This window comes from Streptomyces sp. MAR4 CNX-425 (assembly GCF_048656465.1).
Classification (GTDB): domain Bacteria; phylum Actinomycetota; class Actinomycetes; order Streptomycetales; family Streptomycetaceae; genus Streptomyces.
The window spans coordinates 682,027-779,115 of the sequence record NZ_JBMDLF010000003.1; the positions used below are offsets into that span (position 1 = coordinate 682,027).

Sequence of the window (97,089 nt, forward strand, 5' to 3'; positions counted from 1 at the left end):
CAGCGTCAACTGGCCGACGCGACGGGCTACAAGGAGCCGTACGTGTCCAAGGTGAAGAACGGGAAGGCACTGCCGTCGATGCACTTCGCCAAGGGGTGTGACCGGTTCTTCGATACGTCCGGCTACTTCGCCCGCCTGCTGGTCCGGGTGAGCGAGCGCGGGCATCCCGGCTGGTTCGTGCCGTACACCAACCTGGAAAAGCAGGCCAAAAGAATTGAGAACTACTCCAACTCGCTGATCATGGGCATGCTACAGACGTCGGACTACGCGGAGGCGACGTTCAGGGCCACGCACCCACGGGAGACCGACGACCAGATCGAGGCCAGGGTCGAGGCCAGGCTGGCCCGTCGTGAGGTGATGGAGCGCGACGTGCCGCCCTTGCTGTGGGTGATCCTGCACGAAGCGACGCTGCGCACCGAGGTGGGCGGCCGGGCCGTCATGGCCGACCAGCTGCGCCACCTTGCCTCGGAGGCGGGAAACCCCCACATCACGCTTCAAGTTCTGCGCTCCCGGGCCGGGGCTCCCGCGTCGTCCCTGCCGTTTATCCTGCTAACGCCAGACGAAGGGGCAACTGTCCTGTACTCGGAGAGCAGGGGGCAGGGGCACGTGACGGACTCCGCCGCGGCGGTGGACGACGCGCGCACGGCGTACGAGCGTCTGCGCGCGTCCGCTCGCGACCCCGACGAGTCCCTGGCTCTCATTCGAGAGATCGCGGAGGAGTACACCAGATGAGCATCACGTACGGCCCCCGGCCCCTGCGGTGGGTCAAGAGCACGTACAGCGGCGGCGAAGGCGGCCAGTGCATTGAGATTGCGTGGGTCAAGAGCACCTACAGCGGTGGCGAGGGCGGTGAGTGCATCGAGTGGGCGCCGGAACACGCGGCGGCCACCGGCGAGTTCCTGGTCCGCGACAGCAAGGACCCGCACGGCCCCCACCTCACCCTGACCCGCGAGGCGTTCGTCGGCCTCGTCGAGTTCGCCAAGCGCCACGGCTGACCCGCACCCCCGCTGAACCCGAGTCACGGCCCCCGCCACGCGGCGGGGGCCGTGACGTACGGCCGCCGCCGGCGATCACCCAATGGAGTGACTCGTCACGTAATGTGACACACCCGCGCCCGGGACGGGCGAAGCTGGCGCCCGACTGGAAAGGAGGGCACCATGACGGTTATGGCCGAACGCACCACGTCTCACATGCTGGCGGAGGAGTTCGAGCAGATCGCCTCAACCGCACCCGAGACCGTCACGTTGGAGTTCCTCAACGGACGGATCGAGGAGAAGCGCGTGCCGGACGGAGACCACGACGAGATCATCAGGTGGCTGCTGAGGCGCTGCATGCAGTATCGCCCGGATCTCTTTCTCTATTCGAGCGGGCGCGGGCTGAAGGTCGAGGAGTACCGCAAAGGACGCGCCCGCCCTGACGGAGTCCTGGCGCCGGACGGGCACTTCGCCGGCTACGGCGAGTGGTCAGACTCCGACGGCGTGCTGATGGCCGTCGAGGTCACCTCGTACGACGGGGACACCGACCGTCGTGACCGGCAGGACAAGCCGGGTGCCTACGCGGCGGTCGGCATCCCCGTCTACCTCCTGGTGGACCGCGAGGCCGGCACCGTCGTCGTGCACACCAACCCCGACGCCGAGCGCGGGTGCTATCTGGACACCCACCGCGCTCCCTTCGGCGAGGAGGTCACTCTCCCCGACCCGGTGGGCATCACCCTCGACACGGACATCCTGAAGAACTACGTCGGCTGACAGCCCGGATGTGACCTCCGCAGCAGCGCGACTCGTGGCGGTAGGTCAGAATCGCCCCGGGGGACTGAAGCCAAGGGGGCGTCATGAAGGTTGCCGGGGTGCGTCGCGGGGTGGTCGGGGTGGCCGCCTGCTGTCTGGGCGTGGTCGTCTTGGCGGGGTGCGGGGAGGAGCGGGCCGGCGGTTCGGGGGCGCCGTCCGGCAGTGCCTCGCCGTCGACGGCCGAGGAGTACGCCGAGGCTGCCCGTACGAAGCACGACCGGGCGTGGCCGGGCGTCGCGGAGAAGTGCCGGGGCGTACCGGCGGAGCCCGGGGTCGGGGCGAGCCCGAGCGTGAGTGAGCGGGCGGCCGACGAGCCGCTGCCCGAGAATCCCAAGTACGCCGAGAACCACGCCTACAAGCAGACCACCGATGTCTCCCCCGACGAGCTGTGCCGCGGCGAGGCTCACGCCGCGCTCATCTCCGCCGCCCTCGACGGCGCCGACCCCGCCGACCTCAAGGACGAGAAGCGGATCCGGCTCGTCCTCGAAGACCTCGGCTACGACCCCGGCACCGTCACAGCACAGCAGGCCGGGGCGTCCGCCGTGGCGTGGGACGTGATGGTCGCCGGGGCCGGGCCGTGTATCAGCGGCAACACCGGCTGGCCCGGTGAGATCGACGTACACGGCGTCTACATGGAGGGCACCGGCTGTACCGAGCCCGCCGGCGGGCACTGACGGACGGCCCCGGTGCGCGTTTGACGCGCGGGGCTTCCGCACGGTTGGCTGCTGACGTGTCCGATCTTCGCTTCGCGCAGGCCGTCGACGGCGCCGCGCTCCGGGACTGGCGGCACGTCCACAACGTCACCATCCCCACGCACCACCTCTCCCTCGACGACGTACGCGACCGCGCCGGACGCCACCACTTGGAGGTCGCCCACCTCGGCGACGTCCTCGTCGGCTCCAGCACCGTCCGGCCGCCCGAGGACGGGGACGGCACCCGCACCGCCACCGTCATCGCCCGCGTCCTCGCGGACCACCGCGGCCGGGGCATCGGCGGGGAGCTGTACGCGCGCGGGCTGTTCAAGGCGTGGGAGCTGGGCGCGGAGCAGATCGCGACGGTGGTGCTGGCGGCCAATGACAGCGGGCTGCGGTTCGCGCGCAACAACGGCTTCGTCGAGACCGAGCGCTACGTGCTGCCTGGCGAGACCGTTCCCTGGATCGACATGAAGCTGGCGCCCTGAGCCCTGCGCGGATCCCCGCCGCTCACCGCCGGGAGCGCAGGTGCGCCCGGACGTCGGCCGCCGCGCACCCCAGCACGCACAGCGTCCACACTCCCGTGCCGCCGGACACCAGCACGGCGCTCACGCCCGTCTCGTTGGTGCGCCACTCCAGCTCCGTCGCCGGGGTGATGCCCCAGGAGCCCCAGCCGGCCGAGGGGTCATAGACCACCGCGACCTGCTCGCCGACTTCCTGTCCGCTCTCGGTGGTCATCATCCCGGGTGCGTGGTCGTCGGCGCATGTCAGCTCGTGGTCGTAATGGAGGACCATGCCGTCGTGAAGGTCGGCGATGGGCTGACTCTGGGGGCCCATCAGGAAGGGCATCTCCCACCGCTTCTCGACGGCGAGCACCGTGCACGTGGTCCCGGTCCCCTGCCAGCGCAGCGTCCAGTTGCCGATGCCGAAGTAGGCGCCGACGTACGTGAGCAGCAGTGCTTGGAACCCCAGTACCAAGACCAGCAAGCGGCCGTCGGTATCCCCGCCCGCCGCAAGCCAGAGCAGCACGATGGCGATCACCAGCATCACGACGGTGGCGAGGAGAGGGAGCAGGAGGAGCGCGAAGGTGGACCGCGCGACGGTGCGGTAGAGCAGGGTGACGGCCCACGCGTGGGCGACGCATATGAGCGGCGTGATCAGGAGGCCGGTGCGGGCGGCTCCGCGCGCCACCCATCCTCGCTCGCCGGTCCGCTCCGCCTCGGCCACGGGGATCGCCCCTCCCACCCGCCCTGCGTGACATGTCCGCAGCACTGAACCTACCCACGGGCCCGGGGAGGGGTCCCGCTGTCCGTGCCCCGTTGTCAGTGGTGGCGGGCAGACTTGGCGGCATGCACACGGTGTACAGGGGCGAGCTTCGCGTCGGCTTCATGCAGTTCTCCGTGGACAGCCGGCCCGACCCGCTCGGGCGGAAGGCGTGGGACCCCCGCGCGGGGCAGCGCAACGGGCTGTGCGGGGCGGCCGTGCCGGGGCATCTGCTGCTGACCACCGGGACGCACACCGGCCGGGTCGGGCTCACCGTCGAGGTGCACGAGGCGGAGCCGCCGGTCGGGAAGCGCTGGGAGGAGGTCGTCGAGGTCTCGTTCCGGCCCGCCTCGCCGCGGATGTCGCTGTTCCCGTGGGGTGACGGGGAGCTGTGCGCCGCGGAGCTGGCGGAGACCGACCACCGCGTGCGGTACTGCGCGCGCGGGATGGACGCCGCGGCGGACGCGGAGGCGGCCGACGTCGAGGACGACCTGTCCGGCGCGAACCAGGACCAGGACCACGACCAGGACCACCACCCGGCCGCCGACCCGAAGGCGGCCCTCGCCGACGTCGCCCCGCCCGCCGACCACTATCTGCTGCAATTCTGGCCCGCCCCGCCCGCCCCGGAACGGATCGTCCGCGAGACGTCCCGGCGCGCGGCGTACTGGCACCGTGTCGCCCGCAAGCTCCCCGCGCCGCCCACGCCCGGGAACCTGGCCGCCGCCGAGCGCCGCGAGCGGGAGGCGAAGGAGCGCGAACACGAGGGGGCCCACGGGTGGGCCGAGCGGCAGCGGTGGGGTGGGCGGATACCCGGCGCGCGGGTCCGCGCCGTCGGGGGCAACGTGTTGATGATGGTCGAGCTGGACCGCGACCTGATCGACGAGGTCGACGCCGTGGGCCCCCGCGCGCAGCGGGACCTGGCCCGCTGGGTGGCGCGGCGGGCGCTGACCGCCGCCGGGCTGGACCGTATCGGCTGGATAGCCGCCGGGCTGGACGCCGTGGAGCGGGGGGAGGACCTGCCGGCGCCGCTGGACGACCACGGGCGGGCGTTCCGGCGGCTCTTCGCGGACCCGGAGGTGCCGGAGACCGTCGTGGACTCCACGGACGGCCTGCGGGACAACGTGCTGCAACAGGCCATGGCGCTCCCCGCGCTCCTCGCCGCCGCGGACACCGACCCGCTCCGGGCCGCCCTGGACGCGCTGTCGCACGCCGCCGTGACCTGGGGCAGCACGTACCCGGACCTGTTCGCCGAGGTACGCGCCAGGCTGGCCCACTGAGGCCACGGGCCCGGCCCGGCCCCCCGAGCCGGGCCCCCGAGCCCCGCCCGAGCCCCGCCCGAGTCTGCCGTGGCCCCGAGCCAGGCGGCCCCGAGCCACGCAGTCCCGGCCCACGCGCTCTGGGCCACGCGGCCCCGCCCACGCAGTCCCAGCCCACGCAGCCCCGGCCCACGCGCTCCCGGCCCACGCGCTCTGGGCCACGCGGTCCCAGCCCACGCAGTCCCAGCCCATGCAGCCCCAGCCCATGCAGTCCCGAGCCACGCAGCCCCGAGCCAGACAGTTCCCCTCCCACCGACACCGCGGGCCGACACCCACCCACCGGCCCCCGCCCCCCGACACCCCCCGGCACCCGCCCACCCGCCGGTCCCCCGCCGCCCCGTCCCACCCCACCCCGCCCCCGGCGCGGACCGCACCGCCCCTGACCACCGCTTCTCATCCGGAATCAAGCTCTGCACACCCGTTGACCCCCATGTGGACCCCGTGTATATCTGCCACATGCACGGTGGATCCACCGCCGGTACGGCTCGTACGGCTCGTCCCCCAGCCCCGATGTGTGGAGAGGTCAATGGCACCCATCAGCAGGCGTCACCTGCTCGCCGCCGGCGGCGGCGCGCTGGGCAGCGCGGCGCTGGCCGCATGCGGCAGTCCCGTCACCCTGCCGTCGTCCATGGAGGAGGTGACGCCCCGGCCCGGTCGGCCCAGCCGGGGCGGCGTGCTGTACTTCGGGCTCTCCACGGACCCGGCCAACTTCGACCCGCACGTCACCACCGGCTCCGCCTCCGACCTGCTGCGGCAGCTGACGTACAACGCCCTGCTCCAGTACGACGGCGACGGCGAGATCATCGGTGACCTCGCCGCCGAGTTCGGCTGGGCCGGCGACACCACGTACGAGGTGAAGTTGCGCCCCGGCGTTCGCTTCCACGACGGTACGCGGCTGACCGCGCAGGACGTCGCGTTCTCCTTCCGCCGCATGAAGGACGAGAAGACCGCGGCGACCACCGGCCCGCTTCTCGACCTGGTCGAGGAGGTCGAGGCCACCGGCGCCGACACGGTCGTCTTCCGCCTGCGGCAGGCGGACTCCACGATCCCCTTCGTCCTCGCCAACCCCACCGCGAACATCGTCTCGCAGCGCTGGATCGAGTCCGGCGCCGATCCCAAGACGCAGGTCATGGGCACCGGGCCGTTCCGGTTCGTCGAGCGCATCCCCGGGGTGAGCACCACCTTCGAGCGCTTCGACGAGTACTTCGAGCCCGAACTGCCGTATCTCAACGGCCTCGTCTTCCAGCCGATGAGCGACGACTACGCCCGTGTCACGGCCCTGCGCACCGCCACCGTCGACATGATCGACTACGTTCCCGCCACCCACGTCGACGTCATCGCCGAGAACCCGCGGCTGCGCTTCGCCTCCGACCGCAGCTTCGGCTTCGGCTTCGTCGGCTTCGTCACCAGCAAGCCGCCGTTCGACGACGTCCGCGTCCGCAAGGCCGTCGCGCTGGCCGTCAACCGGCCCTCCGTGCTGGAGACCGCGCTCCTCGGCCACGGCGAGCCCATCGACGGGGCTCTCATGCCGCCCGCCTTCGCCCGCTACTCCGGCTCCCTCGACAACACCCTCGGCTACGACCCCGAGCAGGCCCGCTTCCTGCTCAAGAAGGCCGGTCAGGAGGGGCTGACGCTGCCGGTCGTCACCACCAGCACGTATTCGGTCATCGCGCGCCCCGCCCAGGCGATGCTGCCCGGCATCCGCGCGGCCGGGGTGGACGTGCGGCTCACCCAGCAGGAGTGGCTGACCTTCCGGGCCAGCGTCGAGGCCCGGTCGTATCCGGTGCACTCCTGGGGCACGGCGCCGAAGTTCGGCGACCCCGCCTCCCTCAGCGACTTCCTCGGCAGCTCCGGCACGTTCACCAAGAACACCGACTTCCGGGACGACCGGCTCGACCGGCTCCTCGCCGAGGGCCGCCGCACCCGCGACCGCGCGCTGCGCGACGAGATCTACCGGGACGTCGAGGCGCGGGCGCTGGAGCTGGTGCCGATGACCTGGACCGTACGCCGCCAGCAGGGCGAGGCGCACTACGACTACGTCAAGGGCTACCGGCACCCGCCCAAGGGCTCGTGGACCGGAGTGACGCTGCGCCGCATATGGATGGAGGGGAAATGAGAAGGTTCCTCCTCACCAGGTTCGCGCAGGCGCTGCTGCAACTCTTCGCCGTCGGCAGCATCGTGTTCTTCCTCGTCCGCCTCATTCCCGGCGACCCGGCGCGCGCCGCGCTCGGCGAGGGCGCCACCGAGGAGCAGGTCGCGCAGACCCGCGAGACGATGCACCTGAACGACTCCTTCGTCAGCCAGTACTTCGGCTTCTGGGGCCGGCTCTTCCAGGGCGACCTCGGCACGTCGCTGATGAGCAGCCGGCCGGTGATGAAGGATCTGCCGGACCGGCTGGGCAACTCGCTGGAGCTGGTGCTGATCTCGCTGCTCATCGCCCTCACCCTCGGCGTGCTGCTCGGCCGGGTCGCGGCCACCCGCGCCGACAAGCCCGCCGACCACGCGCTCGTCGCCGGTTCGATCTTCGGGATCTCGCTGCCGGTGTTCGTCGTCGGCGCGCTGCTGCTGATGGTCTTCGCGTTCCTCGTGCCGGTGCTGCCGCCGCAGCGGTTCACGACGCCCTGGCAGGATCCGGTGAGCCACGTGCAGATCCTGATCCTGCCGGTGGTCACGCTCACCGCCGCCTCATGCGCGGTCATCACGCGGATGACGCGGTCGGCGATGCTGGAGACGCTCTCCGCGGACTACGTGCGCACCGCCCGCTCCAAGGGCCTCCCCGAGCAGCGGGTGATCAGGGACCACGCGCTGCGCACCGCGCTGCTGCCGGTGGCGTCCGCGACGACCGTCGAGCTGACCACGCTGATCGGCAGCACCGTGCTGGTGGAGACGATCTTCGGCTGGCCGGGGATGAGTTCGCTGCTGATGAGCGCGGTCGGGCAGCGCGACTACCCCGTCATCCAGGCCGTCGTGCTCGCCGTCGCGGCCATCGTCATCCTCGTCAACCTCGTCGGCGACCTGGTCGTACGAGCCCTCGACCCGCGGGCGGAGGAAGCCTGACATGCCGACCGTCGAACTCACCGCCCGGACAGCCCGGCCCGCCGCCGCCCCGCCCCGCCGCGGCGGCCGGCAGCTGCTGCGCGGCCTGGCGGGCAACCGCCGTACGTCCCTCGCCGGCGGCTTCCTGCTGCTGGTCTGCGCCGCGGCGCTGCTCGCCCCGCTGCTCGCGCCGCACGACTACCGCGACATCGCCGGCACCCCGCTCACCCAGGGCGGCGTCCTCGGCGTCGACGACTACGGGCGCGACGTGCTGTCCCGGCTGCTCATCGGGCTGCGTACGTCGCTCGCCGTCGCGCTGTCCGCGGTCCTCATCGCCGGGGCGATCGGCACGGCGCTGGGCCTGGTCGCCGGCTACGGCGGGCGCTGGGCATCGGGCGTCATCATGCGCGGGATCGACATCCTGCTCAGCTTCCCGCCGATCGTGCTGGCCATCGCCGTGGTGGCCGCGATGGGGCCGGAGCTGGTCAACGTCGTGCTGGTCATCGGCGTGCTGTACATCCCGCGGTTCACCAGGATCGTCTACAGCCAGGTGCTGGCGATCCGCGGCGTGGAGTACGTCGAGGCCGCCGAGATCATGGGCACCGGCCGCAGCACCATCCTGCTGCGCACGATCCTGCCGAACGTCGCCGCGCCGGTGATCGTGCAGCTCAGCCTGTCGGTGAGCTTCGCGATCCAGCTGGAGGCGGGGCTGAGCTTCCTCGGCCTCGGCGCCCAGCCGCCGCTGCCGTCGCTCGGCACGATGGTCGGCGCGGGCCGCGACTTCCTGGAGGTCCAGCCGACGCTGCTGATCTACCCGTCGGTCCTCATCGTCCTCATCGTGCTCGCGCTGAACGTCTTCGGCGACGGCCTGCGCGACCTGCTCGACCCGCGCCGCAGCGGCACCAAGTCGTGAGCCGTCCGCCGCGTACCGCCGCACCACCGCACCACAGCGAAAGGAACCGAACCCCATGGCCGTCTCCCTGCCCGACACCCACCGCCTCGGCGAGCTGTCCTGGACGCAGGTCAAGCAGCTGGCGGAGCAGGACCCGGTCGTCCTGCTGCCCATCGGCGCCATCGAGCAGCACGGGCCGCACCTGCCGGTCCACGAGGACTCGATCGTCGCCGAGTGGGTCGCCGACCGGCTCGCCCGCGAGCACGGCTACTGGGTCGCGCCCGCCCTCAACTACGGCCACTCCGGCGTCTTCCGCGGCTTCGCCGGGAACCTCTCGCTGAGCCAGGAGACGCTGCGCAACGTCACGTACGAGATCGTCGAGGCGCTCGTCGCGTCCGGCTTCCGGCGCATCGTCCTCGTCGACAACAACGGCGGCAACGTCGGCCCGGTGACCGGCGCCGCCCTCGACGCCCGCCGCGACTTCGGCGTCCTCGTCGGCCACCTCTACCCCTGGCAGCTCGGCTACGCCCTCATGCGCGACGTGTACGAGGACCCCGCCACCGCCTACGGGCACGGCGCCGAGCCGGAGCACTCGGCGATGCTGGCGATGTTCCCCGAGCAGGTGCAGAGCGAGCTGGCCGAGCCCGGCGGCCTCTCTTCCGCCGCCGGCTGGACGCCGACGAGCTACACCGAGGCGGCCATCCCCGGCCAGCCCGTACCCGGCACGGTGCTCTGGGACTTCTCCGAGATCAGCGCCACCGGCTGCACCGGCGACGTGAGCCTGGGCAGCGCCGAGACCGGCAAGGTGTGGATCGAGCGGGTGCTGGGCTTCTGCGCCGCGTACCTGGCGGAGTACGACCGCAACACCCGTACGCCCGAGACCGCGGCGGGGCCGCGGTGACCGGCGTGGACGAGAAGGAGAAGAGCCCCGGGCCGGTGCTGTGCGTCGAGCGGCTGTCGGTGGACTTCCGCGTCGCCGGCGAGTGGACCCCCGCCGTCCGGGATGTCAGCTTCACCGTCGGCCGCGGCGAGGTCGTCGCGCTGGTCGGCGAGTCCGGGTCCGGCAAGTCGGTCAGCTCGATGTCCGTCCTGGGCCTGGTCGCCGGCAGCGCCCGGCACCGCGGCAGCATCCGCTTCCACGACACCGAGCTGCTCGGCCTCGGCCACGAGGCGCTGCGTGCCGTACGCGGCAAGCGGATCGCGATGATCTTCCAGGAGCCGATGACGGCGCTCAACCCCGTCTACACGATCGGCCGGCAGATCGCCGAGGCCATCCGCTGCCACGAGAAGGTCTCCGCGGCCGCCGCCCGCGCCCGGGCCGTCGAACTGCTGACGAAGGTCGGCATCCCGGACCCGGAGCGCCGCGTGGACAGCTACCCGCACCAGCTCTCCGGCGGCCAGCGGCAGCGCGCGATGATCGCCATGGCGATCTCCGGCGACCCCGAGGTGATCATCGCCGACGAGCCGACCACCGCGCTCGACGTCACCGTGCAGGCCGAGATCCTGGAGCTGCTGCGCGGCCTGCGCCGCGACCTCGGCTCCGCGGTGCTGATCATCACGCACGACATGGGCGTGGTCGCCGACATCGCCGACCGGGTGGTGGTGATGAAGGAGGGCGAGGTCGTCGAGGAGGCGCCCGTGCGGCGGCTGTTCGCCGCGCCCGCGCACGAGTACACCCGCCGCCTGCTGGCCGCCGTGCCCAAGCCGCCTCCCCCGCCGGCTACGCCCTCATTGGCGGGGGTACCCCCACTCCCGGACGCGGCGGAGGCAGACGCGGCGGAGGCGGGCGCCGCGGTGACCGCGCCCGGGCCGGCGAAGGACACGGCGCTGCGGGTACGGGACCTGGAGGTCGAGTACCCCGGGCGGCTGGGCCGCAAGGGGTTCAAGGCCGTGCACGGCGTGAGCCTGACCATCGGCAGGGGCGAAGTCCTCGGCTTGGTCGGCGAGTCCGGCTCCGGCAAGTCCACCATCGGCCGGGCCGTCGTCGGGCTGGCCCGCGCGACCGCCGGGTCCGTCGAGGTCTGCGGCACCGACGTCACCGGCCTGTCCGGGCGCCGGCTGCGCGCCTTCCGGCCGACGTACTCGATGGTCTTCCAGGACCCCGGCGCCTCGCTCAACCCCCGCTGGTCGATTGGCGCCTCGATCGCCGCGCCGCTGCTGGTCCACCGCCGCGCCGACCGCGCCGCCGCGGACGCCCGGGTGGCCGAGCTGCTGGAGCAGGTGGAACTGCCGGCGGCGTGGGCGGGCCGGTTCCCGCACGAGCTGTCCGGCGGCCAGCGCCAGCGCGTCGGCATCGCCCGCGCGCTGGCGCTGGAGCCGGAGCTGCTGATCGCCGACGAGCCGACGTCCGCGCTGGACGTGTCCGTGCAGGCCACGGTGCTGCGGCTGTTCCGCGAGTTGCAGGACCGGCTCGGCTTCGCGTGCCTGTTCATCAGCCACGACCTCGGCGTCGTCGAACTCCTCGCGCACGAGGTGGCGGTGCTCCAGAACGGCCGGCTGGTGGAGCACGGTCCGGCGCGCGAGGTGCTGGCCCGGCCCCGTACCGAGTACACCAGGCGGCTCGTCGCCGCCGCGCCGGTGCCGGACCCGGCCCAGCAGGCGGAGCGCCGCCGGCTGTGGCGCGAGATGGCGGCGGCGTGAGGGCCGATGACGTGCGGAGCGGCGGGGTACGGGCCGGGGGCGTGCGGGGCGCCTCCGGCCGCGGCCGGTCACTGCAAGTGCGCGACGACCGTCTGGTCGGGGTTCAGATGCTGGCGGATCGTCCGGGACGCGGTCTCGACGTCGTACGCGCGGAGCGCGTCGAGCAGCGCCGCGTGCTCGCTCATGATGAGCGGCAGCCGCTCCGGGCGGATCGTTATCGCCGAGACCCCGATGCGCTGGTGCCGCGGCCGGAGGCTGCGGAACAGGTCGGTCAGCACGGTGTTGCCGGTGGCCTGGACGAAGCCGAAGTGGAACTGGAAGTCCAGCTTCCCGTGTTCGGCGATCGCCTCCCGGTCGCCGGCCCGGCAGCGCGCCAGCAGCGCCGCGTCGCCCATCTCCGCCAGCAGCCCGGCCTGCCGGGCGGGGATCTCCGGCCGCTTGTCGCACAAGGTGCGGAAGCCGTGGATCTCCAGCACCTGCCGCATCTCGTACGTCTCGGCCATCTCGGCCACGGTGACGCGCCGGACCTGCGCGCCGCGCCGCGGCAGCAGGTCGAGATACCCCTCGGCCGCCAGCCGGTGCAGCGCCTCACGCACCGGCGTCCGCGACACCCCCGCCGCCTCGGAAAGCACCTTCTCCTCCAGGAACGAGCCCTCCGGGTACCGCCCCAGCAGGACGGCCTCCCGGACCCACTCGTACGCCCGCGCCCGCGCCGTCACCGCACGGCCGCCCTCGTCGCCTGACACGCTCCCCGCCCTCTGTTCCCGTCCGTCATTGTGTATACGCAGTGTATACTACATTCGAAGGAGGCTCATGCTCCCGCGCACGACCGACCGCCGGCGCGCCTACGCCGCCTGGCTGTCCGACCCGGGTTTCGCCACCGCCGAGATCGTGGCGGCGACCGGGTACGGCGCCGTGGTGCTCGACATCGAGCACGGCGCCTTCGACCTCGCCGACCTGGAACGCTTCATCCCCTTCCTCCGCCGCCTCGGCCTCGACGTACTGGCCAAGGTCCTCGGCCCCGAACGCGGTCCCATCCAGCAGGCGCTGGACTTCGGCGCCGACGCCGTCGTCGTCCCGCACGTGGCGGGCGCCGCACACGCCGCCGAGGTCTGCGCGTACGGCAAGTTCCCGCCGCTCGGCGACCGCAGCTTCGCGGGCGGCCGGACCACGGGCTACGGAGGATTCGACGACGACTGGATCACCCGGCAGGACCGCGAGACCCGGGTCTACCCGATGATCGAGGACGCCGGGGCGTTCGACGAAATCGAGAAGATCCTCGAACTGCCCGTCGTCGACGGCGTGTTCGTCGGCCCCAGCGATCTGTCGATGCGCCGCGGACGCGGCGCGTACACCCGGAGCGAAGCGGACTTCGCCGACCTCGCCGCCGTCGCGGACGCCGCGCGGGCGGCCGGCAAGCCGTGGGTGCTGCCGGCGTGGTCCGTGGCGGAGAAGGCGTTCGCGCTCGCGCACGGGGCGGACCAACTGGTCCTGACCATGCAGCACGGGGCGCTGCGGGCGGGGTTCGGCGCCGCGGTCGCCGAGACCGACGCGCTGGCGGGGTAGCCCGGGGCTCGCGCCCCCGGACCCCCAGCACCGGCCCCGCCGGCCGCCCCCCCCACCGGGGGCTGCGCCCCCGGACCCCGGGGCCGTGCCCCGGGCCCCCTCGGGGGCTGCGCCCCCAAACCCCCGGGGCTATGGCCCCGGACCCCCTCCGGGGGGGACTACCCCCGGGGCTGCGCCCCAGGCCCCTCCCTGGGCTGCGCCCCGGACCCCTCCGGGGGCTGCGCCCCCGAACCCCCGGGGCCGCGTCCCCGGACCACTCCCCGGGGCTACGCCCGCAAACCCACCGGGGCTACGCCCAGATCCCTCCCGGGGCTACGGCCCCCAAACCCCCGGGGCCGCGCCCCCAGACCACTCCCGGGGCTACGCCCGCAAACCCACCGGGGCTACGCCCAGATCCCTCCCGGGGCTACGGCCCCCCGAACCCCCGGGGCCGCGTCCCCGGACCCGCTCCCGGGGTTACGGCCCCGACCCCCGCCGGGGGCCACACCTCCCGGCCCCACCGGGGCTGTCCCCCATCCCTCCCGGGACTGGGCGGGCTCCAGCCCTCCACTACACGAAAGGCACCACCACTCATGCTCGCCACCGTCGCGCAGTTCGCCGCCACCACCGACAAGGCCGCCAACCTCCAGGCCGCCGCCGACCTCGTCGCCACCGCCGCCGCGCGGGGCTCCGATCTCGTCGTCCTCCCCGAGAACGCCATGTACGCCGACCCCGATCCGCGCGCCGAGACCGCCGTCCACGCCGAGGCGGTCGACGGGCCGTTCGCCACCGCGGTCGCCGCCATGGCGAAGGCGCACGGCGTCGCGATCGTCGCCGGTATGACGGAGGCCCCGGCGGCGGCCGGCGGGGGGAAGCCCAGCAACACGGTCCTGGCCGTGGACCGCGGCGGTGAGCCGTTCGGCGTCTACCGCAAGGTCCACCTCTACGACGCCTTCGGCTACCGCGAGTCGGACCGCATCCAGCCGCAGCCCGCCGAGGCGCTGACCTTCGCTCTCGGCGGCCTCACCGTCGGCGTCATGACCTGCTACGACCTCCGCTTCCCGGAGATGGCCCGGTTCCTGGTCGACGCCGGCGCCGACGCCCTCGTGGTGCCCGCCGCCTGGGTTGCGGGTCCGGTCAAGGAGGACCACTGGACCACCCTGCTGCGGGCCCGGGCGATCGAGAACACCGCGTACGTCCTCGGCTGCGGGCAGACGGGGCCCACCTGGTGCGGGCAGAGCGCCGTCGTCGACCCCATGGGCCAGATCGCCGCCTCGGCGGGCGAGACGCCCGGGACGGCGTCCGCGGTCCTGGACGCCGCGCGGGTGGCGGAGGTGCGGGCGAAGAACCCGAGCCTCGCCAACCGCCGCTTCTCCGTGGCCTTCGGCTGACGGCTCCCCCCGCGGGCCCCCCGGCCGGTCGCTGCCGCCCGGCCGGGGGCCGTTTGGGGTGCGTTGGGGTTGGACGGCGCGTCCAGCGAAAGGGGCGTAACCGGCATACGAGGCGGGCGCGGAGCGCGACGACGCGCACACGGGGAGGTGAACGACCCGGAAGCGAGCGTTTCGGGGTACTGCGGCGAAGGCGATAAATCACCACCGTGGACAGAGGCCCACCCTGCCTCACGTCACCACAGGCCCACGCCGACCTGCTCACCCCACCTGCACGCGAGAAGGCGAGACTCAGATGGACGGTTACTTCCTCACGGAGCGTCATATACGGCTCAGGGAGGAGGTCCGCGCCTATGCGGAACGAGAGGTCCGCCCCCGGGTCCCGGGAATGGAGGAGTCGCGGAGCGTGCAGTACGAGCTGTCCCGCGACATCGCCCGGCAGGGCTGGCTCGGCGTCACCGTGGAGGCCGAGTACGGCGGGATGGAGCTCGGCCACCTCGCCAAAACGATCGTGATCGAGGAGCTTTCGCGGGTGAGCGCCGCCATGGGCGCGATGGTGCAGGCGTCGCAGCTCGGCGTGGCGAAGATCGTGCACTTCGGCAGCGCCGTGCAGAAGAAGACGTGGCTGCCGCTGGTCTGCGCCGGTGTCTGCATGCCGACCATAGCCGTCACCGAGCCCACTTCCGGCAGCCACGTGCTCGGGATGTCGGCGCACGCGGAGCGGGTCGGGGACGAGTACGTGGTCAACGGCCGCAAGGTGTACGTCGGCAACAGCCACGTCGGCGATCTCCACGGCGTCGTCGTCCGCACCGGGGCGGGCTCCAAGGGCCTGTCGGCGCTGCTCGTGGAGGCCGACCGCCCCGGCTGCACGCTGGGCCCGCACCGGCCCGCCATGGGGCTGCACGGCTTCAGCTTCGGCGAGGTGGTCTTCGACAACTGCCGGGTGCCCGCGGCGAACCTGCTGGGGCGGGAGGGCGACGGGCTGTCGGTCGCGTACTCGTCGAGCATCCTGTACGGCAGGCCGAACCTCACCGCCGTCGCGCTCGGCATCCACCAGGCGCTCGTCGAGGAGACCACCTCCTTTGCCGCGCGGCAGATCCGCTACGGGCGGCCGCTGGCGGAGCTGGGCACGGTCAAGCAGCGGCTCGGGGAGATGCAGTCGCGGCTGATGACCGCCCGGCTGGCCGCGTACCACGCGACGCACCTGCTGGACCGCGGGCTGCCGTGCGACGCCGAGTTGCAGAACGCCAAGCTGGTCAACGTCGAGTCCGCGCTCGACTCGGCGCGGACGGCGATGGAGGTGCACGGCGCGTGCGGCCTCTACCCGGAGATGGCGGTGGAGCGGTATCTGCGCGACGCGTACCACGTGTTACCGCCGGCCGGCACCTCCGACGTACAGCGGCTGCGGCTGGCGGAGGTGGCGCTCGGCGCGGACCACGAGCCGTGGTCGGCCCGCCTCGCGCCGCACGCGATGGCGTCCCACCAGGGCATGTAGCGGGCCGCGGGCGCCGAGGGGCCGGGGGCGGGCACGCCCCCGGACGGCCCCCGGGCTTGTCAGCTCGCCGCCCGGTCCCGCTCCTTCAGGATGTCCATCAGCGAGCGGGCCTGGGTCTTGATGAACTCCAGCCCCTCCTGGGCCTGCCGCCCCCACGGGCGCGGCTCGGTGTCGACCACGCACACGGTGCCCAGGGTCACGTCGGTCACCGGGTCGATGAGCGGCGCGCCCATGTAGGTGCGGATGCCGATCTGGTCGACCACCGGGTTGCCCGCGAAGCGCGGGTACGCGCACACGTCGGGCAGCACGAGCGCGGTGCGCCGGCCGACGACGTGCGGGCAGTAGCCGTGGTCACGCTCCATGATGCGGCTGACCTCCGGCTTGCCGGGCTGTTCCGCCGCGCTCGGGTCGGCCCACTCGGCGGGGGGCGCGTACAGGCCGGTGAAGTACTGGTGGTCGGTGATGAGGTTGACCATCGCGTACGGGGTGCCGCCGCCCAGCTGGGCGAGGCCGGCGGCGCCCTCGGCGAGGCGGGCGGCGAAGGCGTCGAACTCCGGGTCCGGGTGGTCGCCCAGGCCGAGTTCGTGCAGCCGCTGCTTGCGCCGCGCCAGCTCCTGGTCCTGCTCCCCGTCGGTCATCAGATGGCGGGCGGTGTGGTAGTCGAACGTCGTCATGCGGGGCTCCTCGGTGGGGAGGTGGGCACGGGCTGGGCGGACTCCGGCTCGGACGCGGACTCGGGCGCTGACGCGGGCCGCGGTACGTCCCCGGCCGCCGCCCGCGCCGCCAGGGACCGCGCGTGCGCGTGCTCGACCAGCGTGATCAGCAGGTTGCGCGCCGAGCCGGTGGCGCGGGCGTCGCAGCACATCACCGGGGTGTCGCTGCGCAGGTGGAGCGCGGCCTTCACCTCTTCCGGGGTGTAGCGGTAGGCGTCGTCGAACTCGTTGACGCCGACCACGAAGGGCAGGCCGCGCTGCTCGAAGTACTCGACGGCCGCGAAGCAGTCCGCGAGCCGCCGGGTGTCGGCGAGCACGACGGCGCCGATGGCGCCGCTCGCGAGGTGGTCCCACATGAACCAGAACCGCTTCTGCCCCGGCGTGCCGAACAGCAGCAGCATCATGTGGTGGGCGCTGAGGGTGATGCGGCCGAAGTCCATGGCGACCGTGGTCGCGTCCTTCTCCGGCACCCCGTCCAGGCTGTCGTGGTCGACGCTGGCCGCGGTCAGCGTCTCCTCGGTCGTCAGCGGCGGGATCTCGCTCACCGCCCCGACCAGTGTGGTCTTCCCGACCCCGAACCCGCCGGCTATCACGATCTTCAGCGGGACGAAGGAGTCGTCAGAGGTTGCGTAGTCCGACAAGGACCTTCTCCAGTAGGTATGGGTCGGTGGGGTCGGGCGGGCCCGCGGGCGCCGTCAGGATGAGCGCGCAGGTGTCGAGCAGGTCGGAGAGCAGGATCTTGGTGACCGCGACCGGCAGTCCGAGCCGCCCGGCCACCTCCGCCACCGAGCGCGGGCCCGCGCGGCACTCCCGCAGCGTCTCGTCGTGCTCCGGTGTCAGCGGCACCCGCGGCAGCGTCCGGGCGGCGATGACCAGGGTCTCCAGGGCCAGCGCACGGGTCGGCGCGGTCCGTCCGCCCGTGACCGCGTACGGACGTAACCGCGGCGCTCCGTCCATCACCCAGGGGGCGTCGTCGTACGACGTCATGTCACCGCGCGGGTCCCGGGGCCGCGGCCGCCGCGGCCCGCGCGGGGGAGGTCAGGTGCGTGGGCACGCGCTTGACGAGCTGGCCCATCTCGTAGCCGATGACGCCCAGGTCGGCGTCCGGCTCGGCGAGCACCGCGAGGATGGCGCCGGGCCCGGCGGCCATCACGCACAGCACGACGTCCTCGTGTTCCACGAGGACCTGGCGCACGCCGCGCGCGGTGCCGGTGCCGATGCCGGCGCCGAGCGAGAACAGCCCGGTGGCCACCGCGGCCAGCCGGTCGGCGGCGGCGGTGTCGAGGTCGTGGGCGTGCATCCGCACGCCGTCGGTCGAGGCGACGACGGCGCTGCGGGCGCTGGCGACCTGCTGGACGAAGTTGGCCAGAAGCCAGTCGAGGCTTTCGCTCACGAAGACGGGCCTTCCGTGGATCGGTGCTGGTGCGTGGGGGAGGGGGTGGGGGTGGCGTAGTCGTCGGGGTAGTCGTCGGCCGTGGCGGCGCCGCGCCGGTCCGCGGCGTGTTCACCGGCCCCGGCGGCGCGGGAGCCGGCGGTGAAGCTCGCCATGAGGCCGGTGTTGAGGGGGGCGGGCGCGGGTGCCGCGGCGGGTCCGCCGCCGGGGGTGGGGGTACCCCCGCCAGTGAGGGCGTAGCCGGTGGGGGAAGGCTCGCGGCGCAGCTCGGGCACGAGGTGGCTGCCGGAGCGCTCGGGCAGCGGGGGGCGCTCGCCGGCGGCGGGGGGCGGGGCGGGCGCGGGGGCCGCGTGCCGGGGGGTGTAGCCGGCGTGGGGCGGCGCGGGCGCGGGGGCTTCGGGGTGGCCGGTCGCGGGCGCGGGGTGGGGGGCGGTGCGCTCATGGGCGGCGGTGCCCTCGTAGGGGGTGGTGGAGTCGTACTCGCTCGGGCTCTCGTACGCGGCGGAGCTGTCGTACGCGCCGGTGTGCCCGTACGCGCCCGAGGCCGCCGGCGCGCGGGTGGCCTCGGGGGCGGACGACCGGGCGGGCGGCGGCGCGGCGGCGATAGCCGCGGGCTGAGTCTGAGGCTCGGCCTGGGTCTGGGGCTGGGCCTGGGCCTGGGGCTGGGCCTGCGGCTGGGCGTGTGTCTCCGGCCCGGGCAGCGCGGCGGCCGGCGCGGGACGGCGCTGCTCCTGCTGCTGCTCGCGGGCGGCGGCAGCGGCCCGCTCACCGGCGCCGGCGCGCTCGCCCGCGTCCTCGGACTCCTGCAACAGCGCGTTGGGCAGCAGCACCGTGGCGCGGCAGCCCCCGTACACGTTCCGCTGCAACTGCACCGGGATCCGGTGCCGCCGCGCGAGGTGCGCGACGACGAGCAGCCCTATCCGGCCGTCCTTGATCTGCTCGTCCACCGCCTGCGGCGTGGCCCGGCTCAGCAGGGTGTTCATCCGGTCCTGCGTGTCGCTCTGGAGCCCCAGCCCGCGGTCGTCGATCTCCACGACCAGCCCGGCCGCCGCCGGCTCCACGCGCAGCTCGACCTTGGTGTCGGGCGGCGAGAACCCGGCGGCGTTCTCGACGAGTTCGGCGATGAGGTGGATGACGTCGGGGGCGACGCCGCCCTGCAGCACGCCCGTCATCGGCGGCACCAGCTTGACGCGCCCGTAGTCCTCGACCTCCGAGACCGCCGAGCGCAGCACGGCGTTCACCGGCATCGGCCGGCTGATGCGGCGCGGCACGGCACCGCCGAGTATCGCCAGGCTCTCGACCTGGCGGCGCAGCCGGGTGACGAGGTGGTCGAGCTGGAAGAGGCCGTGCAGCAGGTCCGGGTCCTCGACCCGCTTCTCCAGCCCGTCCAGCTCGTCGAGGGAGCGGATCACGAGGTTCTGGAGCCGGCGGGCGAGGTTGACGAAGACCTCGATGCGGCCGCGGGACGAGACGTCGACGACGGCCTTGAGCGCGGCGTGCACGGTGGCGTGCACCAGCCGCTCCACCGACTCGGGGGTGACGTCGGCGGCACCCCCGCCGGCGGGGGCGAAGCCGGCGGGGGAAGTGGACAGCGCCCTCGCGTCGGGCTCGGGGCGTTCGCCGCGCTGCGCCTGGTCGACCAGGCGCAGCAGCTCGCGCTGCGCGGCTTCGAGGAGCGCGGTCAGCTCCGCGTTGCGTTCCGTACGGGCCTCCTCCGCCGCGTCGAGTGCGTCCGCGAGCGCGCCGATGCGGAGGATCGCCAGGACCGTGATGCCCACCACGGCCAGCACCCCGGCACCGATGATCATGCGGGTCTCGGCGCTCGTCGACCCGCCGACGAGCGCGGCGTACGTCGTGGCGCCGCCCACCAGCAGCGCGGCGGTCACCGGCAGCAGCGTGACCCGCCAGAGCCGGCCGCGCAGGGCGCGGCCCGTGCGGCGCCGCCGGGAGCCGAACCGGCCCGGGCTGGGGGCGGCGGTCCCGGCCGGAGCGGGGTGGTCGGACATGAGCTTCCTCGCTGGCTGGGCCGTACGCGGAGAGCGCACAGAGGCTGCGCTGTCGTACGGCGTCGTGCGGCGTTTCTTCCGGCCGGCTGCCGGGCAGTGCGCGCGCGGCGCACACAAGATCGGATGGTCACGGTCGTCTCAACGGCACCGTGAGCCACACCTACATTGCTCAGCGGCGGGTGTCGTTGCCACCGGTCCCCGGGGTCGTTTGAGGGTCGCTTCCCGGGCGTTCGAACGTGTGCCTCATCTTCGCCCGCCGCGGGACCGGTCGGGCCGGAACTGCGTTCGGTTTCCGCCGGTCACGGCGTCGGTCCCGGCGCCCGTCGCGGCTCCGGGACCGGGCCCGTGGCCGGCGCCGGCGAGGGCGCCGAAGTCACCGCGTACGGCGTCGCGTCCGGGTCCGCGGCGGGGGCCGTCACCGGCGGCCCCGCCGACCTCACCGAGCTCGCCGACGAACCGCAGCACGTCGTCCAGCTCCTCCAGCCCGATCAGCCGGCTGCGCGGCCGCAGCATCCCCGCGCTGCCGTAGCGCCCCAGCTCCGCACACCGGGCGGTGAGCCAGCGCCAGTCCAGGTCCAGGTGGTCCGCCAGCCGGCGCAGCCGCTCCGCCGCCGTGGCACCGTCGGTGACGCTGTGCGTCCGCGCGTGCCGTACGGCGTCGGTGTAGGCCCGCAGCCGGGCCCAGTGGCCGGTGGTGTCGACCTGCCAGATGCCGTCCGTACGCAGCCAGTTGGCGATCACCGCGCGCTGACCGGGCAGCAGGGCGAACCCGTCCACCTGCGCGTACTCCGGCTCCGTGCACACCCAGGTGGTCAGCCCGCGCCGCTCCAGCAGCGCGAGCGCCAGGAACAGCAGCGTGCGCTCGTAGCGCTCGCTGGTCTTGACCGCGTTGTGCGGCAGGCAGAAGGCGTGGCCGTGCGGCCCGTCGGTGCCGGCGAGCGTCTCGCGCAGCGACCGCAGGTAGTCGTGTTTGTGGCGGAAGAACAGCCAGGCGGCGGCCTCCTCGCCGTACTGCTCGCGGGCCCAGAACACCGGCGGCTCGCCGCCCGGATCCGCCCGCAGCCGGCGCAGGACGTGCTGGTCGCAGACGTACGAGCCGAGCCACGCGGTGCCGACGTCGGACAGCTCGGGCATCGCCGAGCGGGCCACGGCGGAGCGCTCGCGCCCCAGGAAGTCGTCCAGGCCGCCGCGCTCCGCCTCCAGCACGGCGTCGTCGGCGAGGAGCCCGTCGTCGAGGTTGAGGACGGCCCAGAGGACCCCGTACGTGAGGTCGTCGAGCCGGTACGCGCGCGGTATCGGCAGCACGTCGACCGGGTCGGCGGCGACGGGCTGGCGGGCGCGTACGGCGTCGAGCACGAACAGCCCGTCGCCGCGCCGCGCGCCGAGCGCGGCGAGCAGCAGCGCCCGGCGCGCGGGGCGGATGAAGTCGCGCAGGTGCGGGTGGTCGTCGGGCCCGATGACGACGCTGTCCGGGCCGCCCTCCGCCTCGTACAGCTGCACGGCCACGGAGGTGCCGTCGAAGACGCGGTGGCCGTCGAGCTGCCAGACCCCGCCGCCGCCGGGGGCCGGGGCGGTGGGCGAGAGGAAGGAGGTGGACCAGGTGACGTCGAGCGCGCGGGCGGTGGCGAGGGAGGCGTCGTCGGGGAGGCGGGGGGTGGTGAACGTGCGGGTGGGCGCGGGGCCGAGGAGCGCGTCGACGTCGATGCCGAGCATGTGCTCCAGGACGGTGCCGGCGTTGCCGCGCGGGATCTGCTCCCCGGCGAGCCAGCGCTTGAAGGTGGTGCTGGAGATGGTGAGTCGGGCCAGCCGCGGGTCGCCGTACTCGGCGGCGGCCTTGCGCGCGGCGTGGGTGTAGTGGACCTCGAACGTCGAGAATCTGGCCCAGCCGCGCTTGGCCAGCTCGACCCGCAGCAGCGTGGGCGGCGGCGGTACGGGGCCGGGGCCGGGGTCGTGCTGCGGCTCCGGCTCCGGGAGGGCGTCGTCGCCCCCCGGGTGCGGGGTGCGGCCGTCGGCGGGTGGTCCCGTCGTGGTCATGTGTGGCGTACCTCGATCTGCCGGCTCAGACCGGAACATTGCGCTCCGTAGCCTGCCGTCTGGCATGTGCCATGTGTAAGTTCCGGGGGTGTGCAGAGCGTTCACGGACACCCCGCGCATTAAATCGGGTGATCTTCCAGGTCGTTCGGGGGTCGTCCGGGCGGGAGCGGCCTGCCGGACGCGCCCGGCGGGCAATAATGCGCGACCATGACGCGAGGCAGGCCCACGACCCGGTTGACACTGACGGCCCGGGAACTCCACTTCCTCGAACACCTGGTCGCACACAGCGCCACCCCGGCGTCGAGACGGCGGCACTGCCTCATCGTCCTCGGGTGTGCGGCGGGCGAGTCCAACGGGGAAGTGGCGGCGCGGCTGGGCGTCACGCCGACGACGGTGGCCCGGTGGCGGAACCGCTTCGCGCGGGAGGGGCTGGGGGCGGTACGGGGACCCGCCGGCGGCCGGGGTCGGGGCGGCGCGGGGCGGGAGCCGGGCGTGGCGGAGGAGGGCGCGGGGAGCGGCCGGGGGGCGACGGCTCGGGAGCGGGGCCTTTCGGGTCGTTCGGGCCGGGGGGTTCCGGGTCGCGCGGGCCGGGAGTCCGCCGTACGGGACCGGGGCGGGGGCGCCCCGACACCCGGGACCGGGACCGGGGCTGAGGCCGGAGGCGACTACGTACGCGTCAACGTCCGGCTCGCCGCCCTCATGCGCGAGGCCGGTCTCACCCCCACCTCCCTCGCCGGGCAGGTCCGCGAGCTGGGCCGGCGGCGCGGACTCGAACTGCGCTGCACGCACACCTACGTCAAGCGCTGGCTCCGCGGCAGCTTCGGCCCCTCCGTACCGCCCGAGCTGATCGCCGCCGTGTTCTCCCGCCGGCTCGGCCGGGACGTCACCCCCGGCGACATCGCCGCCCCCGCCCCCGCCGGCCCCCCTCTCGCCGGCGGCGCCGCCCCCACCGGCCGCCGCCTCCTCCCCGACGACCTCGGCCTCCGCGGCCCGTCCACCCCCCTCGGCGCCGTCCGCACCGCCGCCCAGCTCTGGGACGCCGACCCGCGCTACTCCCTCCCCGCCGTCTCCGCCGCCGCCCTGCGCAACTCCGTCCGCCGCTGGCGCGGCGCCACACCGCCCGCGCCGCCGCAGCGGGCCCTCGGCACGTACCGCGTCGGGCAGCCGGACATCGCGCGCATCCACGCGCTGACCGAACACCTGGCGATGCTCGACAACCGCTACGGCGGCGGCGCCGCCCGCTCGATAGCGATGACCCATCTCCGTACCGATGTGCTTCCGATGCTCGAAGGGACCTACACCGGGTCCGTCGGCCGCAACCTCTTCCGCGCCGCCGCCCTCGTCACCCACCACACCGCACACCTGCTGTACGACACCGGCCGGCACGGCGCCGCCCGCCGCTACCTGCGCCTGGCCCTCGACATGGCGTACCACGGCCACGACCGCGCCTTCGCCGCCAAGATCCTCGGCACCCTCGCCCACCAGGCCGTCCACCTCGGCGACTACCGCGAGGCCGTCGAACTCGCCGAGGCCGGGCTCGCCGAGCCCGGGCTGACCCCCGCCGGGCAGGCCGCGCTGCACGCCATGGCCGCCCGCGCGCACGCCCGGCTGCACGACCCGCGCGCGACGGCGATCGCCCTCTCCCACGCCGAACGGTCCCTGTCCGCGGGCGGCGCCGCCCAGGAGCCGGTCTGGCTGCGCTACTTCACCGCCGCCGAGCTGCACGACGAGATCGCGCACTGCCTCGTCGACCTCCGCCAGGCCCGCGCCGCCCGGCCGCACGCGGAGCACGGCATCGCGGCCCGCACGGACCGGTACGCGCGCAGCATCGCGTTCACGCGCGTCGTGCTGGCGACGGCGTGGCTCCAGCAGCGCGAGGTCGAGCACGCCTGCCAGGTGGCGACCGGCGCGCTGCGGGCGACGGAGGACATCCAGTCGGAGCGGGTGCGGAGCTACCTCGTGGGGTTCCGGGAGCGGCTGCGGCCGTTCCGGAACGTGCCGGCGGCGCGGGAGTTCTCGTACCGGGCGGCGCGGGCGCTGCGGTGAGGCGAGGGCGCTGCGCTGGCCGGGCCGGGGCCGGCGAGGGGTGCAGGGTCACCGGGGGGCGGCACGCAGGCCCGGCGGGCGGCGGGCTGACCCGCCTCTCCGATCCACGGCGCCCGCCTTTCCGACCGGCAGGTCGTCAGCGTACGAACCGGGCCGGCCGGTACGGCGCCAGCTCCGGCGCCTCCCGGCCGCTCAGCAACTCCCCCGCCACCAGCTCCCCCAGCCGCAGCGACAGGGTCATCCCGCTGTGCGTCACGACCGTGTACAGCCCCTCGGCGCCGTCGGTCCAGCCCACGATGGCGTTGTCGTCCGGCGGCATCGGGCGCGTGCACACCCGGCCGCCGACGAGCCGGGCCGTCGCCGCGACCGCGGGCAGCACGCCGTGCGCGCGGTCCAGCAGTTCGCGCGCGAGCGCGGCGACGCGGTCGGCGGGGGTGTGCCGGTCGACCTCGTCGTTGAGGTCCAGCGCCTCCAGGTAGACGCGCCCGCCGGCGAGCGGGCGGGCGTGCAGCCCCGGGGTGAGCACCATGCGGGTCAGCCGCGGGGCGCCCGCGGCCGGTTCGAGGTGCGCCAGGAGCGTCGGCGCCTCCGACCCCGGCGCGTCGCCGGGCACCAGCGGCACGTACGCGCCGGCCAGCGCGGCGACCTCCGGGGTGCGCCAGCCCGCGCAGCACACCGCGACGTCCGCCGCCACCGTCTCGCCCCCGGCGCACCGCACGCCGCGCACCCGGCCGCCGGCGGTGTCGACGCCCACGACGCGGGCGGCCCCGCCGGTACGTACCCGGACGCCGCCGGCGCGGGCGGTGGCGAGGAGATGGGCGACGAGCGGGCCCGGGTCGACGGCGGCCTCGTCGCGGAAGTACGCGACCCGGTCGCCGTCGTCGATCCGTACCGCGGGCTCCAGCTCCCGGGCGCGCGGCACGGGGATCCACTCGGCGGCGTACCCCCGGTCCCGCAGCCGCGCGACGGTCTGCCGGAGCACGTCGAGCCCCGGGCCGCCGGAGGCCCACCGCAGGGCGCCGCCGGGCCGGTACCACCCGGCGCCCTCGCCACCGTGCCCCTCCGCGAACGCGGCGGGGCCGGTCTCGCGGACGAGCGCCGCGTGCGCGCGCATGCCCGAGACCGCCAGGTCGTGATAGTGGCGGGGATTCTTGGAGTGCGCGTTGATCCAGGCCATCGAGCTCCCCGTCGTCCCCGCCCCCGGTTCGCCCCCGTCCAGCAGCCACACCTCTGCCCCGGAACCTGAGAGCCGGGCCGCCAGCGCCGTACCGATCACGCCTGCACCGATCACCACAATGCGCACGATGACTCGCCCCCGTTTCGCTCGTGCACGTCGTTCCTTCCAGGCTGCCATCGAGCGCGCGGAAACGAGGGAATGCAGCCTGATGTGTCCGGATATCACCTGTTAGCTAAGCGGAATGCATGGTTCGTGCAGAAGGTAGGTTCGAGGACCGGAGACACGAACGACGAGCGGAGCAGCACATGCGGCACATCGTCCGGCCCGAGGGATCCCCGCCGGTCAACGGCTACAGCCACGCGGTGACCTTCACCGGCACCATGGTCGCCGTCTCCGGCCAGGTGCCGCTGGACGGCGACGGCCGGCTGGTCGGCGAGAACGACGCCGAGGCGCAGGTGCGCCAGGTCTACGCCAACCTCGCGACGGCGCTGGCGACGGCGGGCTCCGGCCTGGAGCACGTCGTCAAGCTGACCGTCTACCTCACCGACCTCGCCGACCTCCCGGCGTTCCGCCGCGTACGGGACGAGCTCCAGGACCCCGAGCACCCGCCGGCCAGCTCGCTGGTGCAGGTGTCGGGGCTGGTGAGCCCGGACTTCCGGGTGGAGGTCGAGGCGCTGGCGGTGGTGCCGGGCGACGCGAACGGGTAAGCCGAACGTAGATTCATTCTACGTAGTCTTGAATCTACGTTTGTGCCTACGCGACCGGGCCGAGGGCCTGCCGCTGGCGGCCCACTGGGGTCCGGAGGACCTGGTACGCGCCTGGCGGTAGGGGCGGGGCGGGTGTGAGACCCGTGGGTCAAGGTGGGGGCATGAGGGAGATCGAGGTGGAGGCGGCGGGCGGGGGCCGGCTGCGCGTGTACGACACCGGGGGCGGGGACGATCGGCTCCCCGTGTTCTGGCACCACGGCACGCCGAACGTCGGGACGCCGCCCGGCCCGCTGCTGCCCGCCGCCGAGCGGCTGGGGCTCCGGTGGGTGTCGTACGACCGCCCGGGATACGGGGGCTCGACCCCGCTGCCCGGGCGGGACATGGCGTCGGCGGCGGCCCTCGCCGTGCGGGTCGCCGACGAGCTGGGCATAGGCCGGTTCGCCGCCGTGGGGCACTCCAGCGGCGGCGCGCACGCCCTGGCCTGCGGGGCGCTGGCGCCGGAGCGGGTCACGGCGGTGGTGAGCGTGGCGGGCCCCGCGCCGTTCGGGGCGCCGGGGCTGGACTGGTTCGCGGGGATGGCGGCGGGCGTCGCGGGGTCGCTGCGGGCGGCCGCGGCGGGCCGTGCGGCGAAGGAGGAGTACGAGGCGACGGCGGCGTACGACCCGGAGATGTTCACCCCGGCCGACCACGCGGCGCTGGAGGGCGCGTGGTCCTGGTTCGACGACGTCGTACAGCCCGCGCTCGCGTCCGGCCCCGGCGGCCTGATCGACGACGACCTCGCCAACGTCGCCCCCTGGGGCTTCGACCCGTCCGCGGTGACCGTCCCGGCGCTGCTCCTGCACGGTGTGCGCGACCGCGTGATCCCGTACGCCCACGGCGAGTGGCTGGCCCGCCGCTGCCCGCGCGCGGAGCTGTGGACGCGGCCGGAGGACGGCCACATATCGGTGCTCGGCTCGGCGGTGGCGGCGCTGGAATGGCTCAGGGAGCGGTCCGCCCCTGACGGCGGCTTCCCGCCGCGGCACGAGCCGCTTCCACAGGTCGCCGACGTGCCCGGCGAACCAGGCACCCCGCACACCCTGCGCACGGGACGTGACTTCGCGTAGAACGGCATTCGGCCAGCTGACCGAGGGCGGCCACCCGCTGATGCCCAAGGCCCCGTACACCGGGGTCGGGCTCAGCGCTCGGCCGCCGCCGGCGGCGTAGCGCCGGGGAGTTTGAACGCCGCCCAGACGCATTTGCCCGGGCCGTCGCGGTCGGCGGTGCCCCAGTCGTCGGCGAGGGCGGCGACGAGGAGCAGTCCGCGGCCGTGGTCGTCGGTGTCGGCGGGGGCGCAGAGGTGGGGTTCGCCGCTTCCGGCGTCGTGCACCTCGATGTGCACGAGGTGCTCCTGCGCGACGACCCGCACGAGGAGGAGGCGGCCGGCGGGGGTGTGCCGTAAGGCGTTCGTCACCAGCTCGGAGACGCACACCCGGATGTCGTCCGCCCGGTCCCCCGCGCGTACCGCCGCCGCGACGAAGTCCCGCGCCCGGCCCACCGAACGCGCCCCCCGCGCGAACATACGCGCCTGCGTGGCCACACCGCCCGCCACCTGCTTGTCCGCCATCGCCATCCCTGCCAATTCGTCAGTTCGACCGCCACGCCCACCGGGGACCTACTACGTTGCGTGCAGAGAGCATTGCGCTCCGTACCGGCAGGCAACAGAGCCTTTTGTTTGGCGCCGTCCCTGGGGAGATGGGAGTCGTCCAGTGCCCGCACGTCCGCGTGAACTGACCCCTGACCGAAGTGCCCGACACCTCTTCGGCGCGAAGATGCGCGCCCACAGAATGCGTGCGGGAATGAGCCTCGAAGCGCTGAACGACGTGGTGAACATCAGCCGCAGCCACCTGTCGCGCATCGAGACGGCGGACGCCATGCCGCCGCCGGATCTGCCGCCGCGACTGGATGCGGCGTTCGGGACGGACGGGATCTTTCAGGAGCTGTACCAGCTGGCGGCGAGGGAGATCCACCCGGACCAGTTCAAGCGCCGTATGGAACTTGAGGCGCGAGCGGAGGTGATCGGAGAGTACGGCGGTCAGATCGTGCCCGGGCTCCTGCAGACGGAGGGTTACGCCCGGGCACAATTCACGCTGGCCAACCCCTGGGCGCCGGACGACAAGATCGAGGAGTTGGTCACCGCCCGTCTGAGTCGGAAGTCGGCGCTTTCCTCCGGCACGTTGAAGGACTACTCGGCGGTGCTGGACGAGGCGGCACTCCGCCGGGGCTTCGGCGGAGCGGAGGTGATGCGGGGCCAGCTCACACACCTTGCCGAGCTGACGCACACGCAGACGACCATGGTGCAGGTCGTCCCGTTCACCGTCGGGGGACATGCGCTGGCCGGAGGCACTCTCACCCTGATGACCTCGGACACCGGCGCGCGAATCGCCTACGAAGAGAGCATCACGACAGGCACGTTGACGGAGGAAAAGGAAAGCGTCCTCGAACGGCAGCGGGTATACGATCTGTTAAGGGCGTCCGCCCTGTCGCCGACTGATTCGGCGGCCTTTATCCGGTCCGTGATGGAGGAACTTCCGACATGAGCACCACGCCTGACCTCTCCGGTGCGGAGTGGGTCAAGTCGAGCTACAGCGGGAACGGCGGGGGCAGCTGTGTCGAGTGGGCACCGGCCTGCGCCACCTCCGGCGTCGTCCCGGTCCGCGACAGCAAGGACCCGAACGGCCCGGCGCTCACCTTCGCGCCCGCCGCCTGGTCGTCCTTCGTCGCCGCCGTCCGGCGTGACGAGTTCGGCCCCGCCTGACGCAGACCAGCGCCTCTGCACGACCGGCCCCCGCCACTCCGGCGGGGGCCGCCCTTACATTGAGTGGCACTCAGTGCCACAATGGAGGCATGGACTCTCCCATGGCCTCAGGGACCTCACAGGCTTGGGCGGCACTGGGTGCCGATGCTTCACTGCTTGACCGGGTGTCCTACGGCGGTCCGTCCGGTGGGCTGCCGGCGCGGCTGCCCGTCATGGAGCTGGCGCGGGCCACCGTGGCGGCGTGCTCGCTCGCGGCCGCCGAGCTCGCTTCCGTGCGCACGGGGAGCCCCGTGCCCCGGGTGCGGGTCGATGACGAGGCGGTCGCGACGGCGTTCCTCAGCGACCGGCTGATGCGGGTCGACGGGCGGGCGTGGTCGACCTTCTCCCCGCTGTCGCGGTTCTGGCGGGCGGCCGACGGATGGGTGCGTACACACGCCAACTACCCGCACCACCGGGCCCGGCTGCTCGCCGCTCTCGGGGTGCCGGGGAGCGCCGACGAGGAGGCGGTGGACGCGGTGGACGCGGTGGACGCGGTGGCGCAGGCGATCGCGGGGCTGACCGCGCGGGAAGTGGAGGAGACCGTGTACGCGGCGGGCGGTCTCGCCGTCGCGGCGCGCGGCCCCGAGGACTGGGCCAGGAGCGAGCAGGGGATCCTGACGGCGGGGCAGCCGCTGCTGACGACGGCACGCATCGACAACGCCCCGGAACGCATGCTCGGTGGCGCCGCCCTCCCGTGCGCCGGGCTGCGCGTCCTGGACCTGACCCGGGTCCTGGCCGGACCGGTCGCCACCCGAACGCTCGCGTTGCTCGGCGCCGACGTGCTGCGCATCGACGCCCCGCAGCTGCCGGAAAGCCAGGAGGCCCACAACGACACCGGAATGGGGAAACGCTCCACCACTCTGGACCTGGGAGAGGACACCGACCGCAGGCTCTTCGAAGAACTGCTCGACACCGCCGACGTGGTGGTCACCGGCTACCGGCCGGGCGCGCTGGAACGGCTCGGCCTGACACCCGAAGCGCTCGCCGAGCGCCGCCCGGGTCTCGTCATCGCCCAGCTCTCCGCGTGGGGCCGCTACGGACCGTGGCACAGGAGGCGCGGCTTCGACAGCCTGGTCCAAGTCGCCACCGGCATCGCCGCCTTGGAGGGCTCGCCGGACGCGCCCGGCACCCTGCCCGCCCAGGCCCTCGACCACGGCACCGGCTACCTGCTCGCCGCCGGTGTCCTGCGCGCGCTCACCGAGCAGCACCGCACGGGCGGCACCCGGCTGGTCCGCGTGGCGCTGACGCAGACCGCGCACTGGCTGGTCCACGACCTCGCACCCGCCCCGGGCGAGGACCAGGGCTTCGACGCCGAACACCGGCTGACCGAGACCGACAGCCCCATGGGCCGACTCCGGCACGTCCTGCCCCCGGTGTCGTACGACGGAAGCCCGACGAACTGGGCACGCCCGTCGGGTCGGTGGGGAACGGATGCCCCGGCCTGGAACGGCGCCTGACGCCTGCGGCGTGCGGCCTGCCGCCCGGCCCCGGCGCCCGCAGACGCGCCCCGCGGCGGGGCCCGGGCGCCACCGGGGCCGGGACGCACAGCGGGGGCCGCTACACGCCGACGTACGAAAGTCCCGGCTCGTGGGCGATTCGCCCCACTTCACGGGGAGCGTTACCGGGAGTTCTGTGCCTGGGCCGTGCACGGGGGGACGACGCCGCACACCGGCAGCCCCATCCTCGACGGCGGCGGGCTGATACGGCGGGCACTCCCCCTCGCGCGCCAGCCCGCGGCGCCGCGGAGGTGGGTGGCGTGGGACCCCGGCGGAGGTCTCGCGCCACCCACGGTCCGAGTCCGGCGTCCGGGCTGGGGCCTGAGGTCCGGGCCCGGGGGCCGGGGTCAGGACACCGCGTTCCACCGGTCGCGGGCCCGGTACGCGGGCACCCACTGGTCGGTGAACAGGGTCCGTACGTTCTCCGGCATCCGCGCCGTCATCATCGCGACTACGTCCTCGTTGGCGTCCTCCAGCAGCCAGGGGAGCAGCGACGACGTCTCCGGGCCGGTCTTCGCGACGTGGACCTCGCTGTAGTGCTGCCACTGCTCCTGCGTCAGCCGCGCGTCGATCAGCGGCAGGGCCTCCTTCTCCTCGTGCTCCAGGTGCGCGGTCAGCGCCTCCGCGAGCGCGCCGGTGGCGGCGGCGACCTTGTCCGGGCCGGCGGTCTCGTCGTCCAGGACGGCTTCGACCGACGCCAGCAGCGGGTCGATCTGCCCGTGCTCGGCCTCCATCGCGTCGAGGACCGCCTCTTCGTCGGGCTTGCCGGCGACGGCCGCGCGCAGCGGGGGCCAGAGTGCCTCGTCCTCGGCGGTGTGGTGGATGGTGAGGGCCTTCTTGAACAGCTCGTAGCTGGAGCCGTTGGCGAGGATCAGGCGGGGGTTCTCGTCGGTGCGGGCGGAGACCTCGGTGATTTTGGCGAGGTCGCGCCGCAAGGCGTTGTGCATCGCGTACATCATCGACATGTCTATGTTGCCGGTCATAGCTCGTTTCCGTGTCGTCGATTCGAGGTGGGCGCCCGGAATGGTGTACGGCGTCCCGTCTTTTCCGTGTACGAAGCAGCTGCCTTCCCATATGACAGGCGGGGCGCGGACGATGTGACGGGCCCGGTCCCGAGCGGGGGCCGGAGCCCGGGCCCGGCCCGGCCGGTCTTGCCGGGGCGCGTCCGGAGGCATACCTTCACGCTGTCGCTCTTCACGCTTGTCGCCGCCGCGACGCGCCGACCGCACACCCCCGCCCGGCGCGCCGCTGGACCCCACCGGCCGGAGGCGCTCATGACCGTGACCGCTGTGCGCCCCGCTGAAGCGCCCGTACTGATCGGCAGGGCGCGGGAGTTGAACGCGCTCGTGGACGCCGTGGCGCGGCCGCCGTCCGTGGCGATGGTCGAGGGCGAGGCCGGGATCGGGAAGACGCGGCTGATCCGGGAGGCGCTGCGGCATCCCGCCGTGGGCGGGCGGCGGGTGTTGCTGGGCGGCTGCCGGCCGCTGCGCGAGCCGTTTCCGTACGGGCCCGTGTTCGACCTGCTGCGGCATCTCGCCGGCGGGCTGCCGCCCGCGCTCAGCCCGGTCTGCGGGGCGCTGCGCGCCTACCTGCCGGAGCTGGCCGACCGGCTGCCGCCGGCGCCCGGGTTGCTCGGTGACCTGCGGGCCGGGCGGCACCGGCTGTTCCGGGCGGTACGGGCGCTGCTGGACGCGGCCGGCGGGCCGGTGATGGTGGTCGAGGACCTGCACTGGGCCGACGAGGGCACGCGCGACCTGCTGCGCTTCCTCGTCGACGACCCGCCCGACGGGCTGTCCGTCGTGCTCAGTTACCGCCGTGAGGACCTGCCGGGCGGCGGGCTGCCGGGCGGTGGGCTGCCGCTGGGCCGCGCGTACCGGCCGCCGCCGGGCGCCACCGCCGTCGTCGTCCCGCTGGGGCCGCTGGACGTGCACGGCGTACGCGACATGGTCACCGCCCTGACCGGGACGCCCACCCCGACGCCCGCCGAGGCCGTGGCGGACACCGCCGCCGAGCTGCACCGCCGCACCGCCGGGATCCCCTTCGTGGTCGAGGAGGTCGTACGCGCCCTCCCCGCCGACGTACGCCCCGCAGACGGCGCCCTCGCCGCCATGGCCGTCCCGACCCGTCTCCAGGAGGCCGTCGCCGACCGCATGAGCGTCCTCTCGCCCGCCGCCGCCGACGCCGTACGTGCCGCCTCCGTCCTCCGCGTCCCCGCCGGCGAGGCGCTGATCGCCGCCGTCGCGCGCGGCGCCCCCGGGCGGCCCGCCGCGCCCGCGGACTCGGCGGCCGTGCGCGAGGCGCTGCTCGCCGGCGTGCTGCACGAGTGGGGCGAGGACCGCTACGGCTTCCGGCACGCCCTCGCCCAGCAGGCCGTCTACGACGGGCTGCTGGGCCCCGACCGGCGGCGGCTGCACCGGCAGGCGATGCACGCGCTGGCCGCCGCGGACCCGCAGCCGCTCATCCAGCTCGCGTACCACGCGCACCACGGCGGGGAGCTGGCCGCGTGGCAGCGCTACGCCGAGGCGGCCGCCGTCTCCGCGCGCGAGATGGGCGATCTGGCGCTCGCCGTGGGGGTGCTGGAGGAGTTGCTGTCGGACGGGCGGCTGGGGCGGCCGGAGTGTGCCCGTATCGCCGTGGACCTGAGCCGCGACGCGGTCGTCGGGCTCACCCACCACCGGGCGACGGCGCTGCTCCACGACATCGTGCGCGACGGCCACATCCCCGAGGGGGTGCGCGGCGAGATCCGCCTCAACCTCGGCCTCCTGCTCCACAACCAGGCGGGCCGCCACGAGGAGGGCCGCGTCAGCACCGAGGTGGCGGTGGGCGAGCTGCACGGCCGCCCCGCGCTCGCGGCCCGCGGCATGGCCGCGCTCGCCATGCCGGGCTGGGGCGACCAGCCGCGGCAGGTCTACGAGCGGTGGATCGAACGGGCCGAGGAGCTGGTGGCGCACACGCCCGACGCCGCGGTCCGCACCGCCGTACGCGGCAACCACCTGGCCCTGCGCATGAACCTCGGCGACCCGGCGGTGTGGGAGGAGGCCGAACGCCTCATCGCCGGGCCCGTGCCCGCCGTACACCGCCGCCAGATCGCCCGCGCCTGCGGCAACTTCGCCGACGCCGCCGCCTGCCTCGGCCACTACCGGCGGGCGCAGCGCTACCGCGGCGAGGGGCGGCGGCTGGCGGCCGAGTGCGGGGCGACGTGGCTCGAAGGGATCGTGGAGGGTACGGCGCTGCGGCTGGACTGGTACGGGGGCCGGTGGGGCGGGCTCGCGGAGCGGTGCCGGCAGACGCTCGGCGCGGTGCGGGGCGTCTCCAGCATCGCCGCCGAGGCGCACCTGGTGCTGGGGCTGCTGGCGTCGGCGGTGGGCGAGTGGGACGAGGCGGCGGTGGAGCTGGCGGCGGCCGGTCTCGCCGACCCGCGCAACGCGCTCGCGCCGATACTGGCCACCGCCTCCGGCGCCATGACCCGGCTGCTCCAGGCGCGCGGCGAGCCGGAGCGGGCGCGGGCGGAGGCGGAGCGGGGGCTGGCGCGGATCCGGCGCAAGGACATCTGGCCGTGGGCGGGGGACCTGGCGCCGGCGGCGGTCGCGGCGCTGGTACGGGGCGGGCGGCCGGAGGCGGCGGCGGAGGTCACGGCGGAGCTGGCGGCGGGCGTCGCGGGGCGGGACGCGCCGCTGGCGGAGGCGGCGTTGCTGGCGTGCCGGGGGATCGTGGCGGCGGGGGCGGGCGGGCGCGGGACGGCGGGGGACGCGGCCGCGGAGGCGGCGGGGCTGTTCGACGCGGCGCAGCGGGCGTACGCCGCGCTCCCGCAGCCGTACTCGGCGGCGCGCGCGGGGGAGGCGGCGGCGCGCTGCCGGCTGGCGGCGCGCGACCGCAGCCCTTCCCCCGGCCGCGGACCGGCGCCAGGGCCAGGGCCAGAACCCGGGCCAGAGCCCGGACCCGGGCCGGAACCCGGGCCCGCCGCAGAGACCGGGCCCGCGCGGGAACTCGCCGAGCTGGCCCAGCGGTTCACCGAACTCGGCGCCGTCCGCGACGCCGCCCGCTGCCGCCGCATCCTGCGCGGCAACAACGTCCCGCTCCCCTCCCGCCGCGGCCGTCGCGGCTACGGCGACCAGCTCTCCCCGCGCGAACGCGAGGTCGCGCGCCTCGTCGCCCGCGGCCACACCAACCGGCAGATCGCCGACGTGCTCTACCTCTCCCCCCGCACCGTCGAGCAGCACGTGGCGAAGCTGCTGCGGAAGCTGAACGTCGGCTCGCGGGCGGAGGTCGCGCGCGGCATCGACGCGCGGAATTAATACGTAGTCCCTACGTACCGTTTCCCGGATTGTTCTCCGTCCGCGGGCGTGCGATCTCTGTGAACGGGCGGCCCGCCGCCCCTACCTCCCACCGACACAAGGAGAGCGCCATGCGGAGCAAGGTACTCCTGAGATCCGTCCTCGTGGCCGTCGCGGCCCTGGCCGCCGCCGTCGCCGGACCCGGCGCGCAGGCGGCGCCGGCGCCCGAGGCCCGTAGCGCCGCGGCCGTGGAGGCGGCCGCGCACGACCACGCCGGCGAGAAGCTCGGCGAGGGCCACGGGATCACCGTGGAGGAGTTCGAGGCGCTGGCGGCCAAGGGCCCGCAGGACCGCGAGTACGGGGCCACCGCCTGGCCGGTCCCGACCGACCGCGCGTACTACCTCACCTCGTCGTGCAGCGCCTACGCCGGTGCCATCGCCCAGGGCGCGTCGGCGTGGGCCAACCTGAACCGCACCTCCGGCAGCGACACCCCGGTCGAGTGCCGCAACAGCTACATCAGCGACTGCGGTGGCGGCGGCCGGATCGTCGGCTGCAACTGGGGCCAGGGCCAGCGCATCGCGCTGTTCATGGGCGGCGTGGGCGACGACGCGCTGCTGGCGGCGCACGAGTTCGGCCACGACTGGTACGGCCACTCCGGCTACCAGTGCGCCGGCTGGTCGAGCCCGGCGCACGTGATGGCGCCGTCGATATGCACCCTCACCGGCGACGGGGCCAAGAAGGCGCCGACCCGGATCGACTGACGCACCGTCCGGCCGCGGGGGCGTCGCGCTGACGGACGCCCCCGCGCGCGGCCCGGCCGGGGTACGGGGGCTCAGCCCCGGCGCGCGGAAGCGCCGGTCGCGCTGGTCGACTTGAGCAGCGCGGGCGCGGCGGGGGCGGCACGCCACACCTGGAGCAGGTACTCCTCGCGCGGCTCGCCGTCCCCGCGCGGGTCGGCGCCGTCGCGGTTGCGCCCGTGGACCCGTACGCGATACGGCCCCGCCGCCCCCGCGCCGCCGCCCGCCCCCGCAGCCGCGCCCGACCGCAGCGGCAGCCGCCCGGCCTCGTCGTCGCTCTCCTGCCAGTTGGTGGCGAAGTCCATGAACGCCGACTCCCACGCCACCGACACCTCGGCGACGTCCTGCCACGCCGCGGCCTCCAGCGGCGGCGCCCCGTCCCAGAGTTCGGCGCCCACCCCGACCGTGCCGATCTCCTGGCCGCACAGAATCCGCAGCCCGTCGCCCGCGGGGTCGGCCTCGACCAGCCCGTTGTCCGTGAACCGGGGCTCGAACTCGACGACGAGCGACTCCCCGACGACGTCGACCGTCGCCGTGTCGACGAACACGTCGACCGGCCCGACCCCCCACATCAGCCCCGCCACCGGTGCGCTCCTCTCGCCACGTCGAGGTTAGCCGCCGCCCCGTCCGCGCCGGGCCGGGCGGGCGGCTGCCTACACTGCACACCGTCGGCGGTGTGAGGAGGTGGCGGAGTCCCGTGGAGCCCGAGGCCGCGCTGACGGAGGCGGACTGGGCCGCCCACCGGCCCGCCGTCTTCGGCGCCGCGTACCGCATCCTCGGCACCGTCACCGAGGCCGAGGACGTCACGCAGGACGTCTGGCTGCGCGCCGCCGGCGCCGACCTGTCCGGCGTACGGGACCTGCGCGCCTGGCTGGTGACAGTCGCCGCCCGGACCGCGTACAACGTGCTCAAGTCCGCCCGCGTCCGGCGCGAGACCTACGTCGGCCCCTGGCTGCCCGAGCCGCTGCCGACCGGGCCCGACGCCGCCGCGCAGGTGCTCGTCGACGAGTCGGTGGGCACGGCGATGCTGTTGCTGATGGAGCGGCTCACGCCGGCCGAGCGCGTCGCGTTCGTGCTGCACGACGTCTTCGGCTTCCCCTTCGCCCGCGTCGCCGAGGTACTCGGCGCCACCCCGGCCGCCAGCCGCAAGCTGGCCTCCCGGGCGCGGGCCCGGGTGCGGGCGGAGGGGGCGACGGCGGGCCGGGAGCCGGCGGCGCCGCGGGCGGAGACGGAGCGGGTGCTCCGGGCGTTCAAGGCCGCCGCCGAGGCCGGTGACATGGCCGCGCTGGTCGAGCTGCTGCACCCCGGCGCCGTGTACGTCGCCGACGGCGGCGGCGAGGCGACCGCGGCCCGGCGGCCGGTGCTGGGCGCGGAGACGATCGCGCTGCTCGCGGTCCGTTCGGTACGGATCGGGCGCCCGGACGGCGCGCGGCTGGTCGAGGTCAACGGCCGGCCCGCGCTCGTCACGTACCGCGCGGGCGCGCCGCTCTGGCTGGACACGGTGGAGGTCGCGGACGGCCGCCTCACCGAGGTGCGCCGGCTCGCCAACCCCGGCAAGCTCGCCGCGCTGGCCCCGCTCGTCTCCCCCGGTCACGTCTGACGCCGCCGTCTTGTCTCCCTGGCGCATCGGAGCAAGCTGAGGAGGACGGCACGATGAACCATGTCGTGATCATCGGTGGCGGTTTCGCGGGCGTGTGGAGCGCGGCGGGCGCCGCGCTCGCCCGCCGCAAGGCCGCGGAGGCAGGGGAGGCAGGGGCGGAGGCGGGCGCGGACCTGCGCGTCACGCTCGTCGCGCCGAATGACGAGCTGGTGCTGCGGCCACGGCTGTACGAGCCGGAGCCCGACCGCGCCACGGTGGCCCTGGACCGGATCCTGGACCCGATCGGCGTCGCGCGCGTACGGGCCACGGTCACCGCCGTCGACACCGGCCGCCGGGTCGTCGTGACCGACGGCGGGACGGAGATCGCGTACGACCGGCTGGTGCTCGCCTCGGGCAGCCGGCTCGTACCGCCCGCGGACCTGCCGGGCGCCGAGCGGCTCTTCGACATCGACACCCTGGCCGGCGCCCGCCGCCTCACCGCCCACCTCCGCGGCCGCGACGGCTACGCCGCGGTGGTCGTCGGCGCCGGGTTCGTCGGCCTGGAGGCGGCGAGCGAACTGGCGGCGCGGGGGCGGGTGCTGCTGGTGGACACGGCGGAGACGGTCGGCGAACCGCTCGGGCCGGGGCCGCGGGCGGCGATCGAGGCGGCGCTGGACGAGCTGGGCGTCGAGCGGCGGCTCCGGACGACGGTCACGGAGGTCGGCGACGGGTACGCGGTGCTCTCCGACGGCGACCGGGTGGCCGCGGACGCCGTGGTGTGGTCGACGGGGATCCGGGCCGGCGAGCTGACCCGGCAGCTGTCGGACGACCTGGACCACCTGGGCCGGGTGCCGGTGGACCGGTGGCTGCGGGCGCTGCCCGAGGTGTTCGCGGCGGGGGACGCGGCGGCGGCGCCGTACGACGCGGAGCACACGGTGATGCAGGCGTGCCAGCACGCGACGCCGCTGGGCAAGGTCGCGGGCTACAACGCGGCGGCCGACCTGCTGGGCGTACCGCCGCGGCCGTTCACGCCGGCGCCGTACGTGACGTGCCTGTATCTGGGCGCGGCGGGCGGGGTGTTCACCCGGGGGTGGGACCGGAAGGTGATGGCGTCGGGAGAGGGCGGCGCGTACGTGAAGGAACAGATCAACGGGTACATCCACCCGCCGGTGGACGACGCCGGGGAGATCCTGGCGGCGGCGGACCAGGTGTACATCGACCTGCCGTTCTACCCGCGGGAGGAGGCGGCGGCGTAGCCGGCGGGCCCGGCGGCGTCCGGAGGACGGGGCCCGGCTCTCCGCCGCCTGGCGGGACGGACTCGACATCCGCATCGGTCGGATGGTGCGGCTGCGCAACCGCGACGACGTCCTCGGCGGCACGCGCCCCGGGCCGCGGCGGCCCCGGGCCTTTGACTATGCGGCGGAGGTGATGGGTACACATCAGGTGGGGTCGACGGGACGCAGGAGGCGGGAGGGGTGTCGGTGGGACGTCGATCAGGGGTGTCCGAAAGCGCCGCGGAGGACCGCGGAAAGGCCGGGTCCGGCCGGTGGTTCGACTGGGCGGGACTCGGGGCCGACCTCCGTGCGGCCGGGCCGGACGCCGGCATCGCGCTCGTCGTCACCGGCGCCATCTTCGTCTGGCTCTACGTCCGCGTCGACAACGGCACGTCCGCGACCGTCCAGGTCATGCCGATGCTCGCCGACGCCGACCGCTACTGGATGTACTGGCTCTGCCAGGCGTTCGGCTGGTCCGGCCTGCTGTGGGCGTGGATCACCATCGTCTTCAGCCTCCTGCGCACCGGCCCGCGCCCGCGGGTCCGCTGGCTGCCCGCCGCCGGCCTGGAGAAGCTGCACCGCACGACGAGCCTGACGACCATCGCGCTGATGTTCATGCACGCGCTGATGTTCTTCCTGGAGGAGGTCCGGGGCAACGAGGGCGGGGCGACCTGGCCCGGCCGGCTGTGGGACGGCTTCCTCAAGGTCTTCGTCCCCGGCGGCTACGTCACCGGCACCGGCCGCCTCGCCATCCTCCTCGGCCTGCTCGCGTTCTACCTCGCGATCCCGCTCGGGCTGGCGTACTACCTGCGGCAGCGCACCGGTTCGCGCATGTGGCGCGCGCTGCACCGCTTCATCATCGTCGTCTACGTCCTCAGCGTCTGGCACACCCTGCTGTACGGCACGAACGTCTGGTACGACGGCACGTTCCGCACCCTGGTCTGGGCGTTGCAGATGCCCGTCGCCGCGATGCTGCTGCTGCGCCTCCTCGCCCCCGCCCGCCCGAGTGAGCGCCTCCGCCTGCGCGGCCCCCGCCGCACCTCCCGCCCGCTGCCCCTGACCGCCCGGCTGGCGGGCCGCGTCGCGGCGGTGGCGACGGTCGCGGGGCTGGCGGCGGTGGTGGCGACGGGCGTGGACGGGGGCCGTACGCCGGACGGGGCGTCGCCGGGGACGTGGCCGGAGCGCTGGGTGATCTGGGCGGGGCTGCTGGTGCTGACGCTGGCGCTGGTGGCGGTGGTGCACCGGCTGCGGCCGTCGGCCGTGGCGGTCCGGCCCGGCGGGTCCGCGCCGGACCGGCAGGAGCGACAGGACCGGCAGGAACGGCAGGAGCGGCAGGACCGGCCGGAGCGGCAAGGACGGCAGGAGCGGGAGGAGCCGGGCCGGCGGGTGGGCTGAGGCTCAGATCGCCGGCGTCGGGGCCTCGCGCGGCAGCAGGTCCGCCGACTTCGCCGCCGCCCAGAACCCCTCCGGCACCGGGTGCGCGAACGCCCGTACCGTGTCCGCCACCTCCGCCGGCGTGCGCGCGCCGACCACCGCGCTCGTCACCGCCCGGTGGCCGAACGGGAAGCGGACCGCCGCGGCGGCCGGCGGGACGTCGTGGCGGCGGCAGAGCGCGTGCCAGGCGGCGACGCGGCGGGCCAGGGCGGCGGGGACGGTGCGGTAGCCGTGGGGGGCGGTGGGGCGGGGGTCGGTGAACAGGCCGGAGTGGTAGACGCCCGCCGCGAGCACCGCGACGCCGCGCGCCGCGCACAGCGGCAGCAGGTCGTCGAGGCCGGTGCGGTCCAGCAGGTTGTAGCGGCCGGCGAGCAGCACGCAGTCGGGCCCCGGGGAGGCCACCTCGCGGAGGTAACGGGCCGCCACCGGCGCGTGGTTGACACCGATCGACACCGCGCCGACGGCGCCGCGGGCGCGGAGTTCGGCCAGCGCGCGGTACGCGTCGGTGACGGCGGCCGGGAAGTCCTCGTCCGGGTCGTGCACGTGCAGCACGTCGATCCGGTCCAGCCCGAGCCGCTCCAGGCTGTCCTCGACCGAGCGCATGACGCCCGCGTACGAGTAGTCCCGCCGCGGCCCGACGCCGGGCGGCGGGTCGGCCCAGATCGGCTGCGTGTCGGTGCCGCCGGGCACGATGAGCCGGCCGACCTTCGTGCACAGGGCGTACGCCGCGCGCGGGCGGGAGGCGAGCGCGGCGCCGGTGCGGCGTTCGGAGAGCCCGTACCCGTAGACGGGCGCGGTGTCGAAGAGCCGGACGCCGGCGTCCCAGGCGCGGTCGACGGTGCGCGCGGCGTCCTCGGCGGACACCGGCGCGAAGAGGCCGCCGATGGAGGCGAGGCCCAGGCCGAGGCGGGTGACGGACACGTCGGTGCGGCCCAGGGGTACGACGTCGTCCGCGCGCATCGGCGGCTCCTTCCGACGGGTGCCCCGGGGTCGCGGGGTCGGGGGGTGCGGCCGTACCCGGCGGCCGGGCGGGGGCAGCGGCGCCGGGGGCCGAGGTGCCGCCACGGCCGGGCGGGGCCCGGCCGTGGCGGTGTGCGGAATCGTTCACCCTGGTACGGACTCACCCAGCCTGAAGTGGAAGATGCCCCACGTCAGGTGGTTGTTCCGGCCGCCGCGCACCCAGTGGCCGAGCCCGGTCTTCATCTGGTCGAGGTACCTCGGGTCGACCTTGTCCCGGAGGCCCGCCTCGGCCTCCAGGCGCTCGGTCTCGGTCAGCACCCGGCCGTAGTGCGTCGCCAGGTGCTCCCCCAAGTCCTCGAAGCCCGCCCCCACCGGGACGAAGCCGAGCCTGGTCAGCTCGGCGGTGTAGAACCCGGGCGAGCTGAGGTCGTCCAGGTGGAGCCGGTCGAGGATGGGCTGGAGCACGCCGTCGGGGCAGTCGTCGGCCCGCATCGGGTCGGTGAAGACGACGTGTCCGCCGGGGCGCAGCACGCGCGCGATCTGGGCCAGCACGTGCGCGCGGTCTCCGCTGTGCAGGAGGGCGTCCTGCGACCACACGACGTCCACACTGGCGTCCTCGTACGGGAGGTCGTCGTAGGAGCCGTCGACGACCTCGATCCGGCGGTCCAGCCCCCGGGCCTCGTTGAGCTCCCGGTGCCGCCGGTTCTCCACGTCGCTCAGGTTGAGCGCGAGGACCCGGCAGCCGTACGTCTCGGCGAGGTACCGGGCGGAGCCGCCGTAGCCCGCGCCGAGGTCCAGGACGGTGTGGGACTCGTGGAGGTCCAGCCTGTCGGCCATGTGCGCGACGGTGCGGCGGCTGGCGTCGGCGATCGGCTCGTCCGGGGTGTCGTACACGCCGATGTGGATGTCCTCGCCGCCCCACACGGTGGCGTAGAACGTGTCGGCGTCGCGCGAGTTGTAGTAGCTCCGCGCCGTGCCGGCCGCGCCGGTGTACTCCTTGGCCTGCCGGTCCTGCTTCTGATCCACGACGTACTCCTTCGACGCGACGTGGATGAAGAAGTCCGGCTCGTCGCCCCGGTACGTGTGCTGGAAGTCGCCGTAGGTGTCGATGGACTGGAAGCCGACCTCGGCCATCAGGCGCCGCGTGTAGTCCTTGCGCAGCGGGAACATGTTCAGGTGGTACACGGACTCGTCGGGGAACTGGTACCGCATGCGGACCAGCCCCGCGTCGACGTACTCGGGCTCCACCGCGACGTCCTCGCCGCAGTAGTAGTACGTGTGCTTGCTGGTGTAGCCGCGGTCCAGGATGGCGTCGTAGTTGCGCTGGTCGAGCACGAGCACGCCGTCGTGCTTGAGCATCGCGTAGAACTCTGCCAGCGCCTTGCGGCGGTCGCGCTCCGAGAACAGGTGGGTGAAGGAGTTCCCGAGGCAGACGATGGCGTCGTACGCGCCGTGCACGTCGCGGTTGAGCCAGCGCCAGTCGGCCTGTACGACGCGGAGGATGGGGCCGCCTCTGTCGAGGCCGTTCTTGAAGGCCATGGCGAGCATCTCGGGGCTGCCGTCGGCGCTGACGGTGTCGAAGCCCGCTGCCAGAAGTTGCACCGAGTGGAAGCCGGTGCCGGTCGCGACGTCGAGGACGCTTTTCACGCCGCGCTTGCGGAGCAGGTCGATGAAGAAGTTTCCCTCGCTTTCTGAGCGTTTCTCCCAGTCTATGAGAGAGTCCCACTTCTCGACGAAGCTGGGGATATACTCCTGCTTGTAGTGGCCGGTTTCCCGTACCTCGACCGGGCTTTCACCGAATTGTTGGCTTCTCGCTGTGATGACGGAACCTCCATGAGCAGGGGTCAGGTGGACATCCCTCGACGCCATCCCTGTCCAGCGCACGGCGGGGCTACGCCTCATGCCCACCAGACGAGACACTCCCGCGGTCAATACACGATGCAAAGGCCGGAAAGGTCGGTCTCCAGTTCCGTTTCGGTGATCTCGCCGTCGCTGACGGTGAAGCGGAACGCGATCTGCGGGCGGCCGTCCTGGACCCAGACGAGGCCCGCGGCGCCGTCGATCAGCGCGGGGACCGGGGCCCAGGTGCGTACCGTGCAGACCCGGGTGACGGACTCGGTGTCGCTGGCCTCCGTGACGCCGACGACGGCGTCGCCGCCGCGGCGTTCGGCGGGGGCTTCCGCGGACGCTCCGCCGGGGGCGGCGGGCGGCGCCTTGGGGGCCGGCGGGGAGTCGGGGGGCGGGTCGCCGCGCAGCGGATGGTGGTCCGGGTCGAGCACCGTCAGCAGCGCCTCGAAGTCGCCCTCGCGGGACGCCGCGAAGAACGCGCGCGCGATGTCCGCGCCCGCCTTCACCGCCGGGTCCACGCCGTCGTCGCCGGTGCGCACGCCCGTGTCGTAGACACTCTCGCCGTACACGCCGCTCCCGCCGTCCCGCGCCCCGGGGTCCTTCGCGCCGCCGCCGTACGCGCCCGCCGGGCCCGCGGGTCCGGCCGACCGCCGTACGCGGTCCCGCGCCCGGCCCGCCAGCTGCCGGGCCGCGGCCGGCGAGCGGTCCACCACCGCCGCGATCTCCTCGAACGGCACCGCGAACATGTCGTGGAGCACGTACGCCAGCCGCTCCGGCGGCGTCAGCGTGTCGAGCACGACCAGCAGCGCGAGCCGTACCGAGTCCGCCAGCAGCACCTCCTCCTCGGGGTCCGCCGCCGGCTCGCCCTGCTCGGCGGCGTCGACGAGGACCTCCGGGCGGGCCTTGCGGGACCGCAGCATGTGCAGCGAGACCCGCGCGACGGTCGTGCGCAGGCACCCGTCGAGGTTCTTCGCGCCGACGCCGTCGGCGCGGCTCAGCCTGATCCAGCTCTCCTGCACGGCGTCGTCGGCCTCGTCGGGCGAGCCGAGCATCCGGTAGGCGAGGGCGCGCAGGCGGGGGCGGTCGGTCTCGAATCGTGCGGCCAGCCAGTCGTGTTCGTCCATCTGGTCGGATCCTCTCGGCGACGCCTTCGTTCAGTTGACCGACGAGAGCGCCCCGATGTGACCGGCCGGTTCCGCCGGGGCCGGGCGGGCGGCGCGCGGGCGGGAGTGCGCGACCCCCGCCCGGGCGCCCGCCGGGCGGCCGCTCCCCCGCGTCAGCCGCCCGTGGCCCACCAGTCGCGGGCCACGTACGCCGGCCGCCACTCGTCCCGGTACGCCGCCCGCACCGGCGGCGGCAGCAGCGCGAGCACCGCCTGCTGCACCTTCTCGTCGGCGTCCTCCAGCATCCACGCCGTCAGCACCGGGCCCTCGGCCGCGCCCTTGGCGGCGTGCACGCCGCCGAAGTGCTGCAACTGCTCCTGCGTCAGCGTCCGTTCGATCAGCGGGAGCGCGACGCCCTCCTCGTGGGTGAGGTGCGCGCGCAGCTTCCCGGCCAGTTCGTCGGCCAGCCCGCCGAGCCGCTCGGGGCCGCTGTCGCGGTCGGCGAGCGCGGCGTCGACCGCGTCGAGGAGCGGGTCGATCTGGGCGTGCTCGGCCTCCATCGCGTCGACGACCGCCAGGTCGTCCGGCCGCTCCGCCAGCGCCTCCTGCAGCGGGGGCCAGAGCGCCTCGTCCTCGGCGGTGTGGTGGATGTGCAGGACCTTCTTGAACAGCTCCCAGCCCGCGGCGGCGGCGAGGACGCGGCGCGGGTCGTCGTCGGTGCGTGCGGTGGTCTTCGCGATGTGCTCCAGGTCGCGGCGGAGCGCGTCGTGCATCGCGTACATCAGTGTGAAGTCGACGGTGTCGCTCATGCTCGTTCTCCCTTGCTCACCCCTTCTGACGGATCAGCCGCGGGGAATGTGAGGCGGGGGCGTAGCACGAAGCGGCGGGGTGGGGCCCCGGGGCCGCCCGGGGACACTGGCGGCTGATGACCGCAGACCACGCAGCAGGGACCGGGGCCGGGACGCTGGCCTCGGAGGTCGTGTACGTGAACGGCTGGATCCCGGCGGTGCTCCTCTTCGCGTTCGTCTTCGTGTCCGTCGCGTCCTCGGGCAGCGGGTGGAGCGTCGTCGCCGGGGTCGCCGTCCTCGCGGTGTCGGGGCTGTTCGCGTTCTTCATGTGGCGGTCGCTGACGGACTATCCGCTGACGTACCGGGACGGCGACCGTCCGGTCCTTCAGGTGCAGGGCACGGGGCTGTACCACGTCTGGAGCCTGGCTCCCGGCGCGCGCGTGCGCACGACGCTGGCGGCCGAGGGCGGGGCCGACGCCGGCGCGCTCGGCGGCGACCTGAGCCTCGGCTACGACTGCGCGGAGGCGCGCGTCCGGTGGCGTATCAGCGGCGGGGCCGACGCGGACGCGGGGGCCGCGGACGCGCTCCTGGCGTCGGGGACCTTCGGGGAGGGCGACCGGCGCGCTCTCACCGGCACCGCGCTACGGGCCGAGTCCCCGGGCGCCGTGCTGCTGACCGCCGTCCGCCTGGACGACGCGACCTGCGACACGACGCTGACCTGGAAGGACCCCGGCTTCGAGGGCCCGGGGCACGGCCCGTTCCGCTTCCTCTTCCCGGTGCCCGCCGCATGACGGCGGGCCCGCCCGGAAAGGCGCGGGCCCGCCGCGGTGCGCGGGGACGGGGGCGTGGGTCAGCAGCTCAGGTTCGGCCCGGGGGTGACGCCGAGGATCTGCGTGAACCGCTGGTAGTTGTTGATGCGGCTCTGGACCTGGGCGGGGTTGCCGCCGTCGCACTCCAGGGCGCCGTTGATCGAGCGGATCGCCTCACCGAAGCCGGCGCCGGTGGTCATCGCGGTGTGGCCGGACATGGTGCCGGGGCCGGACTGGGTCATCCAGTACCACAGGCCGGTCTGCCAGGCCACGGCCGACTCGCGCTCCACCCGCCAGGGGTTGTTCAGCAGGTCGAGGCCGAGGGCGTCGCCGGCGGCCTTGTAGTTGAAGTTCCAGCTGAGCTGGATGGGCCCGCGGCCGTAGTACGCGTCGTTGCCGGCCGGGCAGCCGTAGGGCTGGTTGGCGTCGCAGTAGTGCGGGTAGTTGGCCTGGTTCTGCTCGACGATGTGGACGAGGCCGCCGGTCTCGTGGCTGACGTTGGCGAGGAAGGCGGCCGCCTCGCGGGCCTGGGTGGTGGCGTCGCCGGTGTTGCTGAAGGCGGGGTAGGACCGCATGGCGGTGGTGAGGCCGCTGTAGGTGTAGAAGGAGTTCCGGTTCGGGAACATCTGGTTGAACTGGGCCTCCGTCACGAACTCCCCGGGGCCCGGCCCGGGGTCGCCGCCGCCGCCGTCGCAGGCGCCCTGGTCGGCCCAGACGCCCCACTGGCCGGTGGTGCCGGGCTCCTCGCCGCGGGTCCACCACTTGGCCTGCCAGTTGTGGCCGTTGTGGGAGACGACGTTGCCCTGGGTGTAGACGGTGCCGCTGGACCAGCCGGCCGCGCAGGCGGCGGCGGCCGCGGGGGCGGCGGTCGCGAGGGGGACGAGCACGGCGAGGACGGCCGCGGCGGCGAGCGCGGCGAGGAGGGCCCTGATCCGTCTGCCGAGCCCGCGGTGCAGGCGTACGTGCGCGTGTGTGGCTGACACGTCTTCACATCCTGTCGGTGGGGGTGTGCTTGGCATGGTGGAGCAAAGCCGATTGGTCTGGACCTGTCAAGGTCTAGACCAACAAATACCGCGAGGTTCCGCACCCGCGCCTGCGCCGCCTCATCAGCAAGGGCTTACTTCACCGGTAAGTGCAGGCCCGGGAGGCCCCGTTGACCGGCGGTCGGAGCGGCCGTACGGTCCTTCCGTCTGGTTTTCCGCCGGTCGGGCCCCGGCCGGCCGACCGCCGAGCCGGGAGGTTCGCACGTGTCCGAGGAAGCCACCGCGCCGCCCGCCCGCAGCCGGCCCCCGGGCCCCAGCAGGCGCAGCCTCGGCCGCGCCGCCGTGGCCGTCGCCGCCGCCCCCGCCCTCGCCGGTACGTGGCAGGCCCTCACCGCCTCCGCCGCCGCGGCCGCCGGGACCGGCGCCCGGGGCTGGACCGGCACGTGGGCCGCCGCCGAGACGACGGTGCCCGCGTCCGACGACACCGCCTTCGCCGACCAGACCCTCCGCCAGGTCGTCCACGTGAGCGCCGGCGGGCGCGTCGTCCGCATCCGCCTCACCAACCAGTACGGCACCGAGCCCCTCGTCGTCGGCGAGGTCCGCGTCGCGCGCTCCGCCCCCGGCGACGGCACCGCCGTCGTCCCCGGCACCGACCGCGCGGTGCGCTTCCGCGGCCGTACGTCGGTGACGCTGCCGCCCGGCACCCGGCGGTGGAGCGACCCGGTGGCGCTGGACGTACCGGCCGCGGCCGACCTCGCCGTCAGCGTCTACCTGCCGCGGCCCACGCCCGGCGGCACCGTGCACCGGTCGGCGTTCCAGCGCAACCACGCGGCCGCCGGAAACGTCGCCGCGAAGCCGGCCGTCGACCCCGAACGCACCTTCACCAGCTGGTACTTCCTCGCCGGCGTCGCCGTCGCCGGCGCGGCCCCCGGGGCGGCCGGCGAGGACGGCGGCGCCCGCGAGGCGGTCGTCGCCTTCGGCGACTCCATCACCGACGGCTCCAGCACCACCGTCGGCGCCAACCGCCGCTGGCCCGACCTCCTCGCCGCCCGCCTCCGCGACGAGGCCGGGCGCGCCGCCACCGGCGTCCTCAACACCGGCATCGGCGGCAACCGCCTCCTCCGCGACCCCAACCCGCCGCCCGGCTCCAACGCCGAGAACTACGCCCCGTACTTCGGCGAGGCCGGGATCCGCCGCTTCGCCCGCGACGTACTGGACCAGCCGGCCGCCCGGCACGCCATCGTCCTCCTCGGCATCAACGACCTCGGCCACCCCGGCCGCGACGCCCCCGTGGACGAGGAGGTCACCGCCGCCGACCTCATCGCCGGCCACCGCGGCCTCATCCGCCGGGCCCACGCCCGCGGCCTGCGCATCCACGGCGCGACGCTCCTGCCGTTCGAGGGCGACGACCTCGGCTTCTACACCCCGGAGCGGGAGAGGGCCCGGCAGACCCTCAACGACTGGATCCGCACCGCCGGGGAGTACGACGGCACCGTCGACTTCGACGCGGCCACCCGCGACCCGGCCCACCCGCGCCGGCTGCTGGCGGCGTACGACAGCGGCGACGGCCTGCACCCGAACGACGCGGGGATGGCGGCGATGGCGGCGGCGATCCCGCTGCGGCTCCTCACCTGACCGCCGCCCGCGCACCCGCACGCCCCGGAGGGCCGGCCCGCGACGACGCGGGCCGGCCCTCTCGTTCGGAAGGCTTCGCCGCGCCCCGGTGGCGGCCGCTCGCGTGGAGGACCGCGGCGAGGTACATCCGGCCGCTGCGGCGGCGGGCCCGGGGGATGTCCGGCGGACGGGTCATACCCGGGTCGTACAAACTCCCCACCGGTGCCGCCGCGCTTGACGCGGCCGGGCCAGGGGAATAGTCGTGCCCTCGATGACCCTTCGTCCGCTCGCCGCTGGAGACCTCGATGGACGTTCTCGTACTGATCGGCCGGATCCTCTTCGTCCCCCTGTTCCTCTCCTCCGCCGTCGGCCACCTGACGCAGACCAAGCAGATGGGCCAGTACGCCGCCGCCAAGGGCGTACCCGCGGCCGAGCCGGCGACGGCGGGCAGCGGCGTGCTGATGATCGCGGGCGGGCTCAGTGTGCTGCTGGGGGTGTGGGCCGACCTGGGGGCGCTCCTGCTGGTGGTGTTCCTGGTGCCGACCGCGGTGCTGATGCACGCGTTCTGGAAGGAGGAGGACCCGCAGTCGAAGCAGATGGAGATGATCTCCTTCAACAAGGACATCTCCCTGGCGGGCGCCGCGCTGATGCTGTTCGCGCTCTTCTCCCACACGGGTGACGACCTCGGGCTCACGATCACCGGGCCGCTGTTCGACATCGGCTGACGGGACGTGCGGACACGCGCGGAGGGTTGACATGTCCGCGGAGGGCGCGCTTTCTTACTGACAAGTCAGTAACTTCTGTTGGCAGAGTCGCCCACCGAGGAGTTGCCCGCATGCATAGCCGTACCCTCCGGCGTGCCATCGGCACGCTCGCCGGCACCACCGCCGCGGCAGTCGCCGCCACCGTCGCCCTGCCGCTCGCCGCCGCCCCCGCCGCGGCCGCGGCGGACCGGCCCCCGTTCTACGAGCCGCCCGCCACGCTCCCCGCGGACAACGGCGACGTCATCCGCTCCGAGCCGTCCGTCTACTACCTCGACCCGCTCAAGACCCTCAAGGTCGACGCGCACGTGCAGCGCGTCATGTACCGCTCCACCGACGGCCACGGCGACGGCGTCGCCGTCACCGGCACCGTCATCACCCCGAAGTCCGCCTGGTCCGGCCCCGGCGAACGCCCCGTCATCGGCTTCGCCGCCGGCACCCAGGGCCTCGGCGACCAGTGCGCGCCGTCCCGCCAGCTCGCCAACGGCACCGAGTACGAGGGCCTGTTCGTCAAGGGCCTCCTCGCCCGCGGCTACGGCGTCGCCATGACCGACTACGAGGGCCTCGGCACCCCCGGCCTGCACACGTACATGAACCGCGCCGTCCAGGGCCACGCCGTCCTCGACTCCGTACGCGCCGCGCAGCGCCTCCCCGACGCCCACCTCCCCGACGACGGCCCCGTCGCCGTCTACGGCTACTCCCAGGGCGGCGGCGCGGCCGCCTCCGCCGCCGAACTCGCCCACTCCTACGCCCCCGGCCTCGACCTCAAGGGCGTCGCCGCCGGCGCCGTCCCCGCCGACCTGGCGGCCGTCGGCCGCAACCTCGACGGCTCCCTGTACGCCGCCTTCCTCGGCTTCGCCGTCGCCGGCCTCGCCGAGGGCGCGGACATCGACCTCGGCCCGTACCTCAACGACCGCGGCCGCGACGTCATGGCCGAGGCCGCGGAGACGTGCACGGCGGAGGCGGTGCTGCGCTACCCCTTCCTGCGGTCGGAGACGCTGACGGCGGACGGGCGGCCGATCACCGACTACCTCGGCGAGTCGCCGTGGCGCGAGGTGGTCGCGGACCAGCGGATCGGGGCGCGGAAGCCGGAGGTCCCGGTGTTCGTGTCGCACAGCCTGCTCGACGACGTGATCCCGTACGCGGTCGGGAAGAAGATGGTCGAGGAGTGGTGCGCGAAGGGCGCGACGGTGGACTTCTCGACGAACGTGGCGCCGACGCACGTGGGCGGCGCGATCGCGTCGTACCCGGCGGCGTACGGGTGGCTGGAGGGCCGGCTGGCGGACCGGCCGGCACCGTCGGACTGCTGAACGGCTGAACCGCTGAGGCGGGCGGCGGGTCCCGCGGACCGCGCGGGAGAAGCCGCTGCCGCCCGGGCCGCCACGTCGCTCAAGCCCCCCGTTCCGCCCGCCCCGCGCGCGCCGGACGGGGGGCTCCGCCGCGCAGCAGCGAAGCACCCGCGAGCTGGAGCGCGGCGAGGGCGGCGAGGAGCTGGGCCGGCGCGAGGGCGGACGCCGCGGCGGCGGTGAGCGCCGCACCGCCGGCGCCGGCGGTCGTCTTGAGCCCCGCGCCGAGGGTGAAGACCTGCGTCCGGACGGCGGGCGGCGCGTGGTCGGCGCGGATCCGCAGGGTGGCGGCGAGCAGCGGGCCGTCGCAGAGGCCGGCGACGCCGAAGAGCGCCACGCACAGCGGGTACGGGCCCGCGGCGGCGGCGCCGAGGAGGGCGGCCCCGGTGCCGACGAGGCAGGCGGCGGCCAGCCGCGCGTCGGAGAGCCCCGGCGGCCGCCGCGCGGCGCCGAGCGCGCCCGCGAGGGCGCCGGCGGCGAGCACGGTGAGCAGCACGCCGCCGCCCCCGGGGTAGCCGCGCTCGTCGGCGAGGAGGACGGCGGCGGGGGCGAGCCCGCCGACGCCGACGAAGGCGAGGGAGGTGGCGCCGGTGATGCGGCGCAGGGCAGGGACCCGCCACAGCACCCGCATCCCGCCGAGAAGTTCCCGCCGGAGCCGGGCCGGGGGCCGGGAGCGGGGCGTTGGCCGGAGCCCGGAGCGACGGTTGCGGCGGGAGACCGCGCCGCGGGCGCGCAGCGGCCGGAGCCGCCGCCACGGACCGGGGCGGCCCCGGGTGGGCGCGCGCTCCCCGCCGGAAGTCGACGGACCGCGGCCCGCCACCGGCACCGAACCGTCGTCGACACCGCACGCACGTGGCCGCCCGCCGGAACCACCGCCGGCGGACGCCGAGTCCCCGTCCGTGGGCACGGGGTCCCCGCCGGCGGGGACCGGACCACCGCCGACGGCCAGATCCTCGCCGACGGGGCGGGTAACGGCCCGCGCATCGGGATCGACCCGTGCGGCCGGGGCACCGTCGGCGCCGCCGGGGCGGCGCCGGTGGTGCCCGCCTTCCGCGGGCCGGCCGCCGACGCTCGCGGTCCCCGGCCCCGCCTCGCCGTGAAGCGGCGGGCGACCACCGGCCGCGGGCTCGGACTCCTCGCCGACGGCGGCCCCTTTCCCCGCCCCCGCCCCCGCTCCCGCTCCCGCTCCCGATGCGGCACTTACCGCCACCTCGCCGACCTCCCCCTCGCCGACCTCCCTCTCGCCGACCGCCGCCTCCCCGCCGGGCCGCGGCATCCGCAGCGTCGTCGCCAGCCCCGCCGCGGCCGCCGCCGAGGCGGCCAGCGCCGCCGCCGCCGGGCCCGCGCCCCACAGGCCCGCCGCCGCCGTCACCGCCGCCGGGGCGGCGATGCCCGCCGCGTTGTACGTGGCCGCGTCCAGGGCGTACGCGCGGGCGCGCGCCGCCGTGCCCGGCACCAGACCGGCCAGCACGCTGGACAGGCCGCCGGTGACCATCGGCCCGCAGCAGCCGCCCAGCGCGGCGACGGCCAGCACCACCGGCACCGGCGCCCGGCCCAGGGTCAGCGCGACGCCCGCGATCGCGGCGGCGAAGACGCCGAGCGCCCCGGCGTGGAACGCCGCCCCCGCACCGCCGCCCCCGCCGCCGTCCGCCCCGCCGTCCGCGCCCGTCCGTGCCCCCGCCCGCGCGGCCAGCGCGCCCGTCAGCGGGGCGGCGACCGCGTGCGGCGCCATCCACGCGGCCAGCACCGCCGCGCCCTGCGCGGCGCTGCCGGTCCGGTGGAGGGCGAGCAGGGTGACGGCGACGGCCATGCCGTCGTCGGCGAGGCGGGCGCAGGTGGCGGTGGCCAGGTAGCGCCGCAGCCCCCGCTCCATGCGCCCCGCCTTTGCCGTCTCGACTCCGCTGCCGCCTCCCCCGGCGGCCCTGACCGGCCCGGGCTCCGGGCCCTGACCCGCCGCTCCCGCCTCCGTAACGGCTTATAGCAACAAGACGTTACCACTATCCTTGACCCACCACCCCGCCCCACCGAGGAGCCCGCGATGACCCCGCCCCGCGCCACCGACCCCGCCCCGGCGCACCCCGCGGCGCACGGATTCCGCCCCGCCCAGCGCCTCCTCGACATCGCCAACGCCGTCCGCCGCGACCCCCGGGTCCCCCGCGCCGACCTCGCCCGCCTCCTCGCCGCCCACGGCGAGACCCCCGCCGACCTCGCGCCCGACGCCTTCACCGAGGTCGACGCCGACGCCCTGCGCGGCGCCGCCCGGCGCATGACCGCGGTGCTCACCGAGCCCGGCGCCGACCGCGCCGCCGCCGCGCTCAACGACGTGTTCGCGGAGTGCGGCGCCCGGCCCCGGCTCTCCCGGCACGGCGGCCACCCCTGGCACCTGCACGTCGACCGCGGCGACGACGCCGGCTGGGCCGACTGGTTCCTCGCCGCCGGCGCCCTCGCGCTCGCGCAGATCCTCACCGAGTACGGCCACCCGGCCTGGGGGGAGTGCGCCGCCCCCGACTGCGCCGTCCTCTACCTCGGCACCGGCCCCGGCAGCGCCCGCCGCTACTGCTCGCCCGCCTGCGCCTCCCGTACGCGCGTGGCCGCCCACCGCCGCCGCAGGCGCGCGGAGCCGGAGAAGGAGACGGAGCGGGAGACGGACGCGGAGCGGGAGCGGACCGGCACCTGATCCACGGCACCCCCGACCGCCCGGTTCGTACCGTTTGCGCACTTACCCGGCTCTTGTTTCAGTGAGGTGAGGTCCAGGCACCACCCCACCCACCGCCGCGGAGACTCACCATGTCCCTCTCCCCCCTCGGCTCCTACGGCTCCCCCGACCCCTTCTCCGACCTGCTCAACCGCTTCTTCGGCACCTCCCCGGCCGCCTCCCCGCCCGCCGTCCAGCGCGTGCCCATCGGCCGCCTCCTCACCGAGTCCGCGCGCGACCTCATCGGCCGCGCCCAGCGGCGCGCCGAGGAGGACGGCAGCGACGACCTCGACACCGAGCACCTGCTCTGGGCCTGCACCCAGGTGGATCCCGCCCGTGCCGTCCTCGCCCACGCCGGGGCCGACCCCGACGAGCTGGCCGAGGCCGTCGCCCGGGCGCTGCCGGGGGAGGGGAGCGCCGCGTCGTCGGAGCCGGAGCTGACGCCGGCGGCGAAGCGGGTGCTGCGCGGCGCCGTGGCCCGGTCGCAGGCCGCGGGCACCTCGTACATCGGCCCCGAGCACATCCTCGGCGCCCTCCTCGACGACCCGGACGCCGGCGCCGCCCGGCTGCTGGGCGCGTACGGTACGGACACCGACCGGATCCGTACCGCCGCTAAGGCCGCCGCCGGCAGCGCGGCCGGCACCCGGGCGGGACCCGCCGCCGGGCCCGGCGCCGGCCCGGGCCGGGCCGGCGCCCAGGGGCAGGGGCAGCCGCCGAGCGAGACCCCGACCCTCGACGAGTACGGCCGCGACATGACCGCCGAGGCCCGCGCCGGCCGGCTCGACCCGGTCGTCGGGCGCGGCGAGGAGATCGAGCAGACCGTCGAGATCCTCTCCCGCCGCACCAAGAACAACCCCGTGCTCATCGGCGAGCCCGGCGTCGGCAAGACCGCCATCGTGGAGGGCCTGGCGCAGCGCATCGAGGCGGGCGACGTGCCGCAGACGCTCGCCGGCAACCGCGTCGTGGGCCTGGACCTGGCCGGGCTGGTCGCGGGCTCGAAGTACCGCGGGGAGTTCGAGGAGCGGCTGAAGAAGGTCATCGAGGAGGTGAAGAGCACCGAGAGCAGCACCATCCTCTTCATCGACGAGCTGCACACCGTCGTCGGCGCCGGCTCCGGCGGCGAGGGCGCCATGGACGCGGGCAACATGCTCAAGCCCGCGCTCGCCCGCGGCGAGCTGCACGTCGTCGGCGCGACGACGATCGACGAGTACCGCAAGCACGTGGAGAAGGACGCCGCGCTGGAACGCCGCTTCCAGCCGGTGCTGGTGCCGGAGCCGACCGTCGCGGAGACGGTGCAGATCCTCGACGGGCTGCGGGACTCGTACGAGGCCCACCACCAGGTCCGCTTCTCCGACGACGCGCTGGCCGCGGCCGCCGAGCTGTCCGACCGCTACGTCTCCGACCGCTTCCTGCCCGACAAGGCCATCGACCTCGTCGACCAGGCGGGCGCGCGCGTACGGCTGCGCTCGATGAACCGCAGTACAGAGGTCGTCGATCGGGAGGACCGGCTGGCGAAGCTGCGCCGCGAGAAGGACGAGGCCGTCGCGGCCGAGATGTACGAGAAGGCGTCGCGGCTGAAGGAGCGGATCGCCGAGACGGAGGCGGAGCTGGCGGGCATTGAGGAGCGGCGCGAGGGCGTGCGGGAGGTGACCGCGGACGACATCGCGGGCGTGCTGTCGCGCGCGACCGGCATCCCGGTCGCGCAGCTGACGGAGAGCGAGAAGGACAAGCTGCTGAAGCTGGAGGACGCGCTGCACGACCGGGTCGTCGGGCAGGACGAGGCGGTGGTGGCGGTCGCCGAGGCGGTACGCCGCGGGCGCGCCGGGATGAGCGACCCGGACCGGCCGACGGGCTCGTTCCTCTTCCTCGGCCCGACCGGCGTGGGCAAGACGGAGCTGGCGAAGGCGCTGGCGGAGGTGCTGTTCGGGGACGAGAGCCGGATGGTCCGCTTCGACATGAGCGAGTTCCAGGAGAAGCACACCGTGTCCCGGCTGCTGGGCGCCCCGCCCGGCTACGTCGGCTACGAGGAGGCCGGGCAGCTGACGGAGAAGGTGCGCAGGCGCCCGTACAGCGTGCTGCTCTTCGACGAGATCGAGAAGGCGCACCCGGACGTGTTCTCGGCGCTGCTTCAGGTGCTGGAGGACGGGCGGCTGACGGACGCGCAGGGGCGGACCGTCGACTTCCGCAACACCGTCGTCATCATGACGTCGAACATCGGGGCACAGCGGATCCTCGCGCACCAGGGGCAGGTGGACGAGATTCGCGACGACCTGATGGAGGACCTGCGCGCACGCTTCCTGCCCGAGTTCCTCAACCGCATCGACGAGGTCATCATCTTCCACGGGCTGACGGCCGAGGACCTGGACTCCGTGGTGGACCTGCTGCTGGACCGCAGCCGGCGGCGGCTGCGCGCGCAGGAGGTCGGCCTGGAGGTGACGGAGGCGGCGAAGAAGCGCCTCGTCGCGCTGGGGCACCAGCCGGAGTTCGGCGCCCGCCCGCTGCGCCGCACGTTGCAGCGGGAGCTGGACAACCGGATCGCGAACCTGCTGCTGGACGGCGCGGTACGGCCCGGGGACACGGTGCTGGCGGACGTGGACGCCGACGGCGGGGAGCTGGTGTGCACGCTCGTACGGCCGGAGACCTCGGCGGCGGAGGAGCGCGAGGTGGAGCGCGAAGGGGACGGGCCGACGGCGCTGCCGGACGCGGCGTAGGGAGTGGGGGCCGGGCGCGTCCGTACGCGGCCGCGCCCGGGGCACCCCCGCCTCACGCCGGTGTCGTACGCCCCAGGCGCAGCAGGAACTCCGCGTTGCCCCCGCTCTCCTTCATCCGCTCCAGGAGCAGCTCCATGCTCTGCACCGCGTCGCGGTCGCCCAGCACCCGGCGGAGCCGGTGCAGCAGGGCGACCTCGCCGGGGGCGGCGAGGAGCTCCTCGCGGCGGGTGCCGGAGGCGTGCACGTCGACGGCGGGGAAGATGCGCCGCTCGGCGAGCGCACGGCTGAGGCGCAGCTCCATGTTGCCGGTGCTCTTCAGCTCCTCGAAGTAGTAGTCGTCGGCGCGGGAGCCGGTCTCGACGAGCGCGGAGGCGAGGATCGTCAGCGAACCGCCGCCCTCGATGTTCCGGGCGGCGCCGAAGAGCTTCTTGGGGATCAGCAGCGCGGAGGCGTCCACGCCGCCGCTGAGGGTGCGGCCGCCGGCGCCGGCGCTGTTGTTGGCGGCGCGGCACAGCCGGGTCAGCGAGTCCAGCAGGATCACGACGTCCTGCCCGGCCTCGACCATCCGCTTGGCGCGCGCCACGGCCATCTCGGCGACGGCGACGTGCTCGCGGGCGGGGCGGTCGAAGGTGGAGGAGATCACCTCGGCGCGCACGGACCGCTGCATGTCGGTGACCTCCTCGGGGCGTTCGTCGAGGAGGACCACCATCAGGTGACACTCGGGGTGGTTGGCGGCGATGGCGTCGGCGAGGTGCTGGAGCAGGATCGTCTTGCCGGTCTTGGGCGGGGCGACGATCAGCCCGCGCTGGCCCTTGCCGACGGGGGCGAGGAGGTCGACGACGCGGTTGGTGAGCCGGCCGGCCGGGGTCTCCAGCCGCAGCCGCTCGGTGGGGTGGAGGGGGACCAGGTCGGCGAAGCGGGGGCGGCGGGCGGCGTCCTGGGGGTCGAGGCCGGCGACGCGGTCGACGCGGGCGAGGGCCGGAGCCTTCGGCCGCCGGTCGGCGGCGGCGCCGCGGTCGCGCCGCTTGCCGCCCCCGGGGCCGGAGCCTGCCCCGGCGTCGCGCCCGGCGTCGCCGCCGCGGGCCGGCAGCACGCCGCCCTCCACAAGGTCCCCCATGCGGAGGCCGAAGCGGCGTACGAGGTTCGCGGGCACCTGGACGTCGTCGTCGCCCGGCTGCGTGCCGCCGACGCGCAGGAAGCCCTGGTTGCCCACGGTCTCGAACACCCCGGCGACCGCGGTGAGTTCGGACGTGGCCCGGACGGCGGCCGCCGCCGGGGTTTCTGCTGTGGTGTGTGTGGTCGTAGTCATGCACGGTCCTTTCACGGACGGTGTCGCGGTTTTGAGGTGTGGGTGGGAGGTGCGGCAGAGGCGCGGCTCTGGCACGCGCGCCGCGGAGAAGGGTGAAGCAACCTCGCTCGGTGTCAGTCAGCGACTCGACGAAGAGCCGGAGCGGGTGGTGAAGAAGCACGGGCGCCGCCTACGGGCGCAACTCGGTGCTGATGCCAGCGTAGCACTCCCGCCCCCGGCTCCTTCCCCCTCGCCGCCACGAGCCGCTGACCAGGCGCGCAGCGGCGAAGGGGGGAAATGGGCTGCCCCGGTGTCACAGGCGCGTGTCACAGTGCTGGGGACATGACTGCTGCACTCATCGGACGAGACCACCCCGCGGGCGTCCTCCGGGCCGAGGCCGACCGGGCCGCGGACAGCCACGGGGGCCTCGTGCTGGTCACGGGCGAGCCGGGCATCGGCAAGACGTCGCTGGTCACCGCCGCGGTGGCGGAGGCGAGACGACGGGGCACGCTGGTGCTCGGCGGCTCCTGCTGGGCGTCGGAGAGCGCCCCGGGGTACTGGCCGTGGGTCCAGGTCGTACGGGCGCTGCGGCGCGGTGTGCCCGCGGCGGAGTGGGCGGAGGCCCGCGAGGCGGCGGGCGGCGGGCTGGACGTGCTGCTGGGCGAGGACCCGGCGGGGGCGGAGCGCGACCCGCGCCGCGAACACGGCCCACCCGAAGCCCCCGGCACGGGGCTGGGCCCCGGGCCGGACCCCCGGCCCGGGGCGGGCCAGCACCCGCCGGACCACCCGCCCGGGCCGCACCACCCGCACGGAACGGACCGCGAAACGGATCACAGCCCCGACTCCGTACCCGCGACCGGCCCTCCGTCCGGGGGCGGGCGCGGACCCGCACCCGCCGACGGCTTCCGCCTCGCCGACGCCGTCACCACCGCCCTCGTCTCCGTCTCGCACGCCCGCCCCGTCATCGTCGTCCTCGACGACCTGCACTGGGCGGACCCCGCCTCGCTGCGCCTGCTGGAGTTCGCCGCGCAGCACACGTGGTTCGAGCGGCTGCTGCTCATCGGCACGTACCGGGACGCCGAGGTCGACACCCCCGGCCACCCGCTGCGCGACCAGATCGCCCCGCTCGTCGCCAAGGCCACCACCGTCACCCTCACCGGCCTCGACCGCGACGGCACCGCCCGGCTCATGGCCCGTACCGCCGGCCACGACCCGGACGGGACGCTGGCCGCCGAGGTCCACCGGCGCACCGGCGGCAACCCGTTCTTCATCGAGCAGACCGCCCGCCTCTGGGCCGGCGGCGCCTCCGCGGACGCCGTGGCGCCCGGCGTGCGCGACGCGCTGCGGCGCCGCCTGGACCTGCTCCCGGCCCCGGTCGCCGAGCTGCTCGTCGCCGCCGCGGTGCTCGGCCGGGAGTTCCACCGCCAGGTGCTCGCCGCCGCCGTCGGCAGGCCGCCGGGGCACGTCGACCGGCTGCTGGAGACGGCCGTCGCCGCCCGGCTGGTTGTGGGCCGGGGCGCGGGCACGTTCGCCTTCGCTCACGACCTCGTACGGGAAACGCTGTACGAGGCCCTGGACCCCGCCGAGGCGCGCCGCCGGCACGCCGCCGTCGTACGCGCCCTCGACGCCGCCCCCGCGCTGAGCGAGAAGGTCTTCCCCGCCGACCGCGCCCGGCACGCCTGGGCCGCGGGCGACGAGCTGCCCGCCGAGCAGGCCGTCGCGCTGCTGCGGGCCGCCGGGGACGACGCCGGCGGGCGGCTCGCGTACGACGAGGTCCTGACCCACCTGCGCCGGGCGCACGAGCGCGCCGCCGGCACGTCCGCGCGCACCCGGGTGCTCACGGCGCTCGACCTCGGCGGCGCGCTGCTGCACGCCCAGCGGACGGCCGACGCCTGGCCCCTGTTCGACCAGGCGGTGCGCACGGCGCGCGAGCAGAACGACCCCGAGATGCTCGCCCGCGTCGCCCTCGGCGTCCACAGCGCCGAGGGGTACTGCACGACGGTCCCCCGGGACCAGGCCGACGCCAACCGCCTCCTGCTGCGAGAGGCGCACCACGCGCTGACCCGCGGCCCCCACCCGGACCCCGCCGCCGGCGAGGCGGAGCTGTCCGCCGACCAGATGGCCGCGGAGCTGAGCATCGGCCTGTCGGTCAGCGCCCGCCGCGGCCAGGACGACGAGGAGCTTGGCTTCGGCCTGTGGGCCCGGCACAACGCGATCTGGGGCCTGGGCACCGCCGCCGAGCGGCTGGCGCTGACCGAGGAGCTGATCACCCTCGCCGAGCGGGCCGGCAACCCCGCCGGGCGGCACATCGCGGTGGCGATGCGCTGGGTGGCGCTGCTGGAGCTGGGCGACCCGCGCTTCCCGGACACGTACCGCGGCTACGTGGCCGCCGCCGAACAGAGCGACCTGCCCACCATCAGCCAGACGCTGGCCATGGACGAAAGCCTGATCGAGGCGCTGCGCGGCGACTTCGAGGCCGCCGAGCGGCACCTCGACCACGTCCTGCGCCTGAGCCGCGACACCGAGCACGAGCACTGGATCGGGATGCTCGACCACCACCGGTGGACGATGCGGATGCTCCAGGGCCGGTACGAGGAGGCCGCGGCGGCCGCGTCCCGGGTCACCGTCGCGGGGCACGGCTTCGCGGCCGTACTGCTGGCCCTCACCGACCTGCGCCGCGGCGACCCGGAGCCCGCCCGGCGGCTGATCGCCGACGGGCCCACGGAGCTCCAGGAGAGCCGCAACTTCTACCCGCTGTGGCTGCGGCTGCTGGCGGAGACGGCGGCCGCGACACGCGACCCCGACCTGGCCGCGGAGGTGCGCCGGGCACTGTCCCCGTACCGCGGACAGTGGCTCGTGTCGGTCTACGGCTGGGACATGAGCGGCCCCGTCGACTACTGGCTCGCCCTGGTCGACGCGGCGGACGGCCGCCGGGCCGCGGCCGCCGAAGGCTTCCGCGCGGCCCGCCGCTCGGCGGACCTCATGCAGGCCCGCCCGTGGTCGGTGCTGGCCCGTCACGGGCTGGCGCGGGTGCTGCGGGAGGAGGGTGACCCGGCGGCGGGGAAGCTGGCGGTGGAGACGGCGAAGGAGGCGGCCCGCCTGGGCATTGTGCTGCCCGGCGGAGAACCCCGCGACGACCTCCGCGACGACCGGGAACCCCCCGAAGCCCCCCGCGCGGAACCCCGCCCCCCGCCCCCCGCCGGCGAGGAGTTCCGCTACGACGGCCGGGTGTGGACCCTGACGTACGCCGCCCGCACCGTGCACCTCCCCGACGCCAAGGGCCTGCGCGACCTCCACACCCTCCTCGGCGCCCCCGGCACCGAGATCGCGGCGGTACGCCTCCTCAGCCCGCACGGCGGCGAGGAGGTCGTCGCCGCGCACCGCCTGGGCGGCGACCCGGTGCTGGACGACGAGGCCAAGTCCCGCTACCGCCGCCGCCTGGAACTCCTCGACGAGGAGATCGACCACGCCACCGCCGCCGGCGACGACACCCGCGCCGCCGCCTACGACCGCGAACGCGCCGCCCTCCTCACGGAACTGCGCGCCGCGGCGGGCCTCGCCGGCCGCACCCGCCGCCTGGGCGACGAGGCCGAACGCGCCCGCAAGGCGGTCGGCGCCCGCATCCGCGACGCCCTCCGCAAGATCGCCCAGGACCACCCGGAGCTGGCCGACCACCTCAGGTCCACCGTCTCCACCGGCACCACCTGCGCCTACCACCCCCGGGACCGGACCCCCGCCTGGCGCCTCTGACCGCGGGCCGCGTCGCGGGCCGGGGTGGTGCCATGAACATCCGGTCCCGTCCCAGGCACGAGGACGGACGCATCCTCCGTGCCGCCAGGCGCGCGGGTGAGTGTGCGGACGACCCCGTACGCGGACGGTGTCTCGAAACCGGCCGCCGGACTGGCGTTCGAGCGCGCGCGTGGCAAAATGCGCCCGTATGGAGTTCTCCGAGGTGGTTCGCCGTCGTCGCATGATCCGGCACTACACGGACAGGCCGCTGGCCCCGGAGGTGGTGGAGCGGATCCTCGCGTCCGCCCTCAGAGCCCCCTCGGCCGGCTTCTCCCAGGGCTGGGCGTTCCTCGCCCTGACCGACCCCGCCGACCGCGCCCGCTTCTGGCCGTTCGTCCCCAAGCGGGTCGAGCAGACGCCGACCATGCAGGACGCCCCGCTGGTCGTGGTGCCCCTGGCCCACAAGGCGGCGTACCTCGAACGCTACGCCGAGCCGGACAAGGGCTGGGAGGACCGCGCGGAAGCCCGCTGGCCCGCGCCGTACTGGTACATCGACACGGGGATGTCCGCCCTGCTCATGCTGCTGACCGCCGTGGACGAGGGCCTCGGCGCGTGCTTCTTCGGCATCATGCCGGAGCACCTGAAGCCCTTCCGCGCCGAGTTCGGGATCCCCGACGAGTACGACCCCATCGGCGGGATCACCGTGGGCTACCGCGCCGACGACGTGCCCCCGCAGGGCCCGCGCATCAAGGAGCGCCGGCGCGGCGCGGATGACGTCATCCACCGCGGCCAGTGGGGCCGGCACACCTGAACGGGCGGCGGTCGGCCGGGGTGACCAGCTCCGCCGCGGCGCCCGTGCCGGCGCCGAACGTCAGCCTCACCCCGTATCCCGCAGCATCCATCCCGGCCCCAGAACCAAGCGACGCGGTACAGCAGCGGTAGGGACGAGAACGTGGCGGGGCACCAGAAGGGACCGGGGCTGCCCCGGCGGCTGTCGCTCCCGGGGATCGGGCGCGGCCTCTTCGATCGCCTGCTCCCCGAGGCGCCTCACCCGGGTCAGCGGTAGAGGGAACATGCCTGGGCATCGTCCAGCAGGTCCCGCAGCGCCGAGCTGGTGGGTGCGACGGCGGTGGCGAGCAGTGCCGGGCCGCCCGCCAGTGGCGTCAGGACCGCGCACCCGTCCTTGCTGCCCTGGCCGAGGACTACCGGGTTCTGTGGAACGTCGAGGCGCGGGTCGACGAGCAGGAGCTGGCCGACGGCACGGTGTCCGTTCAGAACGGCCGGACCGTCCCAGGCGGGTTCCGCGGCACCGTATGCGGTCTGCTGGTCGAGCAGTGGGCGCCCGGCGCGGTGGACCAGGGTCCGGCTGACGAGATGGCCGGGGTCTTCGTCGGCCCGGCCCAGGAGTTGTTCTTCGCGCAGTACCAGCCCGGCGGTGGGGGCGAGTTCGACGGTGCAGGTCTGGCGCAGGTTGCTGCCGGCGGCGCTGATCAGGGGCTTCGGCAACCAGCGCAGCCGGGCGTGTTCTCCGGCGGTCAGGCGCACGTCGTAGGTGGCCGCGTCGGTGGTGGGGCCGCGCAGGGCGAGCGTGGCGGCGGCCGTGGTGACCTCCAGTTCGGCCCGGTCCTCGGCGGTGATGTCGAGGGTGAGCCGGTCACCGCCGAGCGGGGCGCTCATCGCGCCGAGGATGCCCACCGTGGCGGCGTTGCCGTCGGTGTGCATGTTCCGCAGGTGGAAGGGGCCGTCGCTGTGCAGCTGCGGGAGGGTGGTGACGCGCCCGTTGTGCGCGGCACGGATCCGGGCCGTGGCGCTGACGCCGTGCGGGTGTCCGGGCGTCTCCCGGGTATGGGCCGGGGCGGCGCCGGGGGCGGATCCGGCCCGCCGGGCGGGGGCGGGCGGCGCGGGCAGGGTCATGCGGCTGCCCCGGCGCGCCACTGTGCGAGGTGGCCGGTGACCCAGTCGGCGACCTCGCGGATGCCGTTGTCGGAGGTGAGGCTGGTGAAGATGACGGGGAGGTCGCCGCGCTGCCGCTTCGCGTCCACGGCCATGGTGTCCAGGTCCGCGCCGACGTGGGGGGCGAGGTCGGTCTTGTTGACGATGAGAAGATCGGCGGTGGTGATGCCGGGGCCGCCCTTGCGGGGGATGTCGTCGCCGCTGGCCACATCGATGACGAAGACCTGCACGTCGACCAGGCCCTTGGAGAACGTGGCGGTCAGGTTGTCCCCACCGGACTCGACGAGCACCAGGTCGAGGGGCTGGTGCGTGGCTTCCAGCTGCTCGACGGCTTCCAGGTTCGCGGAGATGTCGTCGCGGATCGCGGTGTGCGGGCAGGCGCCGGTCTCGACGGCGGTGATGCGCTCGGACGGCAGGACGGCTTCGCGGCGCAGGTATGCGGCGTCCTCGCGGGTGTAGATGTCGTTGGTGACGGCGGCGATGCTCCAGTCGTCGCGCAGGGTGCGGCAGAGCGCGGCGACGGTGGCGGTCTTGCCGGAGCCGACCGGGCCGCCCAGGCCGACGCGCAGGGCGCGGCGGCTGCCGTCGGGACGGAGTGGCCCGGCGCTGTGGGTGTGCCGCCGGGGAAACGTCTCGGGGTGGTCGAGGTGCATGCGGACTCCGTTGTGCCGTAGGGGGGGTCGGGGTTTAGGAGGCGAAGAGGCGGACGGTCCAGGCGGCGTGCTGCTCGCCGGTGATGTCCAGCAGGGGGGAGGAGGCCGACGGCAGCGCGTCGGGCCCTTCGATCGTGGCGCGGTCCGCGGCGTCGGCCGCGACCTGCGCGATGTCGTCGGTCTCGGGGCCGAGGCGGGCCAGCAGCCCGGCGGCGCTGAGCGGGTCGAGGCTCAGCAGGCGCACGGCCGCGGTGGCCGGGCCGCTGATGTTCTCGTAGGCGGTGGCGTAGGCGGCGTCCACCGGGGCGAGCCCGGCGGCGCGGGCAGCGAGCCCCAGCACGAGGGGCTGGTGGGCGCCCTGGGGACGGGCGGCGGCGAGTTCGTCGAGCGCGGCCGACGGGAAGGTGGCGCGGGCCGCGCGCATCATCTGCCGCCCGAGCCTGCGGGCGACGGCGCGCAGCGCGGGGGCGGGGGTGCGGGCGTCGGCGGCGGCGTCGAGCAGCAGCGGGTCGTGTCCGCCGGCGGCCGCGGCGGCCAGTCCGGCCGCCGTCAGAGCGGTGGTGTGCAGGCGCCCGCGGCAGAACGCCTCCAGGCTGCCGGTGTCGTGTACGGATCCGTGGGCGACCGCGGCCTCGACGCCGCCGGAGTGGGCGTGCCCACCGGCGGGGAAGCGGCCGTCGGCCAGGAGGAGCAGGGCTGCGCGGCTCACGGGCGAGCGGCCGCCTTTCACGGGGTCGGCGGGATAGGGGGCGGAGGGTGCCGAGGGTGCCGCGGCGGCCCGGGCGGGTGTACCGGACCCGCCCGCGCCGTACGCCGCGGCGGATCAGAACAGGAAGTACCGCTGTGCCATGGGGACCTCGCTGACGTATGCGCGCGGGACGATCGCCCCGTTGAGCTTGGTGGGGGAGTCTCCCGTCGTCTCACCGCCGATGTGCACCTCGAAGCTGTTGTGGTCGACTTCGAGCTGCTTGGGCAGCACCCCGTTCAGCCTCATGTGTCCCTTCGTGAGATAGCGGGTGTCCTTGATGTCGACGAACTCCTTGTTGAGCCGCAGTCCCTTCTGCGTCGTCTGATCGTTCCCCTTGAGTTCGATGGTCTCGAAGCGGGTGTTCAGGCCGTCGGCCTGGTTCGGGGCAGCGAAGTTCACCGAGTTACGCCCCGGGGCACACCCGGTGGAGCCCCACATCGGCCGTGGCTGGTAGGGTTGCGGCAACGTGATCGAGCCGTTGGGGTCGCCGCTCTGCGCGTAGGCGATCTGGCCGCCCTTGATGACCGCGTGCATCTTGACGCCGAAAAACTTCGGCTCCCACAGCACCAGGTCCGCCAGCTTCTTCTCCGCCCCCGGCCGCCCCGGCTCCACCGAACCGACGTAGTCGTCGATGCCGTGCGTGATCGCCGGGTTGATCGTGTACTTGGCGACGTACCGGCGTACCCGGTAGTTGTCGTTCGGCGCCGCGGTGGGGGCCCTGTACGTGTGCCGCCTGTGCACGGCCGGATTCGCCTCGATGCCCGCGTACGCCAGGTCCTGGGCAAGCGTGCCGTAGCGGGACTTCATCACGTGCGCGGTCTGCCACGTGCGCATGATCATCTCGCCGATGCGCCCCATCGCCTGAGCATCCGAGGACATCATCGAGATGGCGCCCATGTCGTGCAGGACGTCCTCCGCGGCCATCGTGGACGGGCGGATGCGGGAATCCGCGTAGGCCATGTCCGCCGGGATGTCCGGGTTGAGATGGTGGGCGGCGACCAGCATGTCGATGTGCTCCTTGACGGTGTTCACCGTCAGGGGCCGGGTGGGGTTGGTCGACGCGGGCAGCACCCTCGGGTTCTTGACCATCTCGATCATGTCCGGGGCGTGGCCCCCGCCGGCGCCCTCGATGTGGAAGATGTGGATGGGCCGGTTGCCGAAGGCCGTCTCGGTGTCCTCCAGGAAGCCGGACTCGTTCATGGAGTCGGCGTGCAGGGCGACCTGAACCCCGAGGGCGTCGCAGGCGTCCAGCGCGCTCTTGATCACGGCGGGGGTGGCGCCCCAGTCCTCGTGCACCTTGAGGCCGATGGCGCCGGCCTGCACCTGCTCCTCCAGGGCTTTCGCCACCTGCTGCCCGGCCTGGGTCGGCATCACGTTGCCCTTGCCGAGCAGACCGATGTTGACCGGGTGGTCGTCGAGGGCCTCGAAGAGCTTGGTGAGGTGCCACGCGCCCGGGTTCACGGTGGTGGCGGTGCTGCCCGCGGCGGGGCCGGTGCCGCCGCCGATGAGCGTGGTCACACCGGAGGCCAGCGCCTCGTCGACCTCCGCGGGGAGGATGAAGTGCACGTGGGTGTCGATACCGCCCGCGGTGAGGATCTTGCCGTTGCCGGAGATGACCTCGGTGTTCGGGCCGACCACGAAGTTCTCCGGCGTCGGCATCGCCGGCTTCGGCGTCACCGCCGGAACCGGCGGCGTCGCCTTCGGCGGTGGCGGCGTCGGGTCCTCGATCGCCGGATCACGCCGCGGCATCTCGAAGTTCGTGATCGGGTCCATGGTCTCGGGGTTGTACGCCTTGCCGACGGCGTGGATCCTGCCGTCCCTGATGCCGACGTCGGCCTTGACCACACCCCACCAGTCGATGATCAGTGCCCCCGTGATGACGGTGTCCACGGGATTCCTCATCGGTTCGCCGGGGTACTCGTCCCGGGAAATGTGGGACATGCCCATCGACTCACGGATCACTTTCCCGCCGCCGAAGAGCATCTCGTTGCCGCTGTACTTCGGCCCACCGCTCCAGTCGGCTTCGATCTGGACGACGAGATCGGTGTCGGCGAGGCGGACCCGGTCCCCGGTGGTGGGCCCGTACCGGACGGTGTACTGCGCCCGTGTCAGCAGGTTGTTCGTCCTCGTCGGCTTCCCCTGACCCGGCGGCACCGGCAGGTTCGGCGGTCCCGCCGAACTGGGCTTTCCCGCGGCCTGGCCACCGCCCTGCCCCGGCCGGGTCTGCTTGCCTGCGTTCGACGTCATCAGACAGTCCCCTCGCGCAGTCCCAGAATCGCCTGGGTGCTGGTCTTGGCCTGGCCCCCGAACTTCACCAGTTCAACGCAGCACACGTCTCCCGGTTCGAACCGCACGGACGAGCCCGCGGGGATGTTGAGGCGCCGGCCCTTCGCGTCGGCGTGGGTCCTGAGCGCCACCTCCCCGCCCCCGGCGGTGACGGCCTTGAGGCCGGGGTTGACCTCGGCGAAGTGGTAGTGGGAGCCGACCTGGATGGGTCGGTCCCTGGTGTTCCTGACCTTGATCGTCTTCACGTCGTCCTGCAGGTTGCCCTGCGCCAGAGGTTTGCCCTGAAGGTTCTCGTTGAACGCGATCGCTTCGTGCCAGATCGCGCGTTCGTCGCACTTCTCGCAGCAGTAGAGCACGTTGCTGTCGACCGGGCAGTCCGCGCTGCGGGGCGGACGCGGGTGCTCGATCTTGCCCGGGTGGACCGCGGGCTCCTCGGCGGCCGCCGGGAAGGGGTCGTGGATCGTGGCCAGCTTGGTGCCGTCCGGGAAGGTGGCCTCCACCTGGACGACCTGGATCATCTCCGGAACGCCGTCCATCACGTCGTCACGGGTGAGCAGCCGCCGGCCCGAGTCCATGACCTCGCTGACCGTCCTCCCCCTGCGCGCCTCTTCGAGGACGTGATCGGTCAACAGGGCCATGGCTTCCGGATAGTTGAGGCGCAATCCCTCTTCACGGCGCTTCGTTGCCACGTCGGCCGCGACGTGGAGCAACAGGCGCTCCTGCTCGTGCGGGGTCAAGTGCACGACGACTCGTCTCTGTTGGTCGGATGGTGCGTGCGACCGGGCATGGCAAGGCCACGGACAACATCCCCCGGGAGGCGACGGCCGCCTGCCCAGCATCCACCGGCAAAGCCGACGAATCGACCACGCGGACCGGACTCCACACCATCCGGTGAACCCGGCCAGCACGCCGTTGCCTCCCGTCGACCAAACGGGTCGCGCCGACGCGAACCGCGCCGTCGCCCGCGAGGCCGGGGCGCCCGCCGCGAGAGAACGCCTTCCGTACGAGTCCGGGGCGCTCGGCCGCCGCACGTTCAGCCCAGGTCGAGCAGCATCAAGTCGTGCAGGCCAGCCCCGGCCCAGGGCCGCGCCTCTCCGATCTTCCGGTACCCCCACGCCCGGTACACGGCCGCTGCCGCCGTGCTGCCGGGGTGGACGTTGAGCAGCACGCGCTTGGCCGCGATGCCGTCGAGCAGCGTCTCGTGGAGGCGGCGGGCGACGCCCTGTCCGCGCCAGGAGGTGCGCACGGCGAGTTCCATGAGCCCGAAGGTGCGGTGGCCGTCCTCGCGCCGCATGTCCCCGGCCACGGGTTCGGTGAGCTGGTCCCACCACCCGGTGTCCGAGCTGAGCGGATACCCGTACGCCATGCCGACCGGCTCGCCGCCCTCCGTCCAGGCCAGGGCAGCGCGAAAGACGGCCTTGCGAGTCTGGGAGCGAAAGCGCCGGAAGGTGGCGTTCACCTCGGCGTCGGTCTCGTTGTATGGCGGATCCGCGAAGGCGTCGGCGTAGATCAGCCGGAACGCGTCCTCGGCCTGCGCAGCGGCATGCCCGTCCAGCAGTGCCAGGGCGACGGCCTGCCGTTGTGTCACGTGCTGTGCCCCCCGGACGGTTTTCGCGGACGCGGTCGCTGCCGGACGGTGTGGACACGCGCTTGGGCGCCGTTGTGCCGACGGCCCCCGTCTGCTGTGACAGGGGCCGGACGTTCGGGGCTGCCGAGACTCAGGCGGAGAACTCCCCGCCGTTGACCGCGGACACGAAGTCGGCCCAGCCTTCCGCGGTGAAGGTGAGTGCCGGGCCGTGCGGGTCCTTGCTGTCGCGGACCGGAACCACGTGCGTGGCCCCTTCTCCGATCTCGATGCAGTCGCCCCCGTTGGTGCTGTAGCTGGACTTGCGCCAGCGGGTGATCCCCTCTCCGATCTCGATGCAGTTACCCCCGTTGGTGCTGTAGCTGGACTTGCGCCAGCGGACAGACAACTCACTTGCGCTGGTCATCGCTTCTCCAACTCCTCCAGGTACGAACCGATGCGTTCGGTAGACGCTTCGGGCGACAAGGCGTAGCCACGGAGCAGATCATAGGCCCGGATGCCCTCAGCGACTTCGGCCGTGTCGAGAGCCGTTCGCCCCTGCGAGAAGCCGTCTACGAACAGAACATCGTGCGGCGGCTTGCGGTCACCAGCCTGCGGATTCCGGTTCTGGCCGAAGTTCAGGAGGGTGAACGGGCCCGCCAGCCCGGGATGCGCCGCCACTTCGTCCGGCACCACCTGAATCACCGTCCGGGGCTGCTGGCCCGCGGTCAGCAGACGCTCAAGCTGAGCACGCATGACGGCGGGCCCGCCGATCTTCCTGCGGAGCGCCTGCTCATCGACGATGAACCACGTGTGCGGGGGGTGCTGGCGTTCCCGGATGGCCTGCCGGGTCATGCGAGCGGCGACAAGGTCGGCCAGGTCGTCCGGCCGCACCGGAGCAAGCATCGCCCGCGCGTACTCCTCCGTCTGCAACAGAGCCGGGATGATCTGGCTTTCAAACGTTGAGATCACTGAAGCGTCGCGCTCCATCTCCACGAACGGCAGGAACCAACTCGGGTAGGCGAACTTGATCACCAGCGGGTAGAAATCCTCGAAGAAGTCGCTGCCGAACGCCACGTCGAGGTCATGTGCCAGATCCGCGCTCGGCACCCGCTTCGCGTTCTCCACGTAGCTGACCATGGCCCCGGTGGTGTGCGCCTTCGTCGCCAACTCCGTTTGCGACCAACCGCGTTCGCTGCGCCGCTTGAGCACCTGCGAGCCGAAGAAGGCCAGCAGGCTTGCGGGAGTCTCCGGTCGGCCGTCGCGGCTGTCCCTCGTCACTGTGCGCGGTCCCCCTCTTTAACTTCCGGACTGTTAAGACGTCACCCCTGGTGAGCGGTGGTCTGCCGGGTGGACAGTCGAGTACACCGCGTAGTTACCCGCTCACGCGGGGTTCGAACGGCCTCAGCGTACGGAGTGTCAGGCATGGCGATGGAGGACCGGCAGGCGGCGGACACGGAGACCCGGGTGCCGGGCTTACCGCAGCGGATCAGAGGGGCGAGTCTCGGCCGCTGCGCCCGTGGGGCCGCGCTCCGCGGCGAGGAGGGCCGAGAGGGAGACGGACAGGGACCACCGCTCAGCTTCCTCCGGAACGAGGTACGCACCATGACCACGCAGTCGCGCATGTTCCCCCGCAGTGCCCGTTCGGTCCGCAGGGCCCGGGACTTCGTCGCCGCGCGGGTGCGCGCGGGGGACCGGGCGGACGACATCCGGGTGTGCGTCTCCGAGCTGGTGACCAACGCGCTGCGGCACACGCCGGCCGGCCACCTCTTCCTCGTACGGGTCCTCGCGCAGGAGCACCTCGTGCACGTCGAGGTGCACGACGCCGGGCGCGGCGAGCCCCGTCTGTGCGCCCCCGCGGACACCGACGACCACGGCCGCGGGCTGCTCCTGGTAGCCGCCCTCGCCGACGACTGGGGCACCGCCGACCGCGACGGGCCCGGCAAGGTGGTCTGGGCCGCGTTTAAACTCCCCGGCCGGGTCCCGCCAGCCTGACCGGCAACCAGCGTTCCCGGTGTCGTCGCGTTGCCGGACAGCAACCGGCCGGACACTACCGTCACCATGACGGCCGCCGGGTCGGGCACCCTCACCGACGCCGTGCAGGCCGGTGAGTACGACCGCGAATCAGGTTAAATCGCCCACCGGGGCAGGCTTGTGACCAGTAACGTGCGCGCGGGAGTCGGCCTGCCATCGCCTTCGCCCCGAGGGCCTCGGTGCGCAAGCGGCGGTGACGAACTCGGGGTAACCCACCCATCAAACCTGCCCAAAACGCCCACGAGGGTCGAGTTTCGCCCGCCGACGTGCACACGGTGGGCCGCCCGCCCGGCACCGCCCCGCCCCGACGCCGGGCCACCGCCGACCCGGCCGCCCCGGCACAGGCGCTCCACCCCCGCCGCCGCAGCGCCGCCGCGGGCTCAGACCGTCGTCGGCATGCGGGCGAACCAGTCCCCCGCCGCGGCGCCGACCTCCTCCAGGGCGCCGGGCTCCGGGAACAGGTGCGTCGCGCCCGGGATCACGCGCAGCTCGTACGGGGCGGTGAGCTGCTGCGCGGCCTCCTCGTTGAGCTTGATCACGGCATCGTCCCGGCCGCCCACGAGCAGCAGCACCGGCGCCCGTACGCCGGCGAGAGCGCCGCCCGCGAGGTCGGGGCGGCCGCCGCGGGAGACCACGGCGCGTACGAGCTCGGGGCGCTCGGCCGCGGTGACCAGGGCCGCCGCGGCGCCGGTACTGGCGCCGAAGAGGCCGAGGGGCAGGTCGGTGGCGCGGGCCGCGAGCCAGTCGGCGGCGCCGCTGAGGCGCCGGGACAGCAGGGTGATGTCGAAGCGGTGCTCGCGGGTGGCCGCGTCGGTCTCGTCCTCGGCCGGGGTGAGCAGGTCGAGGAGCAGGGTGCCGAACCCGCGGTCGTTGAGCTGGGCGGCGACGGCCTGGTTGCGCGGGCTGTGCCGTGAGCTGCCGCTGCCGTGGGCGAACAGCACCAGGCCCGCGGCGTCGTCGGGCAGCGCGAGGTCGCCGGCGAGCCGCGTGCCGGCGATGTGGAGGGACACACTCTCGACGGGCATGACCGCCTCCCGTCTCCCCCCGGGACGACGTTGCTGGGAGTCGGGTACCGGGGGGAGGGCCGGTCAAACCCGGACCGTGCCGGTCAGCCGACCTTCGGGTCCTCCAGCCTCGGGAACAGGATCGCGCCCTTGGTGACCCGCGCGCCCGCCGGGAGGCGGCCCCAGTCGGCCGCCTCCGCGATCCGCTGGGAAGACAGCGCGCCCAGGGACTCCTCCGCGCCCAGCGACGCCCACAGCTGCCGGGACGTACCCGGCATCACCGGGTGCAGCAGGACCGCCACCCCGCGCAGGGCCTCGGCCGCGGTGTAGAGGATCGTCGCCAGGCGGGCCTGGGCGTCCGCCGAGGGGTCCTTCGCGACCTTCCAGGGCTCCTGTTCGGTCAGGTACAGGTTGACCTTCTTGATGAAGTCGAAGACCGCCGCGATGCCGCCCGCGAAGTCCAGCTCCTCGCCGATCCGCCGGTCCGCCTCCGCCGTCGCGTGCGCCAGGCCGTCGACGATCACCTGCTCCGCCGGGCCCGCGGCGGTCGCCGCGGGGAGTGTGCCGTCGAAGTACTTGACGGTCATGGCGCCCACCCGCGACGCGAGGTTGCCGAAGTCGTTCGCCAGCTCGCTGGTGTAGCGGTGGGTGAAGTCCTCCCAGGAGAACGAGCCGTCCTGGCCGTACTGGATGGCCCGCAGGAAGTACCAGCGGTAGGCGTCGACGCCGAAGTGGTCGGTGAGGTCCTGCGGCTTGATGCCGGTCAGGTTGGACTTCGACATCTTCTCGCCGCCGACCATCAGCCAGCCGTTGGCGAAGACGCGGCCCGGCAGCGGCAGCCCGTTGGCCATCAGCATCGCGGGCCAGATCACGGCGTGGAAGCGGAGGATGTCCTTGCCTACGAGGTGGACGTCGGCCGGCCAGGTGGTCGCGAACTTCTCCTCGTCGGCGCCGTAGCCCACGGCCGTGGCGTAGTTCAGCAGGGCGTCGATCCACACGTAGATGATGTGCTTGTCGTCCCAGGGCACGGGCACGCCCCAGTCGAAGGTGGAGCGGGAGATCGACAGGTCGTTGAGGCCCTGCCGGACGAAGCTGACGACCTCGTTGCGGGCGGACTCGGGCTGGATGAACTCGGGGTGGGCCTCGTAGTACTCCAGCAGCTTCGGGCCGTACTCGCTGAGCTTGAAGAAGTAGTTCTCCTCCTTCAGCATCTCCACCGGCTTCTTGTGGATGGGGCAGAGCTGCTGGCCCGCGTACTCCCCCTCGCCGTCGAGCAGCTCGCCCGGGGTCTTGTACTCCTCGCAGCCGACGCAGTACGGGCCCTCGTAGCCGCCCTTGTAGATCTCGCCCTTGTCGTGGAGGTCCTGGACGAACTCCTGCACCCGGTCGGTGTGGCGCTTCTCGGTGGTGCGGATGAAGTCGTCGTTCTTGATGTCCAGGTGTTCCCAGAGGGGCTTCCACGCCTCCTCCACCAGCCGGTCGCACCACTCCAGCGGGCTGACGCCGTGCGCCTCCGCGGTGCGCATGATCTTCTGACCGTGCTCGTCCGTGCCGGTGAGGTACCACACCTTCTCGCCGCGCTGGCGGTGCCAGCGGGTGAGCACGTCGCCTGCGACGGTCGTATAGGCGTGGCCCAGGTGCGGAGCGTCGTTCACGTAGTAGATGGGGGTCGAGACGTAGTACGCCGTCGTCCCCTGCTGCTCTTCTCCAGTGGCCGCCATGCCGAAATCCTAACGGCCACGGGGCGTCGCACTCATCCGATTACGTACGGTGACGAACCGCTGCCCACCGGCACGGGTTCACCCGGAGTTCAGGTCCGCGCCTCTCCGCGGCGGGACTCCGCGCCTAGCGTCCGGCGCGAACTCACAGAAACCGGAGGGGATCGTGCGCAGACTTCTGCCGCTCATCGGCTCGCCGCACCCGGGCGGCCGCTCGGCCATGACCTGTCGCTACCGCTGTGGTGACGCCTGCTTCCACGAGGTTCCGAACACCAGCGACAACGAGTACGCCGGCGACATCGTCGCCCGCGCCGTCTCGCGCCGCGGGGCGCTGCGCGCCGGGGCCGCGGTGACCGTGGTCGCGGCGGGTGCCGGGGTCGTCGGGGCCGCCGCGCCGGCGGCGGCGGCGCCCACCGCGCCGGCCGGCACCTTCGGCCGCGGGCACGGGCACGGCCACGGGCACGGCGGTCACGGGCACGGGCACGGCGCCCGCGGGCTGCGCTTCGACGCCGTCGCGCCCAACACCGACGACGCCGTCACCGTCGCCGACGGCTACGACCAGAACGTCGTCATCGCCTGGGGCGACCCGATCCTGCGCGGCGCCCCCGCCTTCGACCCGGCCCGCCAGACGGCCGCCGCCCAGGCCGGGCAGTTCGGCTACAACAACGACTTCCTCGCGCTGCTGCCGCTGCGCTGGGAGCGCGACAAGCAGCTGCTGGTGGCCAACCACGAGTACACGAGCGAAGAGGTCATGTTCCCCGGCTACGACCCGGAGAACGTCACCCGCGAGCAGGCCGAGATCGCCTGGGCCGCGCACGGCATGTCCGTCGTGGTGGTCGAGGAGGAGGGCCGGTGGGGGCGCGGCGGCAGCCTCCGGGCCGTACCGCGGCATCCGCTGAACCGGCGGATCACCGCCACCACCGAGTTCGAGCTGCGCGGCCCGGCCGCGGGCGGCGACCTGCTCAAGACCTCCGCCGACCCGACCGGCCGGCGCGTGCTCGGCACCCTCAACAACTGCGCGGGCGGCACCACCCCTTGGGGCACGGTGCTCTCCGGCGAGGAGAACTACAACCAGTACTTCGCCAACGCCGGGGCCGTCACCGACCCGGTCGAGAAGCAGCGCCTCGCCCGGTACGGCATGTCCGGCGGTGCTTCGCAGCGCAAGTGGGAGCGGTTCGACGACCGCTTCGACGTCGTCAAGGAGCCCCACGAGCCGAACCGTTTCGGCTGGGTCGTCGAGGTCGACCCGTACGACCCGGACTCCACCCCGGTCAAGCACACCGCGCTCGGCCGCTTCAAGCACGAGGGCGCCAGCGTCCGGCTGACCCGCGACGGCCGCGCCGTCGCGTACTCGGGTGACGACGAGCGCTTCGACTACCTCTACAAGTTCGTCTCCGCCAAGCGCATGATGCGCGGCAACAGCCGCTGGGCGCGCGCCCACAACATGACGCTGCTCGACGAGGGCACGCTGTACGTCGCCAGGCTCACCGGCGACAGCCCGGCCGCCGAGATCGACGGCACCGGCGCGCTGCCGGCGGACGGGGAGTTCGACGGCGGCGGCGAGTGGATCAAGCTGGCCAGCGGCGACCGCTCGTACGTCGACGGCATGACCGCCGAGGAGGTGTACGTCTTCACGCGGCTGGCCGCCGACAAGGCCGGCGCGACGAAGATGGACCGCCCGGAGGACGTCGAGCCCAGCCCGAACAGCGGCAAGGTGTACGTCGCGCTGACGAACAACTCCCGGCGCGGCACCGGCACCGACGCCCCCGCCGACGAGGCCAACCCGCGCAACGCCAACAAGCACGGTCACGTCCTGGAGCTGAGCGAGTGGCGCGACGACCCGGCGTCGACGCGCTTCGGCTGGCGGCTGTTCCTGGTGTGCGGCGACCCGGCCGACCCGTCGACGTACTTCGCGGGCTTCCCGAAGGACAGGGTCAGCCCCATCTCGTGCCCGGACAACGTCACGTTCGACCCGTACGGCAACCTGTGGATCTCCACCGACGGCAACGCGCTGGGCACCCACGACGGGCTGTTCGGCGTGGCGACGACGGGGCGGTACGAGGGCCAGGTCAAGCAGTTCCTGACGGTGCCGGCGGGCGCGGAGACGTGCGGTCCGGTGGTGCAGGAGGACCGCGTGCTGGTCGCGGTGCAGCACCCGGGCGAGGTGGACGGCGCGTCGTACGAGAATCCGGGCTCGGTGTGGCCGGACGGGCCGGGCCGGCCGAACCGCCCGGCGGTCGTCAACGTCTGGCGCGCGCGGGGCGGGCGCATCGGAGCCTAGGGCCTGAACCGTTCCGGGGCGGCCCCGATGCACCCTGACGTCCCCTGACCGGGTCCGAAGCCCGCGGCACGGGCTTCGGAGTCCCGTGCGGGACCCGCGGGTTCGACGGGCCGGGCGGCTCCGCGCGCACGTGTCGGCGTGCGGGGCGGGGCCGCCGGCCCGGGTTCCCCGGTCGAGCATATTAGGTTAGCCTCACCTAAGTCACGCTCGACCGAGGGGAATCCTGCCTTGGCCACCACACCCACCCGCGCCCCGCTCTCCCGCCGCCGCCTGCTCGGCGCCGGCGGCGCGCTCGGCGTCACCGCGCTCCTCGCCGCCTGCGGCGCCGACTCCCCGAGCGGCGGCGCGGACGGCCCGGACGGCGGCTGGTCGTTCACCGACGACCGCGGCAAGAAGGCGGTGGCCGACGCCCGCCCGGAGAAGATCGTCGCCTTCGTCAGCTCGGCGGCCGCGCTGTACGACTACGGGGTGACGTGCACCGCGATCTTCGGCCCGAGCGAGCCGGTCGGCGGCGAGCCCAACCCGCAGGCGGGCGACCTGGACCTGGACGAGCTCGTCAGCCTCGGCGAGGCGTGGGGCGAGTTCAACGTCGAGAAGTACGCCTCGCTCGGCCCCGAGCTGCTGGTCAGCAACATGTTCCCGCCGCCCGACCTGTGGTTCGTACCGGAGGAGAGCCGGAAGAAGATCTTCGCGCTCGCCCCCGCGATCGGGATCAAGGGCGCGCACACGAGCCTGCTGGAACCGCTGCGGCGGTACGAGGAGCTGGCGAAGGCGCTCGGCGGGGACACGGCGAGCGCGCGGGTGAAGGACGACAAGAAGCGGTTCGAGGCCGCCGAGCGCCGGCTGCGGTCGGTGGCGGAGGCCAGGCGGGGGATCAAGGTGCTGGCGATGACCGGCGACCAGGACAACATGTACGTCGCCGTCCCCGGCTCGTACACCGACCTGCACTACTTCCGGGACCTCGGGGTGGACGTGGTGGCGGGGAAGAAGTCCGACGAGTGGGGCTTCTGGGAGTTCCTGAGCTGGGAGAACACCGACAAGTACCACGCCGACCTGATCATGGTCGACAACCGGGCGCAGGCCATGACGCCCGAAGCGCTCGCCAAGAAGCCGACCTGGACCCGGCTCCCCGCCGTCGAGGCGGGGCAGACGACACCGTGGTCGATGGAGGAGCGCTACAGCTACCGGGGGTTCGCGCCGGTGCTCGAACGGCTGGCGGACGCCATCGAGAACGCCGAGAAGCTCGGCTGAAGGGGGCTGGCATGGCCGACACGAGCGCCGCGCCGACGCCGGCGGAGCGGGTGCGCACGATCCTGGCGACGGCGGGGTCGCTGATGGTGGAGACGGACGGCTTCCGCTGCGACCTGGTGGGCCTGCACACGCCGGGCCCGGACCCCGACCCCGCCGCCGAACCGGACCGGCTGCTGCGGCTGCACCCGCCCGCGGACAGCGCGCTCGCGTCCCGGGTGGTCCGCGCCCCCACGGGCGACCTGCCGGTCCGGCTGCACCTGACGGACATCGCCCCGGTGGGCGTACGGGACCGGGTACGGGCCCGGGTGACGCTCATCGGCTGGCTGGCGCCGGAGCGGGCACAGCCGGACGCGGAGCGGCTGACGCTGGGCTTCGACGCGGCGGAGGTGCTGGTGGTGGCGGCGGGAGACGGTACGGGCCCGGCCGCCGGCAGCGGCCCCGCGACCCCCGACGTGGCGGTCGTGGACCCGGACGAGCTGGCCGCCGCCCGCCCCGACCCGCTGGCCGCGCAGGAGTCGGCGATGCTGCTGCACCTGGCGGACTCCCACCGCGACGCGGTCGACGCCCTGACCCGGCTCCTCGACCCGGCGGTGCTGCACGGGGCGGTCCGCGTACACCCCCTGGCGATGGACCGCCACGGCCTCACCCTGCGCCTCGAACACCTCCGCACCCACCGCGACGTCCGCCTCCCGTTCCCGGCCCCGCTGACGGACCCCGCCGAGGCCGGTCCCGCCGTCCGGACCCTCCTCCAGGCCGCCCACCACTGCCCCCGCCGCCCCACCCCCCGGGGGTCCGGCCCGCACTCCTGACGCGGCGGGGAGTCGGCGGCCGGGCAACGGCGGACTCGTAGGCTGTACGGGGGCGGGACCCGTGACTCAGCCGAAGGGGGAGGCATGTCCGAGCGGTGGGGCCTGATCATCGAGGAGACCGACGGCCTCGGCGACCGCAAGTCGATGTCGGCGAACGTCCTGGAGGACTTCACCGGCACGCGCGAGGAGGCCATGGCCCGGCTGGAGGCGCACGCCCGCGCCTACCGGCCCCAGCACCCGGCCAACTCCTCGCACTCCCGGCTGTACCGGACCGCCGACGGCTTCCTCCTGATCAGCAAGGGCTCGATGCGCAGCTACGGCTCCCGCTTCTCCCTGGCCGAGCTGCTGTACGACAGCGTCGAGGCGGAAGAGGCGGAAAAGGCCGCCCGCAAGGCGGAGAAGGAGCGGCGCGCGGCGGAGAAGGCCGAGGCGAAGGCGGCGAAGCGCGCGGAGCGCGAGGCCCGGCGGCGGGGCTGACCCGGCGGGAGCCCCGCGGTACGCGGCGGGCCCGCCGGCACCCTCAGACACGGGCCGGGCTGAGCGGGCGGAAGTTGCCCAGTACGAGCGCGCCGGCGGCGAGGAGGGCCGGGAGGGCGGCCAGGGCGAAGCAGAGGGGGAGCGGGACGCGGCCGATCAGCAGGCCGGTGGCGGCCGTGGCCGAGGCGGTGCCGGCGTTGAGCGCGGTGTTGACCCACGCGCCCGCCTTCGTACGGTCGCCGGGGCCGGCGGACTCGTCGGCGATCAGGTAGGCCGTGGTGATGCCCGGGGCCACGAAGAGCCCGAACAGGGCGGCGCAGCCGAGGAGGACGTACGGGTGCGGGGCCAGGCCCGCGGCGGCGAGGAGAAGGCCCAGGGCCGCGGCGAGTACGGGGAGGCGGCGGGCGCCGGGCGCGCGCCAGGCGACGGCGCCGTAGGCCAGGCCGCCGACGGCGCTGCCGGCGGACATCGCGGCGAGGGTCCAGGGCAGCAGGGCCGCGGCGCCGTGCTCGTCGGCGAAGGCGACGACGAGGAGTTCGAGCGCACCCAGGCACACCCCGACCCCGGCGGCCCCGACGACGGCCTGCCGCAGCGCGGGGTTGCGGCGCAGGACGCCGGAGGGCGCGGAGGCCGCGGACGGCGCGGCGGCCCCGGGCGCGGGCGCGGCCCCCGGCGCGGGCGTCCCGGCCGCCGGCCTCGCGGCGCCCCGGCGCGCCCGCGCCACCGGCGACGACACCAGCGCCAGGGTGCCCACGAGCACCAGCCCCGCGCCCGCCCCCAGCCCCGCGGCCGGCGGCGCCACCGCCACCACCGCGCCGACCAGCAACGGCCCCGTCACCAGCAGCAGTTCCTCCGCGACGGAGTCGAGGCTGTACGCGCGCGGCAGCAGCCGCGCCGGCACCAGGTCGCCCCAGAGCACCCGCATCACCGGCCCCAGCGGCGGCGTGCCCGCCCCGGCCGCCACCGCCAGCGCGACCAGCCCGGCGGCGCCCCCGGCGCCGCTCGCCGCGACGATCGCCAGCGCCGCCAGCAGCACCGCGTACGCCCCGGCCATCGGCGGCAGCGCCCGCCGCGGGCCGTGCCGGTCGACGAACCCGGCGCGTACCGGCGAGAGGGTCACGCTGGTCGCCCCGAAGCACGCGAGGGCGGCTCCCGACACGGCGTACGACCCGGTCGCCTCCTTGACCGACAGCAGCAGGGACAGCGGGACCATCCCGTACGACAACCGGCCCAGCAGGGCGGCGCCGAAGGTGCGGGAGGCATGGGGGACGCGCAGCACGGACGCGTAGGACGGCGCAGACATGGTGGTGTTCCTCAGCAGGAGAAGCGTGCATGGGCGGCGTCGTGCCGCGCCGGGCGGGCGGCGCGGCGGTGCCGGCTCCTATGCACGGGAGAGGAACATGCGGCCGAATCTAGCAGAACGGGACGCGCCCGGGCCCGCCCCCGGTGAGGAGGGCGGGCCCGGGCGGTGGACGGGACCGGTGCCGACGGGCGTTACTTGCGGGCGTACAGGCGCATCGTGATCGGGCCGAAGATCGCCACGATCACGCCCGCCCAGCCCAGGGTCCAGGCGATGTCCGACGCCGGCCAGTCGCCGTGCATCAGGTCGCGGACCGCGGAGGCGAGGTGGGTGACCGGGTTGTTGTTGACGAACGCCTGGAGCCAGCCCGGCATCGTCTTCGGGTCGACGAAGATGTCGCTCAGGAACGTCACCGGGAACATCACCATCATGCTGACGCCCATGACCGACTTCTCCGTACGGAGCAGGAGGCCGAACATCGTCCAGATCCACGAGAACGCGAACGAGAAGACGAGCAGCAGCGCCACCCCCGCGAGCACGCCCCCCACGCCGCCGTCCGGGCGGAAGCCCATGATGAGGCCGATGCCGACCATCACCACCGACGCGATGAGGTAGCGCAGCATGTCGCCGAGCAGGTAGCCGACCATCACCGCGGGGCGCCAGATCGGCAGCGAGCGGAAGCGGTCGAAGACGCCCTTCTCGATGTCGGTGTTGACGGAGACGCCGGTGTACATCGTGATCATGACGACGCTCATCACCAGGATGCCCGGCAGCAGGTACTGCAGGTAGTCCGAGGTGGAGCCCGCCAGCGCCCCTCCGAAGAGGTACGTGTACATCAGCACCATCATGATCGGGAAGGCGGTGACGTCGAAGAGCTGCTCGGGCACGTGCTTGATCTTCAGCACGGCCCGCCAGCCGAACGTCACGGAGGCGGACCACGGTCCCGGCCGCGGCGGCCGCTCCTTGGCCACGAGCAGCTCGGCCAGGCTCTCGGTGGTGACCGGCGCGAGTTCCTCGGTGCGGGTCTGGGTCTCGGTCGCGGTGCTCATGCTGCTGCCTCCTGGGTCTCGGCACCGGCCGGGCGGTCGGTGAGGGCGAGGAAGACCTCGTCCAGGCTGGGCTGGCCCAGCGAGAAGTTGTCGACGGTGATGTCCGCGCGGGCCAGCTCCGCCAGCGCGGCGGCCGCCTGGGCGGCGGCGCCGTGCCCGTTGTCCCCGTCCCCGACCCGGGCGGTCAGCGCCACGGGGTCGGGCTCCAGCTGCACCTGGACCCCGGCCAGGGCGCCCTCCAGCAGGGCGACCGCCTCCGCGCGCTGCGCGGCGTCGCGCAGCCGGAGGTGGACCGAGCCGGCGCCGACGGACGCCTTCAGCTCGCCCTTGGTGCCCTCGGCGATGACCTTGCCGTGGTCGATGACGGCGATACGGGAGGCCAGCTGGTCGGCCTCGTCGAGGTACTGCGTGGTGAGCAGGACGGTGGTGCCCTGCGCGACGACCGCGCGGACGATGTCCCAGACCTGGTTGCGGCTGCGCGGGTCGAGGCCGGTGGTCGGCTCGTCGAGGAACAGCAGGTCGGGGGTGTTGAGGATGGACGCGGCGATGTCGATGCGGCGGCGCATGCCGCCCGAGTAGTTCTTCACCTGCTTCGCCGCCGCCTCGGTGAGGCCGAACGCCTCCAGCAGCTGCGCGGCGCGCACCCGCGCGGCGGGGGGCCGGTGCCCGAGGAGGCGGCCGAGCAGCACCAGGTTCTCGGTGCCGGTCAGGTCCTCGTCCACGGAGGCGTACTGGCCGGTGAGGCTGACCCGGGAGCGCACGTCGTTCGCGTCGTGGACGACGTCCTTGCCGAAGACCCGGGCCTCGCCGCCGTCGGGGCGCAGCAGGGTGGCGAGCATCTTGACGGTGGTGGTCTTCCCGGCGCCGTTGGGGCCGAGGACGCCGTAGACGGTGCCGCGGGGGACGACGAGGTCGACGCCGTCCACCGCGCGGGTCTCGCCGAACACCTTCACCAGTCCCGACGTCTCGATCGCCGGGCCGGACGAGTCATGAGTCATGTCGCTCTTCTCCAGGTTCTCCACCATGTGGCATGCGTGTGATAGGCGCTGATATGTAGTCGTATAAGTACGGTGTCCGCTACGCCACATAGGGGCGCGCCGCGCGGGCCTCCCGCAGCGCGAGACCCCACCAGGTGAGCTGGTCCAGCAGGGCGCCGGCGGCGCGTACCAGCCCGTCCGTGTAGAGAGACCCGCCCGCGGGGAATTTCTCATCGGTGAAGCGCAGGTCTATTCCGACGGAGTCCCGCACGGTCACCGTGTGCAGCTCGGTGAAGACCGAGCGCAGCGCCTCCACCGCGTGCACCCCGTCGCAGCCGAAGCCGTACGACACGAAGCCGACCGGCTTCGCGTGCCACTCGTCGTAGCACACGTCGATGGCCAGCTTGAGCTCCGCGGGGAAGCTGCGGTTGCACTCGGGGGTGACGACGACGAACCCCTCCGCCGACGCCAGCTCCGCCGTGAAGGAGTGCATCGGCCCGGTCGGGTGCTCCGGGTAGCGCGCGGGGATGTCGTAGTCCGCGAGGTCGAGGACGCTGAGCGCCACGTCGCCCCGCTCGCCGGCCAGCCCGTCGAGCCACCGGGCGACGGCCGGGGGGCCGCAGTCGGCCCCGGCGGAGCCACCGACGACGCACGCGACGCGCAGCGGCCCGGACGCACCGGACGTACGGGACGCGCCGGGCGCACGGGACGCGCCCGGTGCGCGGGACGTGCCGCCGGTACCGTCCGTACCGCCGGACTCGCCGTTGTACATCGGACACCTCCCGGGTCGTGGCCGGCGCCGGGCGGTGCGCCCGGGCCGTACACCCGTCAGGCGCCAGAAACCGGCAGGCGCCCGCCAGATCCGATCTAGCGGCTCCGCGCGCCCGCGCACGCCCCCGCCTCCACCTGCGCTTTCACTCCCGCATCCGGCCTTTCATCACGGATGCGTAACGGCATCATGTCCGGGTCGTCCACTGTTCACCCGGCGCTAACCGGAGCCGCCCCGCATGGCCGACTGCCGCCAGTTCGATACAGGACCCGAGTTATGTCCGGATCGATCAGCGGAGAGCATTGAAACCTCCCCCTGAGGAAGGGGATTCCTGACTCAAGCAGCCTGGCGGAACAACGTTCCGTCAGGTCTTCCACCCTCGGCGTCAGCCGGGTTGAGACCAGCCCGGACCAGCATCACGCGCGCGGAGTTCTTGTCCCTGGGCGAGACGGCGCCGCACGCGGTGCAGGCATACGTTCGTTCGGAAAGAGGCAGTGCGTGCTTGGTTCTCGCTCCGCACTTCGCACAGTCCATCGTGGTGTGCGCGGGGTGGATCAGGTGGACGGTGCGCCCGTGCTTGCGGGCCATCTCCACCAGGGCCGTCTTCGCGGCGCCGATCGCCGCGTCCGCGGCCTTGCGCGCCATCGTCGATTTCGCGAGGAACTTCGGCCTGAAGTCCTCCACAGCAAGCTGGTCGTGGTCGATCACGACGTGCTTTGCCCATTTACAGGCGGTGTCCCGGCGCTGCCGGGCCACCTTGGCGTGCAGCTTCGCCGTCCGCGTCTTCGCCGCCTGGTAGCCGGCGGACGCAGGCTGACCGCGTTTCGGTTTCCGGCGAGCCATCATGCGCTGGTATCGGGCGAGTTTCTGCGCCGCCATGCGTCCGTGGCCGGGGTGGGGAAGGTCGTGGGCATCGGATGTCGTGGTCGCCGTTTCCTTGACGCCCCAGTCGATCCCGATCACACGGCCCGTCGCGGGCAACGGCTCGACCGTCGCGGGCACCACGAAGGACGCGTACCAGGAGCCGGTGGCGTCCTGGTAGATACGGACCGACGACGGCTCCGCGGGCAGGTTCCGCGACCACACCACCCGCGCCACGATCCCGCCCGCGAGATGCAGACGCCCGTCCCTCAGACGGAAACCCCGCCGCGTGTAATTCAGGCTCGGCCGCGCCTGACGCTTGGTCTTGAACCGCGGCATTCCCGACCGGCGGGCCATGGGAAGCCGGTCCTTGATGTCCTTCAACGCCTTCGCGCGGGACTTCCCGAAATCCCGGATCACCTGCTGCTGGGGTACGGAATTGCCTTCGCGGAGCCATGGGGTTACCCGCCGTGCCTCGGTAAGCATCCGGTCCAGCGCGGCCGGACCGATCTCCTCACCCCCCGCGTACGCCTTCTTCGAGCGGGCTACCGATTCGTTCCACAGCCACCGGCAACGCGCCCACTCCGCCCGGAGAGCCCGGAGCGCAGTCGCCGACAGGCGCACACGGAAGGTGTGCCGGGCATGCCCGGCACCCTCGCCGGTGATCGCCGCAGATGCCATACGCCCGAACCTACCTGGGAGGACTGACAATTGACCGCTCCTGATCTCTGCGGCCCACACCACCGCCGCGCACGATGGACAGCGGACCGCTCTGGAAAAGATCCGAATACCCGCGCCCTGCCCCGCAGGAACCCGATTCGTCCCAGGCCTGAAGACCGGGGCATCCTCAAAGGAGGCAGGTGAGCCCGATGCAGATGAAGCGGACCGCGGCCCGCCTGGGTGCCCTCCTCCTCGCCCCGGCCGCCGTCGCCTCCCTCGCCTCCTGCGGCGGTGAGAGCGAGGCGAGCGCCGGCGCGGAGGAGTCCCGGCTCACCGGGACGGTCCTGATCGACGGCTCCAGCACGGTCGAGCCGCTGACGAAGCTCGCCGGCGAGCGCTTCGGCCGGCAGGAGCGGGGGGTACGGGTCAAGGTCGAGGCGTCCGGCACCGGCGGCGGCTTCGACCGGTTCTGCGCCGGCGAGACCGACATCTCCGACGCCTCCCGGCCGATCAACGACTTCGAGACCCAGACCTGCGCCAACTGGGACGTGCCGTACCGCGAGCTGACCATCGCCAACGACGCGCTGACCGTCGTCGTCCCGAAGTCCAACGACTGGGTCGACTGCCTCACCACCGACCAGCTCAGGCGCATCTGGGAGCCCGGTTCCGAGCTGGCCAGCTGGGCGGAGGTCGACCCCGCGTTCCCCGACGAGCCGCTCCAGCTCTACGGGCCGGACACCGACTCCGGCACCTTCGACTACTTCACCGAGGCCATCAACGGCGAGGAGAAGGCGTCCCGCGCCGACTTCACCCCGAGCAGCGACGACAACACGCTCGTCCAGGGCGTCGCGGAGCACTCCGGCGGGCTCGGCTACTTCGGCTTCACCTACTTCGCCGGCAACCGCGACAAGCTGCGCGCGCTGGAGATCGACGCCGGCGACGGCTGCGTCGCGCCCAGCACGGCGTCCGTCCAGGACGGCTCGTACCGGCCGCTGGCCCGGCCGCTGTTCATCTACCCCTCGGCGAAGGCGCTGGAGCGACCCGAGGTGGAGGCGTTCGTGGAGTTCTACGTGGAGAACCACACCGAGTTCGCCTCGCAGGCCGGCTACATCCCCCTCAGCAAGGCCCAGGAGAAGACCCTCCAGCGCGATCTGGCGCGGCTCAAGGACCACCGCACCCGGCCCGGCGGCGCGGGCGACACCGGCGGCGACTCGGGCGGCTCCGGCGGCCTGTGAGCCGGCCCGCGAGGGCTCGGCGGGGGTCTCGAAAGGGGGCGGGCGGTGCCGTGATCACGCCGTTCATAACGGGCCGATAACGGCATCACGCACCCCTGTTCCGATGTTCACCTTCAGTTAACCGCCACCACCGGCCGAGTCCGCCGACACGGAATTTCATGAGACACGACGAAGGGGGTGGTGACCGACCGATGGACACACCGGCGATACCCGGCCAGCGACACGGACAGAGTCCGGGCCACGGACATGTCCTGCTGCTCGCCGATCCGGACGAACAGGTGGCGCACGATCTCGCGGAGCACCTGTCGGGCCATCAGGTGAAGGTCGTCTTCTGCTCCGACGGGGCCGAGGCGCTCCTCCAGGTGGGCCTGCAGTCACCCGACGCCCTGCTGGTCAGCGCCAAGCTGCCGCTCGTCCCCGGCGCCCGGGTGGTGGAGGTGCTGCGGCGCCGCAGCGCCACGCCCGTCATCATCGGGGTCGGCCCCGACGACGCGGAGGACGCCGTCGAGGCGCTCACCGCGGGGGCCAGCGCCTGCGTCGCCCGTCCGTACCGGCCGTACGAGGTCCTGAAGATGCTCGGCGTCGCCAGCCCGGCGACGTACGACGTGGACCAGACGGTCGCCTCCGGTCCGTACAGCGTCAACCCCGCCACCTTCGAGGCCCGCGTCGACGGCCGGCTGGTGCAGCTGCCGCTGCGCGAGTTCAAGCTGCTGCACCTGCTGGTGGCCAACTCCGAGAAGGTCGTCACCCGCGACCAGATCAGCGCCGAGCTGTGGGGTGGCAGCGCGCCGAAGTCCAACACGATCGCCGTGCACATCCGCCGGCTGCGCGACCGCATCGGGGACAACCCGCACGATCCCCGGATCATCCTGACCGTCCGCAACGTCGGCTACCGCTTCGTGCCGCCGACCGCGGACCTCCCCTAGACCCCACATGCCCGTATGTCTCGATTTGTTTGTACTCAAGCCGCCTCTGGAGTGCGGCCTCAGGAAGGAAAGTCCCCAGTGAAGTCTCAGCGCAAGATCCGGTACCGCACCGCCGCAGGCGTCCTCGCCCTCTCCAGCGCCCTCGTCCTCTCGGCGTGCGGCTCCGACGACAACTCCGACTCCGGCGACGACAACGGCAGCGGCGAGAGCAGCGCCGCCGCCGGCGGCGGCGACATCACCTGCGGCGGCAGCGGCGAGCTGCTCGCCTCGGGCTCCAGCGCCCAGGACAACGCGATCCAGCAGTGGGTCGCCGACTACCAGGCCGCCTGCCCCGACGTGACGGTCAACTACAAGCCGGTCGGCTCCGGCGCCGGTATCGAGGAGTTCCTCAGCGGCCAGACCGCGTTCGCGGGCTCCGACTCCGCCCTGGAGCCGGCGGAGGTCGAGAAGTCCATGGAGGTCTGCAAGGACGGCAAGGGCATCAACCTGCCGATGGTCGGCGGCCCGGTCGCTGTCGCGTACCACCTGGAGGGCGTGGACGAGCTGGTGCTCGACGCCGAGACCATGGCGAACGTGTTCAGCGGCGAGATCACCAACTGGAACGACGAGGCCATCGCCAAGCTGAACCCCGACGCCGAGCTGCCCGACACCAAGATCCAGCCGGTGCACCGCTCGGACGAGTCCGGCACCACCGACAACTTCACCGCCTACCTCAACACGGTGGCCAAGGACGCCTGGCCGCACGAAGCGGACAAGAAGTGGCCGATCGAGGGCGGCCAGGCCGCCTCCGGCTCGGCCGGGGTGTCCTCGCAGGTGAAGCAGACCGACGGCGCCATCTCGTACATGGAGATCTCGCACGCCGAGGCCAACGACCTGACCACCGTCCTGCTGGACACCGGCGCCGCCGAGCCGGTCGCGGCCACCGTGGAGAACGCCTCCACGGCCATCGGCGTCGGCGAGCGGGTCGGCGAGGCGCCCGACATGGAGCTGGAGCTGGACTACGCCACCAAGGAGGAGGGCGCGTACCCGATCACCCTGGTGACGTACGAGATCGTGTGCGACAAGGGCAACAAGCCCGAGTCCCTGGACGCGATGAAGTCCTTCCTCAGCTACACCGCCAGCGAGGCGGGCCAGCAGTCGGTCATCGACGTCGGCTACGCCCCGCTGCCCGCCGACATGGCCACCGAGGTCGCCAAGACCGTCGACAGCCTGTCCTGACTGCCCTGAACCGCCCTCCCGCCGGCCGGCGAACCACCCCGTCCGGCCGGCGGGGGGCCATCCGGTGCACCGCCGCCGGGACGCGGGCGCGGACCGCGCCATCGCCCCACACCAGACCGGAGATTCCCGTATGACTGCTCCACCCACCGACATCGACACCCCCGCTCCACCACCGCCACGGGTCCTGCTGGCCGACGGCAAGGGCGGCTCCCGCCGCGGCGACAAGGTCTTCTCCGGCCTGTCCAAGGGGTCGGGGATCACCCTGCTGCTGATCATGGGCGCGATCGCGGCGTTCCTGGCGTACCGCGCGTCCCTCGCCCTCGCGGACAACGAGGGCAACTTCCTCACCACCTTCGAGTGGGACGCCAACTCCGTCCCGCCGAAGTTCGGCATAGCCGTGCTGGCCTTCGGGACGGTCGTCTCGTCGGTCATCGCCATGGTCATCGCGGTGCCGGTCGCGGTCGGCATCGCGCTGTTCATCACCCACTACGCGCCGCGGAAGCTGGCGGCGCCGATCGCGTACGTCATCGACCTGCTGGCCGCCGTCCCGTCCATCGTCTACGGCCTGTGGGGCGCCCTGTTCCTCGTGCCGCACCTGGTCGGCCCGTACGAGTGGCTGGACCGGTACCTCGGCTGGACCGTCGTGCTGTCCTTCGACGGGACCGCGCCGCGCTCGCTGATGACCGCGGGCATCCTGCTGGCCGTGATGATCCTGCCGATCATCACCAACGTCAGCCGCGAGGTCTTCGCGCAGACCCCCCGCCTCCAGGAGGAGGCCGCGCTGGCGCTGGGCGCCACGCGCTGGGAGGTCATCCGCACCACGGTGATCCCGTTCGGGCGCTCCGGCGTCATCTCCGCCTCGATGCTGGGCCTCGGCCGCGCGCTGGGCGAGACGATGGCGGTGGCCACGGTGCTGTCCCCGTCGGCGCTGCTGTCGGCGGAGATCCTCCAGGCGGGCGGCGGGACGTTCGCGCAGAACATCGCCGCGTCGTTCGGGGAGTCCGGGCAGTTCGGGCGGGACGCGCTGATCGCCTCCGGCCTGGTCCTGTTCGTCATCACGCTGCTGGTCAACGGCGCCGCCCGGCTGATCATCGCGCGCCGCAAGGAGTACTCGGGGGCCGACGCATGAGCGCGACGCAGATGGCGGCCGGCCAGGCCGACCGCACCGACCGGCTCGGCATCCGGCAGCCGCGGCTGCCGCGCTGGGCGCCCGCGGGCATCGCGGCCGGCGCCGCCGCCGCGGGCTCGCTCATCGGCGTGCTCGCCGACCTGGGCAACCGCGTCCAGTGGGGCCTGATCGCGGCGATCCTCTTCGTCCTCGCCCAGTACGTCGTCTCGGCGGTCGTCGAGGGCGGCCGGCAGGCGCGGGACCGGCTGGCGACCGCCCTGGTGTGGGTGGCGTTCCTGCTGGCCGTCATCCCGCTGGCGTCGCTCATCTGGGAGACCGTCAGCAAGGGCGTCAAGGTCGCCGACGGCTACTTCCTCACCCACTCCATGAGCGGCGTGGTCAACATCTCGCCCGGCGGCGGCGTCTACCACGCGCTGCTCGGCACCATCGAGCAGGTGCTGATCGCCACGCTCATCGCCACCCCGATCGGGCTGCTGACCGCCGTCTACCTGGTGGAGTACGGCCGCGGGGCGCTGGCGAAGGCGGTGACGTTCTTCGTCGACGTCATGACGGGCATCCCGTCGATCGTCGCGGGCCTGTTCGTCCTCAGCCTGTGGATCATGATCCTGGACTTCGGCTACTCCGGCTTCGCCGGCGCGCTGGCGCTGGCGATCCTGATGATGCCCGTGGTGGTGCGCTCCACCGAGGAGATGCTCAAGCTCGTCCCGAACGAGCTGCGGGAGGCGTCGTACGCCCTGGGCGTGCCGAAGTGGAAGACGATCCTGAAGGTCGTCCTCCCCACCTCCATCGGCGGCATCACCACCGGCGTCATGCTCGCCGTGGCCCGCATCACCGGCGAGACCGCCCCCGTGCTGCTGCTCGTCTTCGGCAGCCCGGCGATCAACAACAACCCCTTCGACGGCGGTCAGGCGTCCCTGCCGCTGTACATCTACCAGCAGTGGGCGGCGGGCACCGAGGCGTCGTTCGACCGCGCCTGGGCGGCCGCCCTGGTGCTCATCGTCTTCGTGATGCTCCTCAACCTGCTGGCCCGCGGCGTCGCCCGCTGGAAGGCCCCGAAAACCGGCCACTGACGGCCACGGGAGAAGTGATCTGACATGGCCAAGCGCATCGACATCAGCGGCCTCACCGCGTACTACCGCGACTTCAAGGCGATCGAGGACATCTCGATGGCCGTCGAGCCGAAGTCCGTGACCGCCTTCATCGGCCCGTCCGGCTGCGGCAAGTCCACCTTCCTGCGCACGATCAACCGCATGCACGAGGTCATCCCCGGCGCGCGGGTGGAGGGGAAGGTGCTGCTGGACGACGAGAACCTGTACGGGTCCGGCGTCGACCCCGTCTCCGTACGGCGCGTGGTGGGCATGGTCTTCCAGCGGCCCAACCCGTTCCCGACGATGAGCGTCTACGAGAACGTCGCCGCGGGCCTCAAGCTCAACGGCCGCTACCGCAAGTCCGAACTGGACGACGTGGTCGAGAAGTCCCTCCGCGGCGCGAACCTGTGGAACGAGGTCAAGGACCGCCTCAACCGCCCCGGCTCCGGCCTGTCCGGCGGCCAGCAGCAGCGCCTCTGCATCGCCCGCGCCATCGCCGTCGAACCCCAGGTCCTCCTCATGGACGAACCCTGCTCGGCCCTCGACCCCATCTCCACCCTCGCCATCGAGGACCTCATAGCCGACCTCAAGCAGCGGTTCACGATCGTCATCGTGACGCACAACATGCAGCAGGCGGCCCGGGTCTCCGACCGCACCGCGTTCTTCAACCTCGCCGCCGTCGGCGAGCCGGGGCGGCTCATCGAGATCGACGAGACCGACAAGATCTTCTCGAACCCGTCGGTGCAGGCGACCGAGGACTACGTCTCCGGCCGCTTCGGCTGAGCCCACGACTCCGGCCGGTGTTCCGGGGGGACACCGGCCGGCCGAGCCGTCTTGCGGTGCTGCCTGGCGGTGCCGCCGCAAGACACCGGGGCCCGCCCCGTCCGCGGGGCGGGCCCACCCGCTCTACTCCTCCGCCATCGCCGCCTCCGCGGGGCGCGTGCGGAGGGCCGCCCAGCCGGGCAGCAGGGTGGCGGTGAGGGCGAGGGCGACGGCGCCGGCGACCGTCGCGCCGTAGATGGACAGCGGGCCGGAGGGGAGCAGGCTGTCCGCCGCGGCGTGGCTGAACGGCACCAGCGCGGTCGCCGCGGCCGCCGTGCCGAGAACCACGCCGATCCCGGCGACGATGAGCGCCTCGATCGTCAGCATCCGCAGCACCTGCCGCCGGGTGGCGCCGGCGAGCCGCTGGAGCCCGAACTCGCGGCGGCGGCCGGAGACGGAGAGCACCAGGTTGTTGACCACGGAGATCGCGGTGTACGCCACGATCATGCCGAGGATCAGGTAGTTCACCCACGCCTGGGTCTCGGTGTCCTCGATGTTGGCCTCGATCAGCTCGTCCCGGTCGGTGACGGCGGTGCCGGGGTGGTCCGCGAGGACCTTCTCCAGGCTCGCGGTCAGCCCGGCGGCGCCGACGCCGTCCTCGGCCCGTACGAGAACCTGCTGCGGCAGCCCGCCGTCGGTGTGCCCGGCGAGGAGGTCCACGGGCAGGAACACGGTGTCGTAGCCGTCGCGGCCGTCGAAGAGGACGGCGATGCGCAGGTCCGCCTTCGTGCCGTCGCCGAAGCGGACCTCGACGGTGTCGCCGACGCCCCGGCCGCCGGCCGCGCCCTCGGGGAGGGCGACCGTCCGGCCGGTGAGGCCGGCGACGTCGCCGGCGACCGGGTCGAGGGCGGTGGTCTGCGCGGCGCCGCGGGCGTCGATGCCCTGGAGGGGTACGCCGTCCTCGTCGCCGACGCCGTCGATCCAGCCGGTGCCGGTGACGTACGCGCCGGCGGCGGCGACCCCGTCCGCGGCGCGGACCTCGGCGGCGAGCGCCGGGTCGAGGGTGCCGGCCGGGGACTCGACGACGGCGTCGGCGCGGAGGGTCTCGGCGTACGCCTCGCGGGACGCGTCGGTCTGCGTGGTCTGGAGGTACAGGTTGCCGGTGGCCATGGCGACGGCCAGCATCACGGGCGTGACGACGCCGGCCATCTTCACGGCGCGGGCCCGGGCGGTGGCGACCGCCAGTTCGCCGCTCGCGCCGGTGAACGCCCGGACCGGGCCGGAGACCAGCGCGGTGCACAGCTTCGTCAGGCCGGGGCCGAGGAGCGCGAGGCCGATGGCGGCGCAGAGGATCGTGGGGCCCGCGGTGCTGGCGGCGATCGGGCCGGCGAAGAGCGTCCAGGTCAGGATCGCCAGCGCGGCCGCACCGCCGAGGAACACCAGGGCCAGCACGATACGCAGCGGGTGCGCCCAGCGGTTCCCGAGCGTCACCTCCGCCATCGCCTCCACCGGCTTGATCTTCACGCCGCGCCGGCCGCCGAGCCAGCCGCCGAACAGCGCGGTCAGCAGCAGCGCCCCGCCCGCGGCGACGGCGGGGATCCACCCCTGCTCGTACGAGACCGCCTCGGAGACCACGCCGCTGCCGGTGAACTCCTCGAACAGCCGCTCCCCCGCCGGCGGCCCGGCGAACCAGCCCAGCGCCGCGGCGACCAGCGCCACCAGCAGCGTCTCGGCGAGCAGCAGCCGGCGCAGCTGGCGCGGGGTGCCGCCGATGGTGCGCAGCAGGGCGAACTCGCGGCGGCGGCGGTCGACGGACAGCGCGACGGCGCCGGAGACGACGAAGGCGGCGACGACGGTGGCCATGCCGCCGAAGGCGCCGGCGACGGCGATCAGGTCCTCCCTGCGGGTGAGCACCTCGGGGTACTCGACGGCGCCGCGGTCGTCGCCGCCGACCACCTTCGCCGGGGTCTCCCCCGCGGCGGCGTGGTCGCGGACGACGTCGCCGAGCCGCTCCTTCAGCGCGCCGTGGCCGGTGCCCGGCGCCGCCGTGACGGCGATGTCCGCGACCGCGGGGGCGAGGGCGCGGGCCCGCTCGTCGGTGAAGAACACGGCGCCGCGGCCGACGGCGTGCCCGGTACGGACCACGCCCGTCAGCCGGTACGCCTCGGCGCCGCCGCGCGCCGCGACGCGCACCTCGTCGCCGGGGCGGAGGCCGTACGCGCCGGCGGTGGCCTCGTCGAGGACCACGTCGCGGGGGCCGTCCGGCGCGCGGCCGGCGGTCAGCTCGTACGGGGTGACGGCGGCGGAGGACCAGCCGTGGCCCCGCGCCTCGGGGGCGTCCCCGTCCCCGAGGACGGCGGCGGCGAAGACCCGCTCGGGGACCGCGCGCTCCACGCCGGGGACGTCGCGTACGGCTTCGGCCAGGGCCGGGTCGAGCGGGGGGCGCTCGTCGAGGACGACGGTCTCGTCGCCGCGGGGGCGCTCCCGGTCGCCGGCGACGACGAGGTCGGCGCCCGCGAGCCGCTGCGCCGGCGCGTTGTTGCGTACGCCGGTCTCCAGCAGACCGCCGCAGGTCATCACGATGACGGTGCCCAGAAAGAGCGCCAGGAAGGTCGCCGACAGCGCGGCGGTCCGGTGGCGGAGCGTACGGAAGGCCATGGCCCACATGGGACGGATTCCCCTCTGCGATGTCGGATGACATCAACGTAGGAATTTCCGTCCGCGGGCCCCATGGGATGCCCACCCGGCTCCGGGGTGTACCTGGCACCACCTAAGGCCCGGGGGCCCGCCGGGCGCCGCTTCCGCCGCCTACTTGGGCTGCGGCTTGCGCAGCGCGATGTGCAGCTCGCGCAGGCGCGCCTCGTCGACCTCGCTCGGCGCGCCCATGAGGAGGTCCTGCGCGTTGCCGTTGAGGGGGAAGGCGATCGTCTCGCGGATGTTCGGCTCGTCGGCCAGCAGCATCACGATGCGGTCGATGCCGGGCGCGATGCCGCCGTGCGGCGGGGCGCCGAAGCGGAAGGCGCGCAGCATGCCGCCGAACTCGCGCTCGACGTCGTCCCTGCTGTAGCCCGCGATGCCGAACGCCTTGAACATGACCTCCGGCTCGTGGTTCCGGATCGCGCCGGAGGACAGCTCGACGCCGTTGCAGACGATGTCGTACTGGTACGCGAGGATGTCCAGCGGGTCCTTGCCCTCCAGCGCCTCGACGCCGCCCTGGGGCATGGAGAAGGGGTTGTGGGAGAACTCGATCGCGCCCGTGTCCTCGTTCTTCTCGAACATCGGGAAGTCGACGATCCAGCAGAACCGGTAGACGTCCTCCGCGAACCGCCCGGCGCGCTTCGCGGCCTCGACGCGCACCGCGGCCATGATCTTCGAGACCTCGTCGGTCTCCCCGGCCCCGAAGAACACCGCGTGCCCGGCGGCCAGGCCCAGGCGCTCGGTGAGCACCCGCACGTTCTCCTCGGTGAGGAACTTCGCGATCGGCCCGGTCAGCGCGCCCCCCTCGCCGACGCGCACCCACGCCAGGCCCTTCGCGCCCTGCTCGACGGCGTAGTCGCCGAGGGCGTCGAAGAACTTGCGCGGCTGGTCCTGCACGGCGGGCACCGGCAGGGCGCGTACGTGCCGGCCGGCGAACGCCTTGAAGTCGCTGCCGGCGAAGACGTCCGTGACGTCCGTCAGCTCCAGCTCCGCGCGCAGGTCCGGCTTGTCCGTGCCGTACTTCGTCATCGCCTCGCGGAACGGGATCCGCGGGAACGGCGACGTGACGTGCTTGCCGTTGCCGAACTCCTCGAACAGCTCCGTCATCACCTTCTCGATGACGGCGAAGACGTCCTCCTGCTCGACGAAGCTCATCTCCATGTCGAGCTGGTAGAACTCGCCCGGCGAGCGGTCGGCGCGGGCGTCCTCGTCGCGGAAGCAGGGCGCGATCTGGAAGTAGCGGTCGAAGCCGGCCATCATCAGCAGCTGCTTGAACTGCTGCGGGGCCTGCGGCAGCGCGTAGAACGTGCCGGGGTGGAGCCGGGAGGGGACCAGGAAGTCGCGGGCGCCCTCGGGGGAGGTGGCCGAGAGGATCGGGGTCGTCAGCTCGTTGAAGCCGAGGGCCGTCATCTTCTGCCGGATGGCGGTGACGACCGCGGTGCGCAGCATGATGTTGCGGTGCATGCGCTCGCGGCGCAGGTCCAGGAAGCGGTACTCCAGCCGGCGCTCCTCGCCGACGCCGTCCTCGGCGTTGATCGTGAACGGGATCTGCTCGGCGCCGCCGAGCACCTCGACGTCGCCGACCTCGACCTCGACCTCGCCGGTGGGCAGCTCGGGGTTGACGTTCTCGGCGCCGCGGGAGACGACGCGGCCGTCGATCCGTACGACGGTCTCCTTGGTGAGGTGCGCCAGCGCCTCGTTCGCGGGGGTGCCGGGGCGGGCGACGAGCTGGACGATGCCGTAGTGGTCGCGCAGGTCGATGAAGAGGATGCCGCCCAGGTCGCGCCTATTGTGCAGCCAGCCGGAGAGGCGGACGTCGCCGCCGACGTCGCTCGCGCGCAGCTCGCCACAGGTGTGGGACCGGTACCGGTGCATCATCTATCCAGTTCGTCCGACTCGTCGTCTTGGCTCTGCTCAAACTTCGGCAGAGCCAGACTACCGCCCCCCGCTTCCCCGGCCGCACGCGGGCAATCACCTTAAAATAGGGCAATGCGCACCGAGGAGGTCCTGGCTGCCGTCGGCACCGGGGTGTGGAGCTGGGACACCGCCTCCGGCACCGTGACGATGGACGCCGAGGCCGCCCGGCTCGTGGGGCTGCCCGCGCGGCGGACGGAGACGACGGCGGCCGCCGTGCGGGGCCGCTGTCACGGGATGGACTACGTCGAGCTGGCGGGGGCGATGGACCTGGCCCGCACGGAGGGCACCGTGGCGGAGGCGCAGCTGCGGATCGTGGACGAGCGGGGGGCGGTGCTGCGGGTCGTACGGACCAGGATGCGGCCGTTCCGCGACGGGCGGGCGGTGGACGGGGGCCACGGCGGGCCGGGGCGGGCGGGCCGCGAGGGGCGGGAGGGGCGCGAGGGCCGGGAGGGGCGCGAGGGCGGACCGGGAGAGGAAGGGGACCCCGCCGACGACGTCCTCCTGTCCGGAACCGTGCAGGAGGTCGTCGAGCCCCTGCCCGGCGCCAGCGCCGGCACCTCACCACCGTCCCCGCTGACCAGCGACTGGCGGCTGTCGCGCGAGGCGTTCCTGCTCGACGCCGGCCGCGCCCTCGCCGAGTCCCGCGGCACCGACCAGGTCCTGCGCGTCGCCGGCTCGCTGTCGATGCCCGGGTTCTCACCCGACGGCATGGCCGTCTTCGGCGTCCGGGGCGACCGCCTCACCCTCATCGGCCAGCACGGCTACCGCCCCGAGGACGAGGGCTCCTTCGCCGACATCCCCCTCGACTCCGACTACCCGGGCTGCGTCGCCGTCCGCACCGGCCGCGCGATCTACATCGCCGGCCGCGAGGAGTACCGCCGCCGCTTCCCGCGCGCGTGGCGGCTCGCGGGGCGGCTCGGCCGGCGCTCGTGGGCGTACGTACCGCTCATCGTCGCCGGCCGGGCCATCGGCGTATGGCTCGCCGCCTTCTCGCACCCCGCGCCCTTCACGCCCGACGAGCGCTCGGTGCTCACCACCGTGGCGCGCATGCTGGCGCAGGCGCTCTCCCGCGCGCAGGTGCACGAGTCCGAGCGCGAGCTGTCCGCCGGGCTCCAGCGCAGCCTGATGCCGGAGGAGGTGCCGCCGACGCCCGGCATGACGGTCGCCGCCCGCTACGTGCCGACCGGCGGCGGGCTGGAGATCGGCGGCGACTGGTACGACGTGATCTCACTGCCCTCCGGCAAGACGGCGCTGGTCATCGGCGACGTCCAGGGCCACGACGTGCGGGCGGCCGGGCTGATGAGCCAGCTGCGCATCGCCATCCGCGCGTACGCCTCCGAGGGCCACCACCCCGACGCCGTACTGACCCGCGCCTCGCACTTCCTCACCCAGCTCAACCAGCGCGAGGGCCTCGACGGCGACGGCCCGCCCGACGACGCCGACCCCCGCTTCGCCACCTGCCTCTACATCCTGGCCGACCCGGCCACCGGCACCCTCACCATCGCCCGCGCCGGCCACCTCGACCCGGCGATGGGCATCGGCGACGGCACCCTCCTCGTCCGCCCCACCGAGGGCGGCCTCCCCCTCGGCGTCGTCGAGGACCCCGACTACCCCGTCACCCGGCTGGTCATGGAGCCCGGCGAGCTCATGCTGCTGTGCAGCGACGGGCTCATCGAGACCGGCGGTCACGACCTGGAAACCGGCCGCGACCGGCTGCGCCGGGTCTTCGCCGGGCACGTGGGCGACGACCTGGAGACCCTCGCGGACGCCCTCATCGACGCCGTCAGCGGCCCCCACTCGCACGCCACCCCCGGCCCGCACGCCGAACGCCGCGAGGACGACATCGCCCTCGTCCTGATCACCCGCGACATCCCCATGCGCGAACCCGGCGGCCCCGGCACGGGCCGCCACATGCACCTCACCGTCCCCCAGGCGGAGCAGCAGCGCACCGCCGACGCCCGGCACGAACTCCGCGCGATGCTCTTCGACTGGGCGACCCCCGCGCAGGTCGACTCCGCCGAGCTGGTCCTCTCCGAGCTGGTCGCCAACGTACTCCTGCACACCGACAGCGACGCCGACATCAGCGCCGACGTCACGGGCCCCCGCGGCGACCGCACCCTGCGCGTGACGGTCGCCGACGCCGACACGGGCCTGCCGCACCTGCGGCACCCGGGGGAGCTGTCGTCGTCGGGGCGGGGACTGTTCCTGTTGCAGGAGCTGTCCGGCGACTGGGGCACGGAGCCGCGGGGCGAGGGCAAGGAGGTCTGGTGCGAGTTCCGCGAGGAGGGCTGGCCGACCCTCTGACCTCAGAGGGGCTGGGTCCAGACCTCGTCGAGGGTCTCGAACCGGGGGCGGGGGAAGACCTGCGCGACGGGCGGGAAAGGGCCGAAGTCCGCTTCCGTGAGAAGCCGGTACAGGAACTCCGTGGCCGGCATCTCATACCGCAGCCACTCGCCGGGCGGCGCGTCCGGCACGTGCACGAGGACCGGCCACGACCCCGGATCGCCGTCGTCCGCGAGCCAGAAGAACAGCTCACGCCCCTCCGCCGACGCCCACTCGATCAGTCCGCCGGAGCCGGGTTCATACAGGCGGTAGGGCGCGTAGAGCGACCGGGCGCTCCCGGCGAGGAGCCCGCTCCTCGTTCCCTCCAGCCGCCGCTTCCAGTGCCGGACGAGGTCGTCCGGTCCCCCCTCCTCGTCCACCGCCATGATCTCGACGAACCTGGAGAACACCCCGACGCCGAAGGCCTCGCAGAGGGCCTTGTAGTCGGCGGGAAGCCGGGTGCCCAGCTCCCCCTCGGCCCGCCGCCAGTCCATCCCGAAGCACCCGGAATCCCGGCCCGTGGCGGCCAGCAGCTTCTGAACCCACACGTGGAAATCCTTCCGGCCCCGGGACGAGCCGACAAGCCCCGGCCCACACACGGCCCAGGGCTCTCCGAGCACGGCCGCGCACTCGTCCACGTGGTTGATCTCGACCAAGCGCTGATCATGCGCGCGCAGGCTGGATTGACGCCCGTCGCACGGGGGGAGAATCCAGCGTCCGCCGCGATGTCACCGTGGCCCACACGCACTTACCCACTCCCTGGCGCTTCTCCACGCCCCAGGCGGACGCCAGTTCCGCCACCAGCATCAGTCCGTAGCCACCGGACTCGTCCGGCGTCCGCGGCACGGGCCGGTCGTCGGAGACGTCGTGCACCTCGATGCGCACCCCGCCGTCCAACCGCAGGAACCGGGTGTGGATCTCCCGGCCCGGCGGCACCCGCGCATGCATC

At 73.9% G+C, this 97,089-nt stretch carries 83 protein-coding genes and 1 pseudogene (1 of these 84 only partly in view); 45 read left to right on the forward strand and 39 right to left on the reverse strand.

Translation table 11 applies throughout. The features are described 5' to 3' along the window. The 5 genes from ACHZ99_RS12760 to ACHZ99_RS12780 all read left to right on the forward strand — a co-directional run. On the forward strand, positions 1-732 hold the 3' portion of the coding sequence (locus tag ACHZ99_RS12760) for a helix-turn-helix domain-containing protein (RefSeq protein WP_420304589.1). Its footprint begins 99 nt before the window's first position; the window shows 732 of its 831 coding nt (coding positions 100-831); its start codon lies off the left edge, out of view; its stop codon occupies positions 730-732. A 71-nt stretch (positions 733-803) separates the two neighbouring features. Beyond that, positions 804-995 (forward strand): DUF397 domain-containing protein, encoded by a 192-nt coding sequence (locus ACHZ99_RS12765; protein ID WP_420304706.1) that lies wholly within the window; start codon positions 804-806, stop codon positions 993-995. Between the two features lie 162 nt (positions 996-1,157). Continuing rightward, positions 1,158-1,748 (forward strand): Uma2 family endonuclease, encoded by a 591-nt coding sequence (locus tag ACHZ99_RS12770; RefSeq protein ID WP_420304590.1) that lies wholly within the window; start codon positions 1,158-1,160, stop codon positions 1,746-1,748. 83 nt (positions 1,749-1,831) lie between these two features. After that, complete coding sequence (locus tag ACHZ99_RS12775; protein ID WP_420304591.1) at positions 1,832-2,461, forward strand: hypothetical protein; 630 nt, start codon at positions 1,832-1,834, stop codon at positions 2,459-2,461. Positions 2,462-2,517: 56 nt separating this feature from the next. Further along, on the forward strand, positions 2,518-2,967 hold the full coding sequence (locus tag ACHZ99_RS12780; RefSeq protein WP_420304592.1) for a GNAT family N-acetyltransferase: 450 nt from the start codon (positions 2,518-2,520) through the stop codon (positions 2,965-2,967). A 22-nt stretch (positions 2,968-2,989) separates the two neighbouring features. Here the strand turns inward: ACHZ99_RS12780 and ACHZ99_RS12785 are convergent, their stop codons facing one another. After that, a complete protein-coding gene (locus tag ACHZ99_RS12785) occupies positions 2,990-3,670 on the reverse strand; it encodes a hypothetical protein (RefSeq protein ID WP_420304593.1) in 681 nt (226 codons plus the stop codon). 158 nt (positions 3,671-3,828) lie between these two features. On the opposite strand from ACHZ99_RS12785, the gene ACHZ99_RS12790 reads away from it, so the two are divergent. From ACHZ99_RS12790 to ACHZ99_RS12815, 6 genes are all read left to right on the forward strand, one after another. Beyond that, a complete protein-coding gene (locus ACHZ99_RS12790) occupies positions 3,829-5,019 on the forward strand; it encodes a hypothetical protein (protein WP_420304594.1) in 1,191 nt (396 codons plus the stop codon). Positions 5,020-5,584: 565 nt separating this feature from the next. Further along, a complete protein-coding gene (locus ACHZ99_RS12795) occupies positions 5,585-7,174 on the forward strand; it encodes an ABC transporter substrate-binding protein (RefSeq protein WP_420304595.1) in 1,590 nt (529 codons plus the stop codon). Next, entirely contained in the window at positions 7,171-8,115 is a 945-nt protein-coding gene (locus tag ACHZ99_RS12800) for an ABC transporter permease (RefSeq protein ID WP_420304596.1), read from the forward strand. Before ACHZ99_RS12795 ends, ACHZ99_RS12800 begins: the two co-directional genes overlap by 4 nt. Before the next feature lies 1 nt (position 8,116). Then, entirely contained in the window at positions 8,117-9,007 is an 891-nt protein-coding gene (locus tag ACHZ99_RS12805) for an ABC transporter permease (RefSeq protein ID WP_420304597.1), read from the forward strand. 55 nt (positions 9,008-9,062) lie between these two features. Continuing rightward, positions 9,063-9,887 carry a creatininase family protein gene (locus ACHZ99_RS12810; protein WP_420304598.1) on the forward strand — a complete coding sequence of 275 codons (825 nt, stop codon included), beginning with the start codon at positions 9,063-9,065 and terminating at the stop codon, positions 9,885-9,887. Continuing rightward, the gene (locus tag ACHZ99_RS12815) at positions 9,884-11,626 is read left to right on the forward strand and encodes an ABC transporter ATP-binding protein (protein ID WP_420304599.1); all 1,743 of its coding nucleotides are present in this window, start codon (positions 9,884-9,886) and stop codon (positions 11,624-11,626) included. The genes ACHZ99_RS12810 and ACHZ99_RS12815 overlap by 4 nt, the downstream gene beginning before the upstream one ends. Positions 11,627-11,694: 68 nt before the next feature. On the opposite strand, the gene ACHZ99_RS12820 is transcribed toward ACHZ99_RS12815, so the two are convergent. After that, positions 11,695-12,372: a GntR family transcriptional regulator gene (locus ACHZ99_RS12820; protein ID WP_420304600.1), complete on the reverse strand. Its 678-nt coding sequence runs from the start codon at positions 12,370-12,372 to the stop codon at positions 11,695-11,697. 67 nt (positions 12,373-12,439) lie between these two features. On the opposite strand from ACHZ99_RS12820, the gene ACHZ99_RS12825 reads away from it, so the two are divergent. The 3 genes from ACHZ99_RS12825 to ACHZ99_RS12835 all read left to right on the forward strand — a co-directional run bounded on the left by ACHZ99_RS12825 (position 12,440) and on the right by ACHZ99_RS12835 (position 16,054). Next, positions 12,440-13,192 (forward strand): HpcH/HpaI aldolase family protein, encoded by a 753-nt coding sequence (locus ACHZ99_RS12825; protein ID WP_420304601.1) that lies wholly within the window; start codon positions 12,440-12,442, stop codon positions 13,190-13,192. A gap of 572 nt (positions 13,193-13,764) precedes the next feature. After that, entirely contained in the window at positions 13,765-14,562 is a 798-nt protein-coding gene (locus ACHZ99_RS12830; RefSeq protein WP_420304602.1) for a carbon-nitrogen hydrolase family protein, read from the forward strand. A gap of 292 nt (positions 14,563-14,854) precedes the next feature. After that, positions 14,855-16,054, forward strand: a complete 1,200-nt coding sequence (locus ACHZ99_RS12835) for an acyl-CoA dehydrogenase family protein (RefSeq protein WP_420304603.1) — start codon at positions 14,855-14,857, stop codon at positions 16,052-16,054. A gap of 59 nt (positions 16,055-16,113) precedes the next feature. Here the strand turns inward: ACHZ99_RS12835 and ACHZ99_RS12840 are convergent, their stop codons facing one another. The 6 genes from ACHZ99_RS12840 to ACHZ99_RS12865 form a co-directional block, all read right to left on the reverse strand. Next, positions 16,114-16,728, reverse strand: coding sequence for a GAF domain-containing protein (locus tag ACHZ99_RS12840; RefSeq protein WP_420304604.1), 615 nt, complete (start codon positions 16,726-16,728; stop codon positions 16,114-16,116). Further along, entirely contained in the window at positions 16,725-17,408 is a 684-nt protein-coding gene (locus ACHZ99_RS12845; protein WP_420304605.1) for a GTP-binding protein, read from the reverse strand. The genes ACHZ99_RS12840 and ACHZ99_RS12845 overlap by 4 nt, the downstream gene beginning before the upstream one ends. Continuing rightward, entirely contained in the window at positions 17,386-17,754 is a 369-nt protein-coding gene (locus ACHZ99_RS12850; protein ID WP_420304606.1) for a DUF742 domain-containing protein, read from the reverse strand. Before ACHZ99_RS12850 ends, ACHZ99_RS12845 begins: the two co-directional genes overlap by 23 nt. A gap of 1 nt (position 17,755) precedes the next feature. Next, complete coding sequence (locus tag ACHZ99_RS12855; RefSeq protein ID WP_420304607.1) at positions 17,756-18,160, reverse strand: roadblock/LC7 domain-containing protein; 405 nt, start codon at positions 18,158-18,160, stop codon at positions 17,756-17,758. After that, the gene (locus ACHZ99_RS12860) at positions 18,157-20,166 is read right to left on the reverse strand and encodes an ATP-binding protein (protein WP_420304608.1); all 2,010 of its coding nucleotides are present in this window, start codon (positions 20,164-20,166) and stop codon (positions 18,157-18,159) included. The genes ACHZ99_RS12855 and ACHZ99_RS12860 overlap by 4 nt, the downstream gene beginning before the upstream one ends. A gap of 243 nt (positions 20,167-20,409) precedes the next feature. Beyond that, complete coding sequence (locus ACHZ99_RS12865; protein ID WP_420304609.1) at positions 20,410-22,200, reverse strand: hypothetical protein; 1,791 nt, start codon at positions 22,198-22,200, stop codon at positions 20,410-20,412. Positions 22,201-22,407: 207 nt separating this feature from the next. On the opposite strand from ACHZ99_RS12865, the gene ACHZ99_RS12870 reads away from it, so the two are divergent. After that, positions 22,408-24,246 carry a helix-turn-helix domain-containing protein gene (locus tag ACHZ99_RS12870; RefSeq protein ID WP_420304610.1) on the forward strand — a complete coding sequence of 613 codons (1,839 nt, stop codon included), beginning with the start codon at positions 22,408-22,410 and terminating at the stop codon, positions 24,244-24,246. 136 nt (positions 24,247-24,382) lie between these two features. Here the strand turns inward: ACHZ99_RS12870 and ACHZ99_RS12875 are convergent, their stop codons facing one another. After that, entirely contained in the window at positions 24,383-25,540 is a 1,158-nt protein-coding gene (locus tag ACHZ99_RS12875) for an NAD(P)/FAD-dependent oxidoreductase (RefSeq protein ID WP_420304611.1), read from the reverse strand. A gap of 188 nt (positions 25,541-25,728) precedes the next feature. Between ACHZ99_RS12875 and ACHZ99_RS12880 the strand changes: the two genes are divergently transcribed. Then, a complete protein-coding gene (locus ACHZ99_RS12880; protein WP_420304612.1) occupies positions 25,729-26,130 on the forward strand; it encodes a RidA family protein in 402 nt (133 codons plus the stop codon). A 161-nt stretch (positions 26,131-26,291) separates the two neighbouring features. After that, positions 26,292-27,233, forward strand: a complete 942-nt coding sequence (locus tag ACHZ99_RS12885) for an alpha/beta fold hydrolase (protein WP_420304613.1) — start codon at positions 26,292-26,294, stop codon at positions 27,231-27,233. Positions 27,234-27,304: 71 nt separating this feature from the next. Here ACHZ99_RS12885 and ACHZ99_RS12890 read toward each other — a convergent pair whose 3' ends face one another. Beyond that, on the reverse strand, positions 27,305-27,706 hold the full coding sequence (locus ACHZ99_RS12890; protein WP_420304707.1) for an ATP-binding protein: 402 nt from the start codon (positions 27,704-27,706) through the stop codon (positions 27,305-27,307). 169 nt (positions 27,707-27,875) lie between these two features. On the opposite strand from ACHZ99_RS12890, the gene ACHZ99_RS12895 reads away from it, so the two are divergent. From ACHZ99_RS12895 to ACHZ99_RS12905, 3 genes are all read left to right on the forward strand, one after another. Then, positions 27,876-28,706 (forward strand): helix-turn-helix domain-containing protein, encoded by an 831-nt coding sequence (locus ACHZ99_RS12895; RefSeq protein ID WP_420304614.1) that lies wholly within the window; start codon positions 27,876-27,878, stop codon positions 28,704-28,706. Further along, positions 28,703-28,924 carry a DUF397 domain-containing protein gene (locus tag ACHZ99_RS12900; RefSeq protein ID WP_420304615.1) on the forward strand — a complete coding sequence of 74 codons (222 nt, stop codon included), beginning with the start codon at positions 28,703-28,705 and terminating at the stop codon, positions 28,922-28,924. The genes ACHZ99_RS12895 and ACHZ99_RS12900 overlap by 4 nt, the downstream gene beginning before the upstream one ends. Before the next feature lie 89 nt (positions 28,925-29,013). Continuing rightward, positions 29,014-30,420, forward strand: coding sequence for a CoA transferase (locus ACHZ99_RS12905; RefSeq protein WP_420304616.1), 1,407 nt, complete (start codon positions 29,014-29,016; stop codon positions 30,418-30,420). 386 nt (positions 30,421-30,806) lie between these two features. Here the strand turns inward: ACHZ99_RS12905 and ACHZ99_RS12910 are convergent, their stop codons facing one another. Continuing rightward, entirely contained in the window at positions 30,807-31,442 is a 636-nt protein-coding gene (locus ACHZ99_RS12910) for a hemerythrin domain-containing protein (protein WP_420304617.1), read from the reverse strand. Positions 31,443-31,733: 291 nt separating this feature from the next. On the opposite strand from ACHZ99_RS12910, the gene ACHZ99_RS12915 reads away from it, so the two are divergent. Together ACHZ99_RS12915 and ACHZ99_RS12920 are read left to right on the forward strand one after the other, a co-directional pair. After that, on the forward strand, positions 31,734-34,754 hold the full coding sequence (locus tag ACHZ99_RS12915) for a helix-turn-helix transcriptional regulator (protein ID WP_420304618.1): 3,021 nt from the start codon (positions 31,734-31,736) through the stop codon (positions 34,752-34,754). Positions 34,755-34,864: 110 nt separating this feature from the next. After that, positions 34,865-35,494, forward strand: coding sequence for a hypothetical protein (locus ACHZ99_RS12920; RefSeq protein ID WP_420304619.1), 630 nt, complete (start codon positions 34,865-34,867; stop codon positions 35,492-35,494). 71 nt (positions 35,495-35,565) lie between these two features. On the opposite strand, the gene ACHZ99_RS12925 is transcribed toward ACHZ99_RS12920, so the two are convergent. Continuing rightward, on the reverse strand, positions 35,566-36,114 hold the full coding sequence (locus ACHZ99_RS12925; RefSeq protein ID WP_420304620.1) for a hypothetical protein: 549 nt from the start codon (positions 36,112-36,114) through the stop codon (positions 35,566-35,568). Positions 36,115-36,227: 113 nt separating this feature from the next. Here ACHZ99_RS12925 and sigJ point away from each other — a divergent pair, with 113 nt between their 5' ends. The 3 genes from sigJ (at position 36,228) to ACHZ99_RS12940 (ending at position 39,778) form a co-directional block, all read left to right on the forward strand. After that, the gene (gene sigJ, locus ACHZ99_RS12930; RefSeq protein ID WP_420304621.1) at positions 36,228-37,130 is read left to right on the forward strand and encodes an RNA polymerase sigma factor SigJ; all 903 of its coding nucleotides are present in this window, start codon (positions 36,228-36,230) and stop codon (positions 37,128-37,130) included. A gap of 53 nt (positions 37,131-37,183) precedes the next feature. Next, positions 37,184-38,365 carry an NAD(P)/FAD-dependent oxidoreductase gene (locus tag ACHZ99_RS12935; protein WP_420304622.1) on the forward strand — a complete coding sequence of 394 codons (1,182 nt, stop codon included), beginning with the start codon at positions 37,184-37,186 and terminating at the stop codon, positions 38,363-38,365. Positions 38,366-38,608: 243 nt separating this feature from the next. After that, positions 38,609-39,778 carry a ferric reductase-like transmembrane domain-containing protein gene (locus ACHZ99_RS12940; protein WP_420304623.1) on the forward strand — a complete coding sequence of 390 codons (1,170 nt, stop codon included), beginning with the start codon at positions 38,609-38,611 and terminating at the stop codon, positions 39,776-39,778. A 3-nt stretch (positions 39,779-39,781) separates the two neighbouring features. Here ACHZ99_RS12940 and ACHZ99_RS12945 read toward each other — a convergent pair whose 3' ends face one another. The 4 genes from ACHZ99_RS12945 to ACHZ99_RS12960 form a co-directional block, all read right to left on the reverse strand. Next, entirely contained in the window at positions 39,782-40,777 is a 996-nt protein-coding gene (locus ACHZ99_RS12945; protein ID WP_420304624.1) for an aldo/keto reductase, read from the reverse strand. A gap of 144 nt (positions 40,778-40,921) precedes the next feature. Continuing rightward, on the reverse strand, positions 40,922-42,679 hold the full coding sequence (locus ACHZ99_RS12950; protein WP_420304625.1) for a methyltransferase domain-containing protein: 1,758 nt from the start codon (positions 42,677-42,679) through the stop codon (positions 40,922-40,924). A 26-nt stretch (positions 42,680-42,705) separates the two neighbouring features. Beyond that, on the reverse strand, positions 42,706-43,749 hold the full coding sequence (locus tag ACHZ99_RS12955; RefSeq protein ID WP_420304626.1) for a sigma factor: 1,044 nt from the start codon (positions 43,747-43,749) through the stop codon (positions 42,706-42,708). A 152-nt stretch (positions 43,750-43,901) separates the two neighbouring features. Beyond that, positions 43,902-44,537 (reverse strand): hemerythrin domain-containing protein, encoded by a 636-nt coding sequence (locus ACHZ99_RS12960; RefSeq protein WP_420304627.1) that lies wholly within the window; start codon positions 44,535-44,537, stop codon positions 43,902-43,904. A 116-nt stretch (positions 44,538-44,653) separates the two neighbouring features. On the opposite strand from ACHZ99_RS12960, the gene ACHZ99_RS12965 reads away from it, so the two are divergent. Further along, positions 44,654-45,307 carry a hypothetical protein gene (locus ACHZ99_RS12965; protein WP_420304628.1) on the forward strand — a complete coding sequence of 218 codons (654 nt, stop codon included), beginning with the start codon at positions 44,654-44,656 and terminating at the stop codon, positions 45,305-45,307. Between the two features lie 59 nt (positions 45,308-45,366). Here ACHZ99_RS12965 and ACHZ99_RS12970 read toward each other — a convergent pair whose 3' ends face one another. Next, positions 45,367-46,308, reverse strand: coding sequence for a glycoside hydrolase family 19 protein (locus ACHZ99_RS12970; RefSeq protein WP_420304629.1), 942 nt, complete (start codon positions 46,306-46,308; stop codon positions 45,367-45,369). A 264-nt stretch (positions 46,309-46,572) separates the two neighbouring features. Between ACHZ99_RS12970 and ACHZ99_RS12975 the strand changes: the two genes are divergently transcribed. The 3 genes from ACHZ99_RS12975 (at position 46,573) to ACHZ99_RS12985 (ending at position 49,993) form a co-directional block, all read left to right on the forward strand. Next, a complete protein-coding gene (locus ACHZ99_RS12975) occupies positions 46,573-47,943 on the forward strand; it encodes an SGNH/GDSL hydrolase family protein (RefSeq protein WP_420304630.1) in 1,371 nt (456 codons plus the stop codon). 284 nt (positions 47,944-48,227) lie between these two features. Beyond that, complete coding sequence (locus ACHZ99_RS12980) at positions 48,228-48,647, forward strand: DoxX family protein (protein WP_420304631.1); 420 nt, start codon at positions 48,228-48,230, stop codon at positions 48,645-48,647. A gap of 110 nt (positions 48,648-48,757) precedes the next feature. After that, positions 48,758-49,993: a lipase family protein gene (locus tag ACHZ99_RS12985; RefSeq protein ID WP_420304632.1), complete on the forward strand. Its 1,236-nt coding sequence runs from the start codon at positions 48,758-48,760 to the stop codon at positions 49,991-49,993. Positions 49,994-50,072: 79 nt separating this feature from the next. Here the strand turns inward: ACHZ99_RS12985 and ACHZ99_RS12990 are convergent, their stop codons facing one another. Then, positions 50,073-51,902: a hypothetical protein gene (locus ACHZ99_RS12990; protein WP_420304633.1), complete on the reverse strand. Its 1,830-nt coding sequence runs from the start codon at positions 51,900-51,902 to the stop codon at positions 50,073-50,075. Positions 51,903-52,067: 165 nt separating this feature from the next. On the opposite strand from ACHZ99_RS12990, the gene ACHZ99_RS12995 reads away from it, so the two are divergent. Continuing rightward, positions 52,068-52,706, forward strand: a complete 639-nt coding sequence (locus ACHZ99_RS12995) for a CGNR zinc finger domain-containing protein (RefSeq protein ID WP_420304634.1) — start codon at positions 52,068-52,070, stop codon at positions 52,704-52,706. Between the two features lie 110 nt (positions 52,707-52,816). Further along, the gene (locus ACHZ99_RS13000; protein ID WP_420304635.1) at positions 52,817-55,435 is read left to right on the forward strand and encodes an ATP-dependent Clp protease ATP-binding subunit; all 2,619 of its coding nucleotides are present in this window, start codon (positions 52,817-52,819) and stop codon (positions 55,433-55,435) included. 52 nt (positions 55,436-55,487) lie between these two features. Here ACHZ99_RS13000 and rho read toward each other — a convergent pair whose 3' ends face one another. Further along, positions 55,488-56,744 carry a transcription termination factor Rho gene (gene rho / locus ACHZ99_RS13005; RefSeq protein WP_420304636.1) on the reverse strand — a complete coding sequence of 419 codons (1,257 nt, stop codon included), beginning with the start codon at positions 56,742-56,744 and terminating at the stop codon, positions 55,488-55,490. Positions 56,745-57,065: 321 nt separating this feature from the next. Between rho and ACHZ99_RS13010 the strand changes: the two genes are divergently transcribed. Together ACHZ99_RS13010 and ACHZ99_RS13015 are read left to right on the forward strand one after the other, a co-directional pair. Beyond that, positions 57,066-60,473 carry an AAA family ATPase gene (locus ACHZ99_RS13010; RefSeq protein ID WP_420304637.1) on the forward strand — a complete coding sequence of 1,136 codons (3,408 nt, stop codon included), beginning with the start codon at positions 57,066-57,068 and terminating at the stop codon, positions 60,471-60,473. 187 nt (positions 60,474-60,660) lie between these two features. Then, positions 60,661-61,263: a nitroreductase family protein gene (locus ACHZ99_RS13015; protein WP_420304638.1), complete on the forward strand. Its 603-nt coding sequence runs from the start codon at positions 60,661-60,663 to the stop codon at positions 61,261-61,263. Positions 61,264-61,508: 245 nt separating this feature from the next. On the opposite strand, the gene ACHZ99_RS13020 is transcribed toward ACHZ99_RS13015, so the two are convergent. The 9 genes and pseudogenes from ACHZ99_RS13020 to ACHZ99_RS13060 form a co-directional block, all read right to left on the reverse strand. Further along, complete coding sequence (locus ACHZ99_RS13020) at positions 61,509-62,366, reverse strand: urease accessory protein UreD (protein WP_420304639.1); 858 nt, start codon at positions 62,364-62,366, stop codon at positions 61,509-61,511. After that, the gene (ureG, locus tag ACHZ99_RS13025) at positions 62,363-63,058 is read right to left on the reverse strand and encodes an urease accessory protein UreG (RefSeq protein WP_420304640.1); all 696 of its coding nucleotides are present in this window, start codon (positions 63,056-63,058) and stop codon (positions 62,363-62,365) included. The genes ACHZ99_RS13020 and ureG overlap by 4 nt, the downstream gene beginning before the upstream one ends. A 34-nt stretch (positions 63,059-63,092) precedes the next feature. Continuing rightward, complete coding sequence (locus ACHZ99_RS13030; protein ID WP_420304641.1) at positions 63,093-63,767, reverse strand: urease accessory protein UreF; 675 nt, start codon at positions 63,765-63,767, stop codon at positions 63,093-63,095. 114 nt (positions 63,768-63,881) lie between these two features. Beyond that, positions 63,882-66,053 carry an urease subunit alpha gene (locus tag ACHZ99_RS13035; protein ID WP_420304642.1) on the reverse strand — a complete coding sequence of 724 codons (2,172 nt, stop codon included), beginning with the start codon at positions 66,051-66,053 and terminating at the stop codon, positions 63,882-63,884. Next, a complete protein-coding gene (locus ACHZ99_RS13040) occupies positions 66,053-66,448 on the reverse strand; it encodes an urease subunit beta (RefSeq protein WP_420304708.1) in 396 nt (131 codons plus the stop codon). Before ACHZ99_RS13040 ends, ACHZ99_RS13035 begins: the two co-directional genes overlap by 1 nt. Before the next feature lie 93 nt (positions 66,449-66,541). Then, positions 66,542-66,835, reverse strand: a pseudogene (locus ACHZ99_RS13045) (urease subunit gamma); the annotation flags it as partial. Positions 66,836-67,125: 290 nt separating this feature from the next. Further along, positions 67,126-67,680 (reverse strand): GNAT family N-acetyltransferase, encoded by a 555-nt coding sequence (locus ACHZ99_RS13050; RefSeq protein ID WP_420304643.1) that lies wholly within the window; start codon positions 67,678-67,680, stop codon positions 67,126-67,128. A gap of 130 nt (positions 67,681-67,810) precedes the next feature. Continuing rightward, positions 67,811-68,083, reverse strand: coding sequence for a DUF397 domain-containing protein (locus tag ACHZ99_RS13055; protein ID WP_420304644.1), 273 nt, complete (start codon positions 68,081-68,083; stop codon positions 67,811-67,813). Continuing rightward, positions 68,080-68,937, reverse strand: a complete 858-nt coding sequence (locus ACHZ99_RS13060) for a helix-turn-helix domain-containing protein (protein ID WP_420304645.1) — start codon at positions 68,935-68,937, stop codon at positions 68,080-68,082. The genes ACHZ99_RS13055 and ACHZ99_RS13060 overlap by 4 nt, the downstream gene beginning before the upstream one ends. Before the next feature lie 324 nt (positions 68,938-69,261). On the opposite strand from ACHZ99_RS13060, the gene ACHZ99_RS13065 reads away from it, so the two are divergent. Next, on the forward strand, positions 69,262-69,651 hold the full coding sequence (locus ACHZ99_RS13065; RefSeq protein WP_420304646.1) for an ATP-binding protein: 390 nt from the start codon (positions 69,262-69,264) through the stop codon (positions 69,649-69,651). Positions 69,652-70,070: 419 nt separating this feature from the next. Here the strand turns inward: ACHZ99_RS13065 and ACHZ99_RS13070 are convergent, their stop codons facing one another. Then, on the reverse strand, positions 70,071-70,715 hold the full coding sequence (locus tag ACHZ99_RS13070; RefSeq protein ID WP_420304647.1) for a dienelactone hydrolase family protein: 645 nt from the start codon (positions 70,713-70,715) through the stop codon (positions 70,071-70,073). An 83-nt stretch (positions 70,716-70,798) separates the two neighbouring features. Further along, positions 70,799-72,415 (reverse strand): methionine--tRNA ligase, encoded by a 1,617-nt coding sequence (gene metG, locus ACHZ99_RS13075; RefSeq protein WP_420304648.1) that lies wholly within the window; start codon positions 72,413-72,415, stop codon positions 70,799-70,801. A gap of 163 nt (positions 72,416-72,578) precedes the next feature. Here metG and ACHZ99_RS13080 point away from each other — a divergent pair, with 163 nt between their 5' ends. The 4 genes from ACHZ99_RS13080 (at position 72,579) to ACHZ99_RS13095 (ending at position 77,230) form a co-directional block, all read left to right on the forward strand. After that, positions 72,579-74,693 carry a PhoX family protein gene (locus ACHZ99_RS13080; RefSeq protein ID WP_420304649.1) on the forward strand — a complete coding sequence of 705 codons (2,115 nt, stop codon included), beginning with the start codon at positions 72,579-72,581 and terminating at the stop codon, positions 74,691-74,693. Positions 74,694-74,921: 228 nt separating this feature from the next. Then, positions 74,922-75,944: an ABC transporter substrate-binding protein gene (locus ACHZ99_RS13085; RefSeq protein ID WP_420304650.1), complete on the forward strand. Its 1,023-nt coding sequence runs from the start codon at positions 74,922-74,924 to the stop codon at positions 75,942-75,944. An 11-nt stretch (positions 75,945-75,955) separates the two neighbouring features. Next, positions 75,956-76,753: a DUF2470 domain-containing protein gene (locus ACHZ99_RS13090; protein WP_420304651.1), complete on the forward strand. Its 798-nt coding sequence runs from the start codon at positions 75,956-75,958 to the stop codon at positions 76,751-76,753. An 84-nt stretch (positions 76,754-76,837) separates the two neighbouring features. Continuing rightward, positions 76,838-77,230 carry a hypothetical protein gene (locus ACHZ99_RS13095; RefSeq protein ID WP_420304652.1) on the forward strand — a complete coding sequence of 131 codons (393 nt, stop codon included), beginning with the start codon at positions 76,838-76,840 and terminating at the stop codon, positions 77,228-77,230. A 43-nt stretch (positions 77,231-77,273) separates the two neighbouring features. Here the strand turns inward: ACHZ99_RS13095 and ACHZ99_RS13100 are convergent, their stop codons facing one another. The 5 genes from ACHZ99_RS13100 to ACHZ99_RS13120 all read right to left on the reverse strand — a co-directional run bounded on the left by ACHZ99_RS13100 (position 77,274) and on the right by ACHZ99_RS13120 (position 82,867). Next, entirely contained in the window at positions 77,274-78,533 is a 1,260-nt protein-coding gene (locus ACHZ99_RS13100; protein ID WP_420304653.1) for an MFS transporter, read from the reverse strand. Between the two features lie 191 nt (positions 78,534-78,724). Beyond that, positions 78,725-79,579, reverse strand: a complete 855-nt coding sequence (locus ACHZ99_RS13105) for an ABC transporter permease (protein ID WP_420304654.1) — start codon at positions 79,577-79,579, stop codon at positions 78,725-78,727. Continuing rightward, positions 79,576-80,577, reverse strand: coding sequence for an ATP-binding cassette domain-containing protein (locus ACHZ99_RS13110; RefSeq protein WP_420304709.1), 1,002 nt, complete (start codon positions 80,575-80,577; stop codon positions 79,576-79,578). The genes ACHZ99_RS13105 and ACHZ99_RS13110 overlap by 4 nt, the downstream gene beginning before the upstream one ends. A gap of 79 nt (positions 80,578-80,656) precedes the next feature. Continuing rightward, positions 80,657-81,328 (reverse strand): NADPH-dependent FMN reductase, encoded by a 672-nt coding sequence (locus tag ACHZ99_RS13115; protein WP_420304655.1) that lies wholly within the window; start codon positions 81,326-81,328, stop codon positions 80,657-80,659. Between the two features lie 333 nt (positions 81,329-81,661). Next, positions 81,662-82,867, reverse strand: coding sequence for an RNA-guided endonuclease InsQ/TnpB family protein (locus ACHZ99_RS13120; RefSeq protein WP_420304656.1), 1,206 nt, complete (start codon positions 82,865-82,867; stop codon positions 81,662-81,664). Positions 82,868-83,055: 188 nt separating this feature from the next. On the opposite strand from ACHZ99_RS13120, the gene ACHZ99_RS13125 reads away from it, so the two are divergent. The 6 genes from ACHZ99_RS13125 (at position 83,056) to pstB (ending at position 89,225) form a co-directional block, all read left to right on the forward strand. Further along, complete coding sequence (locus ACHZ99_RS13125) at positions 83,056-84,081, forward strand: PstS family phosphate ABC transporter substrate-binding protein (protein WP_420304710.1); 1,026 nt, start codon at positions 83,056-83,058, stop codon at positions 84,079-84,081. 191 nt (positions 84,082-84,272) lie between these two features. After that, positions 84,273-85,007: a response regulator transcription factor gene (locus ACHZ99_RS13130; RefSeq protein WP_420304657.1), complete on the forward strand. Its 735-nt coding sequence runs from the start codon at positions 84,273-84,275 to the stop codon at positions 85,005-85,007. A 78-nt stretch (positions 85,008-85,085) separates the two neighbouring features. Next, positions 85,086-86,225, forward strand: coding sequence for a phosphate ABC transporter substrate-binding protein PstS (pstS, locus tag ACHZ99_RS13135; protein WP_420304658.1), 1,140 nt, complete (start codon positions 85,086-85,088; stop codon positions 86,223-86,225). Between the two features lie 130 nt (positions 86,226-86,355). Then, entirely contained in the window at positions 86,356-87,354 is a 999-nt protein-coding gene (pstC, locus tag ACHZ99_RS13140) for a phosphate ABC transporter permease subunit PstC (protein WP_420304659.1), read from the forward strand. Continuing rightward, positions 87,351-88,424 (forward strand): phosphate ABC transporter permease PstA, encoded by a 1,074-nt coding sequence (gene pstA / locus ACHZ99_RS13145; RefSeq protein WP_420304660.1) that lies wholly within the window; start codon positions 87,351-87,353, stop codon positions 88,422-88,424. The genes pstC and pstA overlap by 4 nt, the downstream gene beginning before the upstream one ends. 24 nt (positions 88,425-88,448) lie before the next feature. After that, positions 88,449-89,225 (forward strand): phosphate ABC transporter ATP-binding protein PstB, encoded by a 777-nt coding sequence (gene pstB, locus ACHZ99_RS13150; RefSeq protein ID WP_420304661.1) that lies wholly within the window; start codon positions 88,449-88,451, stop codon positions 89,223-89,225. Positions 89,226-89,348: 123 nt separating this feature from the next. Here pstB and ACHZ99_RS13155 read toward each other — a convergent pair whose 3' ends face one another. Then, a complete protein-coding gene (locus ACHZ99_RS13155; RefSeq protein WP_420304662.1) occupies positions 89,349-91,862 on the reverse strand; it encodes an ABC transporter permease in 2,514 nt (837 codons plus the stop codon). A gap of 150 nt (positions 91,863-92,012) precedes the next feature. Continuing rightward, positions 92,013-93,776: an aspartate--tRNA ligase gene (aspS, locus tag ACHZ99_RS13160; protein WP_420304663.1), complete on the reverse strand. Its 1,764-nt coding sequence runs from the start codon at positions 93,774-93,776 to the stop codon at positions 92,013-92,015. A 114-nt stretch (positions 93,777-93,890) separates the two neighbouring features. Here aspS and ACHZ99_RS13165 point away from each other — a divergent pair, with 114 nt between their 5' ends. Then, positions 93,891-96,122 (forward strand): SpoIIE family protein phosphatase, encoded by a 2,232-nt coding sequence (locus ACHZ99_RS13165; RefSeq protein ID WP_420304664.1) that lies wholly within the window; start codon positions 93,891-93,893, stop codon positions 96,120-96,122. 2 nt (positions 96,123-96,124) lie between these two features. On the opposite strand, the gene ACHZ99_RS13170 is transcribed toward ACHZ99_RS13165, so the two are convergent. Together ACHZ99_RS13170 and ACHZ99_RS13175 are read right to left on the reverse strand one after the other, a co-directional pair. Next, a complete protein-coding gene (locus ACHZ99_RS13170; protein WP_420304665.1) occupies positions 96,125-96,688 on the reverse strand; it encodes an SMI1/KNR4 family protein in 564 nt (187 codons plus the stop codon). A 115-nt stretch (positions 96,689-96,803) separates the two neighbouring features. Beyond that, the coding region (locus ACHZ99_RS13175) for an ATP-binding protein (protein ID WP_420304666.1) at positions 96,804-97,089 on the reverse strand (286 nt) is incomplete at its 5' end.

Coding starts and splice junctions, on each gene's coding strand:
- ACHZ99_RS13165 (WP_420304664.1), top strand. CDS start 93,891: ATGCGCACCGAGGAGGTCCTGGCTGCCGTCGGCACCGGGGTGTGGAGC.
- ACHZ99_RS12795 (WP_420304595.1), top strand. CDS start 5,585: ATGGCACCCATCAGCAGGCGTCACCTGCTCGCCGCCGGCGGCGGCGCG.
- ACHZ99_RS12900 (WP_420304615.1), top strand. CDS start 28,703: ATGAGCACCACGCCTGACCTCTCCGGTGCGGAGTGGGTCAAGTCGAGC.
- ACHZ99_RS13110 (WP_420304709.1), bottom strand. CDS start 80,577: ATGACTCATGACTCGTCCGGCCCGGCGATCGAGACGTCGGGACTGGTG.
- ACHZ99_RS12910 (WP_420304617.1), bottom strand. CDS start 31,442: ATGACCGGCAACATAGACATGTCGATGATGTACGCGATGCACAACGCC.
- ACHZ99_RS13065 (WP_420304646.1), top strand. CDS start 69,262: ATGACCACGCAGTCGCGCATGTTCCCCCGCAGTGCCCGTTCGGTCCGC.
- pstC (WP_420304659.1), top strand. CDS start 86,356: ATGACTGCTCCACCCACCGACATCGACACCCCCGCTCCACCACCGCCA.
- ACHZ99_RS13015 (WP_420304638.1), top strand. CDS start 60,661: ATGGAGTTCTCCGAGGTGGTTCGCCGTCGTCGCATGATCCGGCACTAC.
- ACHZ99_RS12860 (WP_420304608.1), bottom strand. CDS start 20,166: ATGTCCGACCACCCCGCTCCGGCCGGGACCGCCGCCCCCAGCCCGGGC.
- pstA (WP_420304660.1), top strand. CDS start 87,351: ATGAGCGCGACGCAGATGGCGGCCGGCCAGGCCGACCGCACCGACCGG.
- pstB (WP_420304661.1), top strand. CDS start 88,449: ATGGCCAAGCGCATCGACATCAGCGGCCTCACCGCGTACTACCGCGAC.
- ACHZ99_RS12935 (WP_420304622.1), top strand. CDS start 37,184: ATGAACCATGTCGTGATCATCGGTGGCGGTTTCGCGGGCGTGTGGAGC.
- ACHZ99_RS12800 (WP_420304596.1), top strand. CDS start 7,171: ATGAGAAGGTTCCTCCTCACCAGGTTCGCGCAGGCGCTGCTGCAACTC.
- ACHZ99_RS12810 (WP_420304598.1), top strand. CDS start 9,063: ATGGCCGTCTCCCTGCCCGACACCCACCGCCTCGGCGAGCTGTCCTGG.
- metG (WP_420304648.1), bottom strand. CDS start 72,415: ATGGCGGCCACTGGAGAAGAGCAGCAGGGGACGACGGCGTACTACGTC.
- ureG (WP_420304640.1), bottom strand. CDS start 63,058: ATGCACCTCGACCACCCCGAGACGTTTCCCCGGCGGCACACCCACAGC.
- ACHZ99_RS13095 (WP_420304652.1), top strand. CDS start 76,838: ATGTCCGAGCGGTGGGGCCTGATCATCGAGGAGACCGACGGCCTCGGC.
- ACHZ99_RS13070 (WP_420304647.1), bottom strand. CDS start 70,715: ATGCCCGTCGAGAGTGTGTCCCTCCACATCGCCGGCACGCGGCTCGCC.
- ACHZ99_RS13035 (WP_420304642.1), bottom strand. CDS start 66,053: ATGACGTCGAACGCAGGCAAGCAGACCCGGCCGGGGCAGGGCGGTGGC.
- ACHZ99_RS12870 (WP_420304610.1), top strand. CDS start 22,408: ATGACGCGAGGCAGGCCCACGACCCGGTTGACACTGACGGCCCGGGAA.
- ACHZ99_RS13105 (WP_420304654.1), bottom strand. CDS start 79,579: ATGAGCACCGCGACCGAGACCCAGACCCGCACCGAGGAACTCGCGCCG.
- ACHZ99_RS12880 (WP_420304612.1), top strand. CDS start 25,729: ATGCGGCACATCGTCCGGCCCGAGGGATCCCCGCCGGTCAACGGCTAC.
- rho (WP_420304636.1), bottom strand. CDS start 56,744: ATGACTACGACCACACACACCACAGCAGAAACCCCGGCGGCGGCCGCC.
- ACHZ99_RS13155 (WP_420304662.1), bottom strand. CDS start 91,862: ATGGCCTTCCGTACGCTCCGCCACCGGACCGCCGCGCTGTCGGCGACC.
- ACHZ99_RS13130 (WP_420304657.1), top strand. CDS start 84,273: ATGGACACACCGGCGATACCCGGCCAGCGACACGGACAGAGTCCGGGC.
- ACHZ99_RS12985 (WP_420304632.1), top strand. CDS start 48,758: ATGCATAGCCGTACCCTCCGGCGTGCCATCGGCACGCTCGCCGGCACC.
- ACHZ99_RS12825 (WP_420304601.1), top strand. CDS start 12,440: ATGCTCCCGCGCACGACCGACCGCCGGCGCGCCTACGCCGCCTGGCTG.
- ACHZ99_RS13020 (WP_420304639.1), bottom strand. CDS start 62,366: ATGACCCTGCCCGCGCCGCCCGCCCCCGCCCGGCGGGCCGGATCCGCC.
- ACHZ99_RS13120 (WP_420304656.1), bottom strand. CDS start 82,867: ATGGCATCTGCGGCGATCACCGGCGAGGGTGCCGGGCATGCCCGGCAC.
- ACHZ99_RS12960 (WP_420304627.1), bottom strand. CDS start 44,537: ATGAGCGACACCGTCGACTTCACACTGATGTACGCGATGCACGACGCG.
- ACHZ99_RS12775 (WP_420304591.1), top strand. CDS start 1,832: ATGAAGGTTGCCGGGGTGCGTCGCGGGGTGGTCGGGGTGGCCGCCTGC.
- ACHZ99_RS12945 (WP_420304624.1), bottom strand. CDS start 40,777: ATGCGCGCGGACGACGTCGTACCCCTGGGCCGCACCGACGTGTCCGTC.
- ACHZ99_RS12830 (WP_420304602.1), top strand. CDS start 13,765: ATGCTCGCCACCGTCGCGCAGTTCGCCGCCACCACCGACAAGGCCGCC.
- ACHZ99_RS12835 (WP_420304603.1), top strand. CDS start 14,855: ATGGACGGTTACTTCCTCACGGAGCGTCATATACGGCTCAGGGAGGAG.
- ACHZ99_RS13115 (WP_420304655.1), bottom strand. CDS start 81,328: ATGTACAACGGCGAGTCCGGCGGTACGGACGGTACCGGCGGCACGTCC.
- ACHZ99_RS13100 (WP_420304653.1), bottom strand. CDS start 78,533: ATGTCTGCGCCGTCCTACGCGTCCGTGCTGCGCGTCCCCCATGCCTCC.
- ACHZ99_RS13010 (WP_420304637.1), top strand. CDS start 57,066: ATGACTGCTGCACTCATCGGACGAGACCACCCCGCGGGCGTCCTCCGG.
- ACHZ99_RS12950 (WP_420304625.1), bottom strand. CDS start 42,679: ATGAGGCGTAGCCCCGCCGTGCGCTGGACAGGGATGGCGTCGAGGGAT.
- ACHZ99_RS12990 (WP_420304633.1), bottom strand. CDS start 51,902: ATGGAGCGGGGGCTGCGGCGCTACCTGGCCACCGCCACCTGCGCCCGC.
- aspS (WP_420304663.1), bottom strand. CDS start 93,776: ATGCACCGGTACCGGTCCCACACCTGTGGCGAGCTGCGCGCGAGCGAC.
- ACHZ99_RS13055 (WP_420304644.1), bottom strand. CDS start 68,083: ATGACCAGCGCAAGTGAGTTGTCTGTCCGCTGGCGCAAGTCCAGCTAC.
- ACHZ99_RS13125 (WP_420304710.1), top strand. CDS start 83,056: ATGCAGATGAAGCGGACCGCGGCCCGCCTGGGTGCCCTCCTCCTCGCC.
- ACHZ99_RS13000 (WP_420304635.1), top strand. CDS start 52,817: ATGTCCCTCTCCCCCCTCGGCTCCTACGGCTCCCCCGACCCCTTCTCC.
- ACHZ99_RS12770 (WP_420304590.1), top strand. CDS start 1,158: ATGACGGTTATGGCCGAACGCACCACGTCTCACATGCTGGCGGAGGAG.
- ACHZ99_RS12995 (WP_420304634.1), top strand. CDS start 52,068: ATGACCCCGCCCCGCGCCACCGACCCCGCCCCGGCGCACCCCGCGGCG.
- ACHZ99_RS12865 (WP_420304609.1), bottom strand. CDS start 22,200: ATGACCACGACGGGACCACCCGCCGACGGCCGCACCCCGCACCCGGGG.
- ACHZ99_RS12805 (WP_420304597.1), top strand. CDS start 8,117: ATGCCGACCGTCGAACTCACCGCCCGGACAGCCCGGCCCGCCGCCGCC.
- ACHZ99_RS12915 (WP_420304618.1), top strand. CDS start 31,734: ATGACCGTGACCGCTGTGCGCCCCGCTGAAGCGCCCGTACTGATCGGC.
- ACHZ99_RS13090 (WP_420304651.1), top strand. CDS start 75,956: ATGGCCGACACGAGCGCCGCGCCGACGCCGGCGGAGCGGGTGCGCACG.
- ACHZ99_RS12790 (WP_420304594.1), top strand. CDS start 3,829: ATGCACACGGTGTACAGGGGCGAGCTTCGCGTCGGCTTCATGCAGTTC.
- ACHZ99_RS12885 (WP_420304613.1), top strand. CDS start 26,292: ATGAGGGAGATCGAGGTGGAGGCGGCGGGCGGGGGCCGGCTGCGCGTG.
- ACHZ99_RS12980 (WP_420304631.1), top strand. CDS start 48,228: ATGGACGTTCTCGTACTGATCGGCCGGATCCTCTTCGTCCCCCTGTTC.
- ACHZ99_RS12840 (WP_420304604.1), bottom strand. CDS start 16,728: ATGACGACGTTCGACTACCACACCGCCCGCCATCTGATGACCGACGGG.
- ACHZ99_RS12955 (WP_420304626.1), bottom strand. CDS start 43,749: ATGGACGAACACGACTGGCTGGCCGCACGATTCGAGACCGACCGCCCC.
- ACHZ99_RS12905 (WP_420304616.1), top strand. CDS start 29,014: ATGGACTCTCCCATGGCCTCAGGGACCTCACAGGCTTGGGCGGCACTG.
- ACHZ99_RS12965 (WP_420304628.1), top strand. CDS start 44,654: ATGACCGCAGACCACGCAGCAGGGACCGGGGCCGGGACGCTGGCCTCG.
- ACHZ99_RS12850 (WP_420304606.1), bottom strand. CDS start 17,754: ATGACGTCGTACGACGACGCCCCCTGGGTGATGGACGGAGCGCCGCGG.
- ACHZ99_RS12920 (WP_420304619.1), top strand. CDS start 34,865: ATGCGGAGCAAGGTACTCCTGAGATCCGTCCTCGTGGCCGTCGCGGCC.